We start from the raw sequence: 99,396 nt of genomic DNA on the forward strand, positions 1-99,396 counted from the left end.
CACGCATTGGCGGTTGCAAAAGCAAACGTTTTAAATTTTCAGAGAAGATATGAATGGCTTGGGCCTCCGCTTTTTCTGTCAATTCATTCCGTATTTCACGCTCGATGGATGGTTGGATAAGACGTTTATAACTGTCTTCAATCGCTTCTTTTACCGGTGTCACGGAAGGCGAGCTTGTTTTTAATGGAATCCATTCTTTTTCCATTATTTGCAATGCTTTATCGAGGGGAACTTGAATGGACACTTTCAGCACTTCTTCTTTTTCACCACGATTAATAGCAAGGGTGCGATGTGGAACGATGCTTCTTACAGGTTCTTCGTATTCGTAATACATTTCGAATACTTTCTTTTCGTCTTTTTGCTCATCTTTTACCGTTGTGGTGATGACTCCTTCCCGCCAAGTAAATTTTCTTAATAAATCTCTGACTTTGGCATCATCAGAAAATCGTTCGGCCAAAATATCTTTAGCGCCATTAATCGCATCTTCCACCGTCAATATTTCTTTTTCTGCATCGATAAATGGACTGGCTAAACTTTCAATCGAATCCATCCCGAATTTCATCAATTCATCGGCTAACGGTTCTAAACCTTTCTCTTTTGCGATAGTTGCTTTAGTGCGGCGTTTTTGTTTATATGGGCGATACAAGTCTTCCACACGCTGAAGGATTGTTGCCGCCCGTATTTCAGCCGCTAATTCTTCTGTGAGCTTCCCTTGTTCGTCAATTAATCGGATGACTTCTTCTTTTCGTTGCTCTAATTGCTGTACATAATGGTACCGGTCTTCAATCGATTTAATTTGAACTTCATCAAGGGAACCGGTTGCTTCTTTACGGTAACGGGCAATAAAAGGCACTGTATTCCCGTCTTCCAACAGTTTAATAACGGCTTCCACTTGTGACGGTTTTACCTTCACATCTTTTGCGATCAAATGAAACATTTGCTTTTCATCCATTTTTCCACAGCCTTTCAGTTTCAAAAAAACTAAATTTCAATTAGACAAAGTTATTTTAACATTAACATTTTTTCTGTACTAACGGAGAAGCATTGGGCAAAAAATAAAAGCCCACTCTAAAAACAAATAAGCAGGCTTGTCCACAAATTGATTTATTTATCTATTAAATTGAAACACCACTATTAGCCGAAATAGCACTTTTTAATTTTTCAATTGCCTTTCTTTGAATACGAGACACATGCATTTGAGAAATTCCTAACATTTCCCCAGCCTCTTTTTGGCTTAATTGTTCCAAAAAGGTAAGTTGGATGATTTTTCTTTCTCTCTCAGATAATACATTAATAATTTCAGAGAAAATAATTCTTTTATTGGTTAGCTCATATCCATCGTCTTCTTGTCCAAGCATTTCTAACAATGTTACTGAGCTTCCATCTGCGTCTGATTCAATAGAATGGTCAATTGATAAAGCTTGATAATTTTTACCGATTTCCATTGCTTCCAATACTTCTTCCACTTCCACTCCTAAGTATTCTGCAATTTCAGGAATGGATGGAGAATGTTGCAATTGAATTGTTAAGTGTTCTACTGCGGATTTTATCTTTGGGCCTAATTCTTTTATGCGTCGTGGAACGTGTACATCCCAAGTTTTATCCCGCAAAAAACGTTTGATTTCTCCAATGATTGTTGGAACAGCAAAAGCTTCAAACTTCTTGCCAATAGAAGAATCGTAACGTTTGATTGCTCCCAATAAGCCTAACATTCCTACTTGAAAGACATCGTCATAAAGGGATTTGCCATAGGAATATTTTTTCGCGATTGATTCTACTAAGTTCTCATAGTAAAGAACAATCTTTGTGAGAAGCTCTTCATCTTCGGTTTTTTGATACTCAAGAATTGCAGAATTTATTTCTTCTTCCGGCCTAAGTAATTGGGATTTTGTGGACATTCTTATTCACCTGCTCTCTTGCGACATATTTCGTCATGAAAACAGTAACTCCACCTTCATTGTTCACTCTCACCTCGTCCATTAAAGTTTCCATTAGATAAAACCCAAGTCCGCCTTCTCGCAGACTTGTAATATTTTCATCCTCCCGATAAGGACCAATTTTGGATTTAATCTCTTCAAAGTTAAATCCGTTTCCATAATCGGAAACCATAATTTCCATTTTTTCTTTATATAATGCGCAACCGATGACCACTTCCCCTTCATCAGTCCCTTGATAGGCGTGCTGTACGACATTGGTCACCGCTTCACTTACCGCAATTTTCATATCTTCTATTTCATCGTATAGAAATCCTAATCGAGTAGCCAATCCGGAAATTGATAAACGAATGACGCTTACATATTGCGGTTTAGCAGGTATTCGAATTTCTACATAGTCAAATACATTCATTGGCAGGTTCCACCTTTTTGTCAGTTTCTATGTCCATTAATTCACTTAGCCCTGTGATGTCAAAAAGCCTCGCTAAGCGACTAGATAGGCGTACCAATTTCAAATTTGCATTTTCTTTTAATACTTTCTTATAAAATGCAACGAAGACCCCTAGTCCTGTGCTATCCATATAGGTAACTCTCGATAAATCCAACTCCACATTCATATTTTCTTTAATTGAAAGTTCATCAAGCTCCTCCTTTAAAATAGGAGCTGTAAAAGTATCAAGTTCCCCCTCGATGATTCCATATATTTGATTTTCTTCTTCCCGAAACTGTACATTGACATTCATTCAGGACACCTCCAAATTGACTATAGTACCTTTCCCAAAAAACATCTTAGTTAAACCTATGTTGATATTACTTTTTAATATTTTTTGAGAATGACAATTGTAAAATCATCCTCTAATTGGTAATTGTTTAATTTATTTAAATTTTCAAATATTTTATCACACATCTCTTGAGCGCTGAAATGTTTTAATGATTTCGCTAATTCTTTTATATATGTACGGGAATCAAATTTTTCTATATAATTCCGAAATTCTGTCACTCCATCTGTAAACATGATGATAAAATCATTTTCCGACAGTTGAATATCCTTTTGTGAATATTTGATTCCCGGCAATACCCCCAATAACAATCCTTTTGAATCCAAGTCTATGAATGTTTGCTCCTTTGAATTAAAGTAAAGGGCAGGTTCATGCCCTGCCGAACCATAGGTAAATATATCATTAGCTAAATCATATCGTCCATAAAACATCGATACAAACATGCTATCATCAACGCTTTTTTCAATGATGCGGTTTAACACTTCCAATACATAGGATGGATTGTTATTGGCATACTCCAATGTATCCAAGCCATATTTCACCATGGACATGCAAAGTGCTGCTGGCACCCCTTTTCCTACTACATCTGTAACCGCAACACTTAAATAATTTCCATCATCATGCATAAAATGAACATAATCTCCATTCATTTTCCGAACAGGTACAGAAACCATTCCAATATCAAGTCCAATAGGTTTGGGAATTTTGGTTTCAAGCAATAAATTTAGAATTTTTGCAGCAAACTCAATTTCAATTCGTATTTCTTCTTGCTTTAATATTAAACTTTGATGTTCTTTCAACTTCAAACCAAAATGAACCATTACTTCAATCAAAAAATCAAATGAATTCAAAACCGATTCAGGAAGATTAGGAACAATATTTTCGAGCGACTGTTTATGAATACTTACTAAATCTTCAGGTGAAACATTGCTTCGCATCAATTCTCGCACAAGATTTTGACCAATATATAAATTGCTTTCATTTTGATTTAATAAATAATCCGACAACACTTTTTCGTATTGAACTTTTAATTCCTTCAAGAAGCATACACTCCCTATTTCAGCCACTTTTCAGCCCTGATCACAGTTCCTTTTCCTAGCACCGAATTGATTTGGATCGAATCCATTAATCGCTTTACACCTTTTATTCCGGCAACTTGCGCACTGGATTTTGTATAGCCTTCTTCCAAAATTTTATGGGGATTTTCAATGCCCGGTCCATTATCTATTGCAGTGATGGCAATTCCCTTTTGCCCATCTTTTTCTATTTTCTGAACAATGATTTCGCCTGTGGTGGCATATAAATATATATTCTTTGCCAATTCGCTTGTTGCTGTAGCTATTCTTGCTTGATCGACTACTCCAAATCCAATTTCTTTCGCCATATCTCTGGTTAATTGACGTGCTGCAACAATATCCAGCTCTGTCACAATTTTTACTGTCGGGTGATTGCACATCTTTTACACCCCCAATGAATTTCCCTTGCGTGTACGATTCATAGAAAAATTATTATGTAGAGAAAATATATAAAACAAATGATAGTATGTATTTAATATAACCCATTGAATAACTTTCCATCAATGACATAAATTATATTGAATTCCTAATAGGGACATGGTGACTATTTATGTATCTAATCGTCCTAATCACCTAATAAAAATTAATTTCTGAATAACGTATTGTTTTTCTTCAAAAAAAGCTGATAAAGCAATTTATGCTTTATCAGCAAAACCCTTTCTTATGTATTCAAAATTTAATTAACCCTAGACTAATTTCTAAAGCAATGTCGACTTTTTCCATCAACTCATCGTCTAAATGGGTTATTCGATCTGTTAATCTGGACTTATCAATCGTACGCAATTGCTCAAGCAAAATTACCGAATCACGTTCAAAACCGTACTTTTTTGCATCGATTTCGACGTGAGTTGGTAATTTCGCTTTTTGAATTTGTGCAGTTATTGCTGCAATAATAACCGTTGGACTGAATCGATTACCAATGTCATTTTGGATAATCAAAACAGGCCTAGTGCCACCTTGTTCAGAACCAACTACAGGTGACAAATCTGCAAAGAAAACGTCCCCACGTTTTACAATCAATAATGTCATCCCCCGCTTACGAGACGCTCCACTGTATGCTCTGCTTCATACTCGGCATGTAGACATTCGCAAGAAATCGACAAATTAATTTGCGCCATTTCTACATACCCTTTGATTAAAGCCTCCCGTATTTGATTTGGTTTACAAGCAACCTCTCTGCGTTTAGAAACATAAACAATTACCTCTTTGTTTTCGTTCTCTACACCGCAAACTTTCATCAATCCGTGAGGAAGAGCCACCATTTTTTCCTTTGCATCATTCACTCTCTTTGCGTACACAATAAGCACCTCCACAAAAACCACAAACCTAATCTCATCACTCTCTCTCATTCTAACATTCGCAAATAGAGAAGAAAAGACAAGATGTTACAAATTATTGGTTTTCCATCGTTTTTGTTGAGGTTTTTTGTCGAATTTTATTCTTAAATATTGTAGATTCTGGGTACTCTAGAGGTGATGATGCAAGGAACTTCGTAGTTAATAGTACCTACTTTGGCAGCCCACTCATCAATCGTAATTTCTTCATCTTTTTGTTTTCCAATTAATACAACTTTTTCACCTATATTATATGCAGTAGGTAAAGCAATCATACATTGGTCCATACAAATTCTGCCCACAATAGGAACTCTTTTCCCATCAATTAAAACATCCTGTCCGCTAAATTTCCTAATTAATCCATCTGCATAGCCAATTGGCAGTGTACCAATATAAGTCGGTTTTTCTGCGGTAAAAGCAGCACCGTAACCGACAGACTCACCTGGCTCAATTTGTTTAATGGCAACTAATTCCGTTTCTAATGAAAAAGCAGGTTTTAGTGGATAAGGCAGTTTCCCTTTGACATATTCGGAAGGTGCCAAACCATACATGGATATGCCGAAACGTACTGCATCATATTGTAACCGTGCATCTTTGATTAACGCTGTTGCAGTATTTGCAACATGCACAAGTCTTGGTTTTTCAGGCAAGGCTTTTAAAAATTGTTCAAATTTATCCACTTGTTTTTTGAAATAAGCATCCTCTTCTTCATCAGCCGTTGCAAAGTGAGTAAAAATTCCATCGAAAATCAAATGATCAGAGAGTTTAATTTTTTCATACAGTGAGCGCAATTGTTTTTCGGTTGTTACTCCTATGCGATGCATTCCAGTATCAACTTTAATATGTAGTTTTAATGGCTTACTACAGATTTTTTCAGCTTCTTCAACCCAATCATATGAATATACGGCTAATGTAATATTTTCATTCGCTGCATATTCTGCAAAGGAAGTTGGCGAATAGCCTAATACTAAAATTTCAGGTTCAGGTAAATGCTTACGAACATGAAGCGCTTCTTCTGGAGTAGCGACAGCAAGCATGCTGGCTCCTGCTTCAAGAGCTGCCTTCGCAACTTCGACATCTCCATGTCCATAAGCATTCGCCTTTACCACTGCTATAATTTTCACATTGGGTTGAATATGTTTTTTCAATTGAGAAACATTGTATTTAATTGCATTTAAATCAATGATTGCTTTTGTTGGACGGAAGTGCTTATTGGTACGCATTTGTTAGTTTTCCCTCTTTTTCATTTTTTAACCCTAAAACTTCTATGGGTTTTCTTCTTGTATTGTAAAAAACTCCGTCCAACAAAGCAACGATATTACTTCAGACTACCTGCCGTAATGGAAGCTGCCACTTCAATCATTTCGTCTTGTGTTAAATCATTGGAAGCAATGAAGAAAGAAACGCCATCTTTTTCAAAACTGATGGAATGATCTGTGATTGCACCGATTGTGAATCCTAAATCTAATAATTCTCCAGGTTGGAACACTGGAATTGTTGAAGTTTCTCCTAATTCAATAGGTTCTTGTACTAATGTGAAGGACTTATCCCCTTCAAAAGTTAAAATCACCCGTTGTACGCCATCTTCATTTTCAATTCTTTTTTCATCCACTAAAGTAGTGTTATCCCAAGCCAACACAGGATAATATGTTTGGAAATCTGTGCTTTCCTTTTCTTCTGTTGCTACATTTTCTTCTTTGTCATTTGTAAATTGTTCCACTGCATATTCTTTTTCTTTATGTTGTACATTTAAATCAATCTTTTTAAAGGTAATGAGCATTTGTTCTTCTTCAGCTTCATTTAAAATTGAAACAGCTTTTGGAAGCAGCGTTTTCTTATCAACAGTTACTTTTTGTGTAGGCATGATGCTCTTATGGTTATTTCTTGTTGCCGCAGTAAAGATGTAACTGTTTTCTGTTTCCTCCATTTGGACATTTTCATCTGCCAATAAGTCTTCAGCCAATGCCCCAATTAAATATGGCTGGCTGTTTTGTTTTGGCCACTCGCTTTGGAACTTGTACGTTTTCTTGAGAGAAGGTGTAACAACAAACACGCCTTCTTTATTGCGTATAATCATTTGCGTTACATTTTCATCCTGTTGAGACACTTGTACCCGATAAAAGTCAGGCTGCGTATGCCATACATTGACATCGTACACCCTTTGCTCATCGCCAGTTTTAATTTCCATTGTAGCCTCTAATTCATATCCTTTTCCTTCCGCCCATTTTTCATGCAACTTCTCTAAAACTTCTTCCTTCGAATCTTTACCACAAGCACCAAGTACAATGACGCTTAACAGCAAAACGAAAAATATGATAACTTTCTGTTTCAAAACTCCATCCTTTCTACTCTAACTAGGTAGGACAAATATATGAGGGGAAATAGAAGTTTATGCTATCGCTTTTGGACAACAATAAAAATTATGAACTCATAAGAATCACTTGAGCTGCAGCATAATCCCTAGAATGGGTAATGCTGACAAAACCATTGACAGCTTGGCCATGAAAATAAAGTTCCGGTTTTCCCAATGCATCGTTTAAAATCTCAATTTGATGAAATTCACATCCCTCCCTTATTCCAGTTCCATTAGCTTTGGAGAAAGCTTCCTTTGCTGCAAATCGCCCTGCTAAAAATTCACATTTTCTTTTATCCGAAAGAGACTTAAAAATATTCAACTCCCGTTCTGATAAAATACGCTTATGAAATTTATCGCTGCGATTCATTAATTCTTTGATTCGTTCAATTTCTACTATATCTAGTCCGATTCCCTTTATCATATGATGAAGTTCTCCTTTTATTAATATTTAACTACAATGTATAATAATTTTATAAATCGAGGTGAATTTTATGTTTGTTCGCACAGAGAATTTCAGGCAATATATCAAATATTATCCTGTTGTTTCAACGATGATTGCGCTAAATTTAATCATTTATTTGCTCACATTGATTCCGGTGATTGGCAATACCATTTTTTACTTAGGGATGAGCGTGAATTGGCTGATTGCTGAAGGTGAATGGTGGAGGGTCATTACTTCTATTTTTTTGCATGCAGGATTCTTTCATGTTTTATTTAATATGTTTTCATTATTTTTATTCGGCCCGGAGTTGGAAAGAATTGCTGGTAAGTTGCGTTTTATCACCATTTATTTGCTTTCAGGATTATTTGGAAATGTTGCAACATTTCTTTTGCAATCCGGAGATTATGCCACTGTAGGTGCGAGTGGAGCCATTTACGGTATTTTTGGATCCTATGCAGCACTTGTCTACTATACTAGAAAAACAATGCCGCAGCTGAAGCAAATCATTATGCCAATCATTATCATTGGATTAATTATGACTTTTTTGCAGCCAAATATTAACATTTATGCCCACATTAGTGGATTGCTTACTGGGTTCTTGTTAGGGCTTGCCTACTTCTCACCAAAAAATATATTACGTTGGCGGATGAAATAACACTAAATTTGGACAATAAAAAAATTTATTTATGTAAGAGGCTGGGACAAATCTAAAAAAACATCACTTTCTCCAAAGAGAAAATGATGTTTTTTTGATATGTTATTGAAAATTGATTTCCGTTCAGGGGACGCTTTCCGCAGGCCCGCCTCTGAGTCATTCCTTCGCTCCTCGTGATCTCGAGAGGGCTCGTCGCAGGAAAGCTTTGCTTTGCAACTAAGCGTGCGCGACAGGAACTCGCCCCGTCACTCCAATCAATTTTTTATCAAAACTCTTTCAGCTACCTCTATCATTTTTTGTTTATGTCCCATCCTCTTTTTCCATTTCCTTCCTCCGTTCAAACCACGAAAGAATCTCATCCACATCCGATTCATTTAAATGAGCTACTTTTGCCGTGGCACCGCTAGCCCCGGACATCACAGTAGCCTGAACTGTAGCAATGCTTTTCTTTTTCTGAAAGTAATGTTGTTTTCTTTGGATTACTTGAATGCGTTTCTTTTCAGCAATAAATGTCACACAATTGATCACTCGATATCTTAAAATCAACTGATTTCCTATAATCCGATAGCCATTCGTCTGAAACTGCCACAATCCTAGAAAGTAAATAAGAAATACAATGTAAATGGACAATAAACCATAGGGATAAAAGAAATAAGAACATAAACCGACCATTGGAAGTGCGCAAAGGATATACACTCTATAAAAATGCGGTTTAGATTTTCTTGGCGGACGAACAAACTCTCTATCAAGTTCAAATGTCAAATGCGGAAACAACTGCTTTAGCGGGTTCAACATTTCGCTTTTCGATATAATTGGAAACAAAAGGATATTTGTTTCGCCTTTCCCGAATCCCCAACTGGCGCTTTCAACGACAACCGTTGCACATTGAATTAATTGCCGTAAAGGATTTTCGATGATTTTAATTCCTTGAACGCGATGGATCGGGATGATGAACCGCTTTCTTTCAAGCAACCCGCGCGTAATAATAATCCGGTCATTTTCCTGAACCACTGTAAAATCATAATAATTAATGAATGTAATGATGATTGATAGTATCCAAGCAATGAAAAACGCAATAAAAATAAGAACAGCGATAAACATTATGCCAAATTCAATCATTGCCGACAACTCTTCCATAATCCAATCAGTAGGAATAACATCTACAATTTGCGAAAATAATGCCGCTACCCCTGCAATTACAACGCCGATGCTATTAGAAGTAGTGGCTAGAAGCATTAAATCCTTTGTTGACATTTTATGGATTACTCGGACTTCTTGGAGAGCTTCCTCCGAAGAAACAGAATGCGCCACTTCATCATCCTGCTTTTGTTCAACCTTTGCTTTTTTCGTCTCTTTTTCTATTATGTTCGCAGCATCTCTTGTAATAGCCGTAAAGACTGCTTCCGGCCTACCATCTGTGCTTCCTGCAGTTTCCACAGAAACTTCCACAAGACCAAACAACCGATGAAAGATAGACTCTTTATAATTGAAGCTTTGGATCCGATCAAAGGGAATATATCGCTTCTTTTTCACGAATAACCCATATTCCACCCTCAGCTCATTCTCTTCAAACCAATAAACAAAAGTCAGCCATTTTATAATTCCTGAGATTAAGTATAAGATGAGGACTGCCAAAAAAACGAGCATCGGGATATATTCCCATATATTTGCCTCATCCGCATTACTATGAAAACCGTTTGCAATCAATACAAGAAACAATGGAATCAATAATTCTTTAATGCCTTTTAAAAAATTAATAACGGCCGACACCGGATGAAGTTTATATTTTTTATACATCATCTTCAGCCACCCTTGCCAATTCAGAAATTCTTGCCCGCAAACGGTCAGCTTCTTCTGTAATCAACATCGGAATCACATGGGTCGTAGCGGCTGTGGAAATCGCAATATTTGCCAAATCATATTTTTTTAAAATTGGACCTTGGGTAGTATCCACATGCTGCACACGCACCATTGGGATTAAAGTTCTTTTTACAACGAAAAGGCCGCTTTGAATTTCAATTTCCTGTTCCCTTACCTCATATCGCCAATGATTCCATCGGATTTTTGGAAAAAGCCAAATTAAGGCAAAACCAACAATGATCACCACAGCAATTGCAACGTAATAAACAATATGGAACCAATTCCATTTATATGTAAAAAAACAAAGAACCCCTGCTATGATGGATAGAAAAAAAGTATAAATGAAACCATATAATCGCCAAACTGTTAAACCTTTACGGGGAATTTGATATTCAGGTTCTCGTCTCATGTTCCTCACCTCTCATATGACTCACTATACTATACGGATTACCAAACAATTTGTTTCAAAATTCTAAATTCTCTTTGAAAACGATTCATTTTTATGGTATTTAAATTCATATATACCATAATAGACTATCTACGATTTGCAGAAATGGTCACAATCAAATTAAAGTTTCTAAAAGGGGTGTATGTAGAATGAATGTACCTTTAGTTTTAACTCATTTTTTAGATCGTGCCGTAGCATTATATGGAGAAAAAGAAGCCATCATCGGTTATGAAGGGGATCGCCGGTACACGTATCGCGAATTTAATCATCGGGTAAACCAACTTTCAAGAGGGCTTCAATCATTAGGCATTCAAAAATATGATAAAGTAGCTTATCTCGCTCCAAACACAATTGAAATGCTTGAGGGTTTCTACGGCATCTATCAAGTTGGCGGAGTGATGGTGCCTTTAAATATTCGTTTAAAACCAGAAGATTATCTTTTTATATTAAATCATAGTGAATCAAAAGTATTGTTTGTGGATCAAGAGCTATATCATTTAATTGAGCCGATTAAATCAAAACTCACTAGTGTAAAAACCATTATTGTTCACAATCAAGACGACAAAACGAATGAAATCAACTATGATGAATGGCTCGCTTCTTTTGATGGTTCATCCTTCGAACGGGTTGAACTGGATGAAAACGATGAATGCAGCTTATTATACACAAGCGGAACAACTGGCAATCCAAAAGGCGTACTCCTTACTCATCGAAACAACTATTTGCATGCTTTAAGCTCCATGCATTTCTTGCGCGTAACGGATCAAGACGTCTATTTGCATGTCTTGCCAATGTTCCATGTAAACGGATGGGGTTCTCCATTCTACTATACTGCCAATGGTGCCACTCATGTCACTCTGAGAAAAGTGGCAGCTGACCAAATTTTTGATGCCATTCAAAAATATAACGTCACAGTCATTCACATGGCGCCGACTGTTTTAAACACATTATTGCAATATTACGATCAACACAAACCGGAAATTCCTAAAAATGTAAGAGTTGTTATCGCTGGTTCTGCTCCGCCTCCAGCTTTCGTTGAACGTGTTGAAAAAGACTTAGGATGGGAATTCATCCAAGTATATGGAATGACAGAATCTTCGCCGCTTAGCCTAGGTTCTCGCATTTTATCTCCATATTTAGATTTGCCGGAAAAAGAAAAAATGCGCTTGAAAGCAAAAGCAGGGACACCATTCATCGGCACGGAAGTCAAAGTGGTGGATGAAAACGGTGAAGAAGTACCTCATGACGGCAAAACAATGGGTGAAATCATCGTTCGGGGCCATGGCGTCATGAAAGGCTATTGGAAAAACGAAACTGCTACGTTGGAAACAATCGTAGACGGCTGGCTTCATACAGGCGATGTAGGTACAATCGATGAAAAAGGCTATATCGATATTACAGACCGCAAGAAAGACATCATCATCAGCGGCGGCGAAAACATTTCTTCCATCGAAGTGGAAGGCGTATTATATGAACATCCTGCTGTGAAAGAAGCAGCCGTGATTGCTGTACCTCACGAAAAATGGGGAGAAACTCCTCATGCCATCGTAGTAGTAAAAGAAGGACACAGCGTAACAGAACAAGAACTAATTGATTTCACACGTTCTAAATTGGCTCATTTTAAAGCCATTACAGGCGCTTCTTTTGTGGATGAATTGCCTAAAACAGCATCCGGTAAAATCCAAAAAGTGCAGTTGCGAAAACAGTATATCGAATCCATTCAAAAAGTATAAAAAACAGGAAGGGATTTCCCTTCCTGCTTTTATTGTTTTACCGTCCTTTACGTCGTCCGCTTTTTTCTCTTCGACCGCGGCCTTCTTTTCGTACTCCGCGGCCTCCTCTTGTACGTTCGCTTGAACGTTCTTTACGTTTTGGCAATGGAGCTTCTTCAGTAATTTTAACCGGCGTATCGTCCGGTTCTTTTGTAAAGGATTTAATGGCTGCTGCCACAACATCCACTGCATCATAATCTTCTAGAAGTTCTGCAGCAAGAATACGGTAATCTTTTAAATCATTCCCTTGGACAATTTCAATGAGTTTTTCAACAGCCAATTTTTGTTGGCCTGCTAAAGCTTCATCTTGAGTTGGTGGACGAAGCGGTGTAATGCGTTTTTTCGTTGTCTCTTCTACGATGCGCAAATAACCCATTTCCCTTGGAGTCACAAAAGTTACGGCAATACCCGATTTTCCAGCCCGGCCAGTACGTCCAATCCGGTGTACATAACTTTCAGGATCTTGTGGAATATCGAAGTTATAAACGTGGGAAACACCTGAAATATCTAATCCTCTAGCCGCTACATCTGTCGCCACAAGAATATCAATTTTATTCTCTTTAAATTGGCGCAGCACGGATAAACGCTTTGATTGGCTTAAGTCTCCATGGATTCCTTCCGCCAAATATCCACGGATGTTTAACGCTTGCGCTAATTCATCCACGCGGCGTTTTGTTCGGCCAAAGACAATGGCCAGTTCCGGCTGGTGGACATCCAATAAACGGGCTAAAATATCGAATTTTTCCCGTTCTTGGGTTTTCACAAAATATTGTTCAATATTTTCAACGGTCATTTCTTTTGATTTAATTTTTACTTCTACTGAATTTTTCATGAAATTCGTTGCGATTTTACGAATTGCTGGCGGCATCGTTGCAGAGAACAACAATGTTTGGCGATTTTCAGGCACTTTTTCTAAAATCGCATTGATATCATCGATGAAGCCCATATTTAACATTTCATCGGCTTCATCCAACACAAGAGTTTGAACATGGTCGAGCTTTAAAGTGCGTCGGTTGATATGGTCGATAATACGACCTGGCGTACCGACAATAATTTGCGGTTTATTTTTTAAAGCTCGAATTTGTCGTCCAATATCCTGTCCACCATAAACCGATAATATTTTTACTCGTTTATCATATCCAATTTTATAAAGTTCCTCAGATACCTGAATGGCAAGTTCTCGAGTTGGGGCAATAATTAACGCTTGAATATCAGGATTTTTTGTATCGATTTTTTCAATAATGGGAATTCCAAATGCTGCAGTTTTGCCGGTACCTGTTTGTGCTTGACCAATAATGTCCCGGCCTTTTAAAGCATATTTGATTGTCCCTTCTTGGATCGGCGTTGCCTCTTCAAATCCCATACGCTTTAATGAACGCAATGTAGATTCACTAATATTAAATTCTGAAAAATTTGTCAAACTCTTCAATCTCCTTTTTTCTCTTAAGTTGACAAATGGTTACATTTTTCAGATGAAGTGCCGGCAAATGTCGAGCTTTAGCTAACCTAGCGTCAAAATAAACATTCTCCAACTTTCGATTAAATAAAATATATGAAAAGGAAAGCCCGGTCTTTGCCGAGCGGTTCCATTCTATGCATTTCGTATGTTCGGATAGAATAAAACCGATTCATTCAAAAAAAAGCACTCTTCACACTATTGAAGAGTCTTAGTGTAAAATGTATCCATTGCTTTCCCTAGTCTAACAGGTACTTACAAAGTATGCAAAGATAATGCTTTACATTTTTAAAAATTGCAATACATCCGAAAACCATGAATTGCAATCATCACTATAACAAATAAGGTGTCTCCCACATGCAGAAAAATAAAGATATTTTTCTGTCGTAGGCAGCTTATCATATAAGTATTGGGCTGTTGTATATGGAACAATGCCATCGCATTTTCCTTGTACAATAAAGGTTGGAATTTGAATAGAACCTACATAAGGCTCAACTTGCCGAACGATTCGCATGAATTGAATTGCCGCACTAACCGGTACATTTCTTAGCTTGTACTCATAATGCTTAAATAATTCATTATTTTTCAAATGTCCTTCGACCGCTTCTTTCGCCATCTTTTGCAATTCGATCACTAGCTGCTTTGGCGCAATATATTTCACTGCCGCGCTAAGAAGCACTAATTTTTCAACAGGGTATCGATTGGCTAAATATAAAGCGATGACTCCCCCCATGGAAAAGCCTACGACATAAATTTTCTCCACTTTTTCCGCCAACTTTTTATAAGCCAATTCCGCATCATGTAGCCAATGTTCTCCAGTGATTCCTTTTAGCGATAAATTTTCCCCGTGGCCGCAAAAAGTTGGGGTTTCCACAATCCAATCTGTATGCTTTCGTATGTATTCCGCCAAAGGCTCTATTTCATATGGGCCTCCTGAAAAACCATGCAGCATTAAAACGCCAATTGCCATCAAACCCACTCCCATCCGACAAAAAAGTGAAATTCACTAAAAACTTCCTTCATTTCTATTTTAATAGAATGGGAGCTTCTTGAATTTCACTTTTTGCTGAATTCTTATTGAAATGCTTTTAAAACCGTTTCTAATTTCATGCCGCGAGAACCTTTTAACAAAATTAAAGAATCTTTAGTGGCATGTTGTTTAATCTCATCAATGATTTTTCCGTAATCCTCTTTCGTGTGTAAAATCCGCCCCGGAAATTTTGGGGCCAACCGATGATATAGCCATTCCATGCGAGGGCCGAATAAACAAATTTTTGAAATTTTTTGTTCATCGATATAGTTTGCTAGTTGTTCATGGAACTCGCGCTCTTTTTCCCCAAGTTCCAACATATCTCCTAATACAAGCCATTTATCTTTTCTCATTGACGTAGATTGAAGAAATTCAATGGCGGCTTTCATGGATGTAGGAGCTGCATTATAGGCATCATTGATAAATAAAAGGTCTCCTAAAGGAACAAGCTGCATTCGCATATCAGTTAAAGATACTTGAGACAAACCTTGTCGAATTTGTTCTTCAGATAATCCAATTGCTTTTGCAACCAGCATAGCTCCCAATGTATTTTTCACCTGATGTTTCCCTAAGACCGGTATGAAAAATTCGCCGTTTAATTCCCCTTCTACGATAAAGCGGCTGCCTTTTTCCGTCGTTTCAATTTTGCGGACGGTTAAATCGTTTCCTGATTGGAAGCCGAATGATTTCGTTTTTAACTGCGGCGTTCTTTCTACTAAATCCCTTAATAACGGTTCATCTCCATCGTAACATAAAACACCCTCTGCATCGAAACCGTTTATAATTTCAAATTTCGCCTTTGCGATTCCTTCTCTGGAACCAAGCTCCTGCATATGGGCTTCCCCAATGTTTGTAATAATGGCATAATGAGGTTTCGCTAGGTTTGACAAAAATTCAATTTCTCCAAACCCGCTCATTCCCATCTCAAGAACAGCCATTTCCGTATCTTCATCAAGGGATAAAATGGTTAGAGGCAAACCTAATTCATTATTAAAATTGCCTATGGTTTTTTGCACTTTATAAAAAGGAGAAAGCAAGCTCGCCAAAATATCTTTAGATGACGTTTTTCCATTTGAACCAGTAATACCGATAAAAGATGCTTGCAATTCTTCACGATACTTGCGCGCCATTTGCTGCAATGCAGATTCCGAATCATCTACGAAAAGAAGCGGCACATCTTTGGGAGGATGTGGCTCATCTTTCATCCATAAAGAGCAGCTTGCCCCCTTTTCAAAGGCTTGGGGTACGTACTTATGTCCATTCGTTTTTTCTCCGCGAAAAGGAATAAATAATTCCCCTTCGTTTATGGTTCTTGTATCAATGGAAACGCCCGTTACTAAGATGTCACCGTATTTTCCAGCATCGACATTTAACCAATTTGCAATATCTTGAATTTTTTTTCTCATCATTCATCCCAACTTATTCTTTATTAAATTGAAGTTGTTGTTTTTCTTTGTGCCGTTCAATCGCAAGTTCAATCAGATTATCAATTAATTCTGGATAGCTTAACCCGCTCTTTTGCCAAAGCAATGGATACATGCTATACGGCGTAAAACCTGGCATTGTATTTACTTCGTTAATGAACACTTCATCCCCGCGCACAAAGAAATCCGTCCGCACAAGACCGGCGCAATCAAGAGTTTTAAATGCGCGGATTGCCATATCTTTCATTTTCGCTTCCACTTGAGGGGAAATGTCTGCAGGAATAATTAATTTTGTAGATCCATCTTTATATTTGGATTCATAATCATAAAATTCCGTTGTCGGTTTTATTTCTCCAGCAACGGATACTTTCGGTTCATTATTGCCAAGCACAGCCATTTCAATTTCCCGGGCTTCAATTCCTTGTTCGACAACCACTTTTCGGTCATATTTAAACGCAATATTAATCGCTTTTTCCAATTCTTCCCGATTTGATGCTTTACTGATTCCAACACTGGAACCTAAATTGGCTGGTTTCACAAACATTGGATAAGTTAATGTTTCTTCACATTTTGAAATCATCGCTTCTTTCTGATGATCCCATTCATAGCGAATAAAATACACATAAGGTACTTGATTCAACCCTGCTACGCTGAACAATTGCTTCATGATGACTTTATCCATTCCAGCAGCAGAAGAAAGCACCCCATTTCCCACATAAGGCAGATTCAACAGTTCAAGAAGCCCTTGAACAGTGCCATCTTCTCCATACGTGCCGTGAAGTAAAGGAAAAATTACATCAAATTTGGCTTGTTTGTCATTTTCATCTAAAATAAACTCAAGAATGTAATTTGGATTGCTTACATTCTTCGTAAATTTCAATTCGTCAACTGATTCTGCGGGTTTTGTCAACTGAGGGCCTCTGCACCATTCCCCTTCAAGGGTAATATAAATGGGAATCACTTCATATTTATCGAAATCAATCGCCTTTGTCACCGCAGTGGCAGTAATAAGCGAAACTTCATGCTCCGCGGATTTTCCCCCGTATAATAATCCGATCCTTTTTTTCATTGTTCGACCTCCAAGTTTTAAGTAATACTAGTTTATCATGAAAAGAATGACTTCATGAATACAAAAAGAAAACTCCCTGTCATGACACCCTTAGACAGTGAAGTTACGTTAATTTAATCAGTTCATCATAATCGTGTTTTAATATGATTTTTAAATCGTTCCATACTTCATCAGGGTAATCGTATTCGGAGAGTGTGCGAATTTCAACACCAAAATGATTTTCTGGCTTTTCCACCTTATAAACCGAAATAAGTGCACCTTCTTTAAAATAATTGCGATAAACCCTTAATGCCTCAGCATCTACTTCCGGAATTCGTTCTTTCGCTTTTCTGCGAAAGAAGCCTCCATTGCCGCCGTTCTCTTTGATTATTTGATTGATAAGCTTTGAAATAAGCATTTCAAAGTCTTCCAAGTAGCGAAAGTAAATCTTTGTCGTTTGATCATCTGCAGATGAACAATATACATAACGATTTTGTAACTTCACAAAAAATGGGCTTGTGACAGGTTCTTTCTTATGCCCCAAATATAATAATTCCGCTAGTTCCGTGGGAGTTAATTGATTGATTTGCTTTTCATTCGAAAAATCCACCCAGCATATATCACGATCCGAATCATCCATTTTTTTTACGAAATTTTTTATTTCATCATTCGGGACATAATCAAGCTGCGTATGCATATTAAATAATCCATCATCGTAATGTTGTTTTAACAGCAAAATATTTTTTATTGAATTAACAGATCCAATAAACTGTTTCAAAGTCAATCCGCTGAAAATAACAAACCGATCGACATCGTTCATATGTATGTATAAATGATATAAATAGTCATCAATCGTCTTATGTTTTTTTGCCATTCAATCACTCACTCTCCATTACCACAACCATTAAGTTTATTATATGATGTTATAATGTTTTTTTGAAACAATTTCACATTGGCTTCGTCTTTAACTTATATATTAAGTCTGGAATTGTACTTTTTTAAGATAATGCATTATAAAATATGATACAGTATATTGATAGAAGTAAATTGTTAAATGCAATATTATAGAACATAGGTGGACAAAATGGAACATAACAGAAATTTTGCAGAAAGATTCGATTGGAAGCTTGCTGCTATCCTCATCACTTTTTTAATCATTAGTTTATTAGCCATTTCCTCAGCTCAAACAACGGGGCAATATGGCGAAACAAATTTCGTTATAAAACAATTGCAATGGTACTTCATTGGTGCCTTCATCATTGCTTTTGTCATGTATTTTGAACCAGAGCAATATAAGAAAATGTCTTGGTATTTATACGGCTTTGGAATTTTTCTTCTAGTATTGCTCATTTTTATGCCTGAAGGTCAAGGTCAAATTGGTGAACCAAAAAACGGAGCTAAAAGCTGGTATAATCTCCCTATAGGAAGTATTCAGCCTTCCGAGTTTATGAAAACATTTTATATTCTCGCAGCGGCCAAATTAATTAGCACCCATCACGAACAATTTCCAAATAAAACGATCAAAACGGACTTTTTATTACTAGGAAAAATCGGTCTAACTTTATTAGTACCCCTTGCATTAATTATGCAGCAGCCGGACTTAGGTTCTTCCTTAGTATTTATAGCCATTACTGTCGCTTTGGTTGTTGTGGCAGGGATTTCATGGAAAATCATTGTTCCGATTTTAGCCGGTGGTGCTGGACTTGCAGGAACGATATTAATGATGGCCATCTATATGCAAGACTTTCTTGCAAAGTATTTAGGTGTGAAATCATACCAGTTAGGACGAATTTATTCATGGCTCGATCCATATTCATACGCAGACAAAGATGGATACCATTTAATTACTTCACTCAACGCCATTGGTTCCGGGGAAATATTCGGCAAAGGGTATATGAATCGGGAAGTATATGTAGCAGAAAACCACACTGATTTCATCTTTTCTGTAATAGGCGAAGAATGGGGCTTTATCGGCGCAAGTTTTGTTATCTGTCTTTACTTTTTGTTAATTTATCATTTAACAAAAATCACTCTTACATTAAAAGATCCATTCTGTACATATGTATGTGCAGGAATCATTGCCATGATTACCTTCCATGTATTCGAAAACATTGGAATGACTATACAATTATTGCCGATTACCGGCATCCCGCTCCCATTTATCAGTTATGGCGGAAGTTCGCTCATGGGGAATGCTTTAGCAATCGGCCTTGTTTTCAGCATGAAATACCATTATAGAAAATATATGTTCTCTGCAAATGAAGATGAATTATAAAAGAGGCTGGGACAAATCTAAAAAAACATCATTTTCTCCAAGGAGAAAATGATGTTTTTTTGATATGTTATTAAAATTGATTTCCGTTCCGGGGACGCTTTCCGCGGGCCCGGCTCGAGCCTCCTCGGAGCTCATTACTTCGCTCCTGCGGTGTCTCGAGACACGGGCTGTTCCCGCAGGAGTCGCCCCGTCACTCCAATCAATTTTTAGTTATATCAATTTTTTATCAAAACTCTTTCAACTGCCCCTTTAATTTTTTGTTTATGTCCCAGCCTCCAGCTTGTAGACAAAGTCCCTAACTAGGGGCCAAATCTACAGGCTTTTTTTGTATAATAGGGATAGAATTCTTGGTTAACGGGGGAAATTTAGGATGTTATCGAAGCGTACTGACAATAATCGAAATCAATTGGAAATGGTGGCTCTTGATCAATTGGTTCCAGAAGATCATTTGGTAAGGAAGATTGAACAAGCCATAGACTTTGATTTTACAGCCTAAATAAGAGAAGAATCTTAGAAATTGATGAGCAAAAAAAAGACAAACCCCAACTCAAATGAAGCATTTGAGTTGGGGTTTGTCGACAGTCTGAAATTCCCGCTCTGCGGGAATTTTTTTAATACTGTGCTGTTGTTTTCGGTGGTGCTAAAACTTTCAACAATTCTAACCGCGATTTTGTTACCGTCGCAGTTACCCCTAATTTTGACATTTTTAAAGCGATTTTCTTCAAATCAGCTTCCTTCGCCATACATACCCACCTATTCTTTAAATATATATATTTTTAACGTGCAAATAGTGAAAAAGTTCCGTACACCTTACCCAATAGTAATTTTACCATGATTATTTCTGTTCAAATTTTTCAATTATATTACAAGTTCATAAACATAGCTGTTTTTCAAACATACGATTTACTTGTTTTAAAACGTTGGTAAAGTTACAATTACTTTGTCATACTAATTCACAAAAATAGGTAGGAAGGTTATGAAAAATCTATTTTTATTACTATCGATACAATTTCTAGTTTATTTAGGTTTTGGAATCATTATTCCTGTTTTGCCGGAAGTGGTTGTCGAAAACCAGTGGAATGATGTTCATGTGGGCGGATTATTAACCGTCTATGCACTAGCCAGCTTCTTTACTGCGCCTTTCTGGGGAGAAATTTCTGATAAATTTGGAAGAAAACAATTGATCTTAATTGGTCTGGTTGGTTTTAGTTTAAGTTTCCTTATTTTCAGCTTATTTATCGACAATTTATTTATTTTATATCTGTCACGATTTATTGGCGGCTTGTTCTCCGGAGCTCTGTATACTTCTGTTACAGGATATATTAGCGACGTTTCCACTAATGAAAATCGAAATAAATACATGGGCCTTATGGGAATGACTATTGGTTTAGGGTTCATCTTTGGTCCAGCAGTCGGTGGGGTTCTCGGAGAAATTCAACTGCACCTACCTTTCACAACTTCAGCAGCCTTAATTGCCATTCTTTTTGTTGTTGCTCTCATTGGTTTGAAAGAGCCGGAAAGAAAAGGAGAAGCAGCGAAGCGGGAACTTATTCCAAAAGGCGCTTCTACACTTTTCCAATACCGCATTCGTTATTTATTTGCTTTTTCTTTCTTCGTTACATTCATTTTGGCTGGTGTAGAAGCAACCTTCCAGCTGTTCCAAATCGATCGCATTGATATTACACCGGCGCAGCTCGGATCTTTATTCATGTTCAGCGGATTTGTTGATGCTGGTATTCAAGGCGGCATTATCCGGCGAATTAAAGATGGCACTGAAACAAAATGGTTATTTGCTGCTCAAATTATAACTGCCATCGGACTTGTTTTCATTACAATGACATCTAACTTAGTGATGGCTGGCATTGCACTTTGCGTCTTTACAGCGGGAAATGCCTTGGCTAGAACTTGCGTCGTTTCCTTAACAACGAAGGAATCCGGCGGTAAATTTGGTCTTGCTTCAGGCATCTCCTACTCAATGGATAATTTAGGGCGAATAATCGGTCCGCTTGTTTTCACCGGTTTATTTAATGTCGGGGCATCATTTACTTATTACATTTCAGCAATCATAGCCCTCTTTGTCATTGCACTTATTGTCTTTTTCAAACATTCAAAAAAATCCCTTCGCACTGAATATGAAGGATAAATTCTTTCCATTCCAACCTTCAAATAAAATTTCCATACTGTATGTAAAATGAAATGCGTCTGAATTAATTCAGGCGCCCTTTTTCAATTATTTTGAAAAACCCTGGAAGCCGTGCATATATTTACAATAAGTGGTTTTATTAAAGATAAAAATAATTTTGGAGGATAGAAAGTGGATACTTTACATTCGTTACCTTTGCCATCCCAATTTGAAGGACTTCGAACAAGGCTTGAGGCATCCTCATTGAAAGCAATCACGATACATCCAAAAATACAACAAACGAAAGCAACGGACAGCAAATGTTCAGGCCATCCTTACTTGCCCAAAACGATGCACTATCCGAAAGATATTGATGGAAATTATTTAATCTTCCTTGCGCAAATTAATTTTGAACAAATCCATTCGTTTCATCCTTTTCCTTCAAAGGGCATTTTGCAGTTTTTTATTTCTCCTTCCTTAGTTGCTTATCAAATGAGCGAAGAGATTTTCCAGCATTATTTTAAAGTGCGCTATTATCCAAAACCTTTACCCGAAAAAGATCTAGTCACGGATTTTTCTTTCTTACCGAAGGACATTTATTCCCCCATAAAAAATGAAATGATTCTTCAATTTTCCAATACCATCGAACCGGTTTCAGCAATGGATTATCGGTTAACAAAATTCATCCGACCTGTTGATTTGTCAAGACGTCTCGATGATGGGCGCACGATGGAAGAACACTATTTTGAATATTTTTTAGGAGCGGAACATAAAATTGGCGGCTACCCTTACTTTATTCACCACGATACTCGCAACGATTCAAGTTTGTTAAAACGATACGATACGCTGCTTTTTCAAATTGTTTCCGATGATGACCTGGATATTATGTGGGGAGATTCAGGAATCATCAAATTCTTTATCAATAGCAAAAAACTTGCCCAAGGCGATTTTACTGATATTTATTTACAAGCTGAACAATACTAATGGTGCTGTAAAGTCCTTAGCAACAGCAGAAGCAACTTTGATATGAAGTATGTGGTCTTGCCAAAAAGGATAATTCAAACTACCTTATACCAATAATTTCTATTCAAGAGGCAAATCCGTTATAATAATATATAATGATTGGGGGAGTAGGTGGGTGTGGAATGAGCATTATTATTAATTCAATTCCTTTCATTCCTATATTATTTGTTCTAAATATTTTTCTCGCCATTACCATCATCTTCTTAGAGAGAAGAGATGCCTCTTCCACATGGGCATGGATTCTTGTGCTATTCTTCTTGCCATTCTTAGGATTTATTTTGTATTTATTGCTAGGGAGACAATTGAGGAAGAAACATTTGTTTCGCTGGGAAGGAAAAAAGGATATCGGCATCGATAATTTAATTAAATATCAAATTGACGCCCTTGAAGACGATACATTCCATTTCAACGAAGATTATGTCAGACATTATAAAAACTTGATTCAAATGAATTTAATTACTGGAGGTGCAGTGCTGACCCAAGATAATCATATTCAAATCTTTGATGATGGGGTCGAAAAATTCCAGTCCTTAATTAATGATATATCCAATGCGAAAGATCATATACACATTCAATATTATATTTTTAAGCTTGATAATTTAGGGAAAAGAATCTATGAGGTGCTGAAAAAGAAAGCAAAACAAGGGGTCAAGGTGCGAATTTTATACGATGAAATGGGTTCAAGAGGCATCAAAAAAAGACAGTTTAAAGAATTGATGGATTTAGGAGGAGAAGTGGAAGTCTTTTTCCCTTCAATTTTTCCCCTGATCAATCCGCGCCTCAATTTTAGAAACCATCGGAAAATTGTTGTCATTGACGGCCGAATCGGCTACATCGGCGGATTCAATGTCGGCGATGAATATCTCGGTTTAAACAGCAAATTCGGCTATTGGCGAGACACCCATTTGCGCATTGAAGGCAGTTCTGTTCACCCCCTTCAAACGCGATTTATTTTAGATTGGAATCAAGCCAGCGAACATAAAATAGACTACTCGGACCGCTACTTCCCTGCTATTCCGAAAAAGGGCAGTGTCGCCATGCAAATTATCTCCAGCGGCCCTGATACGGATTGGCCCAATATAAAAAATGCTTATTTAAAATTGCTAATGGAAGCCAAACGATATATTTATATACAAACACCTTATTTTATTCCGGATAACAGCTTCTTAAATGCCATTGAAGTGGCTTGTCTTTCCGGAATTGATGTACGCATTATGATACCTAATAAACCTGACCATTTATTCGTTTATTGGGCTACCTATTCTTATATCGGCGAATTATTGAAAGCAGGAGCAAAAGTATATATTTACGATAAAGGATTCATCCATGCAAAAACCATTGTCATCGATGACGAAGCAGCTTCCGTTGGCACGGCCAATATCGACGTTCGAAGCTTCAAATTAAATTTTGAAGTGAATGCGTTTATTTATAACCGTAAAATTTGCCATGAGTTAGCCGAAATTTTCGAAAAGGATATTTTAGATTCCCGGGAATTGACGCTGGAACAATACGAACATCGCCCAATAATCATTAAATTTAAAGAGTCCATCTCAAGACTTCTTTCTCCAATCTTATAAATAAAAAAGAATTCGTTTCTCCAAAAGGAATGTTGCCTTTGGAAAAACGAATTATTTTTTATTAATTAATTCCTAAATATTCTTCTAGTGTAAGTCCTGATTCTTTTACTTTCGTCGCAAGTTCTACGCCTAAATAACGGAAATGCCATGCTTCATACATATAGCCTGTGATGTTTTCTTTCCCCTTCGGATATCTTAAAATAAATCCGTATTTATGGGCATTTTCAGCCAGCCATTTGCCAGCAGGAGACTCTCCAAATGCTTCTTCCAACCATAAATCTTCCCGACCTTTTTCTCCAATATCAAAGGCTAGCCCTGTCTGATGTTCGGAATATCCTGGACGTGCACTGTAGCGGTCTGCCTTTTCTTTTCCGTCTCTAGCTACATAACTGTTATAAAGGGTTGCCTGATATTCATAAGAACGATAGGTGCTAAATGCCACTAGCTCAAACCCTTGTTTTTTTGCATCTTGCGCCATTTTTTCAAAGGCTGCCCGGGCTTCTTTGCTTTCTCCAGGTGCAAAATCCTTTGGAAGCGGATATTTTTTATTGGCAATTAAAACTCCTTGTATATAGGTAGGTTTGCTTGGAAGTTGTTGGCCTTCAATATAGCCGTTATGCTCTTTTGTTCCTTGCTTATGTTGCGTCTGTTCTTTTTTTTCTTGGTGTTCCGCAGATTGTTTCTCTGGAGATGTCTCTTCCTTTTGTACTGCATCTGAGTTTCCGTTTTCTTCCTGTGTCAGTTCTTTTTCTTTTTCATCTTCTGTCACTTCCGAATCGACCGTTGTCTCTTTTTCATCCACTTCTTCTTGCTCATTTACCTGTTGGTTCATATTCACTATTAAAATCACAGCCGCAATCGCAATAATCCCAATGAGTAATAAACCAATGCGTAAATAACTTTTTTTATTTGTTTTCATCAAAAATCACCTGATTCTGTCCATTCAAAATTGGCTCTTTTATTTTATCACTATTTTCATAGTTTTACTGCAAAAAAATGAGCCGAGCCGCAAGACTCGACTATATTGCTTAATTGGTTTCTTTTGCTGGATGTTCTGAATAATATTTTCTTCCTAAATATGTTTGGAAAATAAGCAACAATCCGCTGACAGACCAATACAATGGCAAAGCAGCCATGGAAGAAAGCGAAATGATGACAATCATAATCGGTGAAATATATACCATTATCTTCATTTGTTGTTTTTGAGCTTCAGGGACTGTCCATAATGATACTTTTGCTTGTATGAAATAAACAAGCCCTGCAATGGCAGTAATGATGAAATCAGGGTTTCCTAAGTTAAACCATAAAAATTTATGGGATAATACTTCATCAGAATAGCGGATGGCAAAATATAATCCCATGATAATTGGCATTTGAATTAAAATCGGCAAGCATCCTAGATTCAATGGATTGATATTGTGTTCGCGGTATAAGGCTAACATTTCTTGCTGAATTTTCATTTGCTCTTCTTTTGTTGTTGCCTTTTTCAATTTTTCTTGAATTTCATCCATTTTTGGTTTAATGATATCCATTTTGGATTTCATAATGGATTGTTGGCGATAATTGCGCAACATGAAAGGCATCAAAATAAGACGAATGATGATAGTAATGGCGATAATAGCCAACCCGTAACTGCCGCCAAACCATTCACCAAACGTATTCAATAACCAATCCATTGGCTTAACAAAGGTGTGATAGAAAAACCCTTCTTGATTTTCAACTGCTTGGCACCCTGATAATACAAATAGCGAAATGCCGAAAAGTATAAACAACGTTAATTTTTTCATTTTTCCACCTACTATTAATATTTCACTAAATTGAAGTATACGGAATCTAAAATATAATTTCAAATAGCAGGTGTCAAAATGAATGACACCTTATTTTTCCTTTTCGACATTTGCTGTTTCCGGAAATTCGAATCGAAAGAATTCATGATGCAATTCATCTCTGAAGTGCTTTGGCGTAACTCCCGTATACTTCTTAAAAATCCGAGTAAAATAACTTTGATTGCAAAAATGAAACTGTTCAGAAATCGATGTGATGCTTTTATTCGTATGTCTCAAATAATATTGCGATTCTTCCACTCTTCTTACATTTAAATACTCTACTAAAGTGATTCCTACATGCTCGCGGAAGATGCGGGAAAGATGGCTCGTACTAATATGGAATTTTTGAGCTATACTCTCTACAGTTAAGTCATTTTCCAATTCATCATTTATGTACATAATCACTTTATTGACTGTTTGATGGCGGAAAGTAGGCTGTTTTCTATCGGCAATAAAACTTACATAAAAGTCGATTAATTCATCGGCAAATTGCAGAAACTCTGCATCCTTCATTTTATTTTGTATCATATCAACGCAAGCAACATTAAAGGCAAAGGCCTTTTTCGAGGGAACCTGGTTCTCCATCAGCTTTCTTGCAACGATAGACGAAAGAGTCATAAAATAATTTCTTATTTCTTTAATAACTTGCTTTCCAAAACGGATGGATAAAATATCAATGATTTCATGCAATGATTTTTTTGCTTTTTCCGCCTCTAAATGAAATATTTCAAATAATAATTTTGATTCAATGTTGAAAAATTCTTCAATTCCGTTATATTGATTTATGCTATCAATTTCTTGGAAATATCTCTTTGAAATCGTTTCAGAAATTGAATGTTGCTGTAATTGCATTGATTACCCCAACTTTCTCCAGAATGAAATTTGCATCATACGTCCATAATTACTATGTTGATATAATTTATCATAAAACAAATAAAATAAAATTTTATTATTATAAAAAGGGTGCCATTTTGAGCATTTAATGCTAAAATTTTATCCCCGTTAATAGAAAAATTCGAACTTTTAAATAAATATTTATAACTAAAGTGAATATTACCATAATTTTGGTTTTTTTTTCAATACTATTTAGTACATAAGTTACTAAAGGTTAATATACATTATAAAGGTACATGCAAAATTATTGCTAAAATGGATGAAAATAAACTATGCTAAATTTTAAGAAAAATAAATTTTATTACGAAATATTCTCATAATTATACGTTCTTCTCTATTTCATTTCTTAAAATATGTAGTAAAATAAAAATATTAAAACATAAAAGTGGACAAACGAGGTGTTTAAAAGTGGATCCTAAAGAAATAGAAGAAATTATGGATGTCATAAAAGATTTTTTCCCTGAAAATACATCCATCGCTATTTCAGATACAAAAGAATATATATATTACCAACCGAGTAAACTGATAGACTTAAAAATTAAACCTGGTGATCCTATAAAAGAAGGTTCAGCTGCCTTTAAAGCCATTCATTACGGTAAAAAAATTAACACTTATATTGAATCTGATGTTTTTGGTGTCCCTTATTACGGCATGAGTATTCCTTTAATTACAGAAGGAGAAATTAAAGGGGCAGTCACTGCTATTTTCCCTCATAAACCATCACCATTTTTAACAAACTACATCACAATTAAAATTGATGACTGCTGGTACCCAATTAAACATAACGAAGTGGTTTATTTAGAAACACAACTTCGCAAAACTTTCGTTAAAACAATGGATAAAGAAGGATTCCATCGCCTAAATCTTAGCGATCTTGAACTTTTCCTACCTAATGACCATTTTATTCGCTGCCATCGTTCCTATATTGTTAATATAGATTATATTGATGAAATTCAACCGGATTCCCATTCAACATTCCTTTTAGTGATGAGAGATGGTACAAGAATCCCGGTTAGCCAAAGATACGCAAGCTATTTCCGCCGTTCATTAGGTTTCTAATCGTGGAAAATATTTACATCATCATTTTAAACATTTAACTATTTGTATTGCAAAGGTAAATCAAACCATCATTTTTCATTTTTGGAAAAATGATGGTTTTTTTATGCCCTTAATTAGTTTACTAAAATAATTTTTTGTCGAAAAAACTCGGAATTTCTCGTTCATTCTAATATTAAGCATTTTCATGCAACATTTGAAGAATGTGTGACAAAGTCATGCTATTATTAATGTACTTTTGAGCACAGTAGATTTGCGCGCTCAATATACTGAAAATTCTTACAAAGTTTCTTTGTTATGACGAATGAAGGGGAGGATACTTTACTATGGATTCAATCATCGAAAAACGAATTGGCGTACCAAAGCTAAGAGACCGCATTGTTTCTGCTGAAGAAGCAGCAGCCCTTATCCCAGATGGTGCAGTAGTAGGTTTAAGCGGCTTTACACGTGCCGGGGATGCAAAAGTTGTACCAATGGCGCTTGTTGAACGAGCTAAAAAAGAAAAATTCAAAATCGATGTATATACAGGTGCTTCCCTTGGACCTGAAGTAGACCATTATTTAGCTGAGGCGGGCGTTATTCGCAAACGTGGGCCATACCAAGGTGAAAAAGCGATGCGCAACCTTATCAATAAAGGGGATATTTTATATGTAGATGCCCATCTTTCCCACAATGCCGAATTAGTTCGCCAAGGAATCATCGGCCCTATTAAATATGCCGTTATCGAAGTTTGTGCAATTACTGAAGACGGATTATTAATTCCGACAACTTCTGTAGGTAACTCACCGATTTTCGCTCAATACGCTGAAAATATTATTCTTGAATTAAATATTTCACATTCTGATACATTAATCGGTATTCATGATATTTATGTACCAGGCCCGCAAGGTAAACGTGAACCGATTCCTATTACAAATGCAAATCAACGCATCGGTGAAATAGGTATCCGCGTTGACCTTGACAAAATTAAAGCGATTGTCATTTCCGAAGAGCCAGATGCTCCTTCATTAATCGTACCGCCAGATGAAGAAACACGAAGAATGGCAGATCTATTGCTTGACTTCTTCCGTTCTGAAATCAAAGCTGGACGCTTAACAAACGAATTGATGCCAATCCAATCAGGTGTAGGTTCAGTAGCAAACGCTGTATTGGACGGCTTTAAAGAATCTGAATTCGAAAATCTGCAAGTATACTCTGAATGTCTACAAGACGCAGTATTTAATTTGATTGACGCTGGAAAAGTAAACTTTGCATCAGCAACATCCATTACTTTAACTGCTGAAGCACAACAAAAAGTATATGGCAACATTGAAAAATATGCGGATAAAATTTGCTTACGTCCACAAGAAATTTCCAACCACCCAGAAGTTGTGCGCCGACTCGGATTAATTTCAATCAATGCTGCTCTTGAAGTGGATATTTATGGTAACGTAAACTCTACACACGTAGCAGGTACAAAAATGATGAACGGTATCGGCGGTTCCGGCGACTTCGCCCGAAATGCTCGCCTAACAGTATTCGTTACAAAATCTTATGCAAAAGGCGGCGCTATTTCATCCATCGTTCCTATGGTTTCACACGTTGACCATACAGAACATGATGTCGATGTAATCGTGACTGAACAAGGTATTGCCGATTTACGCGGTCTTGCTCCAAAAGAACGTGTGCCATTGATCATTGAAAACTGTGCACATCCAGACTTCAAAGATCAATTATGGGATTACTATAACCGCGCCGTTGAAGCAACAGGCAATTCCCAAACACCTCATATCCTTGAGGAAGCATTAAGCTGGCATGTAAATCTATTGAAAAATAATACAATGAAAAAATAATTGGTGCTTACCTTTGTTGCGGCCGTCTCCTTTTGAGGCGGCCATTTTTTATAAAACAAATATCTTCCCTCAAGTTACTCCTGCCACGTATAGGAAAATATAATAGCCGCAAAGTATGCTCTAAAAGCATATTGCGGCTATTTTTTGGCATTATTTCACTTCTTGATTATTTTCATTGTAATAAATAATGGCTGTTTGCAGACCGCTTTCTGCAATCATATTGTTTTCTCTAATTTTTGTTTCTGTATCATCGGCAGCAGTTTCTGCAATTTCTTTTAAGTCATTATTATTGACTTTGCTGTATCGCTTTTCGCCAAAGTCGGTTTCTTTCTGGAATGAATTTCTCATATTTTTAATCATCCTTACTGTTTTATCTCGGTTTTCCTTTTTGCTCAAGTACGCTGTTACGCCCGCCAGAAATGCGGTCATCAAAACATTTCTCCCTTTTGCCATCACTTTTCTCCTTTCGTCTTTATTACTTACTTTTGCCCATCTTGCCTTGTTTCATTCCAGACAATAAAAAAGTGACATAAAAACAAGATGTTTTTATGTCACTTATCTTTTACGCTTTGATATCGTCATATTCGCCTTTTTGGAATTCTGCCACTACATAGGAACAGATTGGATTCATTTTATATTGATGTTCCCTTGCGTATTCTGCTGCCCGTTCAAGCAATTTTTTTGCCATCCCTTGGCCGCGCAGTTTTGGTGAGACGAAAGTATGGGTCATATCCATAATTCCATCCCGCAGGTTCCATGTTATTTCTGCCAACATTTCCCCATCTTGTTCATACTCAAAGGCAAAATAATTTGTTCCTCTTTCTACAAGTTTAAACTCCATAAACATTCCTCCCTTTTGAAAATACTATATCATAGGGAGTAAATCTTGTAATTTAATTAGTTTCTTCTTTAGAAGATGTAAACCATGAAGAAACTAAATCAATGAGTTTATTAAAGAAGTTTTTCACTTTTTCCCAAAAACCTTCATCTTGCAGGAATGTAAGTTTCTCTTCAATCGTGTTGCTTAAGCTTGATAATTGATCTTTCCATTGAGAAAAGTCAATATCCAACTGGCGGATGCGGTCCATTAAATCAACTAGCATTTGACGGTCTGCATCGCTCAATTGAATGTTTAATTTGGATAATTGATCTTTCACAATTTGTTCTACTTCTTCTTTTGTTTGAGGGTCAATTTCAGCGATTTGCTTTTTAATTTCCGTTAATAATTGCGCTACTTGTTCATCGGTAATATTGGAATTATCTGCAAGTTCCGTAGCGACTTGCAATTCATCGTTAGCTACATCTGTCCGCTCTACATCCAACGTTTCCCCTGTTTTGACTTCATATGCTTTGTAAATACCCACAAGAGCGGAATGACCTGTTACCGGTTTTGGTGCAGCTACTTCGATTGTTGCATCTTTTAGACCTGCCGTTAACATCGCATTGGCATACATTTCAGAAGTGACTTCCTTAATATTTTCAGGCGTTACGATGCTTACTGTAAGCCCTTTTCCTTCTTCTTCTTGTGTAATTTTTGCAGAAGAATACATGCGGGCGTTTGGATTGCTGTTGGAAATGTATTTGACTAAGTCTTCGCCTGAAACTGTAATTTCATCGACTTCTGCTTCTTTATCTACTTGCAAAACTTCCCGCACTGCTTCTTTTTCGGATTGTGAAAGATTTGCTCCATATACAACAATAGGTACTCCTAGTTTTTCGTTTATTGCTTTAGTTTCTGCAAATACTTGCCCTGGAATGAAGGACAAAACTAAACAAAATGCAGCTAGTAAAGAAAGCCATCTCTTCATTCATCATTTCTCCTTTCAAACCTATTCTTTTAGGTTTGCCACTTATTAGTACGAATAAAAAACACAAAAGGTTGCCAAAGTTGTCCTTTTGTGTATGGTCATCGAAGTTATATAATTTCTGTCCACCCATCCTCTTGTTTCACTTTTTTCTTCTTCATCAGAACACCTAAAGCCCTCTTAAACGCCCCTTTGCTCATATCAAACATTGCATAAATTTCTTCCGGCGTCGACTCATCGCTAAACGGCATCTTGCCTCCCACACTTTTCAAGTACTCATAAATCTTTTCGGCATCTTTTTCAAGTCTTTCATAGTTCCGAGGAAGCAAAGATCCGTTCATCGTTCCGTCTTCTTTTACAGCAATGATTCGAACATCGACATCTTGTCCGAGTCTAGGTTCAGCTTCCATTTGGCTACGATGAACAAAAATGCGGTAAGGTACTTCTGCACCCAATAAAAAAGCCCCTACTGGCAAAAGTCGATAGGTCCGCGCTTTGATATTTTTATTAAATAACTGTTCAGAAGCCTCTTCATATATTTCACTGACTCTTTCTTCTGTAATGAGGCGGCCAAATAATTCACCGTTTCGATTCGTATACAATGTAATGTATAAATGATCCCCAGTTTTTGGCCAAAGAGAACTCAATTTTGGCAAATCTTCCGCTTTTACAAGGACTTCCTTAGAAGTTCCGATATCTACAAATGCTCCTTCTTTTGTTACTTTGATTACTTTGGCCCATCCATAAGTGCCTTGTGTAATTTGCGGTATCAATGTTGTGGCTAACAACTCGCCACGCCGATTTGCAAATAAAAATACTTTAATGCGTTCTCCTACTTTAAGGGGAGCATTCGTTTCAGAACTATTCATTGGAATTTCGTCTACACCATTTGTTAATATCCAACGGGAACCCCTATTTTCCAAGATTGTTAACTCTACTACTTGACCAGCTTTCAACTCTTTCATCATATTTCCTTTCACCAACGCTATTGTTGTTTCATTTTCTCCAATTTTTTCACGATTTCCTTATCTTCCTCCAACAACTGGACCAAATCTGCAATGCGGTCGATTGAATTCCAACTTAAATGATGTTCAATCCCTTCCACATCTTGATAAATCTTATCTTCATCTACACCAATGAGACGCAAAAACTGTTCAAGGAGTTCATGCCTTTTTACAAGCCTTTTTCCTAGTTTTTCACCCTTCGGAGTTAGTGTTAACCCCCTGTATTTTTCATATACTAAATAACCGTCTTTATCCAATTTTTGCACCATTTTCGTTACAGAAGAAGGCAAAACTGATAAAGCTTCCGCTATGTCAGACACCCGGGCATAACCTTTTGTTTCAATCAGCAAGTATATTTGTTCTATATGATCTTCCATGCTTGGTGTTGGCATAACATGACCCCTCACTTTCCATCTATCATATTCAGTTTACTACAATATAAGGAAAAAATGTAACTGTTAAAGGCTTAAGAAAAAAAGAAAATGCCCTAAAGTATCTGTTACTTTATGGGCATTTTCAAACCACATGATTTCTTCGATTTCCTGCTTCATAAATTGCACGGATGATTTCTTTATTTATTATTTCTATATTTTTCGGGCTTTTCAACTCATTAAAAACTTTTTCTCTCTCGGACTCACTTACTACATAATGAGGCGGCAAATTATTTAGTGCTTTTGCCACAATCCTCATTTCACATTCATTACAATTGCAAAATATTTGATATTCCGGACTGCGTAAAAAAAATCGGACAAGCCCGCTCACTAACTCTTCCATGACATTTACTAGCCTTTGTCCTGTCATTTATTATTACTCCATTTCTTAGTTGGTTTTTATATTTATTAATATAACTCATATAATCAAAAATACTCAATAGTATTAGGTATATTTTCACGATTAGATAAATTTGAATAAGCCAAAAAAATCATTTTTACTACAAAATTCGTCCATATTTCAAAAATAAAAAAGTATTATACGGGTTTTTGGATCTACCATCTAATTTTACTATATGCTAATTTTTTTGGTTTTCAAAAGTTCCTCATTCAATGTTAACACAATTGGGCAGTGATCACTTCCTAAAACCGCGGAATGAATTTGGCTATCGATGATCGCATCTCGAATACAATTCGAAACAATGAAATAATCGATGCGCCATCCTATATTCCGCTCTCTTACTTTATTCATATACGACCACCATGTATAGGCATCCGTTTTGTTTGGATATAAAAAACGAAAGGTGTCTGTAAATCCTTCTGACAATAGCCTAGTCATTTTTTCCCTTTCTTCAATAGTAAAACCGGAATTACCAATATTTGATTTAGCGTTTTTCAAATCAATTTCTTGATGGGCTACATTCAGGTCTCCACAATAGATGACCGGTTTTTCAGCATCCAATTGTTTCAAATAAACAAATAACTCATCTTCCCATTGCAATCGTTTATCTAAGCGGGCTAAATCCCTTTGAGAATTTGGCGTATATACATTGACTAAATAAAACAAATCATATTCCAATGTGATAATTCGGCCTTCTGATTCACATTCTTTTTCGCCGACCCCATAATTAACAGAAAGCGGAGGATGCTTTGTAAATATGGCCATGCCGGAATACCCTTTTTTTTCAGCATCGTTCCAAAATTGATAATATCCATCAAGCGGCAGTTCTACTTGTCCCTCTTGGCATTTCGTTTCCTGGATACAAAAAAAGTCCGCATCCATTTGATTGAAATAATCTAAAAATCCTTTCTTTAAACAAGCCCGTATTCCATTGACATTCCAAGATACAAATTTCATTTAACTCACCTACTACCCATGAAACTCCATGATTCTAAAAATAATAAAGGAGAAGCAGTCCATTTTATTTTACAATGGCTGTTCCCCCCCGCATAAATTGAATAAGAATTACTATATCAGTCTTCTCCGACAATTTTTACTTCTAGCTCCAATTCAACACCAAACTTTTCTTTCACAACCTTTTGAACCATTTTAATCGTTTCAATATAATCCGTCGCTGTAGCATTTCCTTTATTAATGATAAAACCAGCATGTTTTGTGGAAACTTCCGCTCCGCCAACCCCTTTTCCTTGAAGGCCGCTATCTTGAATCAACTTTCCAGCGAAATACCCCGGCGGACGTTTAAAGACGCTTCCGGCTGAAGGGTACTCCAATGGCTGCTTCGATTGCCGTTTAAAAGTCAAATCTGCAATTTTCGCATCAATCTCTTCTTTATTCCCTTTCTCCAATCGGAATAGCGATGAAAGAACAATATAGTTTTTATCCGCAATAATACTTTTTCTGTAACCTAATTCTAGTTCTTCCTTCGATAATACGAGTCTTTCGCCTTCCCTCGTCAAAACAGTTGAATGAACAATGACGTCATTGATTTCTCCGCCATAAGCTCCGGCATTCATCGCCATGGCTCCGCCGACAGACCCTGGAATGCCGCAAGCAAATTCAAAACCTGTCAAACTTGCTTCTGCCGCTTTTTTCGAAACATCCATAATCAGCGCGCCGCTTTGGGCATACACTTCCGTTCCTTCAATCCGGATTTCATTCAGCTTCGATAAATTCATGACAATGCCCCGGACGCCTCCATCACGTACAATCATGTTGGAACCGTTCCCCAGAATTAATAAGGGGATTTTATTGTTGTGTGTATATTTTACAATCCCTTCAACTTCTTCTTCCGTTTCGGGCATCACCAATATATCCGCATTTCCGCCAATTTTCGTCATAGTATATTTTTTCAGCGATTCATTGATTTTTATATTTTCTTGACTTGTAATGTCCGCTAACTCCTTAGCCCATTGATCAATTGTCATAAAAGCATATTCCTTTCTTCTATTAAACCTTGTATCTGTAATTGTATACTTTCTGAAAAATAATTATATGCTTTCACTTCCATAAAACTTATGGCTATTTTCCGACTTTTGCCTGCAATAGCCCAGCTGTTATCAATAAGTGTACCATGTTTCATTTTATTGCAAAAGTTTTGGAGTGATGATACATAATACTTGGAAGTATTGTTTCTGTAACAATATCCTATGTTGTAAAATCTTTTTTTTATACAATCGGTTACATTGAATTTTAAGCGCTGGAATTCAGGCGTTTTTGCCCGCCATTCCATTATAAAAAAATACTCCCAATTAGAAAAATGAATGCAACCATCCATCTTTCCATCGGGAGATTAAACTTGCGGTTATTTCGGTTTCCGAACCATCACCGCATTATGCTTGATGAAACGTTTATATATAATCGTCGCAAGAATCAGCAAAATTAATACAGCTTGGCCAATTATCGTTTCAAATGTTGGATAAAAACCTACTGTTGAAAGCACTGGCAAACCATCCACCACCGTCGTATCCAACCGTCCTTGTAATTGGAGGGTGTGCATACTGCCACCAATAATTTTGAACGCCAATAAATAAATGAAAATGGTCGCCACAATGAAAAATTTATGCACAGGAATTTTGCCTGACATCTTCATCAACACAACCGCCGTAGCAGCCAATATTGCCAACGCCATAGCTATCCCCAGCCAAAACTGGGACATTTCCATTTTCGGCAAAATTCCGATATAAAAGACAATGGTTTCTGCTCCTTCGCGGAATACCGATAAGAAACTGACAGCCGCCATGGAAACGACCGAACCGGTGGAAATGGCTTGATTCATTTGATTCGAAATATACCGATTCCAACTTCCGACACTTGTTTTATTGTGCAACCATACTCCCACGCCGATCATCATTGCAGCTGCGGCTAACCCAATGTATCCTTCCAATACTTCCCTGTTGCTATCCACCGTTGCCGAATTTAAAACGGTGGACATAAGCACTGCCGCCACGATCGAACATACGACACCCAAAAGGGCACCGAAATAAATCCATTTTTCCATTGCCTGCTGGCCGGATTTTTTAAGAAAAGCCGCCAATGCCACGATGATGAGCAAAGCTTCCAATCCTTCGCGCAATAAAATCATGGCCGAATCCCAGAAGGAATAATTTGTATCTGCCTTCAACAATTCGATTTCCGTCTTAAATTGCTTCAAATTTTGGGTAATGTGTTCGGCATCCACATTTGATTTCATCAAGCTGCTTGCGAGCATCGGCATATCACTTTCAATTTTTGTATAGAGGCTTCCATTCCGTGTGGAAACTTCCTGTTCCACTTGAGGCCAAATGATGATGAATTGCTGAATGCTTGCCGCTGCATCAGCATAGTTTTTCTCCCCAATGTGCTTTATTGCCTCATCAATATACTGGACAAGGGTTTCTAATGAATAATCCCCTTCCACCGCTTGGGCCGTTTCCTTTCCGGCTATAAAATCTTCAATCTTTTGTTTTAACGTTGCATATTGTTCTTGTATTGTTGTAATATCCGCTGTTTCTGAAGCAATCGACATGCGGATGAAAGCCATTTGCGTTTCGATTTCTCCATACATCGCTGTGCTTAAATCCCGGACAGGACGTTCATTTTGATTCCATTTTGTATTGAATGTATTATATGCCGCTTCTATTTGCTCCAAATCGCCTGTTGCCAGAGCGTTTTCAAATTGTTCCAAAGCCGGGGTGATTTTTCGGGCGAATTCTTCCCGCTGCGCCGTTTCATCAATCGGGTTTTCCTTCTCCTCAAGGGTACGCAATGCAGTAGATAATTCTTTCAAAGCAGCAATACATCCGCACTAAAGGATAAAGCGCTTTTGCCCCTTCAATATCCCCAGCTTTAATTAAATTTACAAATTTCTCGGTTTCTACTAAAAATTGATCGATTTGATCCAATGCGAATTCTTGATAACTTGTAACTTCAACGGAAAAATCGCCTGCCTGATTTTCCTTCTGCTCTATTTGAGTTGTAGATTCATTATCTCTGGTCGTCGCTTCTTCGCCGCAACTTCCCAATTATAAAGCTCCTATCAATAAAGCTGAATATACAGGAATTTTTTTTGCCATGAATAAACCTCTCCTTATGTTTTTACAAATCGATTCTATTAATAATGATAATCACTATCATTTATAATCACAAGTAGTAATTTTTCAATTACAAAAATACACAATCTAATAGAATGCAACTTGTGTAACAAAAATCATTCCTTTTCAATCATGCACAGGCATTTTCGAAGGGAATTAATTTTACTATCCATTAAGTGTTTTCTGTTGAAACTGCATCAAGGAGAGTAAGTATTCATTTTTTGTGAATATTTTTGCAAAAAAGAACTCAAAAAAAGAGGTTGGAGCAAATCAAAAAAACATCATTTTCTCCAAAGAGAAAATGATGTTTTTTTGATTTGTTATTAAAATTGATTTCCGTTCCGGGGACGCTTTCCGCGGGCCCGGCTAGACTCTCCTCTGAGTCATTCCTTCGCTCCTCGTGGTCTCGAGAGGGCTCGTCGCAGGAAAGCTTTGAATTTACTTCCTTGAGCTTGCTCCGCTTTGCGACTAAGCGTGCGCGACAGGAACTTGCCCCGTCACTTCAATCATTTTTTCGTTAGTTCAATTTTTTATCAAAACTCTTTCAACTGCCCCTTTCATTTTTTGTTTATGTCCCAGCCTCTTTCCCTTTAAACTGTCACAGCCGCCAATTTTTGCGCGGAACCTTTTACCCGTTTCAACCCTTCTTCTATGATTTCATTTGCTCGATTTGGCTCTGCGTTATGGCCTTCGATAATCACTTCATCAAGAAGTTCCATACCCGCAATATTGCCTAATACATTTTTAATATAATTTACGCTCATTTCCATAGGTTGTGCTTCCGGTGAAGAGTAGTATCCCCCACGGGCATTTAGAATGACAAATTTCTTGTCTGTCAATAGTTGCACCAATTGCCCTTGTTCATTGTATTTAAACATGAATCCGGCTTGATAAATATAGTCGATGAATGTATGCAACGGAGCAGGAATTGTCAAGTTCCATAATGGGAACGCAAGAACGATGATTTCCGCTTCTGTTACCAAATCCATCGCTTTCTTCTTGGCTGCAAGCAAACGGGCTTCTGATTCCGTCAAAGCTTTTCCTTCACTTTGCTTCGCCAATGCATCAAATAATTGTTGTCCAAAATATGGCATATCCTCTTCGAAAACATCGTAAATTTTCAGATTGATATCTTCCACTTTTTTCGCTTCTTCGATATATGTTTCGAACATTTTTGTAGAAATCCCGTCTGGTCGGTTATTTGCCTTAATGACTAATACATTTTTCATACTGTCTAACGGCTCCTTTCCCTATTTTCAAATATCTCGGTTTCAAGATACGTTAAATAGTATAAAGGAGCCCAAACATTATATCAAGAAAGCACTTCTCATACTTTTGGCTGAATTTATAGATCGCATTGCCCATCAGAGCAGAAGTTTCCTTCTTCTCCAACCATTCGCAATGATGGCTTCATCCCTTTTTCTTCCGCCACTTTCTTAATCGCCTGTTCGAAAATTTCCTGCGGCTGAGCCCCGGAAATGCCATATTTATTTTCTATTACGAAGAACGGAACTCCCCGGATGCCATAGATTTGCGCCTGTTGGATCTCTTTTTCGACTTCTTTCAAAAATTGATTGCCATCCAATACTTCTGCGGCTTCTTTCCCGTTCAGCCCGGCTTCTTCCGCCAGCCGAATCAACACATCCCGTTTTCCAATCTCCTTGCCTTCAATGAAGTAGGCATGGAATACCCGTTCACTAAACTCCGAACCTTTTCCTTTTGTGTAAGCCCATTTGGCCAATTGATGGGCCTTTAACGTATTCGCTGTTTTTAATTGCTCGAAATTATATTGGAGCCCCACTTCCTTGGCCCGCTGTACGACGCTCTCTGTCATTTTCTTCACTTCATCCAACGGCATCCCGTATTTTTTTGATAAGTGCTCGTAGGTGGATTCATTCGAATTTTCATCTGTTGTCGGATCTAGTAAAAAACTTTTAAACTCCACTTCCACTTGACCGGCATACCCCAAATCTCGGATGGCTTTTTCAAGCTGTCTCTTCCCGATATAACAAAATGGACAAACGAAATCTGACCAAACTTCAATTTTCATGTGTTCTCCCCCTTTTCCGCTATTTTACTTTTCCCTTCTTAAAACAACAACAGATTTGCTTTCATTGAATAATGTGCCAGTTTTTTTAGCATACTCCTAAAAAACGGTGATTTAGGAGGATTTGTTATGCAAAATTCGCTCTGGTTGCAAAATGTGACCCCTACCTCTTTGAATTCTTTATCCTCTTCATTGAATTGCGATGTTTGCATTGTGGGAGGGGGATTGACAGGGATATATACGGCCTATCTCCTTGCAAAAAAAGGGGTCGATGTCGTTTTGTTGGAAGCAAACTCCTCAATCGCTTCCGGCACAACGGGGCATTCCACTGGAAAATTAACCCCTCAACATGGAGCAGTCTTTGATCCATTGTTGAATACTTTTAATGAAGAGGAAGTGCGGACCTATTATGAAGCGAATGTGAACGCGATCGAAAACGCTCTTCGGGAAGCGGCGGCAGAAACTTTCAGGCATGCCGATTCTTACTTGTATGCAACGACAGACCAAGGAGCAGAAACAATAAAAAAGGAATTGGCAGCTTATCATAAAGTTGGTATACAAGGCATCGAAACAACGGAGACGGAACTTCCCTTCGAAGTGAAGACCGCATTGAAGATGGAAAACACCTATCAAATTCATCCCGTCAACTTTGCTCAACATTTTGCCGAGTTGGCATTGAAAGCCGGGGCTAAATTATACGTGAATACAAGGGTTACGAAGCTGGCCGTTGATGAACATTGCCTGCTGACAGAGAATGATTTTGAAGTGAATTTCAAGTCGGTTGTTCTTGCAACCCACTATCCGATCGAAGCAATCAAGGGACTGCACATTGCAAAGTTAACTATTGACCGCTCCTATTTAATGGCAACAAAAACTTCGGCATTATTAAAAGGGCAATATTTGTCCACCGATTCATCTTCCCGGACGGTGCGCACAGCTTTCATTGACAATCAGCCTTACTTTATTTTCGGAGGCAGTTCCCACACAGCAGGGGCTGTGCAAAATACACAAGTATATTATGAAATGCTGGAGAAAGAGCTTGTTTCGGAATATGGTTTGCCTAAACCGGAATATTTGTGGAGCGCGCAAGATCCGAACACTGCCGACTATATTCCGTATGTCGGACGCATTTCGGACAGTGAGCCGAGAATCTATATTGCCACAGGATACCGAAAATGGGGACTTTCCAACTCCCTTGTTGCGGGAGAAATCATTTCCACAGAACTGACAAGTGGAAAACATCCAGCCCAGCACCTGTACAGCCCTTCAAGAAATTTATTTGGCAAAACGTTTATGCGGATGTTGAAGGCGATCGGCTTCACGGTATCAAATCTTGCGGAAGGTTATTTAATACGGGCGGAAGCTCCAAAATGCACCCATTTAGGATGCAAAACCCAATGGAATGAAGCCGATGAAACATGGGATTGCCCTTGCCACGGATCCCGTTTTGATAAATACGGCAATGTCATCGAAGGACCGGCAGTGTATCCTCTCATTTTAGAATAAAAAACGGTGCCAAGGATCTCCCTTGAACACCGTTTTTTATTATTCGCTTAATGCATCTGTTAATACTGGAACAACTTGTTTTTTGCGGGAAACAACGCCAGGCAAATCAAATTGATGTTCTACTAATTCTTTGCCGAAAGCTTTTGCAGCATCTTCAGCCGAACTTCCTGCAACAATCGCTACAGAATCGTTGTTTAAAATATCTGTTACGAAGAAGAAGAAGAGGTTTAAACCTTTTTCTTCAACCTTTTGGTTAAGCAAGCTTACCAATTCCTCTTTGCGGCTTAATACATCATTTACATCCACTGCGTTCACTTGGGCAACTACGGATTTCACTGTGCCGAAAGTAAATTCTTTCGCATCTAAAGAAAGCAAGTCTTCTAAAGATTTATCAGAAAGGTCCGCACCGGCTTTTAACATGGCAAGACCGTATTCCTCCGCATTAACGCCTGCAATGTCTGCCAATTCTTTTCCTGCTTTTACATCTTCTTCAGTGCAAGTAGGAGATTTGAATAAAAGTGTATCGGAAATGATGGCTGAAAGCATTAAACCTGCAATGTTTGAAGGAATCTCAACATTGTTTTCTTTAAATATTTTATTTAAGATTGTTGCAGTGCATCCTACCGGTTCTGCACGGTAATATAATGGGTCTGCTGTTTCAAAATTTGCAATGCGGTGGTGGTCAATAACTTCTTTGATTTTGACATTTTCAATACCATCAGCAGATTGTTGACGTTCATTATGGTCAACTAAAATCACTTCGCTTGCTTCTTCTGATACATTCCCAATAAGTCTTGGAGCTTCGAAGCCGAATTTTTCTAAAGCATATTTTGTTTCGTTGTTAACATCACCTAGTCTTACCGCTTCAACTTCTTGACCAAGCTGCTGTTTTAAATATGCATACACAATGGCAGATGTAATTGAATCTGTATCAGGATTTTTATGTCCAAAAACTAATACTTTGCTCATAAAAATAGTTCCTCCCAGTTTTATATATCATCGCCGTTTATTTTATCACAACTTCCTATAAATAGAAAAACGTTACTTGCAAAAGAACAATGCAAAGAAAAGCATATTCGTAAAATTCGAATTTTTACGAATATGCTTTTCCTTATTATTTTGTAGCTGCACTTTGTTTTTCTAGCAAGTTAAAGTCGTAGTGTAATAAAGTATCGCATTTAAGGCATTTTCTATAATCATTACGGTTCAGTATCATCATTCCTTCAATAAGAGCATGGGTGATTGAGTTGGCGGCAGTGTTTCCTTCAAAAGCAAATTGTTTTTGAGCTCCTACCACAAAGTTGATCTCTGCATAATCACGTAAAGGGGAAATGGTTGAATTAGTAATGGCAATCAATTTAACATTTTTGTTTTTGGCAATTTTTGCAATCGTTAATACATCTTCCAATACAGAATCATAAGCAATCACGAATAACAAAGAATCTTTGTCCATTTTATTCATTTGTTTTAAGATATCCTCAACGTTAAACTTTATTTGAGTTACCTTTTTTCCGAGATTTTCTAATATTGAAGTTAAGTAACTGGCCGTTGGAGCGCATTGTCTAAAACCTAAAACATAAATATCGTTTGCTTTATGCAAATAGAGAGTCGCTTTTTGAAAGCTGTCCGCATCCACATACTGTATCGTATTTAAAATGCTGGCTACATCACCATTCATTACTTCACTAAATAAATATTCATGCTTTTTCCCAGCGTATATTGGTTCTTTCGTTGCAACCTTCTCTGTTTCTGATAAATCCTTTCGAATTCTTTCCTGCAATTCACTGTATCCAGATAAATCCATTGCATAACAAAACCGAATGACCGTCGACTCACTAACTCCAATGATTTTTCCTACTTCAGAGGCAATGTGTGTAGCAACTACATGGGGATTTTCAATCACCAGCTGCGCCACTTTCCTTTGACCCCTTGAAAGCCGGATAAAGCGCTTCTTCACTTCATCACTAAAACTCATTTTCTTAATGAATTCCTCCTTCATGAAATTCAATATTGCATCCAATTATAATAAAGTAGGTTAGCACGTATATTAATTGAATACAATGAGTTTTCTGAAAATATCGAAAAGTAATATGTTAATGTTCATAAATTCGTCAAATTTATTAGGAAGCTTTTTCCTGAACTAAAAAAGCTTCCTAATCATGTTAGCTTACTCCAACTCTATTTGTTTCGTTTCTTTTCCTAAAAAAACCACAGCTAGAACTCCAATGACAATCGATATACAAAATACGGCAAAAATCATGCCAAAGTCAAATCCTGCTGTACGCATCCAACCTACAAGCAATGGACCAAAAATTCCACCTATACGTCCGATAGCAGCCGCCATTCCAGCACCTGTGCCACGAATGACTAAAGGATATTGTTCCGGTGTATAAGCATATAAAGCGCCCCATGCACCCAAATTGAAGAATGATAATAGAATACCTGAAATTAAAAGCACTGTCACCGATTCTGCCTGTCCAAACACATAAGCGCTTAACGCAGTCCCTAATAAATAAACAACAAGTACAAATTTTCGGCCGATCTTCTCTACAAACCAAGCTGCAGTAAAGTAGCCCGGAAGCTGTGCAAGGGTCATAATCAATACATATTTAAAACTTGAAATTAAGCTGAAGCCTTTCCCTACCATCACACTTGGAAGCCATAAAAACATGCCATAGTAGGAAAATACAACTGCAAACCAAAGAATCCATAACATAAGCGTCGATTTTGTGTATTTTTTCGCCCATACTCCAGCAATGTTTTGAAGGAAGGTGCGTTTTTTTGCTTCAGGCTTTTCGGAAAACTGTGGAGAATCAGGCAAATGCAAACGTAAAAACATTGCATATAGCGCAGGGATTGCCGTTAATATTAATGCCACCCGCCATCCGGCAATTGGCCAAATGTCACTTGGGATGACAAAATAAGCAATAATGGCAGAAAGCAGCCATCCAACCGCCCAAAAACTTTCCAGCAATACGACCACTCGTCCGCGTTCTTTTGCCGGTACGCTTTCAGAAACTAAAGTTGAAGCGACAGGAAGCTCTCCTCCAAGCCCCATCCCAATAATAAAACGCAAAATTAAAAATGTCGTTAATGTTGTCGCAAAAGCGGAGAGACCGCTGGCAATTGAAAAACATAACAAAGTCACAATGAAAATGATTTTTCTTCCTATTTTGTCGGCAAGTAATCCAAAAACAAAAGCCCCTACTGCCATTCCAATGGAGTTGATACTTCCAATCCACCCCATTTCATTGGATGAAAGATTCCAATCGACAGCCAATGCTGCAATAATAAATGAGAGAATCCCAACATCCATCGCATCAAACAACCATCCAACTCCTGCAATTCCTAGCAATTTATTGCGAGAAATGCTTTGACTAGTGTTTTGTTCTGAAAGATCCTTCATCCGTTATTTCACCTGTCTTTACAATTGAATTGATATTATTACAATATACTGATTTTATAAGAATAGCAAGTAACTGATTTCGCCTTTTTCCATATTAATATTCTTGTCCGAAAATGTTAGAATAATGTTATAATTGTTTCATTTTTTCGATTTCTATTGAAATCTTCTATTGGTGTACGTTAAAATGTCTTTTATACAAAAACAATTGTTCATCCAGTGAAAACAAAGGAGATAGTATTATGTGGAAAGGTTTGCTTGAAGAATATAAAGAATTTTTACCTGTGACAGACAAAACGCCTGCTTTAACTTTAAACGAAGGAAATACTCCTTTAATTTATTTAGGAAACATCTCAAAAAAATTAGGGATTGAATTATACGGAAAATATGAAGGGTTAAATCCAACTGGCTCTTTCAAAGACCGCGGCATGGTGGTAGCTGTGGCAAAAGCCGTAGAAGAAGGAGCAAAATGCGTAATTTGTGCATCTACTGGTAATACTTCTGCTGCTGCCAGCGCTTATGCTGCCCGCGCAGGCATCCAATCCATCGTAGTCATTCCAAAAGGAAAAGTAGCTCTTGGAAAACTCGCACAAGCTTGCATGTATGGTGCGAAAATTATCGAAATTGATGGAAATTTCGACGATGCCCTTTCCATCGTTCGCAAAATTAGCGAAGAAGGAAAAGTAACGCTTGTAAACTCTGTAAATCCATATCGCATTGAAGGGCAAAAAACTGCAGCTTTTGAAATTGTAGATGCATTAGGAAAAGCGCCAGATTATTTATGCATCCCTGTCGGCAACGCTGGAAACATTACAGCTTATTGGAAAGGCTTCAAAGAATATCATGAAGCGAAAAACTGTGGCCTTCCTAAAATGTATGGTTTTGAAGCAGAAGGTGCTGCAGCCATTGTAAAAGGAGAGCCAATTGCAAATCCTGAAACAATTGCAACAGCTATCCGCATTGGCAACCCAGCAAGCTGGAAATTTGCTGAAGCTGCCCGCGATGAATCTGGCGGGATTATCGATTCAGTAACGGATGATGAAATCCTTGCCGCATATAAAGAAATTGCAAGAAGCGAAGGAATTTTTGTGGAACCAGGTTCAGCCGCATCTCTTGCCGGTGTTATCAAATCAGTAAATAACGGCAAAATCGAAAAAGGCAGCACGGTTGTTACAATCTTCACAGGAAACGGTCTAAAAGATCCAGATACAGCGCTAAAAGCTACTACGGTAGAAGTGGTTTCTTTGAAAAATGATATGAACGAAATTAGAAATTACATTGAGGGTTTAGTATGAGTAAAAAATGGAAAATTACCGTTCCAGGCAGTACTGCAAATTTAGGCCCTGGATTTGATTCAATCGGTCTCAGCCTATCTCTTTATCTTGAATTAACGGTTTCTTTGCAGGATGAATGGGAAATCATCCATTTATCTGAAGGCTTGCCTAAAGAATTTGAATTAAAAAATCATCTAATCTATAACGTCGCCAATGAAACGGCAAAACGATACAACAAAGTAATGCCAAGCTGCCGTATTGAAATGACAAGCCAACTTCCCTTTGCAAGAGGAATCGGCAGCAGTGCAGCGGCGATTGTAGCAGGAATAGAAATCGCCAATCTCCTCTGCGACCTTCAATTATCAGTGCAAGATAAATTAAACTTATCTTCCCAAATGGAAGGACACCCGGACAATGCAACTGCGTCCGTATTAGGAGGTTTAACTATCTCCTCAATGGATGAAGAAGGCAATGTGGATACAATTCACGTCCATGACCTTGAAGCATCCTTTGTCCTCTTTATTCCAGAAGTGATGTTAAAAACTTGTGAAGCAAGAGACGTATTGCCAAGTTCATTTAAACGCCAATATGCCGTTCGAGCCAGCTCCGGGGCTAATATGCTCGCAGCTGCTTTGGTATTGAAAGATTATAAACGCATCGGAAAATATATGGAATCCGATTTATTCCATGAGCCATTCCGTGCTGATTTAATTCCTCATTACCATGAAATTCGCGAAGAGGCGAAAAAAGCCGGGGCATTTGGCACTGCTTTAAGCGGTGCTGGTCCAACCATGATTTCTATTATTCCGAACTCCATCGGGGAACAATTTGTGGAGAAAATGAAAGAACGATTCCCAACGCATAAGATTGTTCTTACTAAACCTGATCAACGCGGTGTTCATGTAGAAGAAATATCGAGTGTTTCAAAAATCAGATAAAAACAGGAGTTGTTCGAAGTTTTAAGCTTTCGAACAACTCCTTTTAATTTTATGATAACAAAATCAAACTTACTGCCATGACTATCATTCCTGCAACAACTCCATAAATAGATGAATGGGTTTCATCATATTTCTTTGCGGCTGGGAGCAGTTCATCTAGGGAAATAAACACCATGATGCCTGCTACTGCCGAAAAAATAATTCCAAACAAAATATCATTTAAAAATGGCATTAAAATTAAATAGGCTACTAATGCACCAATTGGCTCTGCAAGCCCCGAAGTAAAAGAAAGTTTAAATGCTTTCATTCGTTTCCCAGTTGCATAAAATATCGGTATCGCCACAGCAATACCTTCCGGGATATTGTGAATGGCGATGGCAATGGCAATAGCAATTCCGACGCTTGGATCATGAATGGCTGACATGAAAGTAGCGATACCCTCTGGAAAATTATGAATGCCAATTGCAAGAGCAGTAAAAATACCGACCTTCATTAATTTAGCTTCTTCTGAATCTCGATGTTCGCGCTCTGCCTGATGTACATCTTCCACCGTCTTTACTTCATGGGGATTCGTTTTTGTCGGAATAAATTTATCAATAAGCGCAATGAATAGCATTCCTCCAAAAAAGCCTATAACCGTTAGCCAATACCCTTTTGTATCTCCAACAGCAGCCGTTAATGCATCCTTTGCTTTAAAAAAAATTTCAATCAATGAAACATAAATCATAACGCCTGCTGAAAATCCTAATGCTGCTGATAAAAACTTCTTATTGGTTCTCTCTGTAAAAAATGCAATTAGCGCACCTAGGCCTGTTGCAAGTCCTGCTAGCAATGTTAAGCTAAAAGCTAAAACGATGTTGCTCATCAGAACATCCTTTCATTTTATTCTTAGTATTATATTATACTCAAATTTTCCTTAGAGCAACTTTTTTTACTAAATCTATATTTTGTGTACTAGATAAACAATTTCAAAAAAGGAAACGCATTAATCGCGTTTCAATTGATTGGATGATTTATGAATATACCAATATACGCAAAGGCAGAACCAAGCAACGCCCAAACACCACCCTGCCATTACGTCAGTGGCAAAATGACGGCTTTCCGCCACTCTCGATAAACCTATAAAGAAAGCAAGAGTAATGGCAACAATCCATATCCACCATTTCTTTTTTTCAACTGTAGTTCGTTCAGACAATAAAAATGCAATAGTCAATAAGTAAAGCAATCCTAACATCGCATGGCCGGATGGGAAACTGTAGGATGACAATTGATTTTCAATTTCAGGCCGTGGACGTTTCACCCAATTTTTCATTAATTGATTCAACAAAAAGCCCACCGGAATAGTAAATAATACAAAAATAATTCTAGAATTATTTGGATGCTTAAACCCTAACCATCCCAATAATATTAAGGTAATCAAACTAATAACTTTTAGTTCCCCGAGATAATGGAAGCTACCAATAAACGAATTTTCCCCTACTAACGCTTGCATATTTTTATCAAAAGAAACGAATATAGGCAAATCATATACATACCGTAAAATAAGAAAAAGAATAAACGCAATAAAACCAGCGACAAATAATCGCTTATTCAAGCTTATCCTCTCCCATAACTCACTTATTTTCTATGTTTACATGAAACTTCCCATTTTCATAAGTAAACAATACGCAATGCATAAAAGGGGGCGTCTGAAAAGTTGAGACGTCCCCTTTGCGGCTTTAGCTAGTGCTTCGCCGCAGATAAATTGCGTAGAGAAGGAGCGTTTTGTGACCACTCTAGGGAAAGTTTTTAAGAGAATATTACTATAAGAAGTAAGGCTGTCCAGAAAGTGTTCGACTTTCTGGACAGCCCCCTATAAATTATTTTAATTTGTTTAAGATTTCTTCGATTTTCATCATTTCAGATTGTAAACCGCCGCCAGCCAAGTACCATAGCGGACCGTCCAAGTAAACGATTTTGCCGTTTTTGTAAGCTTGAGTTTGTTTAATGATGTCATTTTCCATGTCCGCTTCGATGTTGGATTGTCCACCTACAGCTGCTGTACGGTCAATTACGAACAATACTTCCGGATCGAATTTTAAGACCGATTCGAACCCGAAATCGGATCCGTGGGAAGAAGCTTCGATGTCGTCTGATACAGGAGTGAATCCATAAATGTCATAAACATATCCGTAACGTGAATTTGTGCCGAATCCGGATAATTTTCCTTCGTTGTACATTGTGACTAATGAAGTTTTGTATTGGCCAGCCAATTCTTTTAGTTCATTCAGTTTTTCATCGAATTTTGCCAACTGTTCTTCCGCTTCTTTTTCTTTGCCGAAAAGTTTTGCAGCGATATCAACAGATTTCTCAAATGTGCCCCAGTAATCATCTTGGGAAGTACCAACGAATACTACGTTTGGAGTGATTTCTTTCAATTGGTCATAGAATGTGGCTTGGCGGCCTGAAATGAAGATTGCATCTGGCTCTAATGCTGCAATGGCTTCAAGGTTTGGAGTTTTTAAGTTTCCAACGCTTGCATATTCATCGCTACCAAATTTAGAAAGGTGTTCTGGTAATGTACCATCTTTTGCAACACCAACGATCCCTTCAACGCCTAAAGCATCAAGCGTATCTAAGAAACCGTAATCGAATACAACGATTCTTTCAGGCATTTTTTCGAAAGTTACATCATCAAATACTGTAGTTTGACCAGACTCTTCGTTTTTGCTTTCAGAAATTGTAGAGGAGATAGTGATTGGGAATGAAGCATTTTCTCCCTGTGCTGCTTCTTGTTTCGTGTCATCAGTATTTGTATTTTTGTCTTGTTCAGCTTTTTCGTCACCGCATGCAGCCAAAACAATGACGAACATAGCTAGAATAACTGCGAAAAGCTTCCATTGTTTCATTTGATCGTTCTCTCCTATCTTTTTGGTTATTTGGTGATAATGATAATCATTATCAATAACTGAATCTAATTATAATTATCAAATTTAGGCTAGTCAATATATTTTTTCTTCTTTTCAATAAAATGATTTAGAAAAGTAGCAACACTTTTCTAAATCATTTTGACGATCACGTATTAGAATTGAAGTATACACAAATACGACAACCATTTTGTTCTTGAACCGGAATATTCATGTCATAAATTTCACGCAAGGCTTCAGAGTTAATAATCTCTTCAGTAGGGCCATTTTTCACAACTTTTCCGTCTTTTAGGGCCACAATATAGTCTGAGTATACGGAAGCAAAATTGATATCATGTAACACAATCACAACCGTTTTATTTAATTCATCAACAAGTTTGCGCAAAATCTTCATAATTTGCACAGAATGCTTCATATCTAAATTATTTAATGGCTCGTCAAGCAGAATATAATCCGTATCTTGAGCAATAACCATAGCAATAAATGCCCGTTGTTTTTGCCCACCTGATAACTGGTCTAAAAATTTGTGTTCTATTTCCTTCAAATTCATGTATTCAATCGCTTGATTCACATGCTTCTCGTCTTCAGGCGTCAAACGGCCCTTTGAATAAGGATAGCGTCCAAAAGATACTAATTCTCTTACTGTTAAACGAACATTAATAAAATTCGATTGTTTTAAAATCGATACTCGTTTGGCAAATTCATTAGATTTCCATTTTTTAATATTTTGTTGGTCCAATAATACTTCGCCTGTATCTGCATCAATCAGTCTGCTCACCATGGATAATAATGTAGACTTCCCTGCACCGTTTGGTCCAATGAAAGAAGTAATTGCATGAGGCTTAATCGACAATGAAACATCACTAATGACTGGCTTATTGTTGTATTTTTTTGTTAACCCTTTAATTTCAATCATCTTGCAGCCCTACTCTCCTTTAGTAATAGATAAATAAAGTAGACTCCACCAATGAAGTTAATAATGACACTTAAAGTTGTGTTAAATTCAAAAACATGCTCCACTAAAAATTGTCCGCCAACCAGCGCAATCACGCTGATTAACCCTGCACCTAAAATCAATATGGAATGTTTATAAGTGGTAAATAAATGATAAGAAAGGTTCGCAACAATTAATCCAAAAAAGGTGATTGGGCCCACCAAGGCTGTTGATGTTGAAATCAGCACGGCAGATAAAATTAATACGTTCATGACTAGTCGATCGTAGTTGATACCTAAATTAATGGCGTTTTCTCGACCTAGTATTGCAACGTCCAATTGATGCAATAATCGATATCCAACAATAAAAGCAATGATTAAAATAGCGGATGAAATATATAACAGCTCTACTTTGATTCTGGTGAAACTTGCAAAAAGGAGATTCTGCAAACTTAAATATTCTACCGGGTCAATCAATACTTGCAAGAAAGATACAAGGCTTCCTAAAAAAGTACCAATAATCATCCCAATTAATAACATCAAATAAATCGGATACTTATCCGCTCTAAATAATGCGCGGTATAACAATATCGCAAAAAGCACCATTGCAATGAGTGCAGTAAAATAATTCAAATATTGGTTAGCTACCCAAATCGATGCTGATCCCGCAAAGAAGAAAATGAGCGTTTGAACCACTTGATACATTGAATCAATGCCCATTATTGAAGGCGTTAAAATTCGATTATGAGTAATCGTTTGGAAAACAACCGTTGAATAGGCAATAGCAAAACCGGTCACGATCATAGCTCCAACGCGCATCATACGCCGAGGGAAAGCATAATGGAAGCCGCCTTTAATATCGTAAAATCCGTAAAGCAGAATACAAATAATCCCAATAATCGCTAATATAATCAGTTTCACAATATTATTTCGCATATGCTCTCCCCCTAAACAACATGATTAAGAAGAGCAAACTGCCTATTACTGCAACTGTCACATTGACAGGAATTTCAAAAGGATAAACAACAATTCGGCCCATAATGTCGCAAATTAATAGGAAAACAACTCCTAACACGATAGTATGAGGAATCGTTTTGCGCAAGTTATCGCCCATATAAAGGGACACAATATTCGGAACAATCAGCCCCAAGTAAGGGATTACACCGACCGTCAATACGACTGTCGTTGAAATGACGGCAACAATAATTAAACCAAGATTCAATACGGCTTTGTAACTAAGCCCCAAGTTTTTGGCAAAATCCTCTCCCATTCCGGCAACCGTAAACTTATTTGCATATAAATAAGCCAATAGGATGGCAGGAACACTTACATACAGCAGTTCATATCGCCCGGAGATGACCAATGTAAAACTACCCATCAACCAAGTGTTGATATTTTGAATCAAGTCTCCCTCATATGCAAAGAAAGTTGTAATGGAAGATAAAATATTTCCATACATAATACCGATCAACGGGACAAATACGGCATCTTTAAATTTAATGCGGTCTAAAATTTGCATAAATAAGATGGTACCGGCAAATGCAAAGATAAAGCTAAAAATGATTTTTTCCATATATGCAGCTTGGGAAAAGCATAAAATCGAAATCAGAATTCCCAATTTTGCTGCATCCAGCGTACCTGCTGTTGTAGGTGAAACGAACTTGTTGCGGCTTAAACTTTGCATAATTAAACCAGCAATACTCATTCCTGCCCCCGCTAAAATAATTGCTAATAATCTTGGCACCCTACTAATCAGGAATATTTGCGTTTGCTGAGATTCCCAATCTAATAAATCAGTAGGCTTAATATCAATGGCGCCAATAAATAAAGATATAATGGACAGGATGATTGCTGCAATAATCAACATCCATAGCCTCATATTTTATCCCCTATTTTCTCTAAAATTATTCTAATGAAAATGATTCTCATCTTCAAGTACCATAATCATTATAATGAGAAAACAGCGAAAAATCAATGACATTCGAAAATTCATTTCAAGATTATTTATTTTTTTAAAAAATAACGACCGATAGAATCTTTCTATCGGTCGAATGAAGAAGTGATATTACTATTTTATTCCTTTCATTGCTTTTGAAATGATTGGAGTTAAAATCAAGACGATTACGCCAAGGACAATAGATATGCCGCCCAATAAGCCGAAATACGTAAATTCATTAACCACTTCATATAATCTAACAAGCTGTGCGTTAATAGCTTGGGCAGCAGCACTTGTTAAAAACCAAAGAGCCATTGTTTGGGAAGCAAAGGCTTTTGGTGCAAGTTTTGTTGTAGCAGACAAACCTACAGGTGAAAGCAACAGCTCACCAATAACTACTAAAAAGAATGATAAAACAAGCCATAACGGGCTAACTAATTCTGTTCCGCCAGAAATTTTCGATGGAATCATCATAATGATGAAAGAAGCCCCGGCAAAGAATAAGGAAATCGAAAACTTAAGCGGTGTAGAAGGCTGACGATTGCCAAGTTTTAGCCACAACCATGCAAAAATTGGAGCAAAAATAATTACAAACAATGGGTTTAATGATTGGAACCAGGAAGCTTTTAATTCAAAGCTGCCTACATTTAAATCTGTTCTTGTATCTGCGTAAGTTGCTAAAATTGTTGCCCCTTGTTCTTGGATGGCCCAGAACATCACGGCTGCAATAAACAACGGTATATAAGCCAATACACGGGATTTTTCATCTTTTGACGTTTTTGGACTTCTATACATAATGATGAAAAATGCAGTTGGTATTAAAATACCTAATGTTGTAATAATGGCGCTGAATACACCCATTGTCAAATTGCCTGTTAAATATAATCCGCCCAATACAACAACAATAGCCACTATCATAATAGTGAAATTAAAAATAGCTTTTTTCTTTTCCTCTTCATTTAATGGGTTCGGCACTTGAAGACCAGCTAAACCTAAATTTTTCTTTTGAGTAAGAACATAAGTAATTAAACCTAGCAACATCCCGATGCCGGCTAAACCGAAGCCTAAATGGAAGCTGTAATCTTCTCCGATTGTTCCAACAATAAACGGTGCAATAAATGCCCCCATATTGATACCCATATAGAAAATGCTGAAACCGGAATCACGACGAACATCATTTTCAGCATACATATCTCCTACAACAGAGGAAACATTCGTTTTTAATAAACCGGTACCGATAATAATAAATACCATTGATAATAAAAGACCTGTTAAAGCAAGAGGTAATGCTAAAATGAAATGCCCAATCATAATGAGAATTCCACCGTAAAACACTGTCTTGCGAGGTCCCCATACCCGGTCGGAAATCCAGCCTCCGATAATACCGGACATATACACTAAGGAACCATAAATCGCCATGATGGAGTTAGCCGTACCTCTGTCAAGCCCTAATCCACCTTCGTTCAATTCATAGTACATATAAAAAATTAAAATCGCCCGCATTCCATAATAGGAAAAGCGTTCCCAAAACTCAGTAAAAAATAGTGTCAGCAACCCTTTAGGATGTCCAAAGAATCCTTTCTGGGGGACGGACTTTACTATCTCTTCTTTTGATAACATCTATTACCCTTCTTTCCATTATTATACTTTTTCCTTTTTTCTGAAAATTCCGTCGCTTGCAAATCAACTACATTAAATAGTTATAATGAATAACGAACACTTTTTCAATATATTTGCATAATGTTTAAATTTTTCGTTTATTAAGCATCTTCCTAAATTTCATATTTTTTAACCTTTTTCTTTACAAATTTAAAATAAAGTAGCTATATTAATATAACAATAAAAAACGAGGGATATTAGAATCCCTCGCTCTTTTTCTAGTTTTTCACTACAAAGTCTTCGAATTTTTTATAATCTGCTTCCTTCAATTCAACTTTTAATCTCGTTCCTTCTTCCTCATATTCCGTTGAAAGCACTGTTGCATTTTCATTCAAATAGGAAACAATATCCCCCCGGTGGAAAGGAATCACCATTTCACAAGTGCAATAATCAGCAAAAATATGTTTCCGAATGCATTTAATTAATTCGTCCAACCCCTTGCCTTCTTTGGCGGAAATCCATAGATCGTCCCCATACACTTGTGGATAGGAAATGCCTGCTAAGTCGCATTTATTGTAAATATACAATGTTGGTACATCTTCAATACCTATCTCTTTCAATGTCTGATTCGTAACATCCACCATAAACTTGTATTCCTTATGGGAAACATCTACCACATGCAATAGTAAATCTGCTTCTCTTGCTTCCTCTAATGTGGAACGGAAAGCTTTGACTAACTGGTGTGGAAGTTTGCTGACAAACCCAACTGTATCTGTAAGCAAAAACTGTTTTTTATCCGGCAGCTCCATTTTCCGGACTGACGTATCAAGGGTAGCAAATAGCATATCCTTCTCAAATACTTCCTTCTCTGCATGTCCGTATTTACTTATTAATTGATTCATGATGGTGGACTTTCCTGCATTGGTATATCCAACAAGGGATACAACAGGAATTTCATTTTTCCGCCTTTTTTTCCGCTGGGTTTCCCGCTGCTCTTCCACCTCATCAAGCTCTTTTCTCAACCTGGCGATTTGGTCTTCAATTTTTCTGCGGTCAAGCTCCAACTTTGTTTCCCCAAGCCCCCTGTTTCGAAGGCTTCCACCTGTTGAGCCTGCTTGTCTTGATAAGGAAGAATGGAGACCTACAAGCCTTGGCAACATATACTGAAGCTGTGCCAACTCGACTTGCAATTTAGCCTCTTTTGTTTTTGCCCTGCGATCGAATATATCTAAAATCAAAGTTGTCCGATCAATGACTTTACAATCCAAATCCCGTTCCAGATTTCGGATTTGAGATGGGGAAAGTTCATCATTAAAGATGACGAGGTTTGCCCCTGTTTCTTCATAGAAATTTTTTATTTCATCCACTTTACCTTTTCCTACATAGTGGGAAGGATTAATGCGTTCCAAATTTTGCGTCACTTTTCCTACCACTTCAACTTCCAAAGCATATGCAAGATTTTCAAGCTCTTCCATCGAATAATCAAAATTAGGGTCATTCAAATTGACTCCGACGAGGATTGCTTTTTCTTTCAGTTCTTCTACTTCTTTTAATCGAGTCATTATCTTCCCTCCAATACGCGCTTTCTCTCTACAGTATATCATTACCGAAAAAAGAAAGACCCACAACCGATGTGTGGATCCTTTTTTAATGTATTTTATTTTGCCTTTTCTTCTTTTAAGATTTCTAATGTGTGATTGAATTCCTCTTCAATTTCTGTATTTGGTTTATACGTAATCAAACTTACAACGACCGCCACAATTAAGTTGATGAAAAATCCTGGAACCATTTCATAAATAATGCCTGAAAGTGTGCTCGATTGACCCCAAATGAATGCAACAGCGGCGCCGACAACCATTCCGCTCAATGCACCGATGTTTGTCAATTTTCTCCAATACAACGCAAGAAGGATAATCGGACCAAAGGATGAACCAAATCCTGCCCAAGCAAATCCAACTAAGTCCAAAATAGAGTTGTTAGGATTCCAAGCTAAAATCGCTGCAATAATGGATACGATTAAAACAGCCAGACGGCCAGCTGCCACATAATGTTTATCCGTCGCATCTTTTTTGAATAATGCTTTATAAATATCCTCAATTAATGCAGAAGAGGTAACGATTAATTGAGAAGAAATCGTACTCATAATCGCTGCTAAAATGGCGGCCAGCAAAATTCCGGCAATAAATGGATGGAATAAAATTTTCCCCATTTCAATGAAAATTGTTTCCGGGTCATCAATCGTTAAACCGTTTTGTTGGAAGTACGCAAATCCCACAAGTGCTGTACAGATAGCGCCGACTAAGCTTAAAATCATCCAGCCGATTCCAATACGGCGGGCATTTTTCATTTCTTTTACCGTATTAATCGCCATGAAGCGTACAATGATATGCGGCTGTCCGAAATATCCAAGCCCCCATGCAACAGATGAAATAATCCCAGCAGCTGCTGCTGTAGAAGGAAGTAAAGATAAGTGCTCAGGATTTACAGCTGTAACAGCACTGCCAACATCTGAAAACCCTCCAGTTACAAAAACCCCTACAAGAGGAACAAGTACTAAAGCCAAAAACATGATTGTTCCTTGAACAACGTCCGTATAACTTACCGCTAAAAACCCTCCAAATAGGGTATATAATACTACAACGCCAGACACAATCAACATGCCTAAGTGGTAGTCAAGACCAAAGGAACTTTGGAAAAACTTCCCTCCAGATACCATACCGGAAGACACGTAGAATGTAAAGAATACAAGAATAACAATACCGGAAGCAATTCGCAATAATTTCGTATTGTCGCGAAGACGGTTATCCAAAAAGCTCGGAATTGTAATGGCGTCTTTGGAAACTTGCGTGTAAACCCGTAAGCGGGGTGCTACTAAAAGATAGTTTAAGTATTGTCCGACCGTTAACCCAATGGCAATCCATGCTTCGACTAAACCGGCAGCATAAATCGCACCGGGCAATCCCATTAAGAGCCAACCGGACATATCCGCCGCACCGGCACTTAATGCTGTGGTGATTGGACCTCAATGTCAGAAACTTATACAACCAATAATTTACAGTTAGTAGGCAACCATCTGGTTGTCTACTTTTAAAAATACTATTCAACCTACAAAGTGTTGATAATTTTCTAAAATCGGCTAAAAAAGGCAATAGGATGCCCGGGGCTTAAATTTTTATTTTTTTAAGCCCCTAATTTATTTACATTTAATAAACAAATAGGTTATATTTATCCTACGTATTGTTTATAGACACCTTTTTTGGTTTAGGGGATACTTTGTTGAGGACAGACCATTCCTTCGTGGGTAGCTTCTCCCAAACCGAATAGGTGTCTTATTTCTTATAATCACTTTCATGATTTTTGTAAACATTCTCTCTCTTTTGATTGGACAATCTTCTAATAATAAGTGAACCATCCTATCTTTTAATTTTCCTATTAAGATATTTGTGTTTACTTGATAATCATGTTTTCGTCTTTTTTTCTTACTCTCCTCATTAATTGTTTCATTGGCATCATTTCTCAATAAACTGACCATATTCGATAAATATATTGATGCATAGAAATCTTGTTCAATTGCGATTTTCGAACTACCCGTGAAATTTTCTATTTCGATTTTATTTTTCACATCATTATATTCTGTTTCAATTCCCCAGCGTTTAAAATAAAGAGATTTAAACTCAGAGATATCAAACTCTTCCTCGGTTAAATTTGTGACAAGTATTTCTTCCGTGCCAGAATCCAGTGGGAATCTAACTACACGAGCAGTAATCACTTGTTTCCTATGTATTATATGAATGTTTTGATCAGCATCTTTCGCTTCGACAATTTCCTTTATCGTATTTTTTTGACATCGCATCACATATTTGATACCAAGGGCATCTAAATAGGCAATAAAATCTCTCGATGGATACCCTCGATCAAATAAAAAAAGATCATTTTTTAATCCAATTTGTACGAGTTCTTCAATCATATCCTTTGCACTATCTCGCTCTGCTACCTTATATGGATTGATTCTAGAAGTAATAATGATTCCATTCTCAAGATCGTAAATACAAGAGGCACTAGCTCTTGCATAACTTGTCTTATGATTTTTTCCATACCCAAAATAATTTCGAAGCTCCTCAGTATCAGGAATTTGGAGCACACTTCCATCGATTGCGCAAAGTCTAAATCCACGATAAGTTTTAAAGGAATTTTCTTCATAATACCAATTCACAATCGCTTTTGTAAGTTTTACAAAAGCGAGAGGAGAAATCTTTTTTCGTGCGGCTGAATAGCCTTGTTTGGAAATACTAATTTCTGATAAATTAAATTTGTCGAAAAAGTCGTCAAGTTCAATTTGGAGGCTCTTTTTAACAAAGTTTAAGCTAAATAGAATAGTATTTTTAAAATTTAACTTCTTTTCTTTTCGTGTAAAATACGTTTCTTTTGTCCGAGATTCAAGCATAAACATCACATCATTCAGCAACTTTCGAGTAATCTCAATTGCCCCTAAAAAAGTACTTTTTGTTTTCAAAAAAACCACCATCCTCGTTTTATTAACCAAAAATTGGATTCTAAAACGATTTTGGTGGACTTTTTAAAATTACAAGAGGCTTATTACCTAATTTTATAAAAGTTAAATTAAATATTATTTTCCATTAAATGTAACGTTAAGTTGATGACATTGTTCTCCCGTGACAGGATTTGATTCAAAAGCATCGTTATTCTCCTTCCGTGAATAGCTGTTCTCTTTATTCCAGTGGTCACTCCACCCTCCAAGAGGTCCCCCACGGGATTCACCGCTTCCTTCCTCAAGTGAGGTACTACGTTTTCTGTGTTCATCATGACTCACTGAATGCCAAGGGCTATTCTCTCTTAATTGTTCGGTCCTTCTTAGTAGTTCTAAACCAACTAATACTATGACCTCTGCTGACTTCTGACGGTTCAGCTACTTATCACTAAGTAGGTTATGAAGCGTACTTCACATATCCGCCAGACCTCCCCGGGTAAGAATGTAATCTTTCCTTCCATCTATCTGCTTCATTTACTCTGTACCACCTTTGGCAGAAAGGACTTTGTTTTGTTTAGCAAACTCATCCAATGATACCTAGCCTTATATGAAGTTCGTGTTCCTCAGACCGGAAGTTTGCCGCTCGCTTCCTTCAGATTCCGCGTCACCACGGACACCCTTGCGTTAAGCTAACTGTTACTTCTGCCTTCACAGTTCAGGACTTACACCCTATAGATTACACCCATGCCAGGCGCACTAAAATAGGCAGCTTCCAATTAGAGAAAGCTGCCTCAATTCAAACTTATCTATTTTTCATCCATTCAGGTTTTCCAAAACCTTCGAACTCTGCATCAATTACTTTTTCAAATTCTTCGGATTGAACAACTTCAATCAAATCTTTGGCAAGTTGGGAATCTTCATCCTCCGCTTTCACAGCCACTACATTGCGGTATTGATCAAGCATGTTTTCCAACGCCAACGCATCCAACAAGTTCATATTGGCTGCCAACGCATAATTGCCTGGTACAGCTGCCAAATCGGCGCTATCCACAGAACGTGGCAATTGTCCTGCTTCTAATGGTTGGAATTTCAAGTTTTTCGGATTTTCAATGATGTCTTTTTCAGACACTTTTAGTGGATCTGCATTCGGATCAATTTTAATAAGCCCTTCATCTTGAAGTGTATTGAATGCGCGGGCAGCATTTGTCGGGTCGTTTGGAATTGTGATTGTAGCCCCGTCTTCCACTTCATCCAAAGATTTATATTTGTTTGAGTAAATGCCCATTGGCGCAGTTGGAACCGTAATTAACGCTGTCAAATCCATATTGTTTTCTTTCTCAAAGTTTTCAAGATAAATTGTGTGTTGGAATAAGTTTGCTTGAATAGATCCTTCATTTAATGCTTTATTTGGTTGGATATAGTCGCTGAATTCCACAATCTCAACTTTATACCCTTTTTCTTCCAAACCTGGTTTAATGGCTTTTTTCACCATATCGCTGTATGGTCCGGCTGTTGCCCCAATTTTAATTTCTTTTGATTCTGATGAAGTTGAATCTGCTTTACTTTTTTCACTTGAATTACTGTTGCATGCAACAAGAAGTACCGCAACTAAAAAGACTAAAAATGTTGCTAAAAACTTTTTCACAATCATTCTTCCTTTCTTTTTATTTTCTTTTATCAACTAATTTGGCGATAAAATCACCGGCAAATTGAATTACTTGAACCAAAATAATTAAAATCAACACAGTTGTAATCATGATCGTATCGTCATATCGGTAATAACCAAAGCGGATGGCCAAATCCCCTATACCGCCTCCACCGACAGTACCGGCCATTGCCGAAAATCCAATCAAACTGATTAAAGTAAGGGTTATACCTGATATGATGCCGGAACGGGACTCCAACAATAATACATGCCAAATGATCATCCAAGGGGTTGCTCCAGATGCAATGGCCGCTTCGATGACCCCTTTATCAATTTCCCTTAATGCACTTTCTACAATTCTTGCAAAAAAGGGAATGGCCGCCACCGATAATGAAACGCTTGCTGCCGTTGGTCCAATCGTTGTCCCAACAAGAAAATTAGTAAATGGAATTAACGCGACAAGCAAAATGAGGAAAGGAATCGAACGGATCAAATTCACAATAAAACCTAAAATGTTATGTATAATCCCATTCTCCATAAACAAACCTTTATCCGTGATGTAAAGAATCACCCCGATAGGCAACCCGATCACTACAGCTACAATTAATGAGATGGAAATCATATAGATGGTTTGAAAAAAAGCGGTATTGATTTCCGGAATCAGCTCGATTAGATGATTAATATCAAATTCCATAATTGATCACCTCCACTTGAGCGGCACGGTTTTCGATATATCTTAAGGCTTTTTCAATTTCCTGTTTTTCCCCTTTTAACTCCATTATAAAAATGCCCAGTGGTTCATCTTGAATATATTCAATGGATCCATGTAGGAAGTTGCCGTCTACTTGGTGTACTTTTAGCGTATCCGAAATGACACCCTCTCCAGCCACTTTCCCTTTGAAAGTCACTTTCACGATCGTTCCGGTGCATTCTAGAAGAATGGCTTCTGGAATATCATAAGAAATAACGCTGGAGATAAACTCTTTTGTGAGTTGCTCTTTCGGACTTGCGAAAATATCATAAACGCGGCCCTCTTCAATGATTCTTCCCTTCTCCATGACCGCCATCCGATCGCAAATTTCTTTTACGACGTCCATTTCATGGGTGATCAAAACGATTGTAATGTTCAATTCTTTATTGATTTTTTTCAACAATTTTAAAATGGATTTGGTTGTCTTAGGATCGAGGGCAGAAGTGGCCTCATCACATAACAGTACCTTTGGATTATTGGCAAGAGCCCGGGCGATGGCCACCCTTTGTTTTTGGCCGCCACTGAGTTGCGCAGGATAAACATCCTTTTTATCAGATAACCCCACCATTTCCAGCAGTTCTTCCACTCTCGGTTTGATTTGATCTTTCGGAACCTTTGCCGCTTTTAAAGCGAAAGCGACATTTTCAAAAACGGTTTTTTGGCTGATGAGGTAGAAATGTTGAAAAATCATGCCAATTTTAAGTCTTGCCCGACGCAATGATTCTCCTTTTAATTTCGTCAAATCCACCCCATCCACCTTAATCGTTCCCTTTGTTGGACGTTCCAGCAGATTGATGCACCGGAGCAAGGAACTTTTCCCTGCCCCTGAATAACCGACGATCCCGAAAATTTCTCCTTCCCGTATGGTCAAAGATACATTGTCCACCCCAACAACAGTGCCATTCTTTGTATCATATTCCTTTGTTACATTCTGAATTTCGATCATAAAGCTCCCTCTTTTGAACCAGGATGAAGAAAACCTGATTAAAAATTATTAAAATAATATATCATTTTATTTTTATTGTTTTACTAGGATTTTGGAATAAAATAAAACTAAAGCGTCGACCATATCTGAACGAAAAACGCTTTATCCTATTAATATTATAAAGTAATTAGGAATTTGATAATTTAGATACTACCCACCTATGTTTATTTTGTCAATATATTAATATGATTTTGAATTTAAGAATTTTAAAAAAAGAAAACATAAAAACCAGGTTCCAACCTTATTTATTAGAAATACTACCAAAAAAATTATTAATAAAAAAAACCGCCTCCCAAAAGGAAGCGATCCTATTAAAAGATATATCCGACCAACAATCCAGCCGATAATAAGAAGCAAAAAATCGTATTCGTCATGGCTGTGGATTTCATGGCCACTTTCATAAATTGCGGTTCCTTCTCACCTTTTTGGAAACCTTTGATAGCATCCACCGGTTTTTTCACACTTAAGAACACCACCAATGCCCAAGGGCTGATGCTTCCAGCCGCCACTAATCCGATAATCCAAAGATAGGAGATGACAAAGGCGAACGCCAATAACCGCACCGCATTTTTCCGTCCGATTAAAATGGCCAGCGTTTTTCTGCCGCCCCGCTTATCTTCCTCAATATCCCGAATGTTGTTCGACATATTGATCCCGCCGACTAATATCCCTGATGGAATGGAAAGAAGAAAAGCAAGAGACGTAATTTCCCCGGTTTGAATAAAATACGCGATCAATACGAATGCGGTTCCCATCAACGCCCCCGCAAACAGTTCTCCAAATGGGGTATAAGCGATTGGCAGCGGGCCACCCGTATATAAATATCCTACCGCCATGCCAAATGCACCAATTGCTACCAGCCACCAGCTGGAATTGGCGCAAATGTATACACCGATGATAGCAGCCAGCACATATAAAAGAATCGCTACCATCAATACATTTTTCGGCTTCAAGCCATGGCGGACGATTCCTCCACCAATCCCCACCGATTCTTCCGTATCGAGACCACGTTTGAAATCGTAATATTCGTTAAATAAATTGGTTGCGATTTGGAGGCAGAGACATGCAACCATCATCGCCAAAAACAGCAACCAATCAATCTTCGCATCATAAAGTGCCATGACCGTCCCCAAAATGACCGGTGCAAAAGTGGCCGTCAATGTATGCGGGCGGGTCATTTGCCACATCAGTTTTAATGACGAGATCTCTTTTTCCTTTTCCATAAATGATTTCATCCTTTTCAGAAAATGTTGCTATTCCAATTCAGAAACCATTATAACAAATTCTGCAGATCCTTCGCTCCCACAGTGGAAAAAATCCATTAATCCGGCATGAAAAGAAGCCCACTTTCTTAGTGGACTTGCGATTCACCCATAAGCATAAAAATCAATTTGCAGCCGTTTTTGAAAACCTGCCTTTAAATACACCGATAATGCTTCTTCATTCTCCATTTCCACTTCGAGCAGAACCTGTTGTTCCCCGCTCTGATACGCAAAATCTTTCGCCCATCCTAATAAAGCGGTCGCAACCCCTTTCCGCTGATGACGTGGATGAACCGCCAAAGAAGTGATCCATTGGCTCATTCCATCTTTTGCTGTCGTTAATGTTCCAACCACTTCTCCATCCAACTCCGCAACCCAAATGACTCTTCCCGGGACACTCGTATTCATTTCAATCAATTCAACTGTTTCATCCCGTAGATCCCCAAAAGTTTCCCTGAAAATTTCAATGAGCGGCTCCAAGTCGGTCGACTCATTATAGGGTCTTATGTGTACGGAATGATTCATCTCCGTTTCTTCCGCCGCCGCTTCAAAAGTCGCTTCCGAAAAGCTGTATGTATATCCGTAGTTTTCGATGATCTTTCTTGCATACAAGTCTTTTTCATTCAGCGCCACCAGTTCGCCAACCGCTTGTCTGTCTTTAAACGCTTTCGATAACAAGCTGAGCAATGCATCCTCTATACCCGTTTTTCTGTACATTGGATCCACAAGCATTGACCATTCATAAGTATCCAGGCCAATCTTGTCCACCGCTGTAATGACGCCGACCAAATGATTGGTGACTTCATCATATGCCAAGATACAAAAGCCCTTGCTGAAGGGTTTATTTAATACAGATAAATTTAATGCATAGGAATAATCCAAATGGTCAATTTCCATTCCGAATCCGGACAAACTTTTTATTTCTTGAAAGGTTTCTTCATCAATCGGCAACGAGGCAGTCATAAAAGCAATGTTCATCATAAAGTGCTCCGTTCTATTTCATCATCCTTTAAACATTTTAGACAAAGCACCCGCACACTGCAATAAGCATAGCCACATTCCCATAAATTACGTGATTCACTGGTTTTCCCCTTCCACCCTTTCCCAATAATAAGAAAGCTGCCTCATTTAAGAGACAGCCCCCTTTGATTGTTTTAGCATATTGGCATAAATCCCGTTCTTTTCGATCAACTCCTGTTGTGAGCCGGCCTCCGCTATTTTTCCTTCCCTCATGACGAACACCATATCTGCATGACGGACCGTGTTCAACCGATGGGCAATGACGAAGCTTGTGCGTCCTTTCATCAGCTCTTCCAAGGCTTCTTGGATTTTCTTTTCCGTCACTGTGTCGATGCTACTTGTCGCTTCATCCAATAACAAAATTGCAGGATTTGCTAAAAATGCTCTTGCAATCGATAACAATTGTTTTTGACCTTGCGAAATTTCACTACCATCCGCTTTTAACACCGTGTCATAGCCTTTTGACAACTTCATAATGAAATCATGAGCATTGGCTTTTTTCGCCGCTTCCACCACTTCTTCATCCGTTGCATCCAGTCTTCCATAGCGGATGTTTTCACGGACTGTGGCTTCAAATAAAAACGGATCTTGCAGCACAAATGCCATTTGACGTCTAAGGGTGGAACGCTTAAATTCCCGAATATTATGTCCATCAATCAATATTTCGCCGCTTGTTGCATCATAAAGACGGGCAATTAACATCATCGTTGTCGTTTTGCCGGCACCGGTTGGACCAACGAACGCCACCGTTTGACCTGGAGTGACATGAAAATTCAAATTTTGCAGAGTGTCGGATTTGTCATATTGAAAAGAGACTTGTCGAAATTCTACCTCTCCGCGAATTCGATAATTTTCGGGAAGATTCCCTCCGTCATCTTCCACTTTCTCATCCATAATGGAAAATACCCGTTCCGCCCCTGCTATGGCAGACAATACCGTATTGATTTGGTTTGCCAATTCATTTAACGGGCGGGTAAATTGACGGGCATATTCTGTAAAAATGACAATGGTTCCAATGGTCACCCATCCATGATAGGCGAAAATCCCGCCAATTCCAGCGATAATCGCAAAACTGATATTATTCAGGAAGTTAAAGACTTTAGGAATATAGCCGGAATATACGAGCGCCCAAAACCCGACATTTTTCAATCGTTTGCTTTTTTCATAAAATTCCTGCTTCACATCTTCTTCCTGAGAAAAAGCTTTCACAATGGTTTGCCCAGAAATCGTCTCTTCAATCATGCCGTTTAAATCGCCCAGCGCCGCTTGCTGTTCTTTAAAAAGTTTCCCTGTTCTTTTCGTAATCCATCGCATAGCAAAGAACATCAGCGGAATAACAATCATGGTAATGAGCGTCAAAATCGGACTTAAATAAAGCATGACAATGATGGTGCCTACAAAGGTTAAGATGCTTGAAAACACTTGAATAAACGAAGAGTTCAATGTCGTGCTCACCGTTTCAATGTCATTCGTTATGCGGCTCATTATTTGTCCATGCTGCCTTTTAGCAAAATAGGACACCGGAAGCTTCAGCAAATGATTGAAGGCGCCTGCTCTCATTTTGTACACGGTGTTTTGGGCAATGCCAACCATCCAATAGTTTTGCATAAACAATGTCACTGCATAGGCAGCGTAAATGCCAATGAGCAGCAGAATGACTGGAAGGATGCCTTGAAATTCTTTCGGGATGACGAATTTATCAATCATATAGCCAATTAAATAAGGGCCCAGCAACCCTAAAAGGGAACTGATAATGACCATGATGAAAACAACAATTAATAATCCCCTTTGTTCATCTACAAGTTTCCAAATGCGAAGAAGGGTTTTCTTCCAATCGTTTGCACGCGGACCCTTCTTTTTGCGAGATTGTTTTAAATCTTCCTTTGTCAAAACCGGCTCATAGCCAAAAGGTTTTTTCATCGTTCCCATCATTCATCACCTACCTGTTCCTCTTGGGAGTGGGCAATTTGCTGATAAAGTTCGCTTGATTGCATTAATTCTTCATGGGTTCCGATTGCGCTGATCTTTCCTTCATCCAACAATAAAATGCGATCGGCCCCTTTCGCTGTATGGATTTTCTGCGTTACAACAAGCATTGTCGCCTTCGTACCTTTGAGGGCTTCCCATAGCGCCGCCTCCGTTTTAACATCCAACGCACTTGTACTATCATCCAGTATTAAAATTTGCGGTTTTCGAATCAGTGCTCTCGCAATGGACAACCGCTGCTTTTGACCGCCAGATAAGTTGACGCCCTTCTGCCCTACCATGGTGTCATATCCTTCTGGAAAAGCGGAAATGGTCTCATGAATTTGCGACCTCTTTGCGGCAGCCACCACTTCATCAAACGCCGCCTCCCGTTTCCCCCATTTCACATTGTCTTCAATGGTTCCGGTAAAGAGCAGCGATTTTTGTGGTACATAGCCAATCATGCTGCGCAATTTCTTCAACGGCCATTCTTTAATATCCTTGCCGTCGACTAAAATCTCACCCTTCGTCGGCTCAAAAAAACGGGGAATTAGGCTGAGCAATGTCGATTTTCCTGAACCTGTCGCCCCCATAATCGCCAATTTTTCACCTTTTTTCACGTCAAAGGTAATGTCTTGTAGAACGGGCTTTTTAGTATTTGGATAGATGAAGGATACCTCTTTAAAACTAATTGCACCAATCTCGGCTGAAACCTTTTCTTCTTTTAGTCCATCCGCCTTTTCCATCCCCTCTTCCATAATTAAAATTTCCGCCATCCGCTCACTGGAAGCTTTCGCACGGGAAAAACTGTTTAAAATAAAGGCAAACATGCCGAAGTATCCCGTAATCCGCAAGGCATAGTTCACCACTGCCACCATTTCCCCGACTTGTGCGCGATTCATGCTGATTTCCTTCGCCCCATACCAAATAGCAAAAAGCAAGCTCACATTCAGCACGAAAGCCATTAAGGGCATCATCAGTTCCATCGTTCTTAAAGCTTTCATCGTGTCCACTTTCAAATCTTCAGCCACCTGATGAAATTTTTTCATTTCGTAATGATTTCTCATAAAAGCCTTCACTAAGTAAATGGCCTGCAAGCTCTCCTGCAATGCCCGGTTCAGCTTGTCCATGCGCCGCTGCACTTCACTAAAAAGAAAGCTTCCTTTTTTCACAATCACATATAAAAAGATGGCTAAAATGGGCGTTCCGATCATTAACATCAACGCCATCTCGGCATTAACAAAAAACGCCATCATTAAGCTCAAGACAACTGATAACGGCGCGCGAAGCATAATGCGTAAACTCATAAATAAAACACTTTGAACTTGCTGCACATCACTGGTCAACCTCGTTATTAAACTGGATGTCGGATATTTTAGATAAATCGCCATGGAAAAGGATTGAATTTTGCTAAATAGAGCGTTTCTTAAATCAAAAGCAAAACTTTGGGCTACATGAGCCGAATAATATGTATTGAAAATCCCGCTCGCAAAGGCGATGAGCGAAATCCCGATCAATAGGCCTCCCCATAAAGAAATAACATGCAAATCTTTTAATATAATTCCATCGTCAATAATCTTTGAAATGATTAACGGCTGTACCAATTCAGCAGCCAGTTCCACCAACATAAGGACAAGTGCGCATATGGCATACCATTTATATGGCTTTACATAACTTAACACGACTTTCACAAACCCACCCCAATCTGAGAGACTCTACGAATCTGTTTGATCGTATTTTTCTGCTTTCTCGCTGGCCACAGAAATCCATGTGACGCATGTTAACATAAGAAAAATTCCAATGACTTGCCAAAAACCAAAAGAGGTTGAAAAGGCAACGACAGAAATGACCATAGCCGTCAATGGCTCCATTGTTGATAAAATACTTGTCAACACAGGACGGATGTATTTCATGCTGCTCAAAAACAAAACAAATGCAATCGTACTAAAGAAAACAATTGATGCCATGATCAGAAAAATCTTCATATCTGCAAGCAATATCCATTCATCGCTTTGCCAGATAAACGTTCCCATTCCTAAAACGATACCGCCAATCAACATACCCCATCCCACGATAAGCAAAACTCCCCATTCACTCATCAAATGAACAGGATATAAAGTATAAATGGCAAAAGTAAATCCTAAAATCAGCCCCCAAAATAACGCCTCTTTACTGACTAGCAGCTCATCAAACTGAACATTCGTTAATAAGAAAAATAACCCGACCAGTGTTCCAATAATCCCGATGACTTGATACTTTGGCGGCCACATTCGTACTTTAATAGAAGTATACGCAACAATGAAAATTGGTCCTAAAAACTGGAGCAGTGTGGCAAAGACCGCATTGCTCTCTTGAATCGTTCTGGTAAACGAATACTGAAGCCCAAGCATTCCAGCAATACTGTATATCAATAATTGCCTACCCCAACATTTCGATTTCCACACTTCCAAAACCGGTTTCTTTGTCAGCTGCAAAAATCCTAAAATGGCGATTCCTGCAACAAGCAAACGAACGGTCAGTAAAAAATTCACCGTCATGCCTGAATGTTTCAACACCCACTCTGTTAATGGCCCTGTTGTTCCCCAAAGCATGGCACCGGTGACAATCAATATGATTCCTTTGAAATGTTTCATCTTTTTACTTCCTTTTCAATAATTCCAAGGTTTAAAATACTACATTTTAACACCAATATGATACTAAAGTAATATTAATGATTTTTTTATAAAAATGATTGACTTACTATAGTGACGATTTCCTTAAAATTATTTATAATAATTTAATGGTATAAAATAACGATATGCAAGGAGCAGGAATTGTAATGAATGTTAACCTAACACAAAGCTGTGAAGAAAATATGCTGATAAAAACTCCTTTCCCTACCTTTGCATTAAATCAAAATGGACAAGTAATAATTTGGAACCCAGCATGCGAACAATATTTTGGATATACAAAACAAGACTTTCAGAGCACCGATTCCTTAAAGGATCAATTATTTTCTACTTTAACTGAAAATGAGTGGCAACGCATATTGAATGCTCAGGAATACATTCGAATCAATAATATACAATTAATTCACAAAAATGAAACGCTCAGCAAAGCGAACTTCATTATTATTCCATGTTTAATCAATAATGAGCATTCAATTATTTTTTATTGCTTGCCACAGGAAGATTTTTTTACTATTGGCGAAACGGAACAGGAATTGCTAGATTTGAAAAATGGTCTGCTTTCAACCTTTATGACCGTAACTTTAGACCATGAAGGATTCATTATTAGCTGCAATCCATTGTTTTTAAAAACAAGCAAATGGACGCCAAAACGGGTATTAAGAAAAAGCTTTTGGCAACTTTTTCCTGAAGATGAAGAAAGCCAGCAAATTGCTGATACAATTTGGAACACTATTTCAAAAGGTAAAATATGGAAAGGGGATGTGCAAAAAAAGAAAAAAACCGGCGAAACCTATTGGGTTCATTTAACAGCCATTCCTACTTCATCCCCAAATGAAGATGATTTTCATTACTTTTTAATTGAGCAAGATATTACAAATGAAAAAGAAATGCAACAAAAGCTGGAAAAAATCGCATACATTGATGCCGAAACAGGTTTAATGAATGTACACCGTTTAGAAAGCATTGTAAAAGAAATGATTGAAGAAAAACAAAATTTTTATTTTGTTTACTTAAGCATTGACAAATTCTACACACTCAAAGAACTGCATAATATGGAAGTGGAAAATAACTTCATCTTAGAATTTACAAAACGCTTAAAAATATATTTCCAAGATAGCGTACTTGCCCGTGTAAATGAAAGTGATTTTGTGGTGATTACACCTCTTGGAGAGTGGTTTATTCAAGAATTTTTATCATATTTAAAACAAAACCCGATTTATATTGGACACCGTGCAATGCCAATTACCGTAAGCGGCGGAATCACCCGTTCACCGCAAGATCAATCTAACTTTACCCAATTAATGAACGCTTCCCTTTTAATCATATCTGAAGTTCGCCAAGCAGGCGGAGATAATATTTTATCTCTTTCTGAATCTACGCATAAAAAATTAAACCGCAAATCCATGATCGAAAAACGTTTGCTTCTTGCCCTAGACCAACGGAATTTAAAAGTATTGTATCAACCGCAAGTTGATTTAAAAACCGGAAAAATTTATGCAGTTGAAGCTTTCGTCAGATGGGAAGATGAGGAAATCGGCGTTGTGAACCCGGACGAATTAATTCCAATAGCAGAAGAATCAGGGTTAATCAACAATATCGGGTCTTTTATGATTGAAGAAGCTTGCAAACAGGCAGCTGAATGGCTTCGTCAAGGCCTTGAATTAAAAGTGGGCATTAATATGTCCGTACGGGAATTTAGAGATAAAAACATGGCGAAATTCATCTTAGATACATTGGTGAAAACCGGCTGCCCAGCTCATCTTATTCAATTGGAAATTACTGAGAAATTCGCGTTAGAGGCAGAAGCGGAAACATCCATCATTCAACAAATGCGTACATTGGAAGAGCAAGGCATCACCTTTGTACTAGACGACTTCGGAACAGGATATGCCTCCTTCCGATACATGCAACTCTTGCCAATTCAAATTCTAAAAATTGATCAAATGTATATTCAATCCCTTACAAAATCAGAAAAAACGCAGCGTTTAATCAACGGCATTGTCCATTTTGGAAAATCCATGAACTTGACGGTGCTTGCAGAAGGGGTTGAAACGGAAGAACAAAAACAATTATTAGAGCAATATAATTGCGACGCGATTCAAGGTTACTTAATCAGCAAACCGGTCACAGCAGATAAAATATCGAAACTTTTAACCAACTAACGAAAAAAGGCTACTCTAAAACCCCTTGAGTAGCCTTTTTCTAATGTTTTATTGCCGTCTTTTATTTCTTATAAACGATTGCATGGAAGTAAGACTTTTCTTCATAAATTTTAAGGACAATTGAAAAATCACTTCAGAAAACACAATTCCCATGGCAATAGCTCCTGAAATTAAAAACGCCCGAATGCCTGTCTCAAGCCCTAGCATATAATTTTGCTCGACAAAATAACGCATCGTATTGTACGCCAGACCTCCAGGCACAAGCGGGATAATCCCTGAAACGATAAATACAATCATCGGCGTCTTTAGTCTTCTGGCATACATTTGAGCACAAACAGCCACCACAAAAGCCCCTAAAAAGGAAGCGATGACTTCCGTTAATTGGGATTCTAAAGCAATATAATAAATCATCCATCCAACCGCACCGACTAAGCCGCAATAAGGAATAGCTTTCACCGGTGCATTGAAAATAACGCAAAGACTTGCAGTTGCAAGAAAACTGAAAAAAAGTTGAATCAAATATTCCATATCCTATTACTCCTCAATGAAATGCCACGACCACCGCTACTCCTGAACCAATGGCAAAAGCTGTTAAAAACGCTTCCGTACCTTTCGCAATGCCTGCCGTTAAATGCCCTGCCATTAAATCCCGAACTGCATTTGTAATTAAAATCCCCGGTACAAGCGGCATCACTCCACTGATAATAATTTTATCGAGCTCGTTCCCATATCCAAATCGAACTGCCACATACGCTACAAGTGCGGCCACAAAGGAAGCAAAGAATTCCGAGAAAAATTTTACTTTGGATAAGTGCTGAATTAATAGCAATGCTAGGTACCCTGCTCCACCGGCCAAAAAGGCAGCAGGCATATCAAACCATGCCCCTCTAAACAGAATCATGAAGCATGCACTAGAAACTGCAGACATAAGAATCTGCAACCAAATTGGTAAAAAATAATTCGTTTTTTGAATCAAACTTAACTCGTCATAGGCCTCTTCTAATGTTATTATTTTAAGTGTAAGTTTTCTAGAAACATTATTAACTTTCGCAATTTTATGCAAATCGGTAATGCGGTTTGAAATCGATATAATTTTCGTTTTTTGTTGTTCACCAAGGGAAAGAATGATCCCCGTTGGCGTTACATAACTTTGGGCATCTAAGTTTTGGGAGCGAGCCATTCTGAGCATTGTATCCTCAACTCTATAAGTTTCAGCACCGCTTTCCATCATAATTTGTCCTGCGAGTAATAAACAATCTAGCGCCAAGTCATCGTTCTTTTCGTTCTTTTCATAACCCATTGTTTAAATTCTCCCTTTCTTCCTTGCCATCATAACGAACCGAAAGGCAAATCTCAAGTTTCTTATTATATTTCATCATTTTAGGATGTCTACTGAGAGGAGAGCTACCAAAGATGAAACGCCGCCGCAAGTCAAGACGTGGTGCATGGATTGACTTTTTCTTGATTGGTTCCATCATCACTTTAACGACAATTATTATTACTATTTCGATTACCGACCAGTTTAAATTTCAGAAACCAACCGTTTCTGCAACAACAACGGAATATCCATCAGATATTTCCTCTCTTATTGAAGAAAAAGAGTCACAATTCCCTAAAATTCGAATCATTTCGGAATCATCCGTTAACCATTTCATACCATATTCTTTAGAATATCCAAAAACTTCTTTTGATCAAGTGAATGATCAAATCAACCAATACATAAAAGACGCAAAACAAGTTTACACAAAAACCTTAAATCAAAAAATTAAAGAGAGCAAAATCAAATCCATTGGCGATTTAACCATTACAACGGAAATCTATGAGTTTAAAGATAAATATTATTCCGTCGTGTTAAAGAAACAATTATCATATAATAAAGTTTCCTATAAAGAAACATTTAAAACCATCGTCTTCAATAAAGATAATGGAGAAATTATTGAATCAAATACTTTATTCAGCCATAATATCGGACATTTGAACTTGCTTGCCCGCTATTTAAGTTCCGAACTTAAGAAAGTTTATGGAAATCAGGTAATTAATGAAAAACTAGATGAAGTTCTATCTCCAAACTGGGAGCATTTCAATCGTTTTGCAGCGGCAAATGACTCGATTATATTTTATTTTAACCAAGGAGAACTTGCTCTAGAAGATGCTGGTGCTGCAAAAATCAGTGTTCCTATTTCTTTCTTGAATCCGATTCTTGCATCCGATTTCCAAAGCAATGAAACAAGCGCCGTAACCATTCTTTCACCGAAAAAGAAAGTCGCTTTGACTTTTGATGATGGTCCTCATTCTAAAGTGACAATGCAAATATTAGATACTTTAGATAAGTACGGTGCAAAGGCTACATTCTTCATGCTTGGAAAACAAGTAGAAAAAAATAAAAACATTGCAAATGAAGTGTTAAATCGCGGCCATGAAATTGGCAACCATACATACAACCATCCTGTCTTAACAAAACAATCAACTTCACAAGTTATTTGGCAAGTAGATCACACAAGTCAAATTATTTATGATGTAACAGGAGAATACCCGACTGTGTTTAGACCGCCTTATGGTGCTTCCAATCAAACCGTTAAAAGCCTTGTGGATATTCCAGTAGTTTTATGGACGATTGATACGTACGACTGGAAATACCGTGATTCAAACAAGATATTGCCTTTCGTGCAAGCCAATTTACATGATGGGGCCATTATCTTAATGCACGATATTCACCAGTCCACAGCAGATGGACTTGATAGTGTATTGGCCTATTTGCAAGAGCAAGGCTACGAATGTGTAACCGTAAGCGAATTATTGACAGAAACAAATTAGTATAAAAATTTTCGGGGCTGTCCAGAAAGTAGAACACTTTCGGAAACAGCCTTACTTCTTATAGGAATATTCTCTTAAAAACTTTCCCTGCGGTGGTTACAAAACGCGCCTCCTCGTCGCAATTTATCTGCGGCAAAAACTCTAGCTAAAGCCGCAAAGGGGGCGTCTTGAAATGACTTTTCAGACGCCCCCTTTTTTTGGCATCTCCCTCCTACCATTTCACAATGGATGAACGATGGGAAATTTCTTTAATTATTACACCGCGTTTATTCATTTTTTCAATATATTCTTTTCCAGGAACAATCGTTTCTGGCGGGAATACACCCCGTTTTGAAATCGTTCCTTCCCCGATCATAATGGCAACAGAGGCAATGGTACCTGCTGTAACTGTACCCATGGCTGTTACATCTGAATCTTCATCCCGTTTTAAAATCATTTCATATTCATAAGTCACTTGTTCGCCAGATTTTTCGCCGACGATGATAGCTCGAAGCACAACGGCATCTTGTTTTTTTCCTAAATATAATTTTTTCTTCAACGCTTCTCGAACAACATCCCGCACTTTTACTTGAACGCCGTTTACCTCTACAAAATTATCTCGGTCAAAGAAGCCTAGTTCCTTCATAAGCTGGAATTTTTCTGCATGGCCTTTATAACGGACTGTTTTATATTCCAGTGTTTTTACATTCGGAAAAGTTTTATATAGGGTAGAAGTTCCTCCAGATGTATAGAATGCTTCCAATGTGCCGAATTCGTTAAAGTAAATTGGCTCTATTCCTGTAAGCGACTCTACTTCCACCAGTTTGCCGTCACGGATAATTTTTGCAGGCTCCGTATAATGATCAATTACCCCTTCTAAAGAAAACACCCTTGTATAATTTAAAGGAGGTTCCGGTTTTACTGGAATTCCGCCCACAAACAGCTGGATGGACTTTACCTTATCCAACTTCGATGCACCATATCCTACTAAAATATTAATCATTCCCGGTGCTAAACCTAAATCCGGAATAATCGTTACATTTTTTGCTTTTGCTTGTTCATCCAATTTTAAGACGTTTTCCGTAATATCTCCAATATGTCCGCCTAAATCAACGCTATGAACTCCTACATCAATGGCCGCTTTCGCTACTCGTTCATTAAATGCATAAAAGAGCGCATTTACGCATACATCCCCTTTAGCAATTACTTCGCGCAATTCCTCTTCATTTTCTGCATTCAATTGAACGGCTTCTGTTTTTTGTAAATTTGCTGATTGAATAAATTCATTCACTACCGCAAGATCTAAATCTGCCAAATATACTTTTTCCACTTTTTCGCTTGCATTTAAATCTCGCGCTACTTCTCTCCCCATTAATCCTGCACCTAATACTACTACCTTCATTCCACACATCCCCTTTTCTTTTTATTTTTCTGTATCAATTTGAGCCCGTTGCAACTTGCCGCTGTAATCCACATAAATGCTTTTCCATTCGGTAAAGACATCTAATGCGGCTTGGCCGGAATCGCGGTGACCATTACCAGTCCCCTTTGTTCCACCAAATGGCAAATGGATTTCTGCACCGATTGTTCCAGCATTGACATATACAATCCCCGTATCTAAATCTCGCTGGGCTTGGAAAATTTTATTTACATCTTGTGAATAAATGGAACTGGATAAACCAAACTTCACACTATTATTCACTTCAATGGCTTCTTCCAAGCTGCTGACTTCGATGATGCTGAGCACCGGTCCAAAAATCTCCTCCTGGGCAATGGTCATATCGGGCTTCACATCTGTAAAAATTGTTGGTTCAAAGTAATATCCTTGATTATAGGGCGACGCTGTCAAAGTTTCCCCGCCAATGAGCAGCCTCGCTCCTTCCTTTTTGCCAATCTGTACATAATGATGAATTTTTTCTAATGCCGCTTTGTTAATCACAGGCCCCACTTTCACATTTGGATCGAGTCCGTTGCCAATCGTTAACTTTCGAGTTTTAGCTACGAGCTTCTCTTCCAATTCATTTTTCACATCTTTATGCACAATTACCCGGCTGCAAGCAGTACATCTTTGCCCTGCTGTTCCAAAGGCGCTCCAAATAATTCCTTCCACTGCCAAATTTAAATCTGCATCATCCATGACGATGACGGCATTTTTTCCTCCCATCTCAAGAGAGACCTTTTTTAAATGACGGCCGCCCAGTTCCGCCACTTTGCGTCCTGTCTCATTGGAACCTGTGAAAGAAATTACTTTTACATCAGGGTGTTCAATAAGCGCCGTACCAACTGTTGAACCTGCACCAAACACTATGTTGAATACCCCTTCTGGCAAACCGACTTCTTCTATAATTTTTCCTAACTCGTTTGCCATTAGCGGAGTTTCAACGGAAGGTTTCCATACGACCGCATTTCCGGCAACAATAGCAGGAAAAGATTTCCACGTTGCTATGGCGAGCGGAAAATTCCAGGGTGTGATAATCCCGACAACACCAACAGGGCTTCTTACGCTCATAGCAAATTTATTTGGCAATTCAGAAGGAGTTGTCTCCCCAAATAAACGCCTGCCTTCCCCTGCCATATAAAAGGCCATGTCGATGCCTTCCTGCACTTCACCTCGGGCTTCTTCAAGCACTTTGCCCATTTCTTTTGTAAGAATCTCCGCCAGAGCATCTTTCTTTTCTTTCAATCTATAACCTATTTCATATAAATATTCAGCCCGTTTTGGAGCTGGAATGAGTGCCCATGTTTTTTGCGCCTGTTTTGCTGAACGCACCGCTTCATCCACTTCTTGTTTTGTTGAAAGAGGAACTTTTGCCAATTCTTCCCCAGTTGCTGGATTAATTACTGCAGCCGTTTCTAAATCCCGATCCATCCATCGACCATTGATATAGTTTTTTAAATTCATAACACCCTCCTCATTTTCAATTTTATATTATTTATTCAACATTTTCTCGACAATTCCCTTTTTTCTCGATAATTCTTGGGTATTCATTGTTTATTGAAACTTTTTAACAAGGGAATACGTATTCAAATAGCGTATATATTAAGTAAATGCAAAAGGAGGTAATGACATGCGTAATCATGAAATTGACTACAAAGTGTATGGCGATGATATGCAATATGTTGAAGTTGAACTGGATCCGAATGAAACGGTCATCGCAGAAGCAGGAAACTTGATGATGATGGATGACGGCATTAAGATGGAAACGATTTTTGGCGATGGGTCTTCTAAAAGCAGCGGAGGCCTGATGGGAAAATTAATGGGGGCCGGAAAACGTCTTCTAACGGGCGAAAGTTTATTTATGACAACATTCACTAATGTGGGCATGGGCAAAAAACGCGTTTATTTCGCCGCCCCATATCCAGGAAAAATCATTCCAATGGATTTAAGCCAATTAAACGGGAAAGTAATCTGTCAAAAGGATGCCTTTTTAGCTGCAGCAAAAGGAGTTTCTGTTGGCATTGAATTTCAACGGAAAATTTCTGCTGGATTCTTCGGCGGAGAAGGATTTATCATGCAAAAACTTGAAGGCGACGGCATGGCATTTATTCATGCAGGAGGCGCCATTCATAAAATCGATTTGCAGCCAGGTGAAATAATTCGAATAGATACGGGATGCTTTGTTGCTATGACTTCCCAAGTAGATTACAGCATTGAAACAGTCGGCGGCATTAAAACTGCGCTCTTTGGCGGCGAAGGAATTTTCTTTGCTACATTGCGCGGTCCTGGTACGGTATGGATTCAATCATTGCCATTCTCAAGACTTGCTAGCCGCGTATTCGCAGCTGCTCCTGTTTCCCAAGGCGGCGGAGGCAAAGATGTAGGTGAAGGCGGCATCGGTGGTTTATTTAATTTATTTAATGATTAATAAGCAAAAAAATCCTTTCCCGTTTTCGAGAAAGGATTTTTTATTACATGATAAATAACACAATGATTAAAACGGCTGCTAGCACTAAACGATAAATCGCAAACGGCACTAATTTGATGCGGGAAATTAATTTTAAGAAGAATTTAATGGCAATTAAGGCAAAGACAAAGGCGCTGATAAATCCAGCCACGTAAAACCAAAAATGGTCAGGATTGATTTGATCCCAGTTTTTCACTAAAGACAATCCGCTTGCCCCTGCCATAATTGGAACAGCCATGATAAACGTAAAATCAGAGGCTGTTTTATGATCTAGCCCCATCATTACCCCTCCAGCAATCGTCGCACCGGAACGGGAAAACCCTGGCCATAAGGAAAGACATTGTACTAGACCGATTTTAAAAGCTTTACTATAAGTTAATTTGTCTAAAGAAGTAACCGTTGGGCGCTTTGGACCCATTTTATCGGCCATCATCATCCAAAGGGCTCCGATAACTAACCCTATAATCACCGTTTCTGTTGTGAATAAATGTTCATCAATAAAATCCTCAAACAACACACCGACCACACCAGCCGGAATAATCCCTACAATGACATGCAGTAAATTAAAACGCTTTGAATATTCTTGTCCGTCGATTTTGTATAATCCGACAAGGCTCAACATCCGTTTCCACATAACGACAACGACCGCCAAAATCGAACCGAGCTGAATAACGATTTTAAATGTATTGGCAGAGCCCTGTCCTAAAAATTCCGTCGTCTTTAGCCATAAGTCATCCACGATAATCATATGGCCCGTAGAGGAAACAGGAGCAAATTCCGTCATCCCCTCCACAAAGCCAAGGATGATTGCTTTTAACAATTCAATAAATTCCATAAACCATTTATCCCCTTACACTTTTTTCACTCAATTTACAATACACGATACCTTTCCAAATGTCTATCACCTTAAAAACGTTCTATCGGCGTTTTGGGTTGCAATACCTCGTCCCACTCTTTATACACTATTTTAATCTATAGAAAAATATGCTATGTAAAGCTCCAATTGGGGTAGTATCCGCACGAATTGAAGGAGCAAACGCACCAAATGGAGTAGCAAACGCACCAATCGAGGTAGTATCCACACCAATTGAAGAAGCATTCGCACTAAATTAATGTATCAAACACAAAATAAAGCAGCATCCCCTCAAGACAAACAAAAACCCCCTTAAACAAATAAAAGAGGTTTGGACAAATCTAAAAAAGAGGCTGGGACAAAACCCCCTCTAAAATGGAAACAGCCCATGAAATTTTGGAATGAAATTTCATGGGCTGTTTTTCATTTTTTCAATAAAAAATGTCACCACGGACACCCTTGCTCTTGGCTAACCTCTACTTCTGTCTTCGGGGTTCGGGACTTACACCCTATAGTTCATGTACATGCCGGGCGCACAAATAACAACTGCACCCTTTTTCAAGCAAGGTGCAGTTGCTTTTTATCCTACATATTTTCTTAATATCCGGTCCACCGATGGGCCATATGATTCCCCAAACAAATTTAAATGCACTAATAAATAATAAAGCTGATACAACTCTTTTCGCTCTTCGTATTCCGGCGAAAGCGGGAAAACCGACTGATAGGCTTCATAAAAATTGCGAGAAAAGCCGCCAAACAGTTCCGTAAAGGCTAGTTCCATTTCATGATCGCCAAAAAGTACAGCTGGATCGATTAAATATGGAACCCCTCCAGGACCTACCATCCAATTTCCGCCCCATAAATCTCCGTGCAATAAACAAGACTTTGGATTTCTTGGTATCCATTCATCCAGCCTTTCCATCAATTTCACGAGCCTTTTCTCACGGGCTTGACCAATGGCGCCGGAAGCTTTGCCTCGCTTCCATTGGCCGCCTAAACGCACATCGCGGTAATAATCCACCCAATCTTCCATTAAACGGTTTTGTTGTGGCAGCCTTCCGATATAACTTTCTCCTTCGAATCCATATCCTTTTGCTTCGGCTAGATGCATAGCGGCAAGACGTTCACCTAATAATTCGTCTGTCTTATGAGTCCGCTTCCCTTCAATCCATTCCAACCAAAGCATTGGAATTCCGTCCACTTCCAAGCATCCTATCACATTTGGCACATCAATCGTATTGGTTGCTTGAATCATTTTAAGCCCTCGTTCTTCAAACTGAAAAAAGCCGAGGCACATTTGACGGTTCAGCTTAACAAAATACTCTTGTTCATTGGTCTTCACATAAAAGGCTTGATTGATATCCCCGCCAGAAACTGAATGAATTTTCACTATTTTTTCCCCAGGCGAAATCTGCTGCAATCCTTTTTCAATAATTGGAATCAATAGCATCACCTTCATTTGGATGATAAAAATTGCACCTCCGAACTTTGACTTACAGAATCATTCGGAGGCGCAGGTTAAGCGAATTATTCTTCATTTTCATCTTCATGGGAGCCAAAAAATGTGACAATTTCATCGGATTTTTTTCGCTCTTTTCCTTTTGGAAGTTCATCAAAATAGCCGAATTGAACCATGCCGACAATGCGCTCACCAAGTTTAACGCCCAACTTTTCTCGGAAAGTCGGATTGTCTAAAAATTCTGGTGTTTTCCAGCATGAACCAATTCCATAATCCCACGCAAGCAGCATCATATTTTGAATCAACGCACAAGCTGCTGCAAAATCTTCTAAACGTTCTTTTTGGCGCGGGTCTTCCGGAACAACGACAAAAACATATCCTCCTGGTGTCGTAAATTTTTGCATGCGCTTTTCGACTTCTTCTTCCGGCAATGTTCGCCATTCTGGAATTGTCGTATTGCGCAACAATTCATGGAGTCGCTGCAGTTCTTTGCCGCATGCCACAATCAGCCGCCAAGGTTCTCGATTTTGATGGTTCGGTGCCCATACTGCATCATCAATTATTTGCAGCAAATCTGCCCGATCCACTGGCTGACCGTTGAATTTTTTGATCGACCGTCTTCCAATAATGGCTTCTCTTACCGTTAATGCTTGTTCATTCATTCAAACATAACTCTCCTTAAAATGAAGTTCGACGATTTTACTATTATCTCCAAATTACCATAACATAAAATAAATAGAATTTAAATATCCATTATCTTGGGCTTTTGAAATTTCCAAAAGGAAAATTTTACTGGAAAATATCATTAATTTTAAAGAAATAATATTGAATATTCGGCGTATATGCATAGGAATCCGAATAGTCATAATGGCGATTGGCGCTTGGTCCGGTATGGGCGTGGACGTAAGGGACTCCGTCATATACGCTTGTGACAATTACGCTATGGTCGATCACCCCATCTCCTTGGAAATCGTAAAAAATAACATCTCCCGGCTCCAATTCTGAAGGAGAATAAACCCGCTTTGCCGTAAGCCCTGATTTAGCGCTTTCCAAATACCATCTCAAACTATGGGCAACCGCCCAACTATAGCTCCATGTCTCCCTGGGATAATAAAAATCTTTTGCCCCAGCTTTCCAGCCATCTGTAATCCACCAGCCTTGGCTTCGATTTGGATAGCCTGATATCGGCGCTCCCCCTGCCCGTAAAGCCTGGGAAACGAAATTAGTACAATCTACTGTAAACACCGGATAATTCGGATTAAAGGAATTCCACCAAGTCTTCGCATATTGGACTACAGCTTCCCGATCATAATGAATCGCTATTGCCATTCCTCCCTTTTCATCATCTTATGAAAGATTTGCAGAAAATTTGAACTTTCGATTGATTGTGTGTTCCTTTTCAGAAAAAATTGTAATATTCTGATACAATAGTAGCTACCAGTATATTCATAAACGCCATGATCTATTAAAATGAAATTATCGAAAAATTGAGAGGAAGTTGACATTGGTGCAGCATGCTGAAAGAGAAATTTATGAATGGACTCCTTTGTGCGATAAAAAGGGGAATCTAAATCCTGCTGCGATTGGATATGCCAGAAAGCCGATTATCGATTGCAATTTGTCCGGCCATTTTATGAGAAAAAAGAAATGGAATTATTGGTGCTGCTACGGTGAAGATATTTTATTTTCCGTTACAATTTGTCATTTGGATTACGCTGTTACTTGCTTTGTCTACTTTTTAGAGTATGAAACCCAACGTTTTTTCGAAAAAACCGTAACCATTCCTTTAGGCGTTGTTAAAAAAATCAAAATGCCAACCCGTGTACTCGAACCTGTTCGTTTTACAAGCAATGAAATCAATGTCAATATCTCCCACCTGCAAAACCAAACATTGATGGTCGTCAGCTGCGATAATTTTGACAATGAACCTCTGAACGTCAATTTAAAAATTATACATCCTGCAGACGATGAATCGTTAAATGTGGTAGTGCCTTGGAACCGGCAGACTTTCCAATTCACTGCAAAGCATCATATTTTACCAACAAAAGGTTTTGTAAAACTGGGGAATAAACGCTACGAATTTCAAGAGGAAGAGTGTTTTAGCGTGCTGGACTTTGGACGCGGGGTATGGCCAAGGGAAGTCGTTTGGAATTGGGCCAATGCTTCCCAACGGATTCGCAACCATCGTGTAGGATTAAATTTCGGGGGAAAATGGACAGATGGCACTGGAATGACAGAGAATGCCGTTTTCATTGATGGAAAAATGACCAAAATTCATGAAGATGTTATTTTTGAATATGACCGTTCCAATTTCAAAAAACCATGGTACGTAACAACCAAATTTTCCGACACCGTTATGCTAACCTTCCACCCGTTTTTCGAAAGGGTGGCCAAAACAGATTTAAAACTCGTGCAATCTGAAGTGCATCAGCTTGTAGGCTATTATAGCGGCAAAGTTAAATTGGAAGATGGCAGCGTCCTTGAAATTCAGCAAATGCTGGGCTGCATTGAAGAACATGTAGCGAAATGGTGAAAAACATTTTAATGCGAATTTAGAAAGCAATCCGTTTTCTAATTCGCTTTTTTTCTTATAGGAAGGGGCTGTCCAGAAAGTCGAACACTTTCTGAACAGCCTTACTTCTTATAGGAATATTCTCTTAAAAACTTTCCCTGCGGTGGTCACAAAACGCGCCTCCTCGTCGCAATTTATCTGCGGCAAAACTCTAGCGACAGCCGCAAAGAAGGCGTCTTGAAATGACTTTTCAGACGCCCCCTTTGAATCTGATCAAAGAGGATTGCATTCTATTTCAATTAGACAGCTTTAACATCTCATTCATTTCTTCCGGACAATCGGTGATAATTCCTTCAACGCCTAAATGACGCAATATGTCCACTTGCTCTTTATTATTGATAGTATAGACACGCACAGGAATGCCCGCTTTGATTGCTTCAAGCACCGGGCGACGAGCCACTGCCCGATAGGCCACATGAAAAGCTTTTGCAGGAACTAAAGTGCGGTACCCTTTCATATTTAAAATACTATAGGAAAATAATGGAGCACTTTCGATGTCCGGAGCCAACTCAACCATCCGCTTCACCGCTTCATGGTCAAAAGATGATATAATTACCCGATCCTTTAAGCGGAAATTTTCCGCTTCTCTCAGCACCAATTCCTCAAGCCCCGGATAAATGATTTTATCTGACTTTAATTCAATATTAATTTTGTGGCTGGTATTTTTTAAAAGGTCCAGCACCTCCGCCAAAGTCGGAATTTTTTCGCCGCGGAATTTCTTGTTAAACCAAGAACCAAAATCGAATTGGCGCAATTCTTTCAGCGTCATATCTTTCACGAAGCCTTTTCCATTGGACGTGCGGTTGATTTTTTCATCATGAATGACTACCACTTGCCGGTCTTTCGTTAAATGCACATCTAATTCTACTCCTGTTATGTCCAACTTTGCTGCCGCTTCAAAGGCCGCGAGTGTATTTTCCGGATACTTTGATGAATAACCTCGATGGGCAAAAATTTGCATGGTCCAATTCCCTCCAATTCGCGTAGGAAATTTCCCTACTCCACAAAGATGCGGTCCAATTCCTTTTTCAATAAATAACGTATGCGTTCCCTTTCAATTGGGACCAATCCCATTAAAATATGTAGGGCAAGTCCATCGATCAATGCATGCAAAAACACAATCTCTTCTTCTAAAACAATTTCTTCCTTTAACAGCCCTGCTTTTTTTAAACGATGCAAAATTTCCGAAATGGTTTCATGAACCGATTCTTTTTGCAATTCTTTTTTGCGGATTTTATATGAAACATATTCCAGCCATACTTGCATTTCCACTTTCTTTTCTTCCGGTGTAATCAACTCCATCAATATATTAAGCACTTGCTCTTTTGGCGGAAGAGAGCTTTGGAGATGCTTCAGTATCCGTTCCGTTACTTGTTCTTCAACGAGCTGCATTGCAAATTCCAATAGTTCTTCCTGCGTCTGAAAATAATGACGTACAGCTCCCAGTGAAAGATTCGCCTCCTTTGCAATGGAACGAACAGAAGCGCCGCCAAGCCCCTCCCTTGCAATAACATTCCACGTTGCTTTTGCGATGATTTTTCTTCTCTCTTCATGGTCAACTAGTTTTGGCATATTTTTATTATAGCATTATTTAATACACTTGTATTATTTAAAAATACGCTGTATTATTTTAATGCAACTGTATTAAATAAATTTTCATGGGGGTATGGATTGAATGCTTTTTTGGATTATCACTGCTGAAATCGCCTTCTGGATTGTCATTTTTTCAGGGCTTTACACTAGATATATATTGAAACGGGATAAGCTGAGCATCTTCCTGCTCTTGCTCACCCCGTTGATTGATTTTGCTTTGCTTGTACTCACGGCCATCGATTTGAAAAATGGAGCAACGGCCACTTTTGCCCATGGTCTGGCCGCCATCTATATCGGGGTTTCCATCGCCTTCGGAAAATCCATGATTGCTTGGGCAGACGGCAAATTCCAAACTTGGGTATTAAATAACCCTTTGCGGAAAAAAGTTTTGTATGGCAAAGAGAAAGCCGTTTATGAGATGAAAATGTGGGGACGCCATCTGATCGCTTATATCATCGGGGGAATCCTGCTTGGCCTCATGATTCTGTATATCGGCACCGGTGAAGGAACACGTCCGCTGCAACGCGTTATAAGCGGATGGACCGTTGTATTGCTGATCGACTTTCTCATCAGCTTTTCATACGTTGTGTTTCCAAAAAGAGAAAGAGAAAGTTTATAATTTTTTGCACTTTCAATGAACAAAGGCGCTTTTTTCATTCGTTTATGGAATGAAATACTATCAACCTTCAAAATGTAATTCTACAAGAAAAACCATCAGCAAGAATCCCCTGCTGATGGTTTCAAGTCATTCTTTTACTCTCAATAATCTCATACTATTCAAGGATACTAAAAGCGTTGCGCCCATATCCGAAAAAATCGCAATCCATAAAGTCAGCCAGCCAGGCACCACCAGCAGCAAAGCGAGAAGCTTCACGCCCAATGCAAATGCAATATTTGCCTTGATTACGGCCAATGTTTTCCGGCTAAGCTTGATGGCAAAAGGAAGTTTCCCCAAATCATCGGCCATCAGCGCCACATCGGCCGTTTCCAAAGCTGTATCCGAACCTGCGCTGCCCATGGCGATTCCCACTGTGGATGCTGCCAAAGCAGGGGCATCATTGACCCCGTCTCCAACCATCGCCACCTTGCCGTATGCTTTGCCCAATCCTTTTACATGCTCCAATTTCTCCTCTGGCAACAATTCCGCCTTCACTTCTGAAATGCCGACCGCCCTTCCGATGGCTGCGGCTGTCTTTGCATTGTCTCCCGTGAGCATCAGCGTCTTTTGGATACCCATTTCATGGAGCTTACGAACAACTTCTTTGCTGGAATGGCGCACTTCATCAAGAGCGGCAAAAATTGCATAAATCTCCTTTTCCGTGCCGAATAATATTACCGTTTTCCCATCGTTTTGAAGGGATGCCACTTTCTTTTCAATCTCTTCCGTCACCCGGCCGGCAAACCAAACAGGGCTGCCGATGGAATACGTTGTTCCGGCTATCGTCCCTTGAACACCTTTTCCGGTGATGGCCTTGAAATTCTCTATATCATGATTAAGAGGTTCCACTCCAAGCTCTTCCGCTTTCTTGACGAACGCACGGGCAATCGGATGATTCGAACGTTCTTCCAAAGCGCAGGCAATCGACAGCGCTTCTTTCTCATGGATTTTATCACTCAACATGATAAAATCCGTGACCACAGGCGCCCCCTTTGTCAACGTCCCTGTTTTATCAAAGGCGATTGCTTTCAAGGACCCCAATTCTTCCAAATAAATGCCGCCCTTAATCAGCACTCCTTTTTTCGCTGCGGAGCCAATGGCCGAAACAATGGAAATCGGTGTTGAAATAACAAGGGCACACGGGCATCCGACAACCAATACGGACAATCCTTGATATACCCAATCCATCCAATCGCCACCCCAAAGTAACGGCGGCACAATCGCAACAAGAAATGCAACAGCCATAATCGCCGGTGTGTAATATTTGGCAAATTGATCGACAAACGTTTGTGCAGGGGCCCGTTCCGCCTGGGCTTCTTCTACGAGTTCAATAATTTTGGAAATCGTCGTATCTTCCACATATTTTGTCACTTTGACTTCCAAATGTCCTTCTTCATTCAACGTTCCCGCAAACACTTCATCTCCTGGCTGTTTTGCCGCCGGAATCGATTCTCCGGTGATGGCGGCTTCGTTGACGGAAGAAGACCCCTTTATGACAATGCCATCCATTGCCACTTTCTGCCCGGGCTTTACAATCATGATGTCGCCAATCACCACTTCTTCAACGGGAACAACCGTCTCTTTCCCATTTCGATAAACAGTCGCTTCATTCGGTGCAATTTCCATTAATGATTTAATTGATTTTCTCGCTTTGTCCATCGAATGGCGCTCAAGGGCTTCGCTGATGGCAAATAAAACGACCACCACCGCCGCTTCCGCCCATTCCCCGATGATCGTTGCGCCGAAGATGGCAATCGTCATCAGTGTCCGCATATCGAAATCGAGACGGAATAAATTATTGAGCCCGGTCTTCAACAATGAAAAACCGCCTATGAGGACGGAAGAAATAAATAATAATGCGGTGATTAGATTCTCTTCCCCATTGATGAATATGGAAATTGCTCCTAGCGCGATCAACAGGCCGGAGTATAATAACGGATGATGTTTTTCAAAAAAAGATACTTGTTTTTCACGCCCCGTTTCCGGATGCTTTTCCGCCCGTTTTTCCGGATAGACTTTTAAGTTTTCAAAAGCACCCGCTTTTTCCAGTTCTTCCACTGTCGCATGCCCAACAACGGTAATTTTCGATGCGCCAAAATTCACTTTCGCATCCTGCACACCCGGCAATGTCTTCACGTTCTGCTCGAATTTCCCTGCGCAATTCGCACATGTAAAACCCTCTACACGATAAATCTGTTTCATTTCACTCATCTATTGCCACCTCTTGTTGATGATGGAAGGCGATTTCAATCAATCGCTTCACACATTCATCCGTCAAGGAATAATAAACAAATTTCCCTTCTTTCCTCATCTTTGCAAGCCCCAAATTTTTTAATAATCTCAAATGGTGGGACGCGGTTGCAGTGGATGCGTTAATAACATTGGCAACGTCGCAAACGCACAGCTCATCTTCCAATGCCAAGGCATAAGCGATTTTGATTCGTGTTTCATCCGCCAATGCTTTAAAAAGTTTCGCCACTTCCAGAGGGTTTTGATGGGCTAATTGATTTTGAATTCTCGCCACTTTTTCTTCATCGACATACATCACTTCACAAATGCTGATTTCTTCCGGCAACGGCTTCACCCCTCCAACATTCAAATATATGTTTGAATATTAGTTTAAGATATTCTTGCGTTATATTCAAATGAATGTTTGAATGTTTTGCAAGTTGGATTGAATAAAAAAAACCGTACATCCCATACATGATGCACGGATTTTGCCTATCTGCCCCCATCAATCAGTAAATGCTATCAAAGGCGATAACAACATCAATAAAGAGAAACCTGCTATGAACACCGGTATTGCGGAAGCCCGTTCATCCTTCACAAAACTGGCAATGGAATAAACGAGGGAAAACACAAAAACAAAGGGCCATGCAAACCAGGTCCAATAAAAGAATATGGCCAAACCATCCAATAAATTGATCAACATTCTTCCATCCCCTTTGAATCACTTCTTCTACAATATGGAGCTTTCCCATAGCGTTATATGTAAAATTTTACAATAAAAAAAGCTGTTCTAAAATGATAGAACAGCCCTATTTCTTCAAAGTCCCGCTGACTCCTTAATCCTATTCCACTTCCCCTTCCCAGGCGCTCATGCCGCCCAACATATTGGTAGCATCAAATCCATTTCGATCCAACAGCTCTGTCGCTTGGGCGCTGCGGCCGCCTGCCAAACACACCACAATATAAGGTTTGTCTTTGGAAAGTTCATTCATTCTTATCGGAAGCAATCCTAATGGAATATTGACGGCTCCCGGAATATGCCCTCCTTGATATTCATGCACTTCACGGACATCGATAATATTCAATGCCTCTCCCGCTTCCAAACGTTGCTGAACTTCTTTCGTTGTAATTTCTTTCATTTAAAATTCCTCCTCCATCATTCATCTCCATGCATTCATGCCGCCACGGACATTTGTGACGCGCTCATACCCCAATTTTTTTAATTGCTTGCAGGCTTGACCGCTTCTCATGCCACTTTGGCAAATGACAATGATTTCTTTATCTTTGGGAAGCTTTGAAAAGTCCGATCCCAAAGGCAAATTTTGAAATTGCGGAATATGTTTTGCTCTGTATTCCGCCGGTGTCCTTACATCAATAAATATTTTGTCCTTATCCTGCAGAATATTTTTCAATTCGTGTGCGGAAATGGTGTTCACATTCGCCGGCTTCAAGCGCCATATAATGAATGCGGCAACAATCGCTATGAGAATCCACTCCATATTCTCACCTCCAAACAAATACCTATATAGGTATATTTCGATTTATAAATAAATAGCTGCGTAAACAGCTATTGGAACTAACGGCTTTTGACAATTAAATTAATCGCTTCTTGCACCAATTCATCCATATCTTCCGCTTTGCTTTTATTCATGCATTCAATCAAGTTGTTGCTCACAATCACGCCGATGGTACGGTCCACTGCGGAACGGACGGCGCTAAGCTGAGTGACGACCTCTTTACAGTCTTTCCCTTCTTCCATCATGCGCAGAATCCCGCGTATTTGTCCTTCAATACGCTTCACACGGTTTATTGTCTTCGTATCGTATTTCAATGAGGCATCCCTACTTTCTATGACTTTGATTTCTACCAACAGTTTATACCCTATTAGGTATAAAGTCAACTTATAATAAAAACCAAGAAAATGTTTTTTCAACATTTCTTGGTTTTGTTACGTCCTGCTATCCGCACGTCGCCTTTTATTTTATTGATACTCCCCGACTGTCCTGGCGATCATCCAGATGAAAGATTGCATCGGCAATGATTTTAAAAATCGTACTGATCGAAATTTCTGATGCCGTGCGCCTCCATTGCTTGCCCCAACTCTTCGTTGACCAATTTTTTATACTGTTCCTGTCCATTGATGGAAAACCACAGATAAAAATTAATGATGAATCTTTTCAATTCCAATGGGTTGCTCGGCTCCCCGCCGGATGCGGATTTCCCATACTCCTGTATCATTGTTTTAAGGGCTTCAAATGGCGCGTTTTGCACTGTTTTCGGTGCCTGTTTTGGATAATTGAACATGACGGTTTTTCCAAGATATCCGGACTTTGAATATTTGCCCAAAATCGTAAGGATGTCGTAGCTTAATTGGTAATTTGTAATATACGCTTCGTATTTTTTCTTTCCTATCTCTTCTTTTGGAATTTCCGGATTTGTGTAAACATCCAGATCAATTCCCAATTGGCGCAAAGAATCTTTATTAAAAAGCGGAACAGAGTTGAATGTCACCGTTCTTTGATAATGTTCGAATACGGCTTTTTGAATGGCTTTCGCTGTTTTAGATGAAAGGAATTGATTTTTCGCTAATGAATCATTGATCAAATGATAGGAAATCACTTGTGCGTTAAATCCGCCCAATGAATGGCCCGTCACGTAAATATCGCTGTACAAATTGTTGGCGATCGCTTTTCTTGCCAACGCCAACGCATGATCCAACTGAGGAATATCGCCAGTCAAAAGTACGTCCAGATTATTTATGATTCCCGCCAAATCGGCTGCACCGCGTTCTGCTATTACGATGTCATTGGAATAGGAATTGCGGAACACAACCCCGCTATGTCCGCTAATTGCGTCTGTTTCAAACCCAATGATCTCCCAATTTTTCACTAAATAAGCTTTCTGTTTCAAACGGATGGCATTCTGTATGGATTCTTTCGAAAGCGGTATTGGCGGAACATCCTTATTGGAGAAGTCGAACAAACCTTGCGCCTGTTCCGTGGAATTTGACATACCGGCAACATCCAAATAGGCCAAATCCGAAAATACCGCCAAGGCTTCATCCGTCACATTATAAACCAATCTTTCAGCCGGTTTTTCATCGGCATCTGAAATCCCATCTCCATCGGAATCTTTTTTATTCGGATCTGAAATGAGCACCGCATATTCCTTGTCTTGTTCGAATTTGATTTCATCTCCATCCAAGATTCCGTCCTGATCTGTATCTGGGTTATTTGGATCCGTTTTAATGAGGCTGCCCGTTCCGATGATCAACCCGTTCGTTTCATAATAGTCAGGAATGCCGTCACGATCGGAATCTTTTGTGAACAGCCCGGAATCTTCTGCAGCGGCTATTGTTTTTGATCCCGCTTGATCAACATCTGCCGGAACAACGGACAGTGAAGAGGTAAAGTGGATTGGGTTATCCAGATCACCTGATGAACGGGCCCGTTCCTTGTTTGACATGCCGGGCGCTTCTTTCCAAGCCTGATCCCATACAGTGCCATCAATCAACACATAAACGCCGAAACGGTCCACCGCCGCTTCAACGGTATTGGTTTGCGGATCACGCATTTGGTTTGGCACCTTTTCTAAAGCCTGTTTTTTCTCGTTATAGTAAAAAATGGCCGGTTGGAAATCATTGTTTGAAACGGAATTGCCATAATGGAATTTGATTTTGGCAGAATCATAATCAGTGACGGTGTTGAAAGAATATGCGTTGCCGATCAGGCCGGGAATGCTGTCATTTAAGAGTGGATGGGCGGTTGAAATCGGTTGGATTTCCGTAAAAAATGCATCTTTCGCCCGGCTTTTCATCGTGACAGTCGGATAGGCCGGTTCACCTTTCAAATAGGCTGGAGCCGCTGTTTCCCATTGGATCACTTCATCCCCATCAAGAATCCCGTCTCCATCGGTATCCCGATTACGGGGATTGAAATTGAATCTGCCTTCCTCCGAATCCAACAAACCATCATGATCCGTATCATCGGCCAATGGGTTTGTACCGTTTGCGACTTCTTGTCCATCAGGCAGAGAGTCTCCATCGGTATCTTTCAAATAAGGGGATGTCCCTATCGCCAATTCCTGCAAATTCGAAAGCCCATCCGAATCTGCATCCTCATCTCCATCCTTTACTCCATCGCCATCTGTATCCGCCATTGTCGGGGAATACACATTGCTCACATACTCAAAATAGTCATCCAACCCGTCCCCGTCAGTGTCTTTCTTTTTGGGATCCGTCAGCAAAATCAATTCTTCCCGGTCCGTTAAACCATCACCATCTGTATCTGCATTGCTCAATATTTTATCCTTATTTTTCAAAAAACGGCTCAGGATTAAGGCTAAATGTGCCCTCGATATTTTATTGTTCGGTTTAAAGGTTTTGTCTTCATACCCTGTAATAATTCCATGGGAAGCTAAAATATGGACGTATTTTGCATACCAATCTTTGTCATCAACATCTTTGAATGATACTTTTTTCTTTTCGTTCAATGGAATTTTATAGGTTTCGACCAACATTTTTGCCAATTGCGCACGGGTCAAATTGCCCGAAACATCAAAAGTGCCATCCGGTTTCCCCGAAACAATGCCCAATGCGGTTGCTAAAGCAATCTCTTCGTAACCGTAGTCCCCTTTTTTCACATCTTTATATTGAACGTCGGGAATATTCGTCACATCCGGTTTTATTTCCCGCAGTAGAATGTTGATTGCCTGGTATCTTGTAATCGGATTGTTGGGTTTGAATGTTCCGTCAGGGTAGCCTTTGATTAATCCTTTTTCAGCTAAAAAATTGATGTCTTCTTTATACAGTTGAACATCTTTAAATTTGGCGCTTTCTGAAGCAACGTTGTTTTCCGCGTAAACTGCCGGCGTAATTGTAGAAGCGATTAAGACCGCGCTTGCTATGGCCCCTATTTTTTTCATTCTTAATCTCCCCCTTTTGTGTTTCATGAACGATCCGCCACTTTCCATCCAGTGGTTTGATTGAAGTGAAGTACATCACTTCCACAGACCGGAAGTTGACTGAATTCCTCTCGCCAGGAGTTTTGTTTTTATACTAACACTCCGAAACAACAGGTGGGAGATTTTTTCAATAATTTTCCTAAATAATTTCTGAATTTTTCAAAACATATTCTATTTCCTTTAATAAGCAGATTCGCTTTTGTGAGAAAGCCCTTAGATCATCTTCGAATCAACAATAACAACCCGGACATGATGATGGAAAACTGAACGGATTGCAGCGGTTCCCGATCATAGATAAAAAAGAACGCAAGTATAAATAATAGAATGAAATAGATACATGCTTGTCTCATTTCATTTGCAGCCCCTTCGCCTTTCTTATCCCTATCCTATTTCAAAGGGGGCAAGCTTATGAATTGAAATCAGGCTCCCGGGACGGCCAGAGGAAAATTTGCATACTCAACATACTTCGGTGTCCGATCCAAATGGGTTTCATAAAGAACGACTTCCGTCACGTTGAAAGAGAAAGTATTTCCGTTTTCCTCACGAATCTGCATCAATGTTTTTATGTCAAAAGCATCCCCGCTATTCCATTTTCTCGCCAATGTGATATGCGGGCGGAAAGGTTTTTTATCCAATTGAAATCCCGTCTCCACACATTGCTGATAAACCTCTTTTTGAATGGAAAAGAGCTGTTCTGAAGATTCCACATCCGCCCAAAAAATGCGGGGAGCTTTTTGTGGACCGAAAACGCCGATGGAATTCAATGTTAATGTGAATGAAACTTCCTTTTCCAAAACGGGCTTCACTTTCTCTATCGCTTGCTCCAGCTTCTCCTTTTCAGCAAACCCCAAAAAAGCCAGAGTTATATGGTAATCTTCCGGATGAACCCAGCGTGCAAATGGAAAATCCCCTTTTCTCGCTTGAATCCACTCATATAAAAATTCTTTCGCTTCTTTCGGCAATTTCACTGCAAAAAAATAATGGTGCTTTGACAACGCAATCCCCCGTTCCTCTTGAATGAACTCATTATAGTATTTACCCCTCCAACAATTTTAAACCAATTGTCGCCACAAGAATGGCAAAAATGCACAATATTCTCTTCCAATTTCCTGATTCATTGTAAAAGATCATACCTACCAGGGTACCCCCCACAACACCGATTCCCGTCCAAACGGCATAGGCGGTTCCCATCGGAATCGTTTGCATGGCATATTGCAATAAAACTAAGCTCCCTCCAAAACTTCCGATGAATAACGCAATCGGCTGCCAGCTGCGGCGGACGGCAAATTGATTCATCGACGCAACTACCAATGTTTCAAATAAACCGGCAAGTATAAGCGCCCCCCATGCCATCACTCTTCATCCCCCTTTCCGGCATCTTCATCCGTCAAAAGCTGCAACCCAACAACCCCTGCAATAATGAACAAAATGAAGCATATCTTTAACAGATGAAAAGGCTCTCCAAAGAATACAATATCGCTAATGACCGCCCCTAAGCTTCCTAATCCGACAAAAACCGAATAGACCGTACCCGCAGGCAAAAATTGAGATGCCCGGATCAATAAGTAATTGCTCAAGAAAATCGCGCAGACTGTTCCAGCCCATTCAAGGAAACGATCCGCATGGGCAAGGCCGATCACCCACAGCACTTCAAATAATGCGGCAACATAAACGGTCATCCAATGTTTGTTCATTTCCATTCCTCCAATAAAAAAAGCCTAAAGAGATAGATTTATCTCCCAGGCTTTTATCCTTCCGTGTACGCAAATGCGCCGTTTTCTCTCGGACCAGGCCTGCAATGCAGCGGAACCCTAGAAAACGTTTCCCGTGTTCGGTTGTATATCATTTTGCCATATAGGCAAGAAAGATTCAATGGTAAGCGATTTAATCATGTTCAGTGAACGGATCATTTGAAATTATAGTCAGTGACGATTTTGTCCCGGCCAGTGGTCACATCTTTGAAGTATTCATATAAAGAAATGCCCAAGAAGGAACCGGAAACGTTGTAGACATTTGCAAATCCTAAGTTTTGCAACATTTTCACCGCATTGTAGCTCCGCTGACCGGAACGGCAATGCAAGTATACCGGCTTGTCGCGGGGAATTTCATCGACCCGCTCCCGCAATTCGCTCAATGGGATGTTGATGGCATTCACCAAATGCCCCCGTTCAAATTCGTTCTTCTCACGGACATCAATGAAGGTTGCCCCTTGCTCCACCAAGCCGCGCACTTCGGAAACGTGCACTTGTTTATAATCATCGTGTAAGATGTTCAGTCCCACAAGAGCCGCGATATTCACCACATCCCGCGCCGTGCTGTAAATCGGGGAGTAGGCCAATTCCAACTCTTTCAAATCTTCCAGCGTGCCGCCCAACGTAACTAATGTGGCAATCACATCGATGCGTTTGTCTGCATTTCCTTTTCCGATGGCCTGGGCCCCGAGGATTCTTCCCGTCGGCACTTCAAAAATCAATTTGAAATGGAGCGGATGGCTGTCCGGCATGATTCCCACTTTATCCGGCGCGATGATATAAACACTGTCATATTGAATGTTCGCCTCTTTTGCCGCCCGCTCATTTAACCCGGTTACAGCGCAATTTAAATCGAAAATTTTTACGACAGAGGAACCGATAACCCCTTTATTTTCCTGCTTATGGCCATAAATATGGTCCGCAGCCGCCCTCGCCTGTCTGACAGCCGGTCCGGCCAAAGCGAGCCTTGTCGGTCTGCGGGTCAAGCGATGATATACTTCAATGGCATCCCCCACGGCATAAATGGATGGGTCGGACGTTTGATAATTGGCATTGACTTTAATGCCTCCAAGCTCCCCAATTTCAAGCCCCGCTTCCTTGGCAAGCGCCACTTCCGGCTTCACTCCGATGGCCAGCACCACCGCTTGGGCCTCCACTTGTTTTCCGGAGTTGAGTTCTATGGAATGTTCCGTAATTTTTTTCAGCCCATCACCGACAATCAATTGAACGCCATGATCCATCATTTCTTTATGAAGAATTTGCACCATATCTTCATCAAATGGCGCCATGATTTGAGGAGCATATTCCACCAATGTGACTTCTTTTCCCGCTTCCCTTAAATTTTCCGCCACTTCGACACCTATAAAGCCTCCGCCAATGATTGCGACGCTTTCCACATTGGACCGGCTCACGTATTGATGCAAGCGGTCGATATCCACCACATTTCTCACCGTAAATACATGCGGCAGATTCACCCCTTCAAACGGAGGGACGACTGGACTCGCTCCAGGTGATAAAATTAAAACATCATAGCTTTCTTTATACACTTCATTCGTTTCCAGATTTTTCACTTCCACCATTTTTTCATCCCGATGAATGTGAATGACTTCCTGATTGACGCGGGCTTCGATATTGTACTTCGTTTTAAAACTCTCCGGCGTCATTAGCACCAATTTTTCTTTTGATGCTACCACCCCGCCCAAATAATACGGCAAGGAACAGTTGGAAAAGGATACGTGTGGCCCCTTTTCAAACATGATGATTCGCGCCTGTTCATCCAACCGGCGAATTCTTGCGGCAGCACTGGCTCCTCCTGCTACGCCTCCAACAATCAACACTTTTTTCATGTAATCACTCCTGTCCTTTATACCCTAAAAGGTAATGATCGCCTTGTGGCAAATCTGAGAAACAAAAACATCGAAGACTTTTGTTCACTTTCAATTATTCAATTAAAATATATACCCCTATAGGTATTTTGTCAACGAATCTTTTTTCGGAGAATGAAATTAAGGATACCCAAGATAAGGAGCGGACCTTAAAAGGAGTGGTGACATGGCCAATGAAGAAAAACATGAGCAAGAACCGATGAATGAAGAGGAATTCTTAGAAATTGTATTGGAGGCGCAAAAGGAGGCGCTTGAAAAAGAGAGGGAAGATCGGCTAAAAGAAGAAGAAATCGCCAAAAAACCCCGCAGATTCAGGAAAATGATGGCTTTGTTGATGGCCATTATCCTTGCCTTCAGCACCTTTGCCGTGATTTTTGAAATCTATTCCATCCCCGCCATTGAGTTTCTGAAGACTTCGGCAAGACTGTCATCCCAAAAAGAAATTCAATCTTATAAAAAAGCGGTTGTTCAAATAACGACAGAGGACGGAAAGGGTACAGGATTTTCCATTTCGGAAAACGGTTTAATCGTTACAAACGAACATGTCATTGACGACGCCCTCACGATTAAGGTCAGTTTCCCTGATGATGGCTTATATAAAGGAGAGGTTGTGGCCACGTATCCCGAAGTGGACTTGGCCTTATTGCAGGTGGATGGAAAAGACCTGCCCTATTTGACGCTGAGTGAAAAATATCAATATCTCCAACAAGAATCCATTTATATCATCGGCAATCCCCTTTACTTTACGGGCATCGCCAATGAAGGGCATGTGCTGGAACCTGTTTTGCTTGCGGATTGGGAAGAGGAAGTATATATGATCGATGCGCCGGTATATCGGGGAAACAGCGGCAGCCCAGTAATCAATGATGACGGGAAAGTAATCGGCATCATCTTCGCCACTTTGGATCATGAAAAATTTGGCCAAGTGGGGCTCTTTATCCCTGTTGCATATTTGCAGGAAAGGATGAGCAATTCATCATCCCTCCATTCGACAACAGGCTCCTGATGGAAGAGGCTTTAAGATTGATTCGAAACGATACGACAGAATTGATTTTTTTGATATAACAAAGTTTAGTGTCAATATTTATTTCACCGAATTTAATTGTTTTTTTGAAATAACAATTTGTTTTACTTCTATATTCGACATATCCTTTTGGCAGTCAATTTGTTTTGTAAACTTGGTTGATATCTTTTAAAAATTAAACTCCTTTTATAAGGATTTTCAATTTATTTTTTGCCTGTTCATTTTTTAGAAGATTGTTATTTTTATATAGGAAAATTACTATCTGTTATTTTCGACACAGAGATTTCTCTACCAAATTAATTTTGTAAACCTTGGTTGATATTTAAAGAGTGGATGTTCTTCATTGTTGGAGCTTTATTAATGTATTTAGGAAATCTTGCAATGAACCGTTCGTTATATGAAAAAAGCATCAAAATTCCATGCATTTTTTACAAGATTCGTACTTTGAGGCGCCTCTATTGTCAACTAAAGTTGACAATAAATGTCCGAATGCTCCTATAAAAAATCTTTCAATCTGATGGCCACTTTCAAATGACTTACAAAATAAGCGAAATATTCGACAACCGCTGTTTATTCAAGGGTTTATCGACACCATTTTCCTTTGAAATTTCCTTAGAAACTCATATACTTGTAAATTTTTTGAATTTTAGTAAAGTAATTAATAAACAAAGGGGGCATGATTTTATGGAGAAAGTGCGTTTAGGCAAAACCAATCTTTACGTCCATCCGGTCGGCTTAGGAGCAAATGCGGTAGGTGGTCACAATATTCACCCAAATTTGGATGAAGCGGAAGGCAAAGAAGTGGTCCGCGTTGCCATCGAAAATGGCATCAACTTTATCGATACGGCCTACATATATGGATTGGGACGTTCCGAGGAGCTCATCGGTGAAGTCATCCAAGAGCTGGGCAACCGAAGCGAGTTGGTCATTGCAACGAAGGTTGGTCCAAAAATGGTGAATGGTCAAAGGGTTATGGACAATTCCCCTTCTTTTTTGAAGGCGGAAGTGGAAAAAAGCTTGCGCCGCTTAAAAACGGACTACATCGACTTGCTCTATATCCATTTCCCTGATGAACATACGCCAAAAAACGAAGCCATTGGCGCATTGAAGGAATTAAAGGATGAAGGAAAGATTCGGGCCATTGGCGTTTCCAATTTTTCCTTGGCCCAATTGCAGGAAGCCAATCAAGACAGCTATGTGGACGTTTATCAGGGACACTATAACCTGATTCACCGGGAAGCGGAAAAAGAGTTGTTCCCGTATGTTCTTGAGCACAACATCGCCTTTATCCCCTACTTCCCATTAGCTTCGGGGCTGCTTACAGGGAAATACACAAAGGACACGGAAATTCCCGAATACCGGAAAAATTCGCAGTTCTTCCAAAAAGAGGTTTACGATCAAATCGTGGAAAAAGTGGAACGGCTGCGCCCAATCGCCCAATCGAAAAATGTGGAAGTGGCCAATATCGTCCTTGCCTGGTATTTGGCACAGGAAGCCGTGACGGCCATTATTCCAGGGGCAAAGCGGGCTGAGCAGGTGTTGAACAATTTAAAAACAGCCGATGTGTCTTTGAGCAAAGAGGAAATTCAAGCAATTGATGAGTTGTTTAAATTGGATTAAGTCGTTCCTAACCGAGCGGAAGAAGAAAGCGATATGTTTTCCCTCCGCTCTCTTTTTTTGTGCGGGATTTCCGCCAATCTTGGCTAGATATCCGTCAAATATGTGAACATATCCGCCAATCGAAAAATTTAGGATTGTCCGAAGTGGGATATCCGCCAATCTTACGCATTTATTCGCCACTTTCATAAGAAAATCCGCCAATATCGCAAATATATCCGCCATCCGAATTATTTAGGTTTCTCCACAGCGGGATATCCGCCAATCTTGCACATTTATTCGCCATTTTCATAAAATAATCCGCCAATATCCCAAATATATCCGCCATCCGAATTATTTAGGTTTCTCCACAGCGAGATATCCGCCAATCTTGCGCATTTATTCGCCATTTTCATAAAATAATCCGCCAATATCACAAACATTTCCGCCAATCAAAAACTCCGTAAACCCCAACTATAAAAAAGGCAACTTTTCAAAATCGAGTAGGAGGGAGCGATTAACTCCCGTCCTCTCACATCACCGTACGTACGGTTCCGTATACGGCGGTTCAATTAAGATCATTGACGCAAGTTTTCATAACGAGCTTCAAGACTTTTCAGCCCTTGGTTTCTCCAA

At 38.8% G+C, this 99,396-nt stretch carries 98 protein-coding genes, 1 pseudogene and 1 riboswitch (1 of these 100 cut by a window edge); of the genes and pseudogenes, 21 read left to right on the forward strand and 78 right to left on the reverse strand.

Annotation, left to right across the window (positions count from 1 at the left end; translation table 11 throughout):
* The 11 genes from DKZ56_RS00845 to acpS form a co-directional block, all read right to left on the reverse strand.
* A protein-coding gene (locus DKZ56_RS00845) for a Tex family protein (RefSeq protein WP_208650850.1) crosses the window boundary here: on the reverse strand, nt 1–952 show its beginning. It extends 1,238 nt beyond the left edge of the window; the window shows 952 of its 2,190 coding nt (coding positions 1–952); its start codon is at nt 950–952; the stop codon falls past the left edge of the window.
* 163 nt (nt 953–1,115) lie between these two features.
* The gene (sigB, locus tag DKZ56_RS00850) at nt 1,116–1,898 is read right to left on the reverse strand and encodes an RNA polymerase sigma factor SigB (RefSeq protein WP_208650851.1); all 783 of its coding nucleotides are present in this window, start codon (nt 1,896–1,898) and stop codon (nt 1,116–1,118) included.
* The gene (rsbW, locus tag DKZ56_RS00855) at nt 1,873–2,346 is read right to left on the reverse strand and encodes an anti-sigma B factor RsbW (RefSeq protein WP_208650852.1); all 474 of its coding nucleotides are present in this window, start codon (nt 2,344–2,346) and stop codon (nt 1,873–1,875) included. Before rsbW ends, sigB begins: the two co-directional genes overlap by 26 nt.
* The gene (locus tag DKZ56_RS00860; RefSeq protein WP_208650853.1) at nt 2,333–2,677 is read right to left on the reverse strand and encodes an STAS domain-containing protein; all 345 of its coding nucleotides are present in this window, start codon (nt 2,675–2,677) and stop codon (nt 2,333–2,335) included. Before DKZ56_RS00860 ends, rsbW begins: the two co-directional genes overlap by 14 nt.
* 74 nt (nt 2,678–2,751) lie before the next feature.
* Entirely contained in the window at nt 2,752–3,753 is a 1,002-nt protein-coding gene (locus DKZ56_RS00865; RefSeq protein WP_208650854.1) for a PP2C family protein-serine/threonine phosphatase, read from the reverse strand.
* A gap of 14 nt (nt 3,754–3,767) precedes the next feature.
* Nucleotides 3,768–4,169: an anti-sigma regulatory factor gene (locus DKZ56_RS00870; RefSeq protein WP_208650855.1), complete on the reverse strand. Its 402-nt coding sequence runs from the start codon at nt 4,167–4,169 to the stop codon at nt 3,768–3,770.
* A gap of 289 nt (nt 4,170–4,458) precedes the next feature.
* Nucleotides 4,459–4,809 (reverse strand): type II toxin-antitoxin system PemK/MazF family toxin, encoded by a 351-nt coding sequence (locus DKZ56_RS00875; protein ID WP_096549791.1) that lies wholly within the window; start codon nt 4,807–4,809, stop codon nt 4,459–4,461.
* Nucleotides 4,810–4,814: 5 nt separating this feature from the next.
* Nucleotides 4,815–5,051: a hypothetical protein gene (locus DKZ56_RS00880; protein ID WP_208652114.1), complete on the reverse strand. Its 237-nt coding sequence runs from the start codon at nt 5,049–5,051 to the stop codon at nt 4,815–4,817.
* 179 nt (nt 5,052–5,230) lie between these two features.
* Entirely contained in the window at nt 5,231–6,346 is a 1,116-nt protein-coding gene (gene alr, locus DKZ56_RS00885; protein WP_208650856.1) for an alanine racemase, read from the reverse strand.
* A 95-nt stretch (nt 6,347–6,441) separates the two neighbouring features.
* Nucleotides 6,442–7,455, reverse strand: a complete 1,014-nt coding sequence (locus DKZ56_RS00890) for a LolA family protein (protein ID WP_208650857.1) — start codon at nt 7,453–7,455, stop codon at nt 6,442–6,444.
* A gap of 88 nt (nt 7,456–7,543) precedes the next feature.
* Nucleotides 7,544–7,900, reverse strand: coding sequence for a holo-ACP synthase (gene acpS, locus DKZ56_RS00895; RefSeq protein WP_208650858.1), 357 nt, complete (start codon nt 7,898–7,900; stop codon nt 7,544–7,546).
* 70 nt (nt 7,901–7,970) lie between these two features.
* On the opposite strand from acpS, the gene DKZ56_RS00900 reads away from it, so the two are divergent.
* Nucleotides 7,971–8,576 carry a rhomboid family intramembrane serine protease gene (locus tag DKZ56_RS00900; protein ID WP_208650859.1) on the forward strand — a complete coding sequence of 202 codons (606 nt, stop codon included), beginning with the start codon at nt 7,971–7,973 and terminating at the stop codon, nt 8,574–8,576.
* Between the two features lie 300 nt (nt 8,577–8,876).
* Here the strand turns inward: DKZ56_RS00900 and DKZ56_RS00905 are convergent, their stop codons facing one another.
* Both DKZ56_RS00905 and DKZ56_RS00910 read right to left on the reverse strand, forming a co-directional pair.
* Entirely contained in the window at nt 8,877–10,376 is a 1,500-nt protein-coding gene (locus DKZ56_RS00905) for a PH domain-containing protein (RefSeq protein ID WP_208650860.1), read from the reverse strand.
* Entirely contained in the window at nt 10,366–10,845 is a 480-nt protein-coding gene (locus DKZ56_RS00910; protein WP_208650861.1) for a PH domain-containing protein, read from the reverse strand. Before DKZ56_RS00910 ends, DKZ56_RS00905 begins: the two co-directional genes overlap by 11 nt.
* Before the next feature lie 188 nt (nt 10,846–11,033).
* On the opposite strand from DKZ56_RS00910, the gene DKZ56_RS00915 reads away from it, so the two are divergent.
* On the forward strand, nt 11,034–12,617 hold the full coding sequence (locus DKZ56_RS00915; RefSeq protein ID WP_208650862.1) for a long-chain-fatty-acid--CoA ligase: 1,584 nt from the start codon (nt 11,034–11,036) through the stop codon (nt 12,615–12,617).
* Between the two features lie 37 nt (nt 12,618–12,654).
* Here DKZ56_RS00915 and cshA read toward each other — a convergent pair whose 3' ends face one another.
* The 5 genes from cshA to DKZ56_RS00940 form a co-directional block, all read right to left on the reverse strand.
* On the reverse strand, nt 12,655–14,076 hold the full coding sequence (gene cshA, locus DKZ56_RS00920; RefSeq protein ID WP_208650863.1) for a degradosome RNA helicase CshA: 1,422 nt from the start codon (nt 14,074–14,076) through the stop codon (nt 12,655–12,657).
* Nucleotides 14,077–14,392: 316 nt separating this feature from the next.
* Nucleotides 14,393–15,082, reverse strand: a complete 690-nt coding sequence (locus DKZ56_RS00925; RefSeq protein WP_208650864.1) for an alpha/beta hydrolase — start codon at nt 15,080–15,082, stop codon at nt 14,393–14,395.
* 104 nt (nt 15,083–15,186) lie between these two features.
* Nucleotides 15,187–16,548: a UDP-N-acetylmuramoyl-tripeptide--D-alanyl-D-alanine ligase gene (locus DKZ56_RS00930; RefSeq protein WP_208650865.1), complete on the reverse strand. Its 1,362-nt coding sequence runs from the start codon at nt 16,546–16,548 to the stop codon at nt 15,187–15,189.
* A gap of 13 nt (nt 16,549–16,561) precedes the next feature.
* On the reverse strand, nt 16,562–17,635 hold the full coding sequence (locus DKZ56_RS00935) for a D-alanine--D-alanine ligase (protein WP_208650866.1): 1,074 nt from the start codon (nt 17,633–17,635) through the stop codon (nt 16,562–16,564).
* 103 nt (nt 17,636–17,738) lie between these two features.
* A complete protein-coding gene (locus tag DKZ56_RS00940) occupies nt 17,739–18,488 on the reverse strand; it encodes a hypothetical protein (RefSeq protein WP_208650867.1) in 750 nt (249 codons plus the stop codon).
* 210 nt (nt 18,489–18,698) lie between these two features.
* Here DKZ56_RS00940 and DKZ56_RS00945 point away from each other — a divergent pair, with 210 nt between their 5' ends.
* Together DKZ56_RS00945 and DKZ56_RS15655 are read left to right on the forward strand one after the other, a co-directional pair.
* The gene (locus tag DKZ56_RS00945; protein WP_208650868.1) at nt 18,699–19,889 is read left to right on the forward strand and encodes an FtsW/RodA/SpoVE family cell cycle protein; all 1,191 of its coding nucleotides are present in this window, start codon (nt 18,699–18,701) and stop codon (nt 19,887–19,889) included.
* A 370-nt stretch (nt 19,890–20,259) separates the two neighbouring features.
* Nucleotides 20,260–20,385 carry a hypothetical protein gene (locus DKZ56_RS15655; protein ID WP_281275705.1) on the forward strand — a complete coding sequence of 42 codons (126 nt, stop codon included), beginning with the start codon at nt 20,260–20,262 and terminating at the stop codon, nt 20,383–20,385.
* A gap of 115 nt (nt 20,386–20,500) precedes the next feature.
* On the opposite strand, the gene DKZ56_RS15660 is transcribed toward DKZ56_RS15655, so the two are convergent.
* A complete protein-coding gene (locus DKZ56_RS15660) occupies nt 20,501–20,632 on the reverse strand; it encodes an Lmo0850 family protein (RefSeq protein WP_281275670.1) in 132 nt (43 codons plus the stop codon).
* 233 nt (nt 20,633–20,865) lie between these two features.
* Here DKZ56_RS15660 and DKZ56_RS00950 point away from each other — a divergent pair, with 233 nt between their 5' ends.
* From DKZ56_RS00950 to cls, 3 genes are all read left to right on the forward strand, one after another.
* Complete coding sequence (locus DKZ56_RS00950) at nt 20,866–22,032, forward strand: MFS transporter (protein ID WP_208650869.1); 1,167 nt, start codon at nt 20,866–20,868, stop codon at nt 22,030–22,032.
* 171 nt (nt 22,033–22,203) lie between these two features.
* The gene (locus DKZ56_RS00955) at nt 22,204–22,995 is read left to right on the forward strand and encodes a YwqG family protein (protein WP_208650870.1); all 792 of its coding nucleotides are present in this window, start codon (nt 22,204–22,206) and stop codon (nt 22,993–22,995) included.
* Between the two features lie 161 nt (nt 22,996–23,156).
* Nucleotides 23,157–24,611 carry a cardiolipin synthase gene (gene cls / locus DKZ56_RS00960; protein WP_208650871.1) on the forward strand — a complete coding sequence of 485 codons (1,455 nt, stop codon included), beginning with the start codon at nt 23,157–23,159 and terminating at the stop codon, nt 24,609–24,611.
* Between the two features lie 61 nt (nt 24,612–24,672).
* On the opposite strand, the gene DKZ56_RS00965 is transcribed toward cls, so the two are convergent.
* The 3 genes from DKZ56_RS00965 to DKZ56_RS00975 all read right to left on the reverse strand — a co-directional run bounded on the left by DKZ56_RS00965 (nt 24,673) and on the right by DKZ56_RS00975 (nt 27,289).
* The gene (locus tag DKZ56_RS00965) at nt 24,673–25,530 is read right to left on the reverse strand and encodes a M15 family metallopeptidase (RefSeq protein WP_208650872.1); all 858 of its coding nucleotides are present in this window, start codon (nt 25,528–25,530) and stop codon (nt 24,673–24,675) included.
* Nucleotides 25,531–25,639: 109 nt separating this feature from the next.
* Nucleotides 25,640–26,398: a membrane protein insertase YidC gene (gene yidC / locus DKZ56_RS00970; RefSeq protein ID WP_208650873.1), complete on the reverse strand. Its 759-nt coding sequence runs from the start codon at nt 26,396–26,398 to the stop codon at nt 25,640–25,642.
* 90 nt (nt 26,399–26,488) lie between these two features.
* On the reverse strand, nt 26,489–27,289 hold the full coding sequence (locus DKZ56_RS00975) for a helix-turn-helix transcriptional regulator (protein ID WP_208650874.1): 801 nt from the start codon (nt 27,287–27,289) through the stop codon (nt 26,489–26,491).
* A gap of 450 nt (nt 27,290–27,739) precedes the next feature.
* On the opposite strand from DKZ56_RS00975, the gene DKZ56_RS00980 reads away from it, so the two are divergent.
* Both DKZ56_RS00980 and scpC read left to right on the forward strand, forming a co-directional pair.
* Nucleotides 27,740–28,390: a LytTR family DNA-binding domain-containing protein gene (locus tag DKZ56_RS00980; RefSeq protein ID WP_208650875.1), complete on the forward strand. Its 651-nt coding sequence runs from the start codon at nt 27,740–27,742 to the stop codon at nt 28,388–28,390.
* A 323-nt stretch (nt 28,391–28,713) separates the two neighbouring features.
* Nucleotides 28,714–30,219 (forward strand): succinyl-CoA:acetate CoA-transferase ScpC, encoded by a 1,506-nt coding sequence (gene scpC, locus DKZ56_RS00985; protein WP_208650876.1) that lies wholly within the window; start codon nt 28,714–28,716, stop codon nt 30,217–30,219.
* A 150-nt stretch (nt 30,220–30,369) separates the two neighbouring features.
* Here scpC and DKZ56_RS00990 read toward each other — a convergent pair whose 3' ends face one another.
* From DKZ56_RS00990 to DKZ56_RS01050, 13 genes are all read right to left on the reverse strand, one after another.
* Nucleotides 30,370–30,672: a hypothetical protein gene (locus DKZ56_RS00990; RefSeq protein ID WP_208650877.1), complete on the reverse strand. Its 303-nt coding sequence runs from the start codon at nt 30,670–30,672 to the stop codon at nt 30,370–30,372.
* A gap of 109 nt (nt 30,673–30,781) precedes the next feature.
* A complete protein-coding gene (locus tag DKZ56_RS00995; RefSeq protein WP_208650878.1) occupies nt 30,782–31,060 on the reverse strand; it encodes a GNAT family N-acetyltransferase in 279 nt (92 codons plus the stop codon).
* Nucleotides 31,061–31,112: 52 nt separating this feature from the next.
* Nucleotides 31,113–32,027 (reverse strand): DUF1002 domain-containing protein, encoded by a 915-nt coding sequence (locus tag DKZ56_RS01000; protein WP_208650879.1) that lies wholly within the window; start codon nt 32,025–32,027, stop codon nt 31,113–31,115.
* Between the two features lie 107 nt (nt 32,028–32,134).
* On the reverse strand, nt 32,135–32,989 hold the full coding sequence (locus DKZ56_RS01005) for a CvfB family protein (RefSeq protein WP_208652115.1): 855 nt from the start codon (nt 32,987–32,989) through the stop codon (nt 32,135–32,137).
* 20 nt (nt 32,990–33,009) lie between these two features.
* Nucleotides 33,010–33,420 (reverse strand): transcriptional regulator MntR, encoded by a 411-nt coding sequence (mntR, locus tag DKZ56_RS01010; RefSeq protein WP_208650880.1) that lies wholly within the window; start codon nt 33,418–33,420, stop codon nt 33,010–33,012.
* A gap of 124 nt (nt 33,421–33,544) precedes the next feature.
* Nucleotides 33,545–33,829, reverse strand: a complete 285-nt coding sequence (locus DKZ56_RS01015) for a late competence development ComFB family protein (protein ID WP_208650881.1) — start codon at nt 33,827–33,829, stop codon at nt 33,545–33,547.
* Nucleotides 33,830–34,030: 201 nt separating this feature from the next.
* On the reverse strand, nt 34,031–34,816 hold the full coding sequence (locus DKZ56_RS01020) for an exodeoxyribonuclease III (RefSeq protein ID WP_208650882.1): 786 nt from the start codon (nt 34,814–34,816) through the stop codon (nt 34,031–34,033).
* A gap of 116 nt (nt 34,817–34,932) precedes the next feature.
* Nucleotides 34,933–35,844 (reverse strand): UDP-N-acetylmuramate dehydrogenase, encoded by a 912-nt coding sequence (gene murB / locus DKZ56_RS01025; RefSeq protein ID WP_208650883.1) that lies wholly within the window; start codon nt 35,842–35,844, stop codon nt 34,933–34,935.
* Complete coding sequence (locus tag DKZ56_RS01030; protein WP_208650884.1) at nt 35,841–36,149, reverse strand: hypothetical protein; 309 nt, start codon at nt 36,147–36,149, stop codon at nt 35,841–35,843. Before DKZ56_RS01030 ends, murB begins: the two co-directional genes overlap by 4 nt.
* A gap of 72 nt (nt 36,150–36,221) precedes the next feature.
* The gene (locus DKZ56_RS01035) at nt 36,222–37,685 is read right to left on the reverse strand and encodes an FTR1 family iron permease (protein WP_245989570.1); all 1,464 of its coding nucleotides are present in this window, start codon (nt 37,683–37,685) and stop codon (nt 36,222–36,224) included.
* Nucleotides 37,651–37,920: a hypothetical protein gene (locus DKZ56_RS15435; RefSeq protein WP_245989571.1), complete on the reverse strand. Its 270-nt coding sequence runs from the start codon at nt 37,918–37,920 to the stop codon at nt 37,651–37,653. Before DKZ56_RS15435 ends, DKZ56_RS01035 begins: the two co-directional genes overlap by 35 nt.
* Before the next feature lie 659 nt (nt 37,921–38,579).
* Entirely contained in the window at nt 38,580–39,218 is a 639-nt protein-coding gene (locus tag DKZ56_RS01045; RefSeq protein ID WP_208650885.1) for an FMN-dependent NADH-azoreductase, read from the reverse strand.
* Nucleotides 39,219–39,334: 116 nt separating this feature from the next.
* Nucleotides 39,335–40,039, reverse strand: coding sequence for a DsbA family oxidoreductase (locus DKZ56_RS01050; protein ID WP_208650886.1), 705 nt, complete (start codon nt 40,037–40,039; stop codon nt 39,335–39,337).
* 126 nt (nt 40,040–40,165) lie between these two features.
* On the opposite strand from DKZ56_RS01050, the gene DKZ56_RS01055 reads away from it, so the two are divergent.
* Nucleotides 40,166–41,542, forward strand: coding sequence for an FAD-dependent oxidoreductase (locus tag DKZ56_RS01055; RefSeq protein ID WP_208650887.1), 1,377 nt, complete (start codon nt 40,166–40,168; stop codon nt 41,540–41,542).
* A 39-nt stretch (nt 41,543–41,581) separates the two neighbouring features.
* Here DKZ56_RS01055 and DKZ56_RS01060 read toward each other — a convergent pair whose 3' ends face one another.
* From DKZ56_RS01060 to DKZ56_RS01070, 3 genes are all read right to left on the reverse strand, one after another.
* Nucleotides 41,582–42,511, reverse strand: a complete 930-nt coding sequence (locus tag DKZ56_RS01060) for a manganese-dependent inorganic pyrophosphatase (protein WP_208650888.1) — start codon at nt 42,509–42,511, stop codon at nt 41,582–41,584.
* Between the two features lie 145 nt (nt 42,512–42,656).
* The gene (locus DKZ56_RS01065; RefSeq protein WP_208650889.1) at nt 42,657–43,517 is read right to left on the reverse strand and encodes a MurR/RpiR family transcriptional regulator; all 861 of its coding nucleotides are present in this window, start codon (nt 43,515–43,517) and stop codon (nt 42,657–42,659) included.
* Between the two features lie 192 nt (nt 43,518–43,709).
* Nucleotides 43,710–44,948 (reverse strand): MFS transporter, encoded by a 1,239-nt coding sequence (locus DKZ56_RS01070; protein ID WP_208650890.1) that lies wholly within the window; start codon nt 44,946–44,948, stop codon nt 43,710–43,712.
* A 239-nt stretch (nt 44,949–45,187) separates the two neighbouring features.
* Between DKZ56_RS01070 and thrC the strand changes: the two genes are divergently transcribed.
* Complete coding sequence (thrC, locus tag DKZ56_RS01075) at nt 45,188–46,240, forward strand: threonine synthase (protein ID WP_208650891.1); 1,053 nt, start codon at nt 45,188–45,190, stop codon at nt 46,238–46,240.
* A complete protein-coding gene (gene thrB / locus DKZ56_RS01080; protein ID WP_208650892.1) occupies nt 46,237–47,157 on the forward strand; it encodes a homoserine kinase in 921 nt (306 codons plus the stop codon). Before thrC ends, thrB begins: the two co-directional genes overlap by 4 nt.
* Before the next feature lie 49 nt (nt 47,158–47,206).
* Here thrB and zupT read toward each other — a convergent pair whose 3' ends face one another.
* The 18 genes and pseudogenes from zupT to DKZ56_RS01170 form a co-directional block, all read right to left on the reverse strand.
* Entirely contained in the window at nt 47,207–48,022 is an 816-nt protein-coding gene (gene zupT / locus DKZ56_RS01085; RefSeq protein WP_390263554.1) for a zinc transporter ZupT, read from the reverse strand.
* Nucleotides 48,023–48,142: 120 nt separating this feature from the next.
* Complete coding sequence (locus tag DKZ56_RS01090) at nt 48,143–48,751, reverse strand: phosphatase PAP2 family protein (RefSeq protein WP_208650893.1); 609 nt, start codon at nt 48,749–48,751, stop codon at nt 48,143–48,145.
* Nucleotides 48,752–49,016: 265 nt separating this feature from the next.
* A complete protein-coding gene (locus DKZ56_RS01095) occupies nt 49,017–50,045 on the reverse strand; it encodes a siderophore ABC transporter substrate-binding protein (RefSeq protein WP_208650894.1) in 1,029 nt (342 codons plus the stop codon).
* 166 nt (nt 50,046–50,211) lie between these two features.
* Nucleotides 50,212–50,979: an iron ABC transporter ATP-binding protein gene (locus DKZ56_RS01100; protein ID WP_208650895.1), complete on the reverse strand. Its 768-nt coding sequence runs from the start codon at nt 50,977–50,979 to the stop codon at nt 50,212–50,214.
* Entirely contained in the window at nt 50,976–51,932 is a 957-nt protein-coding gene (locus DKZ56_RS01105; RefSeq protein WP_208650896.1) for an iron chelate uptake ABC transporter family permease subunit, read from the reverse strand. The genes DKZ56_RS01100 and DKZ56_RS01105 overlap by 4 nt, the downstream gene beginning before the upstream one ends.
* Nucleotides 51,922–52,875, reverse strand: a complete 954-nt coding sequence (locus DKZ56_RS01110; protein ID WP_208650897.1) for an ABC transporter permease — start codon at nt 52,873–52,875, stop codon at nt 51,922–51,924. The genes DKZ56_RS01105 and DKZ56_RS01110 overlap by 11 nt, the downstream gene beginning before the upstream one ends.
* Before the next feature lie 189 nt (nt 52,876–53,064).
* A complete protein-coding gene (locus DKZ56_RS01115) occupies nt 53,065–54,552 on the reverse strand; it encodes a peptide MFS transporter (protein WP_208650898.1) in 1,488 nt (495 codons plus the stop codon).
* A gap of 257 nt (nt 54,553–54,809) precedes the next feature.
* Complete coding sequence (gene hflX / locus DKZ56_RS01120; protein WP_208650899.1) at nt 54,810–56,093, reverse strand: GTPase HflX; 1,284 nt, start codon at nt 56,091–56,093, stop codon at nt 54,810–54,812.
* Between the two features lie 95 nt (nt 56,094–56,188).
* Nucleotides 56,189–57,553, reverse strand: a pseudogene (gene putP / locus DKZ56_RS01125) (sodium/proline symporter PutP); the annotation flags it as partial.
* A 219-nt stretch (nt 57,554–57,772) separates the two neighbouring features.
* Nucleotides 57,773–59,044 carry an IS4 family transposase gene (locus tag DKZ56_RS01130; RefSeq protein ID WP_208650901.1) on the reverse strand — a complete coding sequence of 424 codons (1,272 nt, stop codon included), beginning with the start codon at nt 59,042–59,044 and terminating at the stop codon, nt 57,773–57,775.
* A gap of 778 nt (nt 59,045–59,822) precedes the next feature.
* Nucleotides 59,823–60,665, reverse strand: a complete 843-nt coding sequence (locus DKZ56_RS01135; protein ID WP_245989572.1) for a MetQ/NlpA family ABC transporter substrate-binding protein — start codon at nt 60,663–60,665, stop codon at nt 59,823–59,825.
* Between the two features lie 19 nt (nt 60,666–60,684).
* Nucleotides 60,685–61,359 (reverse strand): methionine ABC transporter permease, encoded by a 675-nt coding sequence (locus DKZ56_RS01140; protein ID WP_208650903.1) that lies wholly within the window; start codon nt 61,357–61,359, stop codon nt 60,685–60,687.
* Nucleotides 61,349–62,362, reverse strand: coding sequence for a methionine ABC transporter ATP-binding protein (locus DKZ56_RS01145; protein WP_208650904.1), 1,014 nt, complete (start codon nt 62,360–62,362; stop codon nt 61,349–61,351). The genes DKZ56_RS01140 and DKZ56_RS01145 overlap by 11 nt, the downstream gene beginning before the upstream one ends.
* 350 nt (nt 62,363–62,712) lie before the next feature.
* Nucleotides 62,713–63,624 carry a 1,4-dihydroxy-2-naphthoate polyprenyltransferase gene (locus tag DKZ56_RS01150; RefSeq protein ID WP_208650905.1) on the reverse strand — a complete coding sequence of 304 codons (912 nt, stop codon included), beginning with the start codon at nt 63,622–63,624 and terminating at the stop codon, nt 62,713–62,715.
* Nucleotides 63,625–63,768: 144 nt separating this feature from the next.
* Nucleotides 63,769–64,641, reverse strand: coding sequence for a GNAT family N-acetyltransferase (locus tag DKZ56_RS01155; protein ID WP_208652118.1), 873 nt, complete (start codon nt 64,639–64,641; stop codon nt 63,769–63,771).
* A gap of 150 nt (nt 64,642–64,791) precedes the next feature.
* Nucleotides 64,792–66,612: an ABC transporter ATP-binding protein gene (locus DKZ56_RS01160; RefSeq protein WP_208650906.1), complete on the reverse strand. Its 1,821-nt coding sequence runs from the start codon at nt 66,610–66,612 to the stop codon at nt 64,792–64,794.
* Nucleotides 66,612–68,339, reverse strand: a complete 1,728-nt coding sequence (locus DKZ56_RS01165; protein WP_208650907.1) for an ABC transporter ATP-binding protein — start codon at nt 68,337–68,339, stop codon at nt 66,612–66,614. The genes DKZ56_RS01160 and DKZ56_RS01165 overlap by 1 nt, the downstream gene beginning before the upstream one ends.
* 24 nt (nt 68,340–68,363) lie before the next feature.
* Nucleotides 68,364–69,281: a DMT family transporter gene (locus DKZ56_RS01170; RefSeq protein WP_208650908.1), complete on the reverse strand. Its 918-nt coding sequence runs from the start codon at nt 69,279–69,281 to the stop codon at nt 68,364–68,366.
* Between the two features lie 185 nt (nt 69,282–69,466).
* Here DKZ56_RS01170 and DKZ56_RS01175 point away from each other — a divergent pair, with 185 nt between their 5' ends.
* Nucleotides 69,467–71,479, forward strand: coding sequence for a bifunctional diguanylate cyclase/phosphodiesterase (locus DKZ56_RS01175; RefSeq protein ID WP_208650909.1), 2,013 nt, complete (start codon nt 69,467–69,469; stop codon nt 71,477–71,479).
* Nucleotides 71,480–71,527: 48 nt separating this feature from the next.
* On the opposite strand, the gene DKZ56_RS01180 is transcribed toward DKZ56_RS01175, so the two are convergent.
* Nucleotides 71,528–72,007 (reverse strand): threonine/serine exporter family protein, encoded by a 480-nt coding sequence (locus DKZ56_RS01180; RefSeq protein WP_208650910.1) that lies wholly within the window; start codon nt 72,005–72,007, stop codon nt 71,528–71,530.
* 13 nt (nt 72,008–72,020) lie between these two features.
* Entirely contained in the window at nt 72,021–72,779 is a 759-nt protein-coding gene (locus tag DKZ56_RS01185; protein WP_208650911.1) for a threonine/serine exporter family protein, read from the reverse strand.
* Nucleotides 72,780–72,892: 113 nt separating this feature from the next.
* Between DKZ56_RS01185 and DKZ56_RS15300 the strand changes: the two genes are divergently transcribed.
* The gene (locus DKZ56_RS15300) at nt 72,893–74,293 is read left to right on the forward strand and encodes a polysaccharide deacetylase family protein (RefSeq protein ID WP_222837129.1); all 1,401 of its coding nucleotides are present in this window, start codon (nt 72,893–72,895) and stop codon (nt 74,291–74,293) included.
* Nucleotides 74,294–74,504: 211 nt separating this feature from the next.
* Here DKZ56_RS15300 and DKZ56_RS01195 read toward each other — a convergent pair whose 3' ends face one another.
* Nucleotides 74,505–75,674: a saccharopine dehydrogenase family protein gene (locus tag DKZ56_RS01195; protein WP_208650912.1), complete on the reverse strand. Its 1,170-nt coding sequence runs from the start codon at nt 75,672–75,674 to the stop codon at nt 74,505–74,507.
* A gap of 21 nt (nt 75,675–75,695) precedes the next feature.
* Complete coding sequence (locus tag DKZ56_RS01200; RefSeq protein ID WP_208650913.1) at nt 75,696–77,174, reverse strand: aldehyde dehydrogenase family protein; 1,479 nt, start codon at nt 77,172–77,174, stop codon at nt 75,696–75,698.
* A 166-nt stretch (nt 77,175–77,340) separates the two neighbouring features.
* Between DKZ56_RS01200 and DKZ56_RS01205 the strand changes: the two genes are divergently transcribed.
* Nucleotides 77,341–78,138, forward strand: a complete 798-nt coding sequence (locus DKZ56_RS01205) for a TIGR00266 family protein (protein WP_208650914.1) — start codon at nt 77,341–77,343, stop codon at nt 78,136–78,138.
* Between the two features lie 43 nt (nt 78,139–78,181).
* Here the strand turns inward: DKZ56_RS01205 and DKZ56_RS01210 are convergent, their stop codons facing one another.
* Complete coding sequence (locus DKZ56_RS01210; protein ID WP_208650915.1) at nt 78,182–79,012, reverse strand: undecaprenyl-diphosphate phosphatase; 831 nt, start codon at nt 79,010–79,012, stop codon at nt 78,182–78,184.
* 149 nt (nt 79,013–79,161) lie between these two features.
* On the opposite strand from DKZ56_RS01210, the gene DKZ56_RS15665 reads away from it, so the two are divergent.
* Entirely contained in the window at nt 79,162–79,290 is a 129-nt protein-coding gene (locus DKZ56_RS15665; RefSeq protein WP_281275672.1) for a hypothetical protein, read from the forward strand.
* A gap of 320 nt (nt 79,291–79,610) precedes the next feature.
* Here the strand turns inward: DKZ56_RS15665 and DKZ56_RS01215 are convergent, their stop codons facing one another.
* The 3 genes from DKZ56_RS01215 to DKZ56_RS01225 form a co-directional block, all read right to left on the reverse strand.
* The gene (locus tag DKZ56_RS01215; RefSeq protein WP_208650916.1) at nt 79,611–80,480 is read right to left on the reverse strand and encodes a fructosamine kinase family protein; all 870 of its coding nucleotides are present in this window, start codon (nt 80,478–80,480) and stop codon (nt 79,611–79,613) included.
* A 77-nt stretch (nt 80,481–80,557) separates the two neighbouring features.
* Nucleotides 80,558–81,151 carry a nitroreductase family protein gene (locus DKZ56_RS01220; protein ID WP_208650917.1) on the reverse strand — a complete coding sequence of 198 codons (594 nt, stop codon included), beginning with the start codon at nt 81,149–81,151 and terminating at the stop codon, nt 80,558–80,560.
* A 127-nt stretch (nt 81,152–81,278) separates the two neighbouring features.
* Nucleotides 81,279–81,818 (reverse strand): amidase domain-containing protein, encoded by a 540-nt coding sequence (locus tag DKZ56_RS01225; RefSeq protein ID WP_245989574.1) that lies wholly within the window; start codon nt 81,816–81,818, stop codon nt 81,279–81,281.
* A 175-nt stretch (nt 81,819–81,993) separates the two neighbouring features.
* Here DKZ56_RS01225 and DKZ56_RS01230 point away from each other — a divergent pair, with 175 nt between their 5' ends.
* Nucleotides 81,994–83,022 (forward strand): DUF2804 domain-containing protein, encoded by a 1,029-nt coding sequence (locus tag DKZ56_RS01230; protein ID WP_208650918.1) that lies wholly within the window; start codon nt 81,994–81,996, stop codon nt 83,020–83,022.
* 274 nt (nt 83,023–83,296) lie between these two features.
* On the opposite strand, the gene DKZ56_RS01235 is transcribed toward DKZ56_RS01230, so the two are convergent.
* Both DKZ56_RS01235 and DKZ56_RS01240 read right to left on the reverse strand, forming a co-directional pair.
* Nucleotides 83,297–84,022: a glycerophosphodiester phosphodiesterase gene (locus tag DKZ56_RS01235; protein ID WP_208650919.1), complete on the reverse strand. Its 726-nt coding sequence runs from the start codon at nt 84,020–84,022 to the stop codon at nt 83,297–83,299.
* Nucleotides 84,023–84,057: 35 nt separating this feature from the next.
* Entirely contained in the window at nt 84,058–84,633 is a 576-nt protein-coding gene (locus DKZ56_RS01240; RefSeq protein ID WP_208650920.1) for a TetR/AcrR family transcriptional regulator, read from the reverse strand.
* 103 nt (nt 84,634–84,736) lie between these two features.
* Here DKZ56_RS01240 and DKZ56_RS01245 point away from each other — a divergent pair, with 103 nt between their 5' ends.
* Entirely contained in the window at nt 84,737–85,273 is a 537-nt protein-coding gene (locus DKZ56_RS01245; RefSeq protein ID WP_208650921.1) for a hypothetical protein, read from the forward strand.
* 126 nt (nt 85,274–85,399) lie between these two features.
* On the opposite strand, the gene DKZ56_RS01250 is transcribed toward DKZ56_RS01245, so the two are convergent.
* Together DKZ56_RS01250 and DKZ56_RS01255 are read right to left on the reverse strand one after the other, a co-directional pair.
* Nucleotides 85,400–87,523, reverse strand: a complete 2,124-nt coding sequence (locus DKZ56_RS01250; protein ID WP_208650922.1) for a heavy metal translocating P-type ATPase — start codon at nt 87,521–87,523, stop codon at nt 85,400–85,402.
* Nucleotides 87,516–87,857, reverse strand: a complete 342-nt coding sequence (locus DKZ56_RS01255; protein ID WP_208652121.1) for an ArsR/SmtB family transcription factor — start codon at nt 87,855–87,857, stop codon at nt 87,516–87,518. The genes DKZ56_RS01250 and DKZ56_RS01255 overlap by 8 nt, the downstream gene beginning before the upstream one ends.
* 172 nt (nt 87,858–88,029) lie before the next feature.
* Here DKZ56_RS01255 and DKZ56_RS15670 point away from each other — a divergent pair, with 172 nt between their 5' ends.
* Nucleotides 88,030–88,158 carry a hypothetical protein gene (locus DKZ56_RS15670; protein ID WP_281275673.1) on the forward strand — a complete coding sequence of 43 codons (129 nt, stop codon included), beginning with the start codon at nt 88,030–88,032 and terminating at the stop codon, nt 88,156–88,158.
* 225 nt (nt 88,159–88,383) lie between these two features.
* On the opposite strand, the gene DKZ56_RS01260 is transcribed toward DKZ56_RS15670, so the two are convergent.
* From DKZ56_RS01260 to DKZ56_RS01295, 9 genes are all read right to left on the reverse strand, one after another.
* Nucleotides 88,384–88,680, reverse strand: a complete 297-nt coding sequence (locus DKZ56_RS01260) for a rhodanese-like domain-containing protein (protein WP_208650923.1) — start codon at nt 88,678–88,680, stop codon at nt 88,384–88,386.
* A 21-nt stretch (nt 88,681–88,701) separates the two neighbouring features.
* Nucleotides 88,702–89,040, reverse strand: a complete 339-nt coding sequence (locus DKZ56_RS01265) for a rhodanese-like domain-containing protein (RefSeq protein WP_208650924.1) — start codon at nt 89,038–89,040, stop codon at nt 88,702–88,704.
* A 77-nt stretch (nt 89,041–89,117) separates the two neighbouring features.
* The gene (locus DKZ56_RS01270; protein ID WP_208652122.1) at nt 89,118–89,372 is read right to left on the reverse strand and encodes a metal-sensitive transcriptional regulator; all 255 of its coding nucleotides are present in this window, start codon (nt 89,370–89,372) and stop codon (nt 89,118–89,120) included.
* 212 nt (nt 89,373–89,584) lie between these two features.
* Nucleotides 89,585–92,464: an S-layer homology domain-containing protein gene (locus DKZ56_RS01275; protein WP_208650925.1), complete on the reverse strand. Its 2,880-nt coding sequence runs from the start codon at nt 92,462–92,464 to the stop codon at nt 89,585–89,587.
* A 257-nt stretch (nt 92,465–92,721) separates the two neighbouring features.
* A complete protein-coding gene (locus DKZ56_RS15675) occupies nt 92,722–92,853 on the reverse strand; it encodes a hypothetical protein (protein WP_281275674.1) in 132 nt (43 codons plus the stop codon).
* A 69-nt stretch (nt 92,854–92,922) separates the two neighbouring features.
* Entirely contained in the window at nt 92,923–93,498 is a 576-nt protein-coding gene (gene thpR, locus DKZ56_RS01280) for an RNA 2',3'-cyclic phosphodiesterase (protein ID WP_208650926.1), read from the reverse strand.
* A gap of 40 nt (nt 93,499–93,538) precedes the next feature.
* Nucleotides 93,539–93,856 (reverse strand): DMT family transporter, encoded by a 318-nt coding sequence (locus tag DKZ56_RS01285; RefSeq protein ID WP_208652123.1) that lies wholly within the window; start codon nt 93,854–93,856, stop codon nt 93,539–93,541.
* Nucleotides 93,856–94,197 carry a DMT family transporter gene (locus DKZ56_RS01290; protein WP_208650927.1) on the reverse strand — a complete coding sequence of 114 codons (342 nt, stop codon included), beginning with the start codon at nt 94,195–94,197 and terminating at the stop codon, nt 93,856–93,858. The genes DKZ56_RS01285 and DKZ56_RS01290 overlap by 1 nt, the downstream gene beginning before the upstream one ends.
* A gap of 40 nt (nt 94,198–94,237) precedes the next feature.
* Nucleotides 94,238–94,329, reverse strand: a riboswitch (guanidine-I (ykkC/yxkD leader).
* Between the two features lie 80 nt (nt 94,330–94,409).
* On the reverse strand, nt 94,410–96,101 hold the full coding sequence (locus DKZ56_RS01295; RefSeq protein ID WP_208650928.1) for an FAD-dependent oxidoreductase: 1,692 nt from the start codon (nt 96,099–96,101) through the stop codon (nt 94,410–94,412).
* 205 nt (nt 96,102–96,306) lie between these two features.
* Here DKZ56_RS01295 and DKZ56_RS01300 point away from each other — a divergent pair, with 205 nt between their 5' ends.
* Complete coding sequence (locus DKZ56_RS01300; RefSeq protein ID WP_208650929.1) at nt 96,307–97,146, forward strand: S1C family serine protease; 840 nt, start codon at nt 96,307–96,309, stop codon at nt 97,144–97,146.
* Between the two features lie 702 nt (nt 97,147–97,848).
* Nucleotides 97,849–98,784, forward strand: a complete 936-nt coding sequence (locus tag DKZ56_RS01305) for an aldo/keto reductase (RefSeq protein ID WP_208650930.1) — start codon at nt 97,849–97,851, stop codon at nt 98,782–98,784.
* A gap of 272 nt (nt 98,785–99,056) precedes the next feature.
* On the opposite strand, the gene DKZ56_RS01310 is transcribed toward DKZ56_RS01305, so the two are convergent.
* The gene (locus DKZ56_RS01310) at nt 99,057–99,212 is read right to left on the reverse strand and encodes a hypothetical protein (RefSeq protein ID WP_208650931.1); all 156 of its coding nucleotides are present in this window, start codon (nt 99,210–99,212) and stop codon (nt 99,057–99,059) included.
* Between the last annotated feature and the right edge of the window lie 184 nt (nt 99,213–99,396).

Origin of the sequence: Ureibacillus thermophilus (assembly GCF_004331915.1) — a bacterium.
GTDB classification, from domain to species: domain Bacteria; phylum Bacillota; class Bacilli; order Bacillales_A; family Planococcaceae; genus Ureibacillus; species Ureibacillus thermophilus.

Bases quoted from the DNA above. Each gene is read 5' to 3' on its own strand.
- DKZ56_RS01095 (WP_208650894.1), bottom strand. From the start codon at position 50,045: ATGAAACAATGGAAGCTTTTCGCAGTTATTCTAGCTATGTTCGTCATT.
- DKZ56_RS00930 (WP_208650865.1), bottom strand. From the start codon at position 16,548: ATGAGAAAAAAAATTCAAGATATTGCAAATTGGTTAAATGTCGATGCT.
- DKZ56_RS01000 (WP_208650879.1), bottom strand. From the start codon at position 32,027: ATGAAGAGATGGCTTTCTTTACTAGCTGCATTTTGTTTAGTTTTGTCC.
- DKZ56_RS01290 (WP_208650927.1), bottom strand. From the start codon at position 94,197: ATGAACAAACATTGGATGACCGTTTATGTTGCCGCATTATTTGAAGTG.
- DKZ56_RS01105 (WP_208650896.1), bottom strand. From the start codon at position 51,932: ATGCGAAATAATATTGTGAAACTGATTATATTAGCGATTATTGGGATT.
- murB (WP_208650883.1), bottom strand. From the start codon at position 35,844: ATGACAATTGATCAATGGGCTAAGGAGTTAGCGGACATTACAAGTCAA.
- DKZ56_RS01305 (WP_208650930.1), top strand. From the start codon at position 97,849: ATGGAGAAAGTGCGTTTAGGCAAAACCAATCTTTACGTCCATCCGGTC.
- DKZ56_RS01260 (WP_208650923.1), bottom strand. From the start codon at position 88,680: ATGAAAGAAATTACAACGAAAGAAGTTCAGCAACGTTTGGAAGCGGGA.
- DKZ56_RS01295 (WP_208650928.1), bottom strand. From the start codon at position 96,101: ATGAAAAAAGTGTTGATTGTTGGAGGCGTAGCAGGAGGAGCCAGTGCT.
- scpC (WP_208650876.1), top strand. From the start codon at position 28,714: ATGGATTCAATCATCGAAAAACGAATTGGCGTACCAAAGCTAAGAGAC.
- DKZ56_RS00990 (WP_208650877.1), bottom strand. From the start codon at position 30,672: ATGGCAAAAGGGAGAAATGTTTTGATGACCGCATTTCTGGCGGGCGTA.
- DKZ56_RS01245 (WP_208650921.1), top strand. From the start codon at position 84,737: ATGCTTTTTTGGATTATCACTGCTGAAATCGCCTTCTGGATTGTCATT.
- mntR (WP_208650880.1), bottom strand. From the start codon at position 33,420: ATGCCAACACCAAGCATGGAAGATCATATAGAACAAATATACTTGCTG.
- DKZ56_RS01170 (WP_208650908.1), bottom strand. From the start codon at position 69,281: ATGAAACATTTCAAAGGAATCATATTGATTGTCACCGGTGCCATGCTT.
- cls (WP_208650871.1), top strand. From the start codon at position 23,157: ATGAGCATTATTATTAATTCAATTCCTTTCATTCCTATATTATTTGTT.
- DKZ56_RS15675 (WP_281275674.1), bottom strand. From the start codon at position 92,853: ATGAGACAAGCATGTATCTATTTCATTCTATTATTTATACTTGCGTTC.
- DKZ56_RS00870 (WP_208650855.1), bottom strand. From the start codon at position 4,169: ATGTGCAATCACCCGACAGTAAAAATTGTGACAGAGCTGGATATTGTT.
- thrB (WP_208650892.1), top strand. From the start codon at position 46,237: ATGAGTAAAAAATGGAAAATTACCGTTCCAGGCAGTACTGCAAATTTA.
- DKZ56_RS00860 (WP_208650853.1), bottom strand. From the start codon at position 2,677: ATGAATGTCAATGTACAGTTTCGGGAAGAAGAAAATCAAATATATGGA.
- DKZ56_RS01065 (WP_208650889.1), bottom strand. From the start codon at position 43,517: ATGAGTTTTAGTGATGAAGTGAAGAAGCGCTTTATCCGGCTTTCAAGG.
- DKZ56_RS00910 (WP_208650861.1), bottom strand. From the start codon at position 10,845: ATGAGACGAGAACCTGAATATCAAATTCCCCGTAAAGGTTTAACAGTT.
- rsbW (WP_208650852.1), bottom strand. From the start codon at position 2,346: ATGAATGTATTTGACTATGTAGAAATTCGAATACCTGCTAAACCGCAA.
- DKZ56_RS01155 (WP_208652118.1), bottom strand. From the start codon at position 64,641: ATGAACATTGCTTTTATGACTGCCTCGTTGCCGATTGATGAAGAAACC.
- DKZ56_RS01285 (WP_208652123.1), bottom strand. From the start codon at position 93,856: ATGGCATGGGGGGCGCTTATACTTGCCGGTTTATTTGAAACATTGGTA.
- DKZ56_RS01215 (WP_208650916.1), bottom strand. From the start codon at position 80,480: ATGCTATTGATTCCAATTATTGAAAAAGGATTGCAGCAGATTTCGCCT.
- DKZ56_RS00945 (WP_208650868.1), top strand. From the start codon at position 18,699: ATGGAACATAACAGAAATTTTGCAGAAAGATTCGATTGGAAGCTTGCT.
- DKZ56_RS01020 (WP_208650882.1), bottom strand. From the start codon at position 34,816: ATGAAATTTGTATCTTGGAATGTCAATGGAATACGGGCTTGTTTAAAG.
- DKZ56_RS01195 (WP_208650912.1), bottom strand. From the start codon at position 75,674: ATGAAGGTAGTAGTATTAGGTGCAGGATTAATGGGGAGAGAAGTAGCG.
- DKZ56_RS00925 (WP_208650864.1), bottom strand. From the start codon at position 15,082: ATGGCAATTGGCGTTTTAATGCTGCATGGTTTTTCAGGAGGCCCATAT.
- DKZ56_RS00905 (WP_208650860.1), bottom strand. From the start codon at position 10,376: ATGATGTATAAAAAATATAAACTTCATCCGGTGTCGGCCGTTATTAAT.
- DKZ56_RS15665 (WP_281275672.1), top strand. From the start codon at position 79,162: ATGCTATGTAAAGCTCCAATTGGGGTAGTATCCGCACGAATTGAAGGA.
- DKZ56_RS01240 (WP_208650920.1), bottom strand. From the start codon at position 84,633: ATGCCAAAACTAGTTGACCATGAAGAGAGAAGAAAAATCATCGCAAAA.
- DKZ56_RS00965 (WP_208650872.1), bottom strand. From the start codon at position 25,530: ATGAAAACAAATAAAAAAAGTTATTTACGCATTGGTTTATTACTCATT.
- DKZ56_RS00995 (WP_208650878.1), bottom strand. From the start codon at position 31,060: ATGGAGTTTAAACTTGTAGAAAGAGGAACAAATTATTTTGCCTTTGAG.
- DKZ56_RS01225 (WP_245989574.1), bottom strand. From the start codon at position 81,818: ATGGCAATAGCGATTCATTATGATCGGGAAGCTGTAGTCCAATATGCG.
- DKZ56_RS15655 (WP_281275705.1), top strand. From the start codon at position 20,260: ATGTTATCGAAGCGTACTGACAATAATCGAAATCAATTGGAAATGGTG.
- DKZ56_RS01060 (WP_208650888.1), bottom strand. From the start codon at position 42,511: ATGAGCAAAGTATTAGTTTTTGGACATAAAAATCCTGATACAGATTCA.
- DKZ56_RS01180 (WP_208650910.1), bottom strand. From the start codon at position 72,007: ATGGAATATTTGATTCAACTTTTTTTCAGTTTTCTTGCAACTGCAAGT.
- DKZ56_RS01005 (WP_208652115.1), bottom strand. From the start codon at position 32,989: ATGAAAGAGTTGAAAGCTGGTCAAGTAGTAGAGTTAACAATCTTGGAA.
- DKZ56_RS01250 (WP_208650922.1), bottom strand. From the start codon at position 87,523: ATGAGTGAAATGAAACAGATTTATCGTGTAGAGGGTTTTACATGTGCG.
- DKZ56_RS01070 (WP_208650890.1), bottom strand. From the start codon at position 44,948: ATGAAGGATCTTTCAGAACAAAACACTAGTCAAAGCATTTCTCGCAAT.
- DKZ56_RS01265 (WP_208650924.1), bottom strand. From the start codon at position 89,040: ATGGAGTGGATTCTCATAGCGATTGTTGCCGCATTCATTATATGGCGC.
- sigB (WP_208650851.1), bottom strand. From the start codon at position 1,898: ATGTCCACAAAATCCCAATTACTTAGGCCGGAAGAAGAAATAAATTCT.
- DKZ56_RS01175 (WP_208650909.1), top strand. From the start codon at position 69,467: ATGAATGTTAACCTAACACAAAGCTGTGAAGAAAATATGCTGATAAAA.
- DKZ56_RS01300 (WP_208650929.1), top strand. From the start codon at position 96,307: ATGGCCAATGAAGAAAAACATGAGCAAGAACCGATGAATGAAGAGGAA.
- DKZ56_RS01030 (WP_208650884.1), bottom strand. From the start codon at position 36,149: ATGGAATGGCGGGCAAAAACGCCTGAATTCCAGCGCTTAAAATTCAAT.
- acpS (WP_208650858.1), bottom strand. From the start codon at position 7,900: ATGATAAAGGGAATCGGACTAGATATAGTAGAAATTGAACGAATCAAA.
- DKZ56_RS01100 (WP_208650895.1), bottom strand. From the start codon at position 50,979: ATGATTGAAATTAAAGGGTTAACAAAAAAATACAACAATAAGCCAGTC.
- DKZ56_RS01050 (WP_208650886.1), bottom strand. From the start codon at position 40,039: ATGAAAATTGAAGTTTGGTCAGATTTCGTTTGTCCATTTTGTTATATC.
- DKZ56_RS01205 (WP_208650914.1), top strand. From the start codon at position 77,341: ATGCGTAATCATGAAATTGACTACAAAGTGTATGGCGATGATATGCAA.
- DKZ56_RS00950 (WP_208650869.1), top strand. From the start codon at position 20,866: ATGAAAAATCTATTTTTATTACTATCGATACAATTTCTAGTTTATTTA.
- DKZ56_RS01015 (WP_208650881.1), bottom strand. From the start codon at position 33,829: ATGACAGGACAAAGGCTAGTAAATGTCATGGAAGAGTTAGTGAGCGGG.
- DKZ56_RS00900 (WP_208650859.1), top strand. From the start codon at position 7,971: ATGTTTGTTCGCACAGAGAATTTCAGGCAATATATCAAATATTATCCT.
- DKZ56_RS15300 (WP_222837129.1), top strand. From the start codon at position 72,893: ATGAAACGCCGCCGCAAGTCAAGACGTGGTGCATGGATTGACTTTTTC.
- DKZ56_RS01220 (WP_208650917.1), bottom strand. From the start codon at position 81,151: ATGAATGAACAAGCATTAACGGTAAGAGAAGCCATTATTGGAAGACGG.
- DKZ56_RS00975 (WP_208650874.1), bottom strand. From the start codon at position 27,289: ATGCAATTACAGCAACATTCAATTTCTGAAACGATTTCAAAGAGATAT.
- DKZ56_RS00915 (WP_208650862.1), top strand. From the start codon at position 11,034: ATGAATGTACCTTTAGTTTTAACTCATTTTTTAGATCGTGCCGTAGCA.
- DKZ56_RS01210 (WP_208650915.1), bottom strand. From the start codon at position 79,012: ATGGAATTTATTGAATTGTTAAAAGCAATCATCCTTGGCTTTGTGGAG.
- DKZ56_RS01055 (WP_208650887.1), top strand. From the start codon at position 40,166: ATGCAAAATTCGCTCTGGTTGCAAAATGTGACCCCTACCTCTTTGAAT.
- DKZ56_RS01145 (WP_208650904.1), bottom strand. From the start codon at position 62,362: ATGATCGAAATTCAGAATGTAACAAAGGAATATGATACAAAGAATGGC.
- hflX (WP_208650899.1), bottom strand. From the start codon at position 56,093: ATGACTCGATTAAAAGAAGTAGAAGAACTGAAAGAAAAAGCAATCCTC.
- DKZ56_RS01150 (WP_208650905.1), bottom strand. From the start codon at position 63,624: ATGGAAAAGGAAAAAGAGATCTCGTCATTAAAACTGATGTGGCAAATG.
- yidC (WP_208650873.1), bottom strand. From the start codon at position 26,398: ATGAAAAAATTAACGTTGTTTATACTTTTCGGCATTTCGCTATTTGTA.
- DKZ56_RS00940 (WP_208650867.1), bottom strand. From the start codon at position 18,488: ATGGCAAAAAAACATAAGACGATTGATGACTATTTATATCATTTATAC.
- DKZ56_RS01160 (WP_208650906.1), bottom strand. From the start codon at position 66,612: ATGGGAACGATGAAAAAACCTTTTGGCTATGAGCCGGTTTTGACAAAG.
- DKZ56_RS01235 (WP_208650919.1), bottom strand. From the start codon at position 84,022: ATGCAAATTTTTGCCCATCGAGGTTATTCATCAAAGTATCCGGAAAAT.
- DKZ56_RS00880 (WP_208652114.1), bottom strand. From the start codon at position 5,051: ATGGTGGCTCTTCCTCACGGATTGATGAAAGTTTGCGGTGTAGAGAAC.
- DKZ56_RS01045 (WP_208650885.1), bottom strand. From the start codon at position 39,218: ATGAAAAATGTATTAGTCATTAAGGCAAATAACCGACCAGACGGGATT.
- DKZ56_RS01115 (WP_208650898.1), bottom strand. From the start codon at position 54,552: ATGTTATCAAAAGAAGAGATAGTAAAGTCCGTCCCCCAGAAAGGATTC.
- DKZ56_RS15660 (WP_281275670.1), bottom strand. From the start codon at position 20,632: ATGGCGAAGGAAGCTGATTTGAAGAAAATCGCTTTAAAAATGTCAAAA.
- DKZ56_RS00935 (WP_208650866.1), bottom strand. From the start codon at position 17,635: ATGAAAAAAAGGATCGGATTATTATACGGGGGAAAATCCGCGGAGCAT.
- DKZ56_RS01255 (WP_208652121.1), bottom strand. From the start codon at position 87,857: ATGTATGTCGATGAAGAAAAAGTGGCGAGAATTCAAAATCAATTAGCC.
- DKZ56_RS01140 (WP_208650903.1), bottom strand. From the start codon at position 61,359: ATGGAATTTGATATTAATCATCTAATCGAGCTGATTCCGGAAATCAAT.
- DKZ56_RS01200 (WP_208650913.1), bottom strand. From the start codon at position 77,174: ATGAATTTAAAAAACTATATCAATGGTCGATGGATGGATCGGGATTTA.
- alr (WP_208650856.1), bottom strand. From the start codon at position 6,346: ATGCGTACCAATAAGCACTTCCGTCCAACAAAAGCAATCATTGATTTA.
- DKZ56_RS01275 (WP_208650925.1), bottom strand. From the start codon at position 92,464: ATGAAAAAAATAGGGGCCATAGCAAGCGCGGTCTTAATCGCTTCTACA.
- DKZ56_RS01110 (WP_208650897.1), bottom strand. From the start codon at position 52,875: ATGAGGCTATGGATGTTGATTATTGCAGCAATCATCCTGTCCATTATA.
- zupT (WP_390263554.1), bottom strand. From the start codon at position 48,022: ATGAGCAACATCGTTTTAGCTTTTAGCTTAACATTGCTAGCAGGACTT.
- DKZ56_RS01185 (WP_208650911.1), bottom strand. From the start codon at position 72,779: ATGGGTTATGAAAAGAACGAAAAGAACGATGACTTGGCGCTAGATTGT.
- thrC (WP_208650891.1), top strand. From the start codon at position 45,188: ATGTGGAAAGGTTTGCTTGAAGAATATAAAGAATTTTTACCTGTGACA.